The organism is Mesorhizobium hawassense, from assembly GCF_003289945.1.
Classification (GTDB): Bacteria; Pseudomonadota; Alphaproteobacteria; order Rhizobiales; family Rhizobiaceae; genus Mesorhizobium; species Mesorhizobium hawassense.
This window is the reverse complement of sequence record NZ_QMBP01000006.1, coordinates 1-110,884: the sequence shown is the minus strand read 5'-3', so window position 1 is coordinate 110,884 and position 110,884 is coordinate 1. Positions and strand designations below refer to the sequence as shown.

Sequence of the window (110,884 nt, the reverse complement as noted above, 5' to 3'; positions counted from 1 at the left end):
GCGCAATGTGCGAATTCCGGATTCTGAGCCACACTGTCAACTTTGAGTTCTAGTGTGGTTTTGGATTTGAAGTTCCTGGACGCTGATGCCATTGAGGGTACAGGAACTTCAAATCCACCACACTAGTGCGCCCTATCATCGCGGAACCATGCTGACGCTTTTCCACCATCCGATGTTCGCCACCTGCCGGTTCGTCCGCCTCGCCTTCGGCGAATATGGCGAGGAACTGGCGCTGATCGAGGAAAAGCCGTGGACGCGGCGCAAGGAGTTTCTGGCGCTGAACCCGGCCGGCACGCTGCCGATCCTGCTTGCCGAGGGCGATGTGCCGATCGTCGGCGCCATGGTGATCGCCGAATATCTCGACGAGACGCGCGGCGTGTTGAAGCGCGACAAGCGGCTGTTCGCCGAAGACCCGATGCAGCGCGCCGAAATCCGCCGGCTGACCGACTGGTATCTGAGTAAAGCTGAGAGCGAAGTGACCCGTCATCTGGTGCGTGAGCGCGTGCTGAAGCCGGTAATGCCGGAAACCGCCGGCGGCGGCTCGCCGGATTCGGCCGCGATCAGGGCGGCGCGCGCCAACATCCGCCAGCACATGAAATACACCAACTGGCTGGCCGGCACGCGCCATTGGCTGGCCGGCAGCAAGGTGACCTATGCCGACCTCGCGGCGGCGGCGACGCTTTCGGTGCTCGACTACCTCGGCGAGATCGACTGGCGCGAACACACCGCCGCGCGCGAATGGTACACGCGGGTGAAATCGCGGCCGTCGTTCCGGCCGCTGCTCTCCGACCGGGTGCGCGGCCTGTCGCCGGTATCGCATTATGCGGACCTCGACTTCTGAAAACCTGCGCGCGCTGATCGACGCCGAGGCGCACCGCGCCGGCTTCGAGGCCGTCGCCGTGACAAGGCCGGACGCGATCCCGTTGGCGCCGGCAAGGCTCGCCGAATTCGTCTCGGACGGTTTTCATGGCTCGATGGAGTGGATCGCCGAGACGGTTCAGCGCCGCGCCGAACCCTCGACGCTATGGCCCGAGGTGCGCTCGATCATCGTTTTGGCGATGAATTACGGTCCGGACCACGATCCGCGTGGATTGCAAGCAAGACGCGATCGCGGCGCGATCTCGGTCTATGCGCAGAACCGCGACTACCACGACGTGATGAAGGGTCGGCTGAAGGAGATCGCCGGGAAGATCGTGGCGCGCGTCGGCGGCGACGTCAAAGTGTTCGTCGATACGGCGCCGGTGATGGAAAAGCCGCTGGCGGAGGCGGCGGGGCTCGGTTGGCAAGGCAAGCACACCAATCTGGTGAGCCGCGCGCATGGCTCGTGGCTGTTCCTCGGCACGATCTTCACCACGGCCGAGCTGGAGCCGGACACCGCCGAGATCGACCATTGCGGCTCCTGCCGCGCCTGTCTCGACGCCTGCCCGACCGATGCGTTCCCAGCGCCCTACCGGCTCGATGCGCGGCGCTGCATCTCCTATCTGACCATCGAGAACAAGGGGCCCATCCCGCGCGAATTCCGCGAAAAGATGGGAAATCGCATCTATGGCTGCGACGATTGCCTCGCCGCCTGTCCGTGGAACAAATTCGCCAGCGCGGCCGCTGAAGCCAAGCTTGCGGCGCGCGCGGATTTGCGCGAGCCGCAGCTTTCGGAACTGCTCGCCCTCGACGATGCGTCATTTCGCGCTTTCTTCTCGGGCTCGCCGGTCAAGCGCATCGGCCGCGACCGTTTTGTGCGCAACGTGGTGATCGCGGCCGGCAATTCGAGCGATGCCTCGCTGACACCTATAGCGCGCCGCCTGCTCGACGACGCTTCGCCGCTGGTACGGGGTGCGGCAATCTGGGCTCTGTCGCGATTGCTCCCGGATCGCGAATTTGGCGACCTCGCCGCCACGGCTTCGAAGACCGAAACCGATGTGGTGGTCCGACAGGAATGGCTGGCGGCGCTGACACCGCCCGTAGGGGCCGATTGATGGGGGTTCATTGATGGGCGAAAGACGCTTCTTCATCTTCGGCGCCGGCTATTCCGGCAGGGCTTTCGCGCGCGCCAACGGCCAGCGCGCGCCGGTCTTCGGCACGACCCGGGCGCCGGAAAAGTTCGAAGCTTTGCGGCAGGTGGGCATCGAGCCCTTGCAATTCGATGCTTCGCTGACGCCCGACCTCGGCGAGGCGCTTACAAGGACGACACATCTCATCGTCTCGGTCGCCCCCGACGAAGCCGGCGATCCGGTGCTCAACGTCGCTGGCGATGCGCTGCGGGAAGAGATGCCGGCGCTGGAGTGGATCGGCTATCTCTCCACCGTCGGCGTCTATGGCGATCATGGCGGCGCCTGGGTGGACGAGACCGGCGATTGCCGCCCGGTGTCGAAGCGCTCGGTGATGCGCGTGGTGGCCGAACAGGAATGGCTGAAGCTCGGCCGCGAGATCGGCAAACCGGTGGCGATCCTGCGGCTTTCCGGCATTTACGGCCCAGGCCGCAACGCGCTGGTCAATCTCGAGGACGGCACGGCGCGGCGGCTGGTCAAGAAGGATCAGGTGTTCAACCGCATCCATTGCGACGACATTGCCGGCGCGCTCTGGCATCTGGCCGACGACAATCTCGGCGGCATCTTCAACGTCACCGACGACGAGCCGGCGCCGCCGCAGGATGTCGTGGCTTACGCCGCCGGACTGATGGGCGTCGAGCCGCCGCCGGAAATTCCGTTCGAGACCGCCCAACTTTCGCCCATGGCGCGGTCTTTCTATGGCGAGAACAAGCGCGTCGCCAACAAGGCGATCAAGGCGGCTGGCTACAGCTTCCGGTTCCCGAACTATCGGGTGGCGCTGGAGCGAATGTGGGCCGACGGTGACTGGCGGGACGGCGAGCCGCGCAGTGCGATAAGGCGCTGACGGTCGATGCGGGACGCGCGGCGTGGTATGATTCGTTGCTGATCAGGTTTGCCTGACTTCGCGGCAAACGGATAGACTCGAAGGGGACCCAGCCTGATGAATTTGCGATCGCTGCCTGACCGCAAACCGTTCCTGACCGCCGCGCTAGCGCTGGTGGCGCTGGCCGCGCTGGCGGCTGCCGCGATTTCGGCCGAGCCCCGCGCGAAGGACCTGTTCGGCGCGAGAGAACTGCCGGCGGTCGCGCCCGCGCAATCCTTCGGCTTCTATTCAAAAGGCTGCTTCACCGGCGGCGTGGCGCTGCCGATGGACGGCCCGACCTGGGAAGTGATGCGCCCGTCCCGCAACCGGCGCTGGGGCCACCCGGCGATGGTTGCGCTGATCGAAAAACTGTCGCGCGACGCGGTAGCCGATGGCTGGCCGGGGCTTCTGGTCGGCGACGTCTCGCAGCCGCGCGGCGGGCCGATGATGACTGGGCATGCCTCGCACCAGATCGGGCTCGACGCCGACATCTGGCTGACGCCGATGCCGAAGCGGCCGCTGACCACGGCGCAGCGCGAGAGCATGAGCGCGACGTTGATGGTCGACGAAAAAACGCATCTGGTGAAGGACGCGCTGTGGACGCCGCAGCACACAAGGCTGCTGAAGCGCGCGGCGAGCTACCCGGAGGTCGAGCGCATCCTGGTCAATCCCGGTATCAAGAAGAAGCTCTGCGACACCGTCACCGGCGACCGCACCTGGCTACGCAAGATCCGGCCGTTCTGGGGGCATGACTATCATTTCCACATGCGAATCGGCTGCCAGCCGGGCTCCCCCTTCTGCAAGGCGCAGGAGACGACGCCGGACGATGACGGCTGCGGCAAGCCGCTCGCCTGGTGGTTTACCGCGGAGCCATGGCGGCCGAACAAGAACCCGGACGCGCCGAAGGCGCGCGACCTGATGACGATGGCCAACCTGCCGAAGCAATGCCAGGACGTCGTGAACGCGCCGGACGCGCCCTCGCTGGAGGCGGTGACCTATCATGACGGCGGAGCCGCGGCGGTCGCCGTGGCCGAACCGCAGCCGACGGAGCCGGCGGAGGCGATCTCCAGCGACAACGCGGCCCTGCCGGCGGCGGCCAGTGCTTTCGCGCCAACACCGAAGATCGGCATTCCGCTGCCAAGGCCTAGACCGGGAAACTAGTGCGTTTCACCGTTTCACGGAAACGGCGAAACGCCCTATCTCTTTGCTTTGACGCAATTCCGGACGGAAAACCGCACACACTTTTCCTGGAATTGCTCTAAGGCGCAAGCGGGCTTCCCCTTTAGGGGGTCATGCGCTAGTCAATCGATTGAAACGGCGCCCGGGGCTCCGCAAAGAGGACGATCAAGAGTATGGCAGGCGAAGAGACAGCGCTGCGGTTTCCGGTCCTGATCGGCGACATTGGCGGCACCAATGCGCGCTTCTCGATCGTGCTCGACGCCAATTCGGAGGCGACCGAGCCGCAAATCGTCCAGACGGCCAATTTCAAGACCATCGACGAGGCGATCCAGGCGGCGGTGCTCGACCGTTCGTCCGTCCAGCCGAATTCGGCGGTGCTGGCGATCGCCGGGCCGGTCGACGGCGACGAGATCCCCCTTACCAATTGCCCCTGGGTGGTGAAGCCGAAGCAGATGTTTCGCACGCTCGGCCTGAGCGAAGTCGTGGTGCTCAACGATTTCGAGGCGCAGGCGCTGGCCGTGGTGGCGCTGGGCGAGGAGCATATGGAAAAGATCGGCGGCGGCACGCCTGAGCCCAATGCGGGCCGTGTCGTGCTCGGCCCCGGAACCGGCCTCGGCGTCGCCGGGCTGATCTACGCGCTCAACCGCTGGATCCCGGTGCCTGGCGAGGGCGGGCACATGGATATCGGCCCGCGCACGCCGCGCGACTTCGAGGTGTTTCCGCATATCGACAGGCTGGAAGGCCGCATCTCCGGCGAACAGATCCTGTGCGGACGCGGGCTGGTCAATGTCTATCGCGCCGTGGCCAAGGCCGACGCCAGGCCGGCGCCCTTCGCCACGCCGGCCGAGGTTACCGCGGCGGCGCTTTCGAAATCCGACCGGACGGCCGAGGAGGCGCTGGCGCTGTTCGTCACCTGCCTCGGCCGCACAGCGGGCGACCTGGCGCTGGTCTTCAAGAGCCGCGGCGGCGTCTTCCTCACCGGCGGCATCGCGCAGAAAATCGTGCCGGCGCTGAAGGCAGGCAATTTCCGCGCCGCCTTCGAGGACAAGGCGCCGCACAGCGCGCTGATGCGCGAAATGCCGGTCTATGTCATTACGCATCCGCTGGCGGCGCTGCTCGGGCTTGCCGCCTATGCAAGGACGCCGTCGCTGTTCGGCGTCCAGACGGCGGGGCGGCACTGGCGGGCCTGATCGCGCCCGGTTTCGGGACGGCGGTCGGCCGCCGCGACGAAGTTTCGCCATAGGCAAGCCGTAGCGGGGGCGCTAAGAGGGTGCCGAAATGCGCCCATCTGACACGCGGACAACCACGAAGCGCCCCTGATTTGACCGTTCAAACCCCACTCAAACTGAAAGTCCAGCCGGCCGAGGTCAGGGCGGTGCTGCGCCGCATCTTGGCCGAGAACGGCAAAGAATATCGCTGGACCTATGTCGTCGCCGTCGTCTGCCTGCTGATCGTTTCAGGCACCACCGCCTTCACGGCGTGGATCATGGCCCCGATGATCAACGAGATCTTCGTCGAACGGCGCGGCGACATGATCGTCTGGATCTGCGCCGGTTTCATGGGAGCCTCGGTGCTGCGCGGCTTTGCCGGTTACGGCCAGGCAGTGGCATTGGCAAAAATCGGCAACAATCTGGTCGCACGCTACCAGAAGCGCAGCTTCGACCATCTGATGAAGCTCGGCGTCAACTTCTTCAACGACACGCGTTCCGGCCGGCTGTCGGCGCAGGTCAACGAGAATGTCGGCGGCGTTCGCGATCTGTTGTCGCTGACGCTGACCTCCATCAGCCGCGACGCCGTCTCGCTGGTCGCCCTCGTCGGCGTCATGATCTATCAGGATCCGGTGCTGTCGCTGAGTTCGCTGCTGATCGGCCCGCCGCTGATCTGGGCCGTCATCTACATCACCCGCCGGCTGCGCAAGATCAATCGGGAATCCGTGCTGATCAATTCGCGGCTGAACGGCTCCGTGCAGGAGGCCACGCAAGGCATCGCCATCGTCAAGGCTTTCACCCTGGAGGACGAGCTGGCGCGCCGCATCGGCGCCATGGCCGACACGGCCGAGCAGCGTAACAACAAGATCGCCCGGGTAGCGGAGCGGCTGTCGCCGATTTCCGAGATTCTCGGCGGTCTCGCCATTACCGCCGTGCTGGCCTATTCCGGCTACCGCGCACTGTTTCTCGGGCAGCCGCCGGGCGCGGTGTTTTCCTTCATCACCGCACTGATCCTGGCCTACGACCCGGCAAGACGCCTGGCGCGCACGCAGGTCGGCATGGAACGCGCGCTGGTCAACGCGCGCATGATCTACGAGCTGCTCGACCTCGAGCCGAAACAGGGCGACGCGCCGAATGCCGTCGAGGCCAGGATCACCACGGGTGAAGTGCGCTTCGACAATGTGACGTTCGGCTACAGCCCCGACATGCCGGTGTTGCGGGACCTGAGCTTCACCGCCGCCGCCGGCAAGGTGACGGCGATCGTCGGCGCTTCGGGCGCCGGCAAGTCGACGATGGTGGCGCTGCTGCAGCGCTTCTACGACGTCGACAAGGGCTCGATCGAGGTCGATGGCCAGGATATCGCCAAGGTGACCAAGCATTCGCTGCGCAGCTCGATCGCCTATGTCTCGCAGGCGCCCTATCTGTTCGAGGGCACGATCCGCGACAACATCCGCTACGGCCGGCTGTCGGCCACCGACGCCGAGATCGAGCAGGCTGCGAAACTGGCCGCCGCCGACGAGTTCATCCGCCAGCAGCCGCAAGGTTACGACACGCCGGTCGGCGAAGGCGGCTCGACGCTGTCGGGCGGCCAGCGCCAGCGCGTCTCGATCGCGCGCGCCATCGTGCGCCAGGCGCCGATCCTGCTGCTCGACGAGGCGACCTCGGCGCTCGACAACGAGGCGGAAGCGCGCGTCCAGGAAGCGCTGACCCATGTCATGGAGGGCCGCACCACCATCGTCATCGCGCACCGGCTGTCGACGGTGGTCAATGCCGACCACATCATCGTGCTGGAAGAGGGACGGCTGGTCGAGGAAGGCACGCATGCTACGATGATGGCCGATCCGGACAGCATCTATGCCCGCTTCCACCGGATTCAGGGCAAGAAGGGGCTGGGGCTTGTCGACGACGTCAAGGCAAGCCAGACTTCGGGCCAAACTCCGGCGCCGCGCAGCCGCGCCAAGAAGACCGTCAGGAGAAGCGCATGAGTGAATCCGGCGATATGGGCCTGGTGGTGGTGGGCGCGGCCGGCCGCATGGGCCAGACGCTGATCCGCGCCATCCACACCATGCCCGGGGCGCGCGTCGCCGCGGCGGTGGAACGGCCGGACTCGGCCCATCTCGGCAAGGATGCCGGCGAGCTCGCCGGCATCGGCATCATCAACGTGCCGATCGTCGACGATCCGCTGCCGGCCTTCGCCAAGGCCGACGGCGTGCTCGATTTCACCGCGCCTGCGGCAAGCGTCGAATTCGCCGGCTATGCCGCGCAGGCGCGCATCGTCCATGTCATCGGCACCACCGGCTGCTCGGCCGACGACAATGCCAAGATCGCCGCCGCCGCTCGCCATGCCACGATCGTCAAATCCGGCAATATGAGCCTCGGCGTCAATCTTCTGGCGGTGCTGGTGGAACAGGCGGCGAAGGCGCTCGACCCGGAGGATTTCGACATCGAGGTCCTGGAAATGCACCACCGGCACAAGGTCGACGCGCCGTCGGGCACGGCGCTGCTGCTCGGCGAGGCGGCGGCAAACGGGCGCGGCATCGACCTTTCCGGCAACAGCGTGCGGGTGCGCGACGGCCATACCGGCGTGCGCAAGACGGGCTCGATCGGTTTCGCCACGCTGCGCGGCGGCTCCGTCGTCGGCGACCACAGCGTGATCCTTGCCGGCACCGGCGAGCGCATCACGCTGTCCCACAATGCCGAGGACCGGGCGATTTTCGCCCGCGGTGCCGTCAAGGCAGCGCTCTGGGCACGCGGCAAGAAGCCGGGCCTCTATTCCATGCGGGACGTGCTCGGCCTGAGCTGAGGACGGCTTTTCCATAAATCTCTAAGGAGCAAACATGTCGGGAACTCTCGTGCTCGTGCGCCACGGCCAGAGCGAATGGAATCTGAAGAACCTGTTCACCGGCTGGCGCGACGTCGACCTGACCGAGCAGGGTAACGCGGAGGCGCTCGCCGCCGGAGAAAAGCTCAAGGCGCGCGGCCTGAAATTCGACATCGCCTACACTTCGGCGCTGAAGCGGGCGCAGAAGACCTGCCAGCATATTCTCGACGTGGTCGGGCAGGGCGACCTGAAAACCATCCGCGACCAGGCGCTCAACGAGCGCGACTATGGCGACCTCTCCGGCCTCAACAAGGACGATGCGCGCAAGAAGTGGGGCGAGGAGCAGGTGCATATCTGGCGCCGTTCCTACGACATCGCGCCGCCCGGCGGCGAAAGCCTGAAGGACACCGGCGCGCGCGTGTGGCCCTATTACCTGCACGACGTCCAGCCGCATGTGCTGCGCGGCGAGACCGTGCTGGTCGCCGCCCACGGCAATTCGCTGCGCGCGCTGATCATGGCGCTGGACGGCAAGTCGGGCGAAGAGATCGTCAAGCTGGAACTCGGCACCGGCGTGCCGGTGATCTATAAGCTCAACGCCGATTCGACCGTGGCGTCGAAGGACGTGCTGGAAGGCTGAGGCGCAGCTTCCTTCTCCCCGTCACTATAAGGGGAGAAGTGCCCGGCAGGGCGATGAGGGGCAGCGCCGGCTTCGGCGACTATCTCGTCCAGGCTCCAAGCGAGAGCCGGAACCCCCATCTGACCAGCGTCGGCGCCGCCCCTCACCGGCCTGCCGGCATCCTCTCCCCGTATAGTGACGGGGAGAGGGAAGCTCCCCGCCGCCGGTTTCGCCAATCGCCAGCGTTGCAAGAAGGGCAATGAGGGGCAGCGCCGACGCCGGCGAAAAAAGCGCGTTGACACGTATCGTTTGCCCGCTTACATGAGCGCCCACCAGCCCAGATGGCGGAATTGGTAGACGCGCACGGTTCAGGTCCGTGTTCCGCAAGGAGTGGAGGTTCGAGTCCTCTTCTGGGCACCATCCTTTGCTCTTCGAGCTTCGGATGGCAGGCCACCCGGAGCTCCAAGAGCGAAGGGTCGGCGCCATTCATCCCGACTGCCAACGGGATCGTGATCCTCCGCTACATTGTCGTTGATCGCCGGCTTCCGTGACGGCCGCCTCTTTCCCGCGTCGCAGCCCGGGCCGCGACGTCCGAAAGGTTTTGTGACAAGCACAGGCATACCTTCTCACACGCGCGTCGTGATGGACGTCAGCCAGTTTGGCAAAGCCTGTTCAAGACGGATTTGTACGGCGCGATCAAATCCCGTCAGGGTCATCAGGCCGGCCACGATCAGAAGGGCACCGAGGGCTGTCTTGATGCCGCTGGACACCCCCAGCATACGGCCCCGCCAGCGAAGCAGCGCTTCGCGCGACATCAAACCCAAAGCCAGCAGGGGCAACGATGTGCCGACGCCGAATGCCAGCATTGTCAGTGTGACCATTGCAAGATTGTCGCCGCGCGCGGCCATGACGAAGGCAGCGCCAAGGGTAGGCCCAACGCACGGCGTCCACACCGCCCCAAGGAGCAGCCCCACCCCGAACTGACCGGAGATGCCCGCTGTCGAGAAGCCGCCAAAGCGGTTCTGCGTCCAATTGCTTACCGGACCGGCAGCTGTCGCGAAATGCGTCTGAAGTCGCGGGAGGAACAGCACGGTGCCGAACGGGATCAACAGAAGCGCAGCCGCCGAGCGGAACACCGTGGTGTCGAGGCCGATTGAGAACCCAACGGTGGCGACGAAGATGCCTATCGCGGTGAACGAGGCGGCAACGCCGGCCGCCAGGGCGAAAGGTGCCCAGCGATGCTCGGCCACCGCCCCCGCCAGGACGACGGGAATGAGAGGCAGGACGCAGGGCGAAAGTATCGATAGGGCACCGGCGAGCAGTGCGAGCAGCATGTCACAGCGCCTCGCGCAGCAACGCCTCGATGGCGGCCGGATCCGTCTGCCCGGTTTGCCGGTCTACCTCCTTGCCTCCCTTGTAGACGATCATCGTGCTTTGCATCTGCACACGGAACCTGGCCAGAATCTCCTTCTGCGTGTCGAAATCGACATCGAACTTCTTCATGTTCTTGAAGTCCGGCGAAGCCAGCAAGGACGCCACGATTGGCTTCTGCGCCTGACATACCTCGCACCACGGCGCGGTGACGTGGATCATGACAGGTCCCCCCGCCTTGAGGGCGTCGTCGAAGCCGGGAATGATCTCATCGCCGTTATGGGCGGACGCCGGCCGGACGGTGGCGACGACGCCGGACGCGATGGACAGGGTCAGGAAGTCACGACGGTTCATGTCAAGCGGTCTCCTCGAGATTGGATGCGGCAAGGTCGGGGGCGAAATGACCGAACAGCATGTCGGCAGCCTCGGCCGCCGCTGGCGGCGCGGTTATGGTAAGAACCACGTCTTGAGGACGGCGCTTGAGATCGAAGGACAGGAACGCGCAGCAGATTTGCTCTTTGCGCACCAATTCCGTGACCTCTTCCAATGCCTCTCGTCCGTAGGTGAGCTTCAATGAGAGCGGCGTTCGTTCCGCGTGACGCAGGGACCGGCCGGCCAGTGCCCGGATGTCGGCAACGCGCTCCTTGAAGTCGGATGCGCCAAGGCTGCAGGCGATTGGCGGGGCCTCGTCATCGGCGGCAGAGCGAGACGGACCGCAGCCGCATTCGGCGGATGCCATCAGCGCGTTGAAAATGGTTTCTGGCGGGGCTTTGCGACTGGAGAGAAGATAGAGCCATCCGACGGGCACAACGAGGGCGAGCAGCGCAATGCCCCAAGTGCAGGCAGCCGCGGCAATGGCTGCCAAGCTGGTGCCGACAAGGGCTGCCGGCACGATGGCGACCGCACAGCAAGCCGCGCAGGCAGCAGTGGCCGCTCCGGCGAGTTTCAAGGTGTTCTTCATCGACGCAGCCTTGCAAGTTTCAACCTTGGCGAGGGCGTACTCCTTCAAGTAACTTGAGGTTCAAGGAGTTTTTTGTCATGAACCTTCACATCCGCGTGTTCACGATTGGAACGCTCGCCAAGGCTGCCGGGGTCTCGACGCCTACGATCCGCTACTACGAAGAGATCGGGCTGTTGCCGCCGGCCCACCGAACGGCGGGAGGGCAGCGCAGCTACGACGATGACGATTTGGGGCGGCTGACGTTCATCAAGCAATGCCGGGACTTCGGCTTCGGCATCGATCAAGTGCGGGTATTGCTGGATCTATCAGTCAGCAGCAGCCGCGATTGCACGGAGACGCGCGACATTGCCCAGCGACACCTCGACGAGGTGCGCGAGAAACTCGCCGAGCTGCGCCTTCTCGAAAGGCGGCTGGAAGGATTTGTGACGCGCTGCAATGTCGCCTGCGCCGGCGGACCCGGCCAGGACTGCGTGATTTTCAAGGATATGGTGGCACCGGCCAAGGGCGGCTGCTGCGGGTAGGCGCCAAGCTCAGCCGACCTCCCCTTCCGGCCAGTTCCCGAACAATCCGCTTCAAACCCGGCGTCCCGGGCGCTACGGTCGCGCCATGACCCCTTCCGTCAGCCCGACCATCGCCGCCCGGCGCGACCAGATGTTTCCCGTGCTCACCGATGCGGACATCGAGCGCATGCGCCGCTTCGGGGACGCGCGCGCCTATGCCGCCGGCGAGCACATCGTGACGGCCGGCACGGTTTCGCCGGGGCTGATCCTCATCCTGTCGGGCAAGGTCGACATCACCCAGGCCGGCGGCCTCGGTCCGCGCGAGGCGATCGTCAGCCATGGCGCCGGCAACTTCATCGGCGAACTGGCGCAGCTTTCGAACCGGCCGTCGCTGGTCAATGCCGAGGCGATCGAGCCGGTCGAGGCCATCGTCATCGCCTCGCAGCGGCTGCGCGACCTGATGGTGCAGGAAGCCAATCTCGGCGAGCGCGTCATGCGGGCGCTGATCCTGCGCCGTGTCGGCCTGCTCGAAAGCGGCGCCAGCGGGCCGGTCGTCATCGGCCCGCCCGGCAATGGCGACGTGCTGCGGCTGCAGGGTTTTCTTCGGCGCAGCGGCCTGCCGCACCGGGCGCTCGATTCGGACACCGATCCCTGCGCCAAGACGCTGATCGAGCGTTTCCGTGTCGATCCGCATCACTTGCCGATCGTGCTCTGTCCGAACGGCAAGCTTATGCACAATCCGGGCGAGAACGAGCTCGCCCGCTGCGTCGGCCTGCTGCGCCCCATCGATGCCGACAAGGTCTACGACGTGGCAATCGTCGGCGCCGGACCGGCAGGGCTGGCGGCGGCGGTCTATGCGGCTTCCGAAGGCCTGTCGACCATCGTGCTCGACTGTCGGGCCTTCGGCGGACAGGCGGGCGCATCGGCGCGAATCGAAAACTATCTCGGCTTCCCGACCGGCATCACCGGCATGGCGCTGATGGCGCGCGCCTATAACCAGGCGCAGAAGTTCGGCGTCGAGATGGTCATCCCCGACGAGGCGAAGCTGCTCGGCGCGGCGGGCGATAATTCCGGCGCCCGCTACCAGCTTGCCATCGGCGACGGCGAGACGGTGCGCACACGCACGGTGGTGATCGCCAGCGGGGCGCGCTATCGCCGTCTCGATATCGCCAATCTGGCGCAGTTCGAGGGCACGTCGGTGCATTACTGGGCCTCGCCGATCGAGGCGCGGCTTTGCCAGGAGCAGGAGGTGGCGCTGGTCGGCGCCGGCAATTCGGCCGGACAGGCGGCCGTCTATCTGGCGAGCCAGGTGCGCAAGGTGACGCTCCTGGCGCGGCGCGGCCTCGACGCCACCATGTCGCGCTATCTGGTCGAGCGCATCGCCGCGCAGCCCAACATCGAGGTGCTGACCGGGACCGAGGTCACGGCGCTGGAAGGCCATGAGGGCAATCTCGAGCGGCTGCGCTGGCGCAACCGGGCGACCGGCGAGGAGACGACGCGCGCCATCCACCATCTCTTCCTGTTCATCGGCGCCGATCCGAACACCGACTGGCTGGCGAATTGCAATGTGGCGCTGGACGCGAAGGGTTTCGTGCGCACCGGGCCGGACGCGGCACCGGGAAGAGGGCTGATGGAGACCAGCCGCGGCGGCGTGTTCGCCATCGGCGACGTGCGCTGCGGCTCGACCAAACGCGTCGCGGCCGCCGTCGGCGAAGGCGCGCAGGTGGTCGCGGCATTGCATGCCTATCTGGCGCGAAACGGCGCCGCCGCGAACGAATAGATCAGCCCGAACCCGGCGAGGAACCCGCGATGGACGAATGCAGGCACACCAAGGACATCAAAAAGGTCACGCCGAGCGCGCTCGGCTGCGAGGAATGCCTGAAGAGCGGCTCCTGGTGGGTGCATCTGCGGCTCTGCCGAACCTGCGGCCATGTCGGCTGCTGCGACGACTCGCCCAACCGCCACGCGACAAAACATTTCCATGCCACGCAGCACCCGGTGATCGAGGGCTACGACCCGCCTGAGGGATGGGGCTGGTGCTTCGTCGACGAGGTGTTCATCGACCTCGAGGGCGATACGACGCCGCAGAGCGGCCCGATCCCGAAATTTGTTTGAGGCTGCGCGGCCAGCCGGCGCCAAAGGCTCCGGCTTACCGCACCGAGCTCGTCACCGTCGGGTCGACGACATCAGGCACGGATTTTCGCTCATTGCCGGCGAAAATGCCGATGAGGAGAAGGCTGAGCACGACCGGCACAAACAGGATGGCGACGCGCGCCTGCACGTAGAAGATGGCACGCCATTCGTTTCGCTTTTCGGGGCTGTCGTTCATCATGCTCGCTCTGTTGTGCCGCCCAGGGCGCGACATAGAGGGGAAGCGTTAAACAACCCCTTCCGATTCGGTTAACGGGGGGCGATCTCATGTAATCGCATAGGCAGAGCCGGCCCCCTCTCGTCCGCTTCGCGGCCACCTCTCCCCACTTTGTCTAGCGCATGCACACATCTTCTATGACTGGCGTGACTGATCGGCCGAGGCTTGATTGCCACGTGGTTCCCCCAATCCGTCGCTGCTTCGCAGCGCCACCTTTCCCCTCTCCGGAGGGAAAGGAAGGGAGCCCTGCTGGACGAGCGTTGCCGGCAAAAGGCTTGGCGCCTTTCCTCTACCCCGTCGATCGGGGGAGAGGTGGCTCGGCGAAGCCGAGACGGAGTGGGGGTCGACCAGCGCTACATTGGACAATGCATGACGGTCGCCTGAAAGTTTGCCGCCGATCAACTGACCGGCAAGGCAAACAGCCTGCCGCCGGCCGGCACGACGTCATCGATGCCGGCGAGCCGGAGGCAGTGCCAGGCCATGGCATGGTTCGACGAGGTGACGGGAATGCCGATGCGCCGTTCCAGTTCCGCCACCGCCTCGGCGACGCGCAGGCTGGTGCAGGAGATGAAGATCGCCTCCACCCCCGGCACCTGCGCCATGCGTTCGGCCGCCGCCTCGATCGAGGCGAGCGAGATGCGGGCAGCTTCGCGGTCGTCGCGCCGATCAAAGGTGGCGACGGCCGCGATGTCGAGGCCGCGTCCGGTGAAATAGCGGACCAGGCCCTGGTTGATCTCCGGCGCATAGGGCGTCAGCAGCCCGATGCCCTTGACGCCGAGCGCCTTGAAGGCGGCCAGGGCGCCGGTGACCGGCGTGGTGCAGGCGACGCCCGGCCTCGCCTTCCTGATCTCGGCGAAGACGGCCTCCTCGCCGAGCGTCATGGTCGCCGAGGTGCAGCCGAAGCCGACGACATCGAGCGGGATGCTGGGCAGGATCAGATCGACCGTCGGCGCGATGCGCGGGCCCATGGCGCGCAAAGTGTCGGGCGTGATGTCGTTGTCGTTGAAGAGCCGCGCCTCGTAGAAGGCGACGCCCGGAATGCGCACCAGCGCGCGGAACTCGTGCTCCAGCGTCTGGTCGGTAGCGAGGATCGCCAGGCCGATCGCCGCGCGCGAGGCGAGGCCGCCGTCGATCTCGGAAGGCAATACGCCCAGATCGACAGGCCTGGGGTCGACCGGTCCCGAAGACTGAGGGCGGGTAACGGCCGCGCTGACAGACATGGCATTCCCTTTCCTGGTCGATCCCTGCGGGATCATGCTCTCAGTTCAAAAGTCCATCCATCGAAATCGCCGGCTTGCGGCCGGCGATCAGGTCGGCGGTGATGCGGGCCGAGCCGTGCGACATAGTCCAGCCGATATGGCCGTGCCCGGTGTTGAGATAGAGGTTGCGCAGGCGGCGCTGGCCGAATTCGGGCAGGTTGTTCGGCGTCATTGGCCGCAGACCTGCCCACATCTCGGCGCGGTCGTAGTCGGCGCCTTCGGGATAAAGCTCCTCGGTCACGCCCTTCATGAAGGCGAAATCGGCCGGCTTGTGGCTGGTGTCGTAGCCGGCGAACTCCGCCGTGGCAGTGACGCGCAGCCGGTCGCCGAAGCGCGAGACGGCGACCAGATTGTGCTCGTCGATCGCGGCGATGGTCGGCGGCTGCGGCCGGTTGCCGATCGGAATGGTCAGCGAATAGCCCTTGATCGGATAGATCGGCAGGCTGATGCCGACCGTCCTGGCAATGAGCGGGCTGTAGGAGCCGAGCGCCAGTACATAGGCGTCGCCCTTGACGCTGCCCTTGTCGGTCATAACCTGCGCGACGCCGTCGCCGGACGTTTCGATGCCGGTGATGGTCGTGCCGGTGCGGATCTCGCCACCGCGCTCGACCACCTTTACCGCCAGCGCCCGGGTGAATTTCGCCGGGTCGCCGGTCTCGTCGGTCGGGCAATGGATGCCGCCGGCGATTCTTTCCTTCGCCGAGGCCAGCGACGGGTCGAGCGCGACGATGGCCTCGCGGTCGAGCACCTCGATCAGCTGGCCGTCGGATTCCAAGAGCCGCATATGCTCGACGCCTTTGTCGAGCGCCTGCTGGCTGCGATAGAAATAGAGGATGCCGCGGTCGTTGCGGTCGTATTCTATTTGCTCGTCGGCGACGACCTCGCGCAGGACCGATTGCGAATAGACGGCGAGCCGGTGCTTGAGCAACGTGTTGCGCCTGGCCTTCTCGGCCGTGCATTCCATCAGGAACAGCCACGACCAGCTGTAGAGCCTGGGATCGGCCGACAGCCTGAAGCGCAGCGCCTGGTCCTTCAGCACCAGCGATTTCAACAGGATCATCGGCGCCCGGGGCGACGACCAGACGAAGGAATGCCCCGGTGCGATCATGCCGGCATTGCCCCAGCTGGTCTCGGCGGCGACCTCAGCCTGGCGCTCGAGGATGACCACCTCGTGCCCGTCCTTCTGCAGCTGATAGGCCGTGGTGACGCCGACAACGCCGCCACCCAACACGATCACGCGCATGGCGCCTCCCGAGATCGCAAAGTGGTGGCAGTTTAGAGTGTGGTTTGCGGTCTGCAATGGCACACAAAGCGAGATCTCGGCGGGACAGCGCCCCTCTCTGGCCTGCCGGCTTTCGTCGTTCGGAAAGCCAAGCAGTTGGCTTTCCGTCCACTTCGTGGACCACTCCTCAACCCCCACGAGGGGGGAGATCAGCTGTCACGCCGGCTTTCGCCAATCACTGACGTTGCAGGAGTGGTGCGGCGCAGCAACCGCTAATCTCCCCCCTTGTGGGGGAGATGTCCGGCAGGACAGAGGGGCGCGTGAAGGATCACGACTAAGCCGTTTATCCGCCCAACGCCTGCTCCAGATCCGCGATCAGATCATCGCCGTCCTCGATCCCACAGGACAGCCGCACCAGCGAATCGGTGATGCCGATCGCGCCGCGCTTCTCGGCCGGGATCGAGCCATGCGTCATCAGCGCCGGGTGTTCGATCAGGCTTTCGACGCCGCCGAGGCTTTCGGCCAGGGTGAAGAGCTGCGTGCGTTCGAGAAAGCGTTTCGTCCCCGCAAGGTCGCGGTCGAGATCGACCGAGATCATGCCGCCGAAGGCTTGCATCTGGCGTCTGGCGATCTCGTGCTGCGGATGGCTGGGCAGGCCGGGATAGATGACGCGGCGCACGTCCTTGCGCGCCTCCAGCCATCTGGCGATCTTCAGGCCGTTGGCGGAATGACGCTCCATCCGCAGCGCCAAAGTCTTGATGCCGCGCAACGCCAGAAAACTGTCGAACGGGCCGGAGATGCCGCCGATGGCGTTCTGCAGGAATTTCAGCTGGGTGGCGAGGTCCTTGTCGTCGCCGACGACGGCGACGCCGCCGACCATGTCGGAATGGCCGTTGAGATATTTCGTCACGGAATGGACGACGATGTCGATGCCGAGCTCCAGCGGCCGCTGGATGTAGGGGCTGCAGAAGGTGTTGTCGGCGACGGTGATCAGCCCCCTGCGCTTGGCCAAAGCCGCGACGCCTTCGAGGTCGACGACGCGCAGCAGCGGGTTGGTCGGCGTCTCGACCCAGAGCAGCTTCGTGTCCGGACGGATCGCGGCTTCGACCGCGGCCAGATCGGTGAAATCGGCAAAGCTGACCTGCAGGCCGGCGGAGCGCTTGCGCACGCGCTCCATCAGCCGGAACGAGCCGCCATAGATATCGTCGGTGGCGACGACATGGGCGCCGGCATCGAAGAGCTCCAGCACCGTGCCGATCGCCGCCAGGCCGGAGGCGAAGGCGAAGGCGGCCGAGCCGCTTTCGAGGTCGGCCACGGCGCGCTCGAAGGCGAAGCGCGTCGGGTTCTGGCTGCGGGCATACTCAAAGCCCTTGTGCACGCCGGGCGACTGCTGGCCATAGGTCGAGGTGGCGTAGATCGGCACCATCACCGCGCCGGTCAGCGGGTCGTGGCTCTGGCCGCCATGGATGGTGCGGGTGGAAAAGGCCAGGCGGTTCTTGGCAACTGGCGGTCTTGGCGAAGTCATTTTGCGCGGCGCCTCAGATGGTTGATCAGGTCGATACGGGTTATCAGGCCGATGAACTCCTCGCCATCGAAGACGATGGCGACCTCGTTGCGGTCGAAGACCGGCAGTAGCGCGTCGAGCGTCTGGCTGGCCTGCAGCGTGTGCAGGCTGGACGTCATGGCCGAACGCACCGGGCCGTTGAAGCGGTCCCAGCGGCCGTCATAGGGGCCGTCGACCTTGGCCAGGATGTCGCTCTCGTCGACGATGCCGATCAGCTTGCCCTCGTCGAGCACCGGCAGCTGCGAGACATCGGAACGGCGCATGCGGCCATAGGCGTTGAGCAGGCTCTCGTCCGGGCCGACGGTCACGATGTCGCCGGTGCGCGGCGAGCGCATGACCAGGTCGCGCAGGTCGCCATGCTGTTCGTGGTCAGCTAGGCCCTGCTCGGCCAGCCAGATGTCGTCGAAGACCTTCGACAGATATTTGTTGCCGCTGTCGCAGACGAAGGTGACGACGCGCTTCGGCGAAGTCTGTTCGCGGCAATAGCGAAGCGCAGCCGACAGAAGCGTGCCCGACGACGAGCCGGCCAGAATACCTTCCTTCGACAAGAGATCGCGCACCGCCAGCATGCTCTGCTTGTCGGGGATCGAATAGGCTTTTTTGACCAGCGAGAGATCGGCATTGGGCGGCACGAAATCCTCGCCGATGCCTTCGACCGTCCAGCTGCCGGCCTCCTCCATCTTGCCGGTCTTGATCAGCGGCGCCAGCACCGAGCCGACCGGATCGGCCAGCACCATCTCGGTCTTGGGCGAATGTTTCGCGAAGTAGCGGCCGAGGCCGGTGAGCGTGCCGCCGGAGCCGACGCCGATCACCACGGCATCGATATCGCCCTCGAGTTGCGAAAAGATCTCCGGGCCGGTCGTCGTCTCGTGCGCCAGCGGGTTGGCCGGGTTGGCGAACTGGTTGGCATAGAAGGCGCCGGGCAGTTCGGCGGCGATCTTCTCGGCCATGTCCTGGTAATATTCGGGATGGCCCTTGCCGACATCGGAGCGGGTCATGCGCACCTCGGCGCCGAGCGCGCGCAGATGCTGGATCTTCTCGCGCGACATCTTGTCGGGCACGACCAGGATGATGCGATAGCCCTTCGGGATGCCGACCTGGGCGAGGCCGAGACCGGTGTTCCCGGCAGTGGCTTCGACAATCGTGCCGCCGCGCTTCAGCGCGCCTGATTTCTCCGCCGCCGCGATCATCGACAAAGCGATGCGGTCCTTGATCGAGCCTCCCGGATTCTGGCTTTCCAGCTTGATGAACAGCCGGCATTTGCCGGTGTCGAATTTGGTCAGTTCGACGATCGGCGTCTGGCCGATCAGGTCGAGCACCGAGCCGTAAGGCGGGCGTAGCCTCGCCAGATTGGTGTCCGCGCCCCCGGGCGCCGCTTTGGTCTGCTCGCTCATCTGGTCGCTCCGTGGATCGACGCGGGTGTCTGCAATCTCGCGCATCGAGCCGCCGAAATCCATTCCGGTTTCGCGGATCGCGCGAGGTGTCTTTTCCGGCCCTTTGCGCTTGGAATGAAGATAGATCGTGCCAATCCGGCGGGGGGAGGGGGAATGGAATTCTATGGGTTGTCGTGTCCTCCCTCGTAAAGCAGTACGTATTCTTCGTCATTCTAGGGCGGAGCAAGGAGCGAAGCGACGCGCGCAGACCCTAGAATCCATGCCGTGACGCGGGCCGTAGAATGCAACGGCCCAGAATGGCCGTTGGCGGTAGTGCTGGCTAAGATCGCAGTATGACAGGCTACGTCTACATGACCGCAAGCCAGAAAGGCGGCACGATCTATATCGGCGTCACCAACGACCTTGCTCGTCGGATGCCGGAGCACAAGACCGGCCGAGGCTCCAGCTTCACCAGCCGTTACGGCGTGCAGCGTCTGGTCTGGTACGAGGAGTATTTCGACATCGCTGACGCCATTCAACGTGAGACGTCATTGAAGCGCTGGCCGCGGCAATGGAAGATTGAATTGATCGAGAAGACCAATCCGGAGTGGTTCGAACTCTTTCGCGGCATTGGCTGGTGAGTGTTCTGCACCGTGGCGACGCTCAACCGTCACGGCATGGATTCTAGGGTCTGCGCGCGTCGCTTCGCTCCTTGCTCCGCCCTAGAATGACGAAGGATAGGTTGGCCAGGCAACGCCCCTCTGCCCTGCGGGAAAGCGGCGCTCACCCCAGCAATTGCTTGCTCAGCTTTGCGCATTGCACGCGGATATCCGGAATGGCGTCGATCTCGAAGAAGGTGCCGCGCGTCAGCGGGCCGACGGCGAGCAGCTTCGACGACACCGTGCCGTCGGAGGCGATCAGTTCGCATTTGGCGGTGACGTCGAGCCCGAGCCGCAGCGGGTCCGGACGCGCCAGGCTGCGCTCGATCAACGAGCGCACGACGCCGTTCGACGTCCTCGAAATGTCGCGTGCGATGCCCATGCAATCATAGAGGCGGGCGACGTCGAGGGTCTCGACCTCCTGCGTGCCGCGCGGCTGGATTTTGACCACGAAGCGGTCGTTCGGCTGGACGTTCACGATCCTGCCGGCGACGAGCCGCAGGCGGCCCGATCCGACCGCCTCGGTGACCCGCGCATAGACTTCCGGCGCCATGCGGTGGCGGTGGATGTCCCACCAGGCCTTGGTGTGCTCTACGAAGCGGCGCTTGGCCGAGGACGGCCAGTTCTGCCAGATCGTCTGGTTGAAAGGCCTCAGCCCGTCGACGACGTCGCGCCAGTCGCCGCCAGCCTTCTGGGTCTCGCGGATCAGGTTGCGGAACCAGCCGACGAAATAGGAAAGCTCGGTGCCGAGTGGAATGTCGGCGATATCGAGCTTGATCGGATTGCCCTTGCGGTGCGGCGACGGCAGCAGGCCGCGCCGCGACACAGCTATGATCGCGCCGCGATGGCCGCGCTGCTCCAGCGACAGGAACGCATCGACCATGCTGAGGCCCGTGCCGAGCAGCAGGATCGGAGCTTCAGGATCGAGCGTGGTGTCGGCCTCGGTCCCCATCCGGACGGCATGCCCCTGGAAGGCGCCGGGCTGCTCGTCATGGCCGGTGGCCAGAACGGCAAGATGCGCGACGACGCTGGTGCCGTTGGCCAGGGCGACCTCGACGCCCGCCGGCGTCGGCGAGATCGACAGGCTCTCCTCGCGGATCAGCCGGAGGCGCCCGGTCTCGCGCTCGCGTTCCTCGAGGCCGTCGAGCAGTTCCTGCAGATAGCGGGCATAGAGGCTGCGCGGCGCATAGAACGGCCCCTGGTCGGGCCTGGCGAGATCGCGCTCCAGCACCCAGCGGGCGAAATGGGTGGGGTCGTCGGCATAGGCGCTCATGCCGGAGGCGTTGACGTTGAGCACATGCGCCGAAAGCAGCGTCGAATAGGCCATGCCCTGGCCGAAATGCGGCCGTTTCTCGATCAGCGTGACGCGCAGGTCCGGATTGGGCGATTTCAGAAGATGCGCGGCCAGCACGACGCCGCTGGCGCCGCCGCCGACAATGATGATGGAGTTGCCGCGTCCAACCATGGTTGCGAGCCGGGGTTTTATCGTGCGATCAGCGCGCGGCCGTCGCCGCCGGCGGCCTCGGCTGCGGGCCACGAACGATCGCCGGAACAGTCTTCAGAAGATTGCGCATTGTCCTCTCACTCCCAATGTTGATAAGATTACTATACTAAGCGGGCCGGGCACGAAACCGGCTTTCCAATTCGCCCGCGATTTGAAGCACGGATTTACCGAGATCGGATGACGGGCGGATTTTTTGTTCGCCCGGTATCCGGTGCCTTGCGTTCCTTCGCCATTCTAGGGCGGAGCGACGCGAAGCGGCGCGTAGACCCTAGAGTGACGACTGGAGGGACGGCCCAGCCGATCTCCGAGGGTGTCGTCCCACAACGCCCTCCACGACCGTCCCTTTGCGCTTGCGCCGCCGGTATCCGGCTCCACTTTTCCAACAAAGCCCGTTTGCCTGGAAGGATTTAACTCTACAAACCCGATAGAATTAGCCGACGATAGAAAGGCAATCGGGCGCGCGCTGGTGCCCTGGGCGGGGTGGGAGTGAACGAAGCGAAGGAGAAGGACGATGACCCATTCCACCGCGGTGCTGTTCGCCCATGTCGGAACATGGCTGTTGCGTCTGCCGCCGGGCGACAAGCGCCTGGAAGACGGGCGACCCGAGGGCGAAGCGAAATCGCCGGTGCCGGTGCGCTTTGCCGGCGAACGCGACCGCCTGCCGCCGCGTGATGAAAGTTTTTACTGGGCCTGGCAGTACTGGTCGCAGTGACCGATCCCAAAAGCCCAGCGTTTTCCCCGAACATCAACCAGGAGAGACCCCATGAGCAACCCAGTCCTTGTCGACCAGATCATTCCGGCGAGCGATGTCGTTCCCCTGACCGCCCGCGTCGGAGCGGAAATCAGGGGCATCCGCCTCGGCGGCAGCCTGTCGGACGCCACCATCGCATCGATCAATCAGCTGCTCTTGAAGCACAAGGTGGTCTTCTTCCGCGGCCAGGAGCATCTCGACGATTCGGAACACGAACTGTTCGCGCGGCGCCTCGGCGATCTCGTGCCGCATCCGACGCAGGGACCGGTGGCGGGTACCGCTTCGATCCTCAATCTCGATTCCAGCCGCGGCGGCGGCCGCGCCGACCAGTGGCACACGGACGTGACCTTCGTGGACGCCTATCCGAAATTCTCGGTGCTGCGCGGCGTCGTCATTCCCGCCGCCGGAGGCGACACGATCTGGTCCAACACGCATGCCGCCTATGAAAGCCTGCCTGCGCCGCTCAAGCCCCTGGCGGAGAACCTCTGGGCGATCCACAGCAATGCCTATGACTACGCCGCCGTCCGTCCGCGCGCCTCGGCCGAGGAAAGGAAGCATTTCGAGGAGGTCTTCACCTCGACCGTCTACGAGACCGAGCATCCCGTCGTGCGCGTGCATCCGGAGACCGGCGAGCGCTCGCTGCTGCTCGGCAATTTCGTCCAGCACTTCGTCGGCCTGTCGAAGAGCGACTCGGCGAAACTCTACGAGCTGTTCCAGAGCTACGTGACCACGCCCGAGAACACTGTCCGCTGGCGGTGGCAGGCCGGCGACGTGGCGATCTGGGACAACCGGGCCACTCAGCATTATGCGGTCAACGACTATGGCGCCGAGCACCGCATCGTGCGCCGCGCCACGGTCGACGGCGACGTGCCGGTCAGCGTCGACGGACGCCGCAGCGTCACCCACGTCAAATCAGCCAAACCGTCGGCAAAGGCGGCGTGAACTGCGAGGCCGTTCCCTCAACGCTGGCGGGGCAGCTGTCCCGCCAGCGCCCCGAGTTTTGATCAGACGCGCGAGCGGCTCGCCCAGCTCAGTCCGACGATGCCGACCGGCATGGTGACGAGGCCGATATAAAGCCACTGCGTCTGTCCGGTCATGAAGCTGCCCTTGACGAGGCCGAGGCCCTGCAGCGACCACAGCGCGCCCAGCCCAAGCACGATCAGCGCCAGCACAAACCTGATCAATCGCATCGGCAAGACCCTCTCCGGAAGTCGATCCTGAATGGCAACAGGGACGCGACAAAACACGCAGAGGAAGCGAGGCAGTTGCGTTCCTCTGTACTTGAATCTCAAGGACCGATCTTGCCTGGAAATTCGCGAAGGCCGGTCCGCTATTCATTGAGAATACGCCTGTCCGGTGCCGGAAATATCATGACAAACTGTTTCGCGGCGACTCCAAACGTGTGCCGTTGCCATGGAACCGCCAGATCAATGCCGCATTTCCCGCCTCATTCGGCACCTAACGGCGGGGTCTATCTCTAACGGAGCCCTCCCCTAAAGATGAAGAAAACCAACCAAACCGCGCTTGTCGCGGTAACGATCGCGGCTGGCCTGATGGCCGGCGCCTCGTCCGCCTCCTCCGCCGCCGCGCAGTGCGGCCGCGCTTCCTGGTATGCGCTGCATTCCAGAACCGCCTCGGGCGAGCGCATGAATCCCTCGGCACTGACTGCCGCCCATCGCTCCTTGCCTTTCGGCACCAAGCTCAGGGTCACCAACAAGAACAACGGCCGCAGCGTCGTCGTGCGCATCAACGATCGCGGGCCGTTCGTGAAGGGCCGCGTGCTCGATCTCTCGCGCGGCGCCGCAGGCCAGCTGGGCTTCATCGGTTCGGGCCAGACCGCCGTCTGCATGGCGCGCGTCTGAATTTTGTTTTGATGCATGTCGTTGCCCCAAAACCGCTGCACACTTTAGGGCGACATGCATGGTTTATCGGACCATGATCCAATGCATGTCCGGGATCATGGCCGGTGTCCGGCGGCCGGACACATATGTTTCACATTTCGGCACCGCACATTGAGCCGGCTCGACCGCTCGAGCCCGATTTTCAACAGGTTGAACCAAAGAAGCATTCGTCAGACAAAATGACGTATTGCATCGCAACAATATCTTGTTAACCTCGCTGAGAGACATTCAAGGCCGGCGCTGTTCGTCGTCCCTTTTGGTCGTCGGACGGCAGCGGGGTTCTCGATGTTCTACCAGCTCTACGAACTGAACCATGCGGCGCTGCAGCCCGCGCGCCTCTACGCCGACGCCGTCCGGCTGTTCTACTCGAACCCGCTCAATCCGATCTCGCACACGCCCTTCGGCCGCTCGGTCGCGGCGGGCGCCGAACTCTTCGAGCGCACCACCCGCCGTTACGGCAAGCCGCAATTCGGCCTGGACAAGACCGTCGTCGACTGGAAGAGCGTCGGCGTCACCGAAAAGACCGTCTGGTCGAAGCCGTTCTGCAATCTCATCCGTTTCGAGCGCGCGCTACCGGCCGGCCGCAAGCCCGACCCGAAGCTGTTGATCGTGGCGCCGATGTCGGGCCATTACGCGACGCTGCTGCGCGGCACGGTCGAGGCGATGCTGCCTCACGCCGACGTGCACATCACCGACTGGGTCGATGCCCGCATGGTGCCGGTGGCGCAAGGCAGCTTCGATCTCGACGACTATATCGACTACGTCATCGACATGTTCCATGCGCTGGGACCCGACACCCACGTCATGGCTGTCTGCCAGCCTTCGGTGCCGGTGCTGGCGGCGGTGGCGCTGATGGAAAAGCGCGGCGACCCCTTCGTGCCCTCGACCATGACACTGATGGGCGGCCCGATCGACACCCGTCGCAACCCGACCGCGGTCAATCTGCTGGCCGCGGAGAAGGGCATCAACTGGTTCCGCGACAACGTGATCATGCAGGCGCCCTGGCCGGTGCCGGGTTTCGGCCGCGACGTCTATCCCGGCTTCCTGCAGCTCTCGGGCTTCATGAGCATGAATCTCGACCGCCACATCATCGCCCACAAGGACTTCTTCATGCACCTTGTGAAGCATGACGGCGACAATGCCGAAAAACACCGCGACTTCTATGACGAATATCTGGCGGTGATGGACCTGACGGCCGAATTCTACCTGCAGACGGTCGACACCGTGTTCGTGCGCCACGCTCTGCCGAAGGGCGAGATGAAGCATCGCGGCGAGTTGGTCGACCCGAAGGCGATCCGCAATGTCGCGCTGCTGACCATCGAGGGCGAGAACGACGACATTTCCGGCCTTGGCCAGACCGAGGCCGCGCATGACCTTTGCGTCAACATTCCGGTCGACAAAAAAGCGCATTACATGCAGCCGGCGGTCGGCCATTACGGCGTCTTCAACGGCTCGCGCTTCCGCTCGGAGATCGTGCCGCGCATCGCCGACTTCATTTCCAGCTATGGCCGCCAGCACCGCGTGGCGGTGAAGCCGAAGCTGGTCCGTACCGCCAAAAGCTGAGCGTCAGAGCTGCCTCTGTTTCCGCCGCTGCTCTGGCGGCCGCTGGTGTTGCGCGGCGGCCTCTGTGGCGAAACTGCCGCTACCGATCGCGCTAGTAACCATGCCGTCAAACTGGCCGCTGTCTCTAATTGACACGGACTGTAAATCGCCTTTAACGTTTCGTTAATAAAGAACAAGGCGGCGGGGGCAATGACTTCCTCAGCGATGACGCGGATTCTGCGTTTGTGTGCGGTCGCAGGGATGGCGATCTCTGCGCATTGGGCAGTGCCGGCCTGGGCGGCGGGCGCGATGGACACGGGCGGCCTGACCTCGCAGCCGATCGGCCATTATGATTTCTGCAAGGCGCATCCGAGCGAATGCAACATCCGCCCCGTCAATCTCGAGCCGGCCAAGATGACGGACGGCCTGTGGCGCCGGCTGGTCAGCGTGAGCGCCAAGGTCAACGCCGCCGTCAAGCCGTTGAGCGATCTCGACCATTACGGCAAGGACGAAGTCTGGGCCTATCCGGACGACGGCTATGGCGACTGCGAGGACTATGTGCTGGAAAAGCGCCGCCAGCTCTACCGCATGGGCATGTCGCTCGCCGATCTGCTGATCACCGTTGTGCGCAAGCCCGACGGCGAAGGCCATTCGGTTTTGACGGTGCGCACCGACAAGGGCGATTACGTCCTCGACAATCTGACCGACAAGGTCAAAGCCTGGGATGCGACCGGCTACCGCTTCCTGAAGCGGCAGGCGATCGACAATACCGGACGCTGGGTCTCGATCCGCGACGGCCAGGCGGTGCTGGTCGGCTCGGTCCAGTAGGCGGAAGCCGCGGCTCCGAAAATTTTTTGCACGACTCCATGAACCGTTTCCGTCGGGCCGGCGACACACAGCCGTGGACGACAAACCCAACCATGGAGACTTCAAATGACCTCTTTTCTGCGAAACACCCTGCTTGCCGCCGCCGCGCTATCGGCCCTGACCGGATCGGCCCTGGCGGACGAGACCTACAAAAGCTGCGCCAAGACCAATCTCAATGACCTGTGGAGCGGCCGCTGCTGCACCGTCGGCTCCGCCAACTGCCTGGACGGCGGCCATGGCCACGACCATCACGGCAATGGCGGCCGGGGCAGCACCAACGGCGCCGGCAAATACTGATCTCACGGCTTTCGATGGAGACGAACCAGGCACCAGCGGAGGGTCGCGATCCGCTGGTGCCAAGACGGCTGGAACTATATTCGCCGCCCAAGCGCCGCGCGAATCGACGCGCTGAGGCGCCGCAATTCCGCCTCGTCGAGCTTTTCGATGCTTTCGGCCAGAAGATTGGCCAGCTCGGTCGCCGCCGGCGACAGGCCCGACGTGTCGATCCTGACCCTCGGATGCGAGTTCTCGGCGAGACGGGCGAGGTCCTCGGCATCGTCCCAGATGATGTTGAAATAGCCGATGATCTTCTGGATCAGCGTCCAGGTCGGCGCGCCGCGGCGGCCGTGCTCGAGCGCCGATAGATAGGCGGCGCTGACGCCGATGGCCTCGGCCATCGCCTTCTGGCTGACGCCGCGCTCGGCGCGCAGCGCCCGGAGCTTCTCGCCGAACGGGGTCATGACACTCTGCTCATGAACGCGTGCGCCGCAGTCGCACATAAAGCGCGCCGGAGCCACCATGGTTGCGCGCGGCATGATCGTGGCTGGAGACCAGATGGCGGAAGGCCGGCGTCGACAGCCATGCCGGCACGGCGCGCCGCAGGATGCCGTCGCCGCCGGAGGACGAGCCCTTGCCGGTGATGATCAGCACATAGCGGACGCCGCCGGCATGCGCCCGATTGAAGAAGGTGAGCAGCAGCGAATAGGCCTCGTCCTGCGTCATGCCGTGCAAATCGACCCGGCCCTCGATCGGCAGCCGACCTTTTTTCAGCTTGTGCAGCGTCTGGTCATCCAGCGAGTGCGCCACTTGCTGCGGCTTGGGTTTGGCGGCTGTGGCCGCGACGCCGTTGACCGGAGCGGCGGCCGGCGCGGGCTTCGGCTCGATGATGTCGGGGATCTCGACGGCGGTCTTGCCTTTCAGTGGCCGGGCCGACCGCGCCACCAGGTTCCACAGGATGCGATCGTCGTCGCTGAGATGATCGTCGCGACGGCTCACCGGCGCTCTCCATGCAACAGCGCGCGGGGCACAAGCGCGTAGAAGTCAGCCGCGTTACGGACCACGCCGGCGATCTCGCCGGCGGCATCGCCGGAGCCGGCGAAGAGATCGCCCCGCGCCGGTCCGGTGATGGCCGAGCCGGTGTCCTGCGCGATCATCAGCCGCCGGAATGGTTTTTGATCGAAGGCGGTGAGCGTCGGAGCGTCGATATAGAAAGGCGTGCCGAACGTATGCAGCAGCCGGTCGACCGCGACCGAGCGCCCCGGCGTCAGCGGCACCTTGGCGGCTGCGATTGGCCCAAGCGCGGCGTCTTCGACCGCGGCTTCGCGGAAGAAGATATAGGAGCGGTTCTGCCACAGGGTCTCGTCGACCCGGTCCGGATGCGCCTTGAACCAGGCGCGGATCGACTGCATCGTAACCTTTTCCAGCGGGATCTCGCCGAGCTCGCTCAAGATCTTGCCAGGGCCGGTGAAGCGCTGGCCCGACTTCGCGGCATAGGTGACGCGGGCGAGCCTGCCATCGGTCATCTTCAGCCGTGCCGCGCCCTGAACATGGATGAAGAACGCGTCGACCTTTTCGGCCAGCCAGGCGATTTCGAGATTTTTGCCGGCGAGCGCGCCGCGCTCGATCGCGCCACGGTCGAAATATTCGACGGGGCCGTCATCCGTCCGGCGGGCGAAGGCCAGATAGGCGTCCATGCCGGTGGGCCGGTTGTCGTCGTCGATGTCGATCAGGTCGGCGGGGCGCGACAGCAGCGGCACGACGAACCGCTCCGTCCTGACCGGCGAGGCCTCGACCTCCGGCTCATAGAAGCCAGTGACGAGACCCGAGCCATTTTCGGCCTTCACCAGCATCGGAACGAAATGCCGCTCGAAGAAGGATCGCGCCTCGGACCGATTCGGCGCCGAAACGGCACGCGCCTCGGCATAGGCCTCGGCAAAGGCGCCGAAATCGACGCCGAGCGAACCGGTGCGATAAGGCTTTACCGGCGCATGGAAGGCGGAGCGGCGGAACGCGGCGAAGGCCTCAACGTGCCCATCCTCGTCCCACCCCGGGAGATCGGTGAAGGATTTTTCGCTGAACGTGGGAGAGAGCGGCACGACTGGGGCCCCGCCGCTTTATCTCAATCTTCTTCTTCGGTGGCGACGAGCTTCCAGTTCGGGTCGCGCGAGCGGGTGTCGCGGGCGAAGGTCCAGACATCCTTGACCTCGGCCACGGTTTCCGGGTCGCCGTCGATGACGGCGCCGGCCTTGTCGCGGGTCGCCGAGATCAGCTCGGAAACGATGCGCAGCGTGAGATGCGCTTCCGAGCCCTTCATTTCGGCGGCGACGATGTCGGCCTTGTCGATGCCGACGAAGGACGACTGGATTTTCTCCGACTTGGCCTCGCGCTCGCCGATCGCGGCGACGAAGCCGTCATAGACCTCGCGCGACAAAAGGTTCTTCAGGGTCTTTCTGTCGCCATCGGCATAGGCCATGACGATCATCTCATAGGCCATCTTGGCGCCGTCGACGAAGGTCTTGGGCTCGAACGACGCATCATTGTCCTTGATGGTGCGCAGCCCCCTGTTGAGATCGGTGTCGGGTTTGGCGAAGGCGTCGATGTCGGCATAGGTCTCGGCCGCGGTTTCGCCCGGCATGCGCTTGCGCGGCAGCGACACGACATTTTCGGATTTCTGCGCCGCATCGGCCTCGCGCGTGCGGCTCGCCGAATACGGATCGAAGGGCGGACGCTCGTTTCCGGTGCGACGTCCAAGCACGTTGCGCAGCTGGAAAAAGATCACAACCGCCGCAATCAGGAAGAAAATCGTGCCGAAGTCGAAGAAACCCATATTTTCCGCCAACTCGAACCCTGTTCTTGCCGGACCGGCATAACCCCCTCGGGGACCGCGGTCGCATAGCGTTCAACACTCAAAGCATATAGAACGGCAGGCGCAATCATTCAAATCAAAGGCAGCCATACCTATCTAAGGGCGCCAAGGCCAGTGGCGATTATCCGCCGGGCCGCAAAAGAAGAAAGCGATCGGTCAAGACTTGCGCGTTTCGTTCATCCCGCTGTTCCTGCTCCTGCTGCCGCTGCTGGAGATCGCCGGATTCGTGGTCGTGGGCCGCGAAATCGGCGCTTTGGCGACGGTCGGGCTTGTCATCCTGTCCAGCGTCGCCGGCAGCCTGCTGCTGCGGCATCAGGGTTTCGGCGTCATGACACGGGTGCGGGCCGAGATGGATGCCGGGCATGATCCCAGCCGCCAGCTCGCGCATGGCGCGATGATCGTGCTGGCGGCGATCCTGCTGATCATCCCCGGCTTCATCACCGACATTTTCGCCATTCTTCTGCTGTTGCCGCCGGTGCGCGACTTCGCCTGGCGCCTGCTCAAGAACCGCATCGTCATGGCGACCAGCTTCAGCAGCGGCTTTTCGGCGCGCCGGCGCGACACTGTCATCGACCTCGACGACAGCGACTATTCCCGCGACGATTATCCGAACCGGCCGGATCACAATTCGCCGTGGCGGCGGCTGAAAAACGATTAAAGCGCGTCGAACCAGATTCGCGCCAACGCGCTTTGAGTTTTGTTTTGATGCATGTCGTTTTCCCAAAACGGCTGCGTATTTTTTGGGCGACATGCATCGGCCCTGGACCTTTTGCCCGATAAGGCCGCAAAACTTGTTTTGTCCGGCCGAGCATGGTAGCGAACCCGCGATTTCAATCCGGTCAGCAGTGCTGCCCAGGCAAAAGGACCAAAGGCTCATGGCCAGCAACGATGACGCCGCGACCGGCGCAGCCAACGGCAACGGCACCCAGAACCAGCCCTCGCTCAATGTGCTTGCCCAGTATGTGAAGGACCTGTCCTTCGAAAGCCCCGGCGCTCCGAACTCGCTGCGCGGCCGCGACAAGGCTCCCGGCATCGCCATCAATGTCAACGTCAATGCCAACCCGCTTTCGGACAAGCAGTTCGACGTCAACCTGACGCTGAACGCCAAGGCTTCCTTCGACCAGGAAGTGCTGTTCAATGTCGAGCTGGTCTATGGCGGCGTCTTCGCCATCTCGGGCTTCCCGCAGGAGCACATGCTGCCGATCCTGTTCATCGAATGCCCGCGGCTTTTGTTCCCGTTCGCGCGCCAGATCATCGCCGACGCCACCCGCAATGGCGGCTTCCCGCCGCTGATGCTCGACCCGATCGATTTCGCGCAGATGTTCCAGCAGCGCATCGCCGAGGACCAGGCGGCAGGCAAGACGCAGGTAAGCTGAGAGGGCGCACCGCTACACATCGAGAGCCCGGCTTCGCGCCGGGCTTTTTTTGTCGGAGGCGTCTGAGATTGGCGATGACCTCTGTGCGGTTGTCATTCTAGGGCGGAGCAAGGAGCGGAGCGACGCGCGCAGACCCTAGAATCCATGCCGGGACGCTAAGGCGCTGCTGCGGTTACAGAATTCTGCACCGTTGCACTCTGCGGTAGAGGTCACGGCATGGATACTCGGGTCAAGCCCGAGTATGACGACGGGATGAGCGGTTCGGCTAATCTCCAACGTTCGCGCCAAAGGCGCTCAACCCACCGCCACCTTCAGCCACAACGCCTTTTCACCCAGCGTCGAAACCAGCCCGGCATGCGCGGCGCGGTCGGCTTCGCTCAGACGCGGCGGCAGGGCGATCGGCCTGGCGCCGATCGAGATGTCGATATCGGCCACCTCGCCGGCGCCGTTCATCTGCACCGCCACGGCCTCCAGGACCAGCGCCGCCTGCTTGCCGCCGATGAGCTCGATATAGACTTCAGCCAGCAGCTCGGAGTCGAGCAGCGCGCCGTGCTTGGTGCGGCGGGTGTTGTCGATGCCGTAGCGGCGGCAGAGCGCGTCGAGCGAGTTCGGCCCCATCGGATGTTTGCGGCGCGCCAGCGCCAGCGTGTCTATGATGCGGCCGGGGTCGATGGCCGGCTGGTCGAGCCGGCTATATTCGAGGTTGAGGAAGCCGAGGTCGAAGGTAGCGTTGTGGGCGATCAGCTTGGCGCCGTCGGTGAAGGCCAGCCACTCCTCGACGATTTCGGCGAATATTGGCTTACCATCAAGATCGGCGGCGCTTATGCCGTGCACGGCCTGGGCCTCGGCATGGATGGCGCGGCCTTGCGGATTGATGAATTTGTGGAAGGTGCGGCCGGTCGGGAAGCGGTTGACCAGCTCGACGCCGCCGAGCTCGATGATGCGGTCGTCGCGTAAATCGAGGCCGGTGGTTTCGGTATCGAAGATGATCTCGCGCATTCGAATTCGAATCAGTTGTCCCTGGCACGAGACCAGCATCGTGCTTCGGCAAGAAATGGCAATGCCCGCTGCTGACGGCAAGCGTCAGGAGCGAGACGCGCCCTGCTTATCCCCCAGTTCCGCGATGATCGCGCCGACCGCCTGTCGCGCGGCGTCGAAGCCGAGCCCGGTGTCGATGATGAAATCGGCCTGGCGGCGCTTGTCGGCGTCGGGCACCTGCTTGGCGAGGATCGACAAGAACTTCGCCTCGCTCATGCCCGGCCTGGCGAGCACACGCGCGCGCTGGATGTCGGGCGAGGCGGTGACGACCACGACCTTGTCGACACGGTTGCGGCCGCCGGTTTCGAACAACAGAGGGATGTCGAGCACGGCGATCGGCGCGCCGGCGGCGCGGTGCCTGGCCAGGAACGCGTCGGCGTCGGCGCGCACCAGCGGGTGCACGATCGCTTCTAGCTTCTTCAGCGCGGTCGGATCGGCGAGCACATGCTGGCCAAGCTTTACGCGATCGACCACGCCCGCTTCTGTCGTTCCTGGAAAAGCCGCTTCGACCAATGGCACGGCCTTGCCGGCATAAAGGCGATGCACGGTCTCGTCGGAATCATGCACCGGCACGCCCGCCTCGGCGAACATCTTGGCCGTGGCCGACTTGCCCATGCCGATCGATCCGGTGAGGCCGAGCACGATCATGCCGTCAATGGCCTTCGATGTCGGCGACGATCATGCGCCGCAATTCGGGCGTGACTTCCGGCTTCCGGCCGAACCAGCGTTCGAAACCGGGGGCGGCCTGATGCAGCAGCATGCCCAGACCGTCGACCGTCTTCAGACCACGCGCCCTGGCAGCGGCAAGCAGAGGCGTCTCCAGCGGCACATAGACGATGTCGGTGACGATGGCGTGGTCCGGCAGCCCGGCCGGATCGGCGGAGAGCGTCGCATCGCCATGCATGCCGAGCGAGGTGGTGTTGACGAGCAGGCCGGCGTCGGCCAGCAGCTCGCCCACGGCCTCCGCGCTATGCGCGGAAACACCAGCGCCGAAACGGTCGGCGAGCTCGCGCGCCCTCGGCAGCGTGCGGTTGACGATGCGGATATCCGTCACGCCGCGCTCTTTCAGCGCATGGATGACGGCGCGCGAGGCACCGCCGGCGCCCAGCACCACGGTCGGACCGTTTGCCGCCCAGCCCGGCGCATATTGGTCGAGATTGCCGGCGAAGCCGAGGCCGTCCGTGTTGCCGCCCCAGAGTACGCCGTCTTCCAGCCAGAGCGTGTTGACCGCGCCGATCACTTCCGCCGCTTCGTCGCGGCGCTCGACCAGGGCGAAGGCGGCTTCCTTGTGCGGAATGGTGACATTGCCGCCGCTGAGACCGCTTTGCTCGAGCGATCCCAGGAAGGCGGCAAGATCTTCCGGCCGCACGTCGAGCGCCTGGTAACTGCCGTCGATGCCGTATTTCGCCAGCCAATGGCCATGGATCTTGGGCGAGCGCGAATGCGCGATCGGGTGCCCGGTGACAAAGGCCTTTTTGTCAGCCATCGATTGCTCCCAGGTCGCGCAGCTCTTTCAGCACCGGCAGCAGCGGCAGGCCGACGATGGTGAAATAGTCGCCCTCGATCTTCTCGAACAGCTGGATGCCTTCGCCTTCGATCTGGTAGGCGCCGACGCTGGACAGCGCCTTGGCGCCGACACGCGCCAGATGCCGGCCGATGAAGGCGGGATCGAGCTTGCGCATGGTGAGACTGGCGATGCCGACATGGCGCCACAGCACTTCGCCGTCGCGGCAAAGCACGGCGGCGCTGTTCAATTGATGCGTCGTGCCGGAGAGCGCGAGCAGATGACGGCGCGCGCCTTCCATGTCGGCGGGCTTGTGAAAGACCTCGTCGCCGAGCGACAGGGTCTGGTCGCAGCCGAGCACCAGGGCGCCGGACTTGCGCTCGCTGACCTCGGTCGCCTTGGCCTCGGCTAGGATCGAGGCGACATCCTCCGGCGCGACATCCTTCAGCGGAGCCTCGAGGGCGCGTTCGTCGACATCGGCCGGCACCGCTTCGATATCGAGGCCGGCATCGACGAGCATCGCCTTGCGGTACGGACTGCCCGAAGCGAGGATGATTTTCTCGGCCATGATGTTTCGCCCATCGCGTCCCGGTTGATCGGGGCAATGGGTTATCTGTTCTTGCTCCGCAGGGCAACGATGGCGGCGGCCGTTTCCTCGATGGAGCGGCGGCTGACGTCGATCATCGGCCAGCCGTGCCGTGTGCAGAGCTGGCGCGCATAGGCGAGCTCCTCGTTGATCGCGGCGCGGTCGATATAGTCGTTGGGTACGAAGCTGCTGGTATTGCCGAGGATGCGGTTTTGCCGGACATGCGAGATGCGCTCGGCCGTGGCTATGAGGCCGACGACCAGCGGTTTGCTTGCGGCGATCAGGCTTTCGGGCAGCGGCACGCCGAGGACGATCGGGATGTTGGCGGTCTTGTGGCCGCGATTGGCGAGATAGATGCTGGTCGGCGTCTTCGAGGTGCGCGATATGCCGATCAGCACGATATCGGCATCGTCCATATTGGCCGGCAGCTGGCCGTCATCATGCTCCATGGTGAAGTTCAGCGCATCGATGCGACGGAAATATTCGGCATCGAGCACATGTTGCGCGCCGACGCGGCGGCCGGCCGGCGTGCCGAGATAGGATTGGAAGACGGCAAGCACCGGCTCCAGCACGGAGACGCAAGGCAGGCCCATGGCGGCGCAGCGCTCGTCGATCGAGCGCGCGAGCTTCTGGTCGACCACCGTATAGAGGATGATGCCAGGCTCTTCCTCGATGTCCTCGAAGACCTTGGCGACCTGCTTTTCGGTGCGGATCAGCGGATAGATATGCTCGATGGCGCGCGCGTCCTTGTATTGCGCGGACGCCGCACGGCCGGCCGCCAGCAGCGTTTCGCCGGTGGCGTCGGAGATCAGGTGCAGGTGGAAGAAGCTCTGAGGTTTGTTCACAGGGGATGGGTCCAGGCTGTGGGCAATTGTGGACAAGGCGGGATGGGAAGGCCTCGGGTCAAAAAGCGAGTGTATCAGATGGCTGGTTGTCCACAATTCGCCGCGCTGTAGGCTTTGTCGCGGCGCTGGGGACAAAACTGGGGATCAACTTTTCTTGGCCGGTTTCATCCACAGCACGGAGTTCGAGGCCGGAAAGCCAAGCGTTTGACTCCAAAGCCGGAATCCGCGCCGTCCCCAGATCCCTCCAAATTGCGAAAGCGAGTACGCGACAATATGCTGACTGGCCTTTTCGGCCCGCAGGCTGGACAGGTCGCAACCATCACAACCAACAGACTCTTAGAATCAGAAGACTCTTTTAAAATAGATATTTGATTTAAGAGGATTGGAGAGGGCAGCGCTGAATGGCTGGGAAACGGATGATGCTGGACGTCCTCAAGGGCGAGACGGTTTCACCGCCGCCGCTCTGGATGATGCGGCAGGCCGGCCGCTATCTTCCGGAGTATCGCGAGACAAGGAAGCGGGCCGGGTCCTTCCTCGATCTCTGCTACGATCCGGACCTTGCCGTCGAAGTGACGCTGCAGCCGATCGAACGGTTCGGCTTCGACGCCTCGATCCTGTTTTCCGACATTCTCGTCGTGCCTAATGCCTTGGGGCGCGAAGTCCGCTTCGAAGAGGGCCGCGGGCCGATCCTGAAGCCGATCACGGCGGCCGAGATCGCGGCGTTGAACGGCGATATGTTTCACGTGAATCTCGAACCGGTCTACGAGACCGTGCGCAGGCTGCGCGCGAAACTGCCTGACGAAACGACGCTGATCGGCTTCTGCGGCGCGCCTTGGACGGTGGCGACCTATATGATTGCCGGCCACGGCACGCCGGACCAGGGGCCGGCGCGGCTTTTCGCCTATCGCGAGCCCGAGGCCTTCGGGCGGCTTTTGAAGGCACTGGCCGATCACTCGGCCGCCTATCTCATCCGTCAGATCGAAGCCGGCGCCGACGTGGTGCAGATTTTCGATTCCTGGTCGGGCGTGTTGGACGAACCATCCTTCGAGGCATTCTGCGTCGAGCCGGTCGCCGAGATCGTCCGGCAGGTGAAGGCGGTGCATCCCGATGTGCCGGTGATCGGCTTTCCGAAAGGCGCCGGCGAGCGTTATCGCGATTATCGGGCAAAGACCGGCATCACCGGTCTCGGGCTGGACTGGACCGTGCCTTTGTCGATGGCAAGGGAGCTGCAGCGCGACGGCGCGGTGCAAGGCAATCTCGATCCGCTGCGCCTGGTCGCCGGCGGCAAGGCGCTGGCCGACGGCGTCGATTCTATCCTGAGGACCCTGGGTAGCGGGCCGCTGATCTTCAATCTCGGCCACGGCATCACGCCGGAAACGCCGGTGGCGCATGTCGAGGCGATGGTGAAAATGGTGAGGAGCCAGCGATGAGCAATGCAGCCAATGAGAACAGCGCGAGCAGTGGGAACAGCACTGGCCAGGCGATGAAGCGCATGGCGATCGGCATCGTCGTTCTCGTGGTGGCGACCGCGCTGCTCTATTTCGTGGCGGGCGACGGTTTCTATCTCTGGGCCAAGGCGATCCATGTGATCGCCGTCATCGCCTGGATGGCGGGCATGCTCTATCTGCCGCGGCTCTTCGTCTATCACGTCGACGCAGAAAGGGGCTCGGTGCAGTCCGAGACCTTCAAGGTGATGGAACGCCGGCTGCTGCGGGGGATAATCAATCCGGCGATGATCGTGACCTGGGTGTTTGGCCTTTGGCTGGCCTGGAAAGGCTTTGCATTCCACGGCGGCTGGCTGCACGGCAAGATCGCCCTGGTGCTCGTCCTGTCGGGACTGCATGGCTATCTGGCCGGCGCGGTCAGGAAATTCGCCGAGGACAAGAATGAAAAACCGGCGAGACACTGGCGGATCGTCAACGAGATCCCCACATTGCTGATGATCGCCATCGTCATCCTGGTCATCGTGAAGCCGTTCTAAGTTTCCTCCCGATCCAGCAAGAAGGCCCAGCAAAAGGCGGCTTGCTCTTTCAGACGACCGACGATACAAGACGGGTCTTCCTTCCCGTCATGCGCCGCCCCTTTTCTCGCTTTCGGCCGCGCCCGGCATTTGTCGTATTCAGCCGATTTTCTCCCCAAAGCCTACCCAGAGTCTATCCTAATGCAAGAAATGAAACTCACAGAGTTCAAGAACAAGAAGCCGCCAGAGCTGATCGCTTATGCCGAATCGCTCGAGGTGGAGAACGCCAGCGTCATGCGCAAGCAGGAGCTGATGTTCGCAATCCTGAAGAAGCTCGCCGCCCAGGACATCGAAATCATCGGCGACGGTGTGGTCGAAGTGCTGCAGGACGGTTTCGGCTTCCTGCGCTCGGCCAACGCCAACTACCTGCCGGGTCCCGACGACATCTATATCTCGCCCTCGCAGATCAGGCGCTTCTCGCTCAAGACCGGCGATACGGTCGAAGGGCCGATCCGCAGCCCGAAAGAGGGCGAGCGCTATTTCGCGCTGCTCAAGGTCAACACCATCAATTTCGACGATCCCGAAAAGATCCGTCACAAAATCCACTTCGACAATCTGACGCCGCTCTATCCGACCAAGCGGCTGAAGATGGAAGTCGACAATCCGACCTCGAAGGACATCTCGCCGCGCGTGATCGACCTGGTCGCGCCGATCGGCAAGGGCCAGCGCGCGCTGATCAACGCGCAGCCGCGCACCGGCAAGACGGTTCTGATGCAGAACATTGCCCACTCGATCACCGCCAACCATCCGGAATGCTATCTGATCGTGCTTTTGATCGACGAGCGTCCGGAGGAAGTGACCGACATGCAGCGCTCGGTTAAGGGCGAGGTGATCTCCTCGACCTTCGACGAGCCGGCGGCGCGTCACGTGCAGGTCGCTGAAATGGTCATCGAGAAGGCCAAGCGCCTGGTCGAGCATGGCCGCGACGTGGTCATTCTGCTGGATTCGATCACCCGCCTCGGCCGCGCCTACAACACCGTAGTGCCGTCATCCGGCAAGGTGCTGACCGGCGGTGTCGACGCCAACGCGCTGCAGCGCCCGAAGCGCTTCTTCGGCGCAGCCCGCAACATTGAGGAAGGCGGCTCGCTGACCATCATCGCCACCGCGCTGATCGACACCGGCAGCCGCATGGACGAAGTGATCTTCGAAGAGTTCAAGGGCACCGGTAACTGCGAAATCCAGCTCGACCGCAAGGTGGCGGACAAGCGCATCTACCCGGCGATGGACATCCTCAAGTCTGGCACCCGCAAGGAAGACCTGCTGGTGCCGCGTGCGGACCTGCAGAAGATCTTCGTGCTGCGCCGCATCCTGGCGCCGATGGGCACGACCGACGCGATCGAGTTCCTCATCGACAAGCTCAAGCAGACCAAGACCAACGCCGACTTCTTCGATTCGATGAATACGTGATTGGCTAGGAAGGGCGGAAACTTTCCGCCCTTCTTGCTTTCAGCGTTACCGCGCGATCGCCGGACGACAATGACAAAGGTCAGCGCCGCTCCTCATGGCCCTGTCGGGCATTTTTCCCCGTAAACGGAGAGAAAGAGGCTGGCCGCAACGCCGGCTCCCTCCGTGCAGCGCTGGGGGTTTGGCGAAATCGCGGCGACAAGTCCCTTCTCCCCGTTCACGGGGAGAAGATGGCGGCAGCTAGATGAGGGGCAGCGCCAGCGCTCATTGTTGGGCGATGGCGCCTCGGTCACCTCGCCGAAGCAGCTTCTCCAACTCGCCCGCATCCCTCACCGCCGGCAGACACACCTGCCCGGTGCAGAACCATGCGCCTGGCTTGTCGGTGGCCGGCAGCACGCCGCCGGGCAACAACGGTCGATTCGCATCCGTGCCGATCGGCACGACGATATCGACCCGGCGTGGGTCGGGATTTCGATTCGCGACCGGGACGAGGCTTGAGGACTTCGGCTTGTCTATGATGACCAGCTTCAGCGGTTCGAGCGCCAGCGCGCAGGCGTTGACGATGCCGGCCTGGCCATAGGCCTGCTGTGACGCGCGGCCCATGGCATGCTCGGCGGTCGTCCAGGCTTTTTCCCAGAGATCGAGGTCGCCAGTAAGCGAGGAAAGCCGCACCAGCGCCTCGACGATCTGGCTGGTGGCAGAGGGGATCGCCTCGTCGACATCGCCGCGGATGCGGATGGGGACGTCGCCGCTGTCCGCGGCCGTCAGCCAATAGCCGGTCTTTTCGCTATCCAGGTGCCAGCGGTCGAGCTCGCCGATGAACTGCCTGGCGTGATCGGAATAGGCCGGATCGCCCGTCGCCTCGAACAGCGCGATCGCGGCGTTGGTCATGGCGGCGTAGTCGCTCGACAGCGCGGGGAAAAGCTTCTTCGCGCCGAGCATGGAATGCGGCAGGCGGCCATCCTGGCTGGCCCCGACAATATGGGCGAAGGCCTTTGCGGCGGCGTCAACCCAGTCGCGCCTGGCGAGTGCACGGCCGGCCTCGACGAGCGCCGCGATCATCAGGCCGTTCCAGTCGGTCAGCGCCTTGCCGTCGCGGCCAGGCCTGACCCGCTTTTCCCGGATTGCCAACAATTTCGCTTTCAGCGGTGCAAGCTGGACATGATCGACAATGCCTTCGCGTTGCTGCGCCTCGCTCTGGCGGATGATCGGCTTGCCTTCCCAGCCATGCGGCGCGGCGAGCTCGAAATGCCGGAAGAAGGCCTTGGCGTTGTCGCCGAGCGCGCTTTCGATTTCGTCGTGGCCCCACGTATAAAAAAGCCCCTCCTCGCCGTCGCTGTCGGCATCGAGGCTGGCGGCGAAGGCGCCGCCATCGACCAGCATTTCGCGCAGCAGCCAGGTGACGGTTTCTTCGATTCGCATCCGGAACAAGTTATCGCCCGTGGCCGCGTAGGCCCAGTTGCCCAGGCGGATCAGCTGGGCGTTGTCGTAGAGCATCTTTTCGAAATGCGGCACCAGCCATTCGGCGTCGGTGGAATAGCGGCTGAGGCCGCCGCCGATATGGTCGTAGATGCCGCCGGCGAGCATTTTTTCGAGGCTGGTGAGCACAGCGTCGCGATGCGCGGTCTGGCCGTCGCGCAGCCAGGACAGCCACAGGGCGTGCATGAAGGGCGCATTGGGAAATTTCGGCGCGCCCCGCAAGCCGCCGAGATCGCGATCGATCATGCCGTCGATACGCGCGGCCAGATCGGCCAGCGCATCGCGGTCGAGCACCGCTCTGCCCTTTGCGCCGGCAAGCCGCTGCTCGACATGGCTGGTCAGGCCGTCGGCGCTTTCGGCAAGGCTTTGCTGCTTGTCGCGCCAGGCTTTGTCGACCGCTTCCAGCACCTGGATGAAACCCGGCCTGCCATAACGCGCCTCGCGCGGAAAATAGGTGCCGCCCCAGAAAGGCTTGCCGTCGGGTGTCAGGAACATGGTCAGCGGCCAGCCCCCCTGCTCGCCCATGGCGTGAAGTGCTGCCATATAGATCTGATCGATGTCCGGCCGCTCCTCGCGATCGACCTTGATATTCACGTAGAGCCGGTTCATGACGGCCGCGACGGCGTCGTTCTCGAAGCTTTCATGCGCCATGACATGGCACCAGTGGCAGGCGGCGTAGCCGATGGAGAGCAGGATCGGCCGGCCCAGTTCCTTCGCTTCTGCAAGGGCGGCAGGCGACCATCCCCGCCAATGCACGGGATTGTCGCTGTGCTGCTGCAGATAGGGGCTGGCCTCTTCGGCAAGCAGGTTTCGCGCGGGCAAGGTCACGATGAGCGGCTCGGCATTGTGGTTTGATGTGAGCAAACGCTAGGGCGGTTCGGCAGGTCGGGCAATGGTTTCCCCAATGGTTTCGAAGGATTCGATCGTAGCGCTGTCGAGCGGCCGCCTGCCCGCCGGAATTGCCGTCATCCGAATTTCCGGCCCGAAGACTCGATTCGTGATCGAAACAATTGCCGGCGCCGTTAAGGATCGATTCACCACGTTGCGTAGGCTCAAGGCGGCGGATGGCTCGGTGATCGATCATGGCCTTGTTCTGTTCTTTCCAGGCCCCGGCAGCTTCACCGGCGAGGATGTCGCCGAGTTCCAGGTGCATGGCAGCCGCGCCGTCGCGGCCAAATTGCTGGAGACCATCACCGGCTTTGAAGGTGTGAGGCATGCGGAGCCTGGCGAATTCACAAGACGCGCTTTTCTCAATGGCAGGCTGGATCTGGTGGAGACAGAAGCACTTGCCGATCTGGTGAATGCCGAGACCGAGGCGCAGCGCCGCTTCGCTCTGAGCAATGCGGAAGGTGCGCAGAGCGAGCTCTATTCGGGCTGGCGCCGCCGGCTGATCCATGCGCGGGCGATGATCGAGGCGGAGATCGACTTCGCCGATGAGGACGACGTGCCCGGCTCCGTTTCGGAGGCGGTCTGGTCTGACGTGGCGGCGATGATCGGCGAGATCGAGCGGCATATCGAAGGGTTCAAGGCGGCGGAAATCATCCGCGATGGGTTCGAGGTCGTCATTCTCGGTGCGCCGAATGCCGGCAAGTCCAGCCTGTTCAACGCATTGGCCAGGCGCGAAGCGGCCATCGTCACCGACGAACCAGGCACGACGCGCGACCTGCTCGAGGTGGCGATGGATCTCAACGGGCTGAAGGTTCGCATCGTCGACACCGCCGGCCTGCGCGACGCCACGGGCAAGGTCGAATCCATCGGCATCGAGCGGGCGCGGGCCAAAGCGGGCGCGACGGACCTGGTGCTGCTCCTGGAGGACATGGCCGAGCCGGTGGCCGTGAGCGATGTTCCAAACGGCATTCCGCTCCTGAGGATCGGGACGAAGTACGATATCGCTCGTGCCGGCGCCGGTAGCGACTACGACCTGGTGATCTCTACCAAGGAAGGCATCGGGCTGGAGCGCCTCCTCAACGAGATCGGAGCCCGCGCGGCTGCGGCGGCTGGCGGCGCAGGCGATGTTCTGCCGTCGAGACTGCGCCATGTAGAGCTGCTTAACGAGACGCGTGATTTCCTGAAGGCAGCACTGTCAGGGCAAAGTCAGGAATTGCGAGCCGAAGACTTGCGCCTCGCGGCCGATCGTCTTGGCCGCATCATTGGCGCGGTGGACGTCGAGGATCTGCTCGACGTCATCTTCTCGCAGTTCTGCATCGGTAAGTGATTCACGTGAAACATAGACTGCCAGCCCGAGTGACTCACGTGAAACACCCGACGGAAGGAGCAACGTATGTTTCACGTGAAACGAGCCGGCTGTTCGTCCTTGACAGGAAGGTACCGTGGGGACATGTGTCAGGCAATCTCTGAAACCGGATACTTGGATAATGACCAATCACTATGATGTGGTGGTGGTGGGCGGCGGCCATGCCGGATGCGAGGCTGCAAGCGCGGCCGCGCGCGCCGGTGCCAGGACGGCGCTGGTGACGCTGCGCTTCGACACGATCGGCGTCATGTCCTGCAATCCGGCCATCGGCGGTCTCGGCAAGGGTCATCTGGTGCGCGAGATCGACGCCATGGACGGGTTGATGGGACGCATCGCCGATGCCGGCGGCATCCAGTTCCGCCTGCTCAATCGCCGCAAGGGCCCGGCCGTGCGCGGGCCGCGCACCCAGGCCGACCGCAAGCTGTATCGGCTTGCCATGCAGGAAGCGATTCGGCAGCAGAACAATCTCGATGTCGTCGAGGGTGAGGTTCTCGATCTCGAAATTGATGACGGGCGCGTGGTGGCGGTGCTGGTTTCAGGCGACCGTCGCCTTGCCTGCGGCGCCGTCGTGCTGACCACCGGCACCTTCCTGCGCGGCCTGATCCATATCGGCGAGAAGAAGATCGTCGCCGGCCGCATGAACGAGCAGGCGAGCATGGGCCTCTCTGCGACGATGGCGCGCGCGGGTTTCAAGCTCGGACGCCTGAAGACGGGAACGCCCCCTCGCCTCGATGGTCGCAGCATCGACTGGGCTTCGCTGGAAAGCCAGGCTGCGGACGAGGATCCGGTGCCGTTCTCGCTGATGACCGACCGGATCATCAATCCGCAGATCCATTGCGGCATCACCCGGACCATGCCGGCAACGCATGATCTGATCCGCGCCAATCTCGGTCGCTCGGCCATGTATTCCGGCTCGATCGAAGGTGTCGGCCCGCGTTACTGCCCGTCGATCGAGGACAAGATCGTCAAGTTCGGCGACCGTGAAGGCCACCAGATCTTCCTCGAGCCGGAAGGCCTCGACGACGACACCGTCTATCCGAACGGCATCTCGACCTCACTGCCGGAGGATGTCCAGGCCAACATCCTGAAGACCATCCCCGGGCTGGAAAAGGCGATGATGCTGCAGCCGGGGTATGCCATCGAGTACGACCATGTCGATCCGCGCGAATTGAAGACGACGCTGGAGACCAAGCGCGTCGAAGGCTTGTTCCTGGCCGGGCAAATCAACGGCACGACCGGCTATGAAGAGGCCGGCGCGCAAGGCTTGCTTGCCGGCATCAATGCCGCGCGCAAGGCGGCGGGCGATGACGAATTCGTGCTCAGCCGCACCGAAGGCTATATCGGCGTGATGGTCGACGACCTGACCAGCCGCGGCATCGCCGAGCCCTATCGCATGTTCACCTCGCGCGCCGAGTTCCGTCTGTCGTTGCGCGCCGACAACGCCGACGAGCGGCTGACCCCGCTGGCCAGTAAGCTCGGCCTCGCTTCATCGGCGCGGTCGCTGCGATTCGGCGAGATGGCGCGGAAGCTCGACGAAGCCCGTGCGCTGGCAAAGTCTGTCACCTGGACGCCAAACGAAGCGGCGCGGCATGGGCTGGAAATCAACAAGGACGGGGTGCGCCGCTCGGCCTATGACTTGCTGGCGCATCCTGGCGTCGATATGGCTTGGCTGACCCGCGTCGAGCCGAGGTTTGCCGAACTCGATGCTAAGACGGCTGAGCGGCTTGAAACGGAAGCGAAATATTCCGTCTACCTCGATCGCCAGCAGGCCGACGTGGCGCAGATCAGGCATGAAGAATCGCGGCTTATCCCTGAGGCGATCGACTTCTCGGATGTGCCCGGGCTTTCCAACGAGCTGAAGCAGAAGATGAAGCTGCGCCAGCCGCGTTCGATTGCCGACGCGCAGCGCATGGAGGGCATGACGCCGGCCGCGCTGGCGATCATCGTCGCGCATGTCCGGAATGCCGAGCACGCAGCTCGAAGGGACGTGGCGTGAGCGCCTGGGATGACCTGCAAAAGGCGGCGGGTCCAGTTTCACGTGAAACATTCGAGCGCCTGCAGGCCTTCGAACAATTGTTCCTGAAATGGAACCGCAGTATCAATCTGGCGGCGCCGTCGACGCTGGATGACGTCTGGCGCCGCCACGTCCTCGACAGCGCCCAACTCGCCCGAATCGCCCCCGCGGCAATGCGCTGGGTCGACCTCGGCTCAGGCGGCGGCTTTCCCGGCTTGGTGCTTGGCTTCCTGCTTGTCGAGCGTCCCGGAGCGTCGATCGATCTGGTCGAAAGCAACCGCAAGAAAGCGTCGTTCCTGCAATCCGTCATCGGTCAGTTCGATTTGCCGGCGCGCGTCGTGGCCAAGCGCATCGACGACAGCTATGCGCTTGTTTCCAAACCGGAAATCGTCACGGCACGGGCGCTGGCCGCGCTGCCGGATTTGCTCGATCTGGCGGCGCCGTGGCTTACCAAAGGGGCGCGCGCGCTCTTCCATAAAGGCCGGGATTACCGGGCCGAAGTGGAAGAAAGCACTCACCGCTGGAGCTTCGATCTGGTAGAACATTCGAGTGTGACCGACGCCCAAGGCGTCATCCTCGAAATCACCGAATTGCGCCCGGCGACAAGCAAATGAATTACTGGCACAGGCCCATGAGCACAGCACCGCGTATCATTACAGTTGCCAACCAGAAAGGCGGCGTCGGCAAGACGACGACTGCCATCAATCTGGCCACGGCATTGGCAGCCATCGGCGAGCGCGTGCTGATCGTCGACCTCGATCCGCAGGGCAATGCCAGCACCGGCCTCGGCATCGACCGCAAGGACCGCACCACGTCGTCCTACGACGTGCTGACCGGCGAACTCGAGCTGGAAGCCGCCGCGGTGCCGACCGCGGTGCCTGGACTGTCGATCATTCCCTCAACGCTCGATCTGCTCGGCATCGAGATGGAGATCGCCTCGGCGCCGGACCGGGTGCTCAAGCTGCGCAACGCGCTGCGCGCCGCTGCCGAGCGTTCGGCGCCTTTCGGCTATGTGCTTATCGACTGCCCGCCCTCGCTCAATCTTTTGACTTTGAATTCAATGGCGGCGGCCGATTCCGTTCTAGTTCCGCTGCAATGCGAGTTCTTCGCCCTCGAAGGCCTCAGCCAGTTGCTGGAGACGGTCGAGCAGGTGCGCAATACGATCAATCCGGATCTCACCATCCAGGGCATCGTGCTCACCATGTATGACGGGCGCAACAACCTCGCCAACCAGGTGGTGCAGGATGTGCGCACCCATATGGGCGACAAGGTCTATGAGACGATCATTCCGCGCAATGTGCGCGTTTCCGAGGCGCCGTCCTACGGCAAGCCGGCGATCCTTTACGACCTGAAGTGCTCGGGCAGCCAGGCCTATCTGCAACTCGCCTCCGAGGTGATTCGCCGCGAGCGCAAGCTGCGCGCCGCCTGAGCTAGAGGCACTCGGCAGCCTTGGTTAATTAGCCGATTCGACTCCGAAACGATCTGGACAAACTAATGAGCGAAGACCAATCAAGAAAAAGACTGGGCCGTGGCCTCGCGGCGCTGATCGGCGAAATCGACCGTCCGGCGGCGCCGGAAAAGCCGAGCGCGGCGGTGGCGGCCGACGGCAAGGTGCCGATCGAATTCGTCAGCCCGAACCCGAAGAACCCGCGCCGGCATTTCGGCGACGCCGAGCTCACCGATCTTGCCCAGTCGATCCGCGAGCATGGCGTGGTGCAGCCGGTGGTGGCGCGCCCCTCACCTTCGCAGGCCGGCCGCTACGAGATCATCGCCGGCGAGCGGCGCTGGCGGGCAGCGCAGCGCGCGGGCCTGACCGAGATCCCTATCATCGTGCGCGACGTCAACGACCGCACCGCGCTGGAACTGGCGATCATCGAGAACGTGCAGCGCGCCGACCTCAATCCGGTCGAAGAGGCGCAAGGCTATCAGCAGCTGATCGACGAGCACGGCTACACGCAGGCCGATCTCGGCCAGGTCATCGGCAAGAGCCGCAGCCATGTCGCCAATACGCTGAGACTCTTGAAGCTGCCCAACGTCATCCACGACATGCTGGTGGACGGCGCTTTGTCGGCCGGCCATGCCCGCACGCTGGTGACGGCCGAGGATCCGGCAGGGCTCGCCAAACGCATCGTCGAAGGAGGACTTTCGGTGCGCCAGGCCGAAGCGCTGGCGCAGATGCCCGCCGGCCCGACGCCGGCCAAGGCGAAATCCGCCGCGAGCGCGCCGGAGAAGGACCCCGACACGCTGGCCCTGGAGAAGCTGATGACCGACACGACCGGCATGATCGTCAGCATCGAGCACAAGGGCAAGGGCGGCACGCTGCGGGTTGACTACCGCTCGCTGGAGCAGCTCGACGAGTTGTGCCGGCGGCTGAAGGACGAGCGGTAGTCGGCTGGGGGCCTAATGGTATTTGGCGGCATTTGAGGTTTTGGCTTAAGGCTGGATACGCCTGATATATCGGTGATAGACAATGAAAGGGCTGGCGCTATGCCGGCCCTTTTTCGTTGGCGGTGGTGATTGGCGGAGGCCGGCTTGATGGCTGATCTCCCCTTGTGGGGAAAAGCCCGGCAGGGCAGAGGGGGCGCGACGGAGCGCCATCATCTCTTTGAGCAAAACAGCGGACGAGCGCCAAGGGTGGACATTAAGCCGTTGTAGCGGCTATATAATTTCGCTCGATGCACCCTCCGCCAAAGGTCACGGCCGGAGAGTTCGAGGCCAAAGAACTGATAAGCCGACGGGACAGCGCCCCCTCTGTCCTGCCGGACATCTCCCCCACAAGGGGGGAGATTGGCCAACCGCTATCGCTGCTCCAACCTTGCGCTCTCCATTGCGGCCAAGTAGCGCCGGTCAGCGCAGCCGCCGGCGCTAGGCCCTCGGCTTGACAGTGCCGGGCATCGGCGTAACCTCATTAGAGACAACTAAACTATATGCCCTGGCGTGCCGAGCAGTCGCGATGTCGGGCTTTATGCCGCTTCTTTACGGTATAGGCGGCGCCACCTCGCCAAAGCGAGCCGAGCCGACCCGCCTGACAGAGCCGGGAGGTGAAGATGGCAACCAGTTGGCAATTGTCTGGAAGTTATTTCGAAAATTGTAGCTGCGATGTCGTTTGTCCCTGCCTGCTGTCCACCAACGCGCAGCTGACATCGAAGCCGACGCGAGGCGTCTGCGACGTCGGCCTGGTCTTTCATATCGACAAGGGCAATTTCGGCGACGTTCGATTGGATGACCTCAGCGTCGCGATGGTTGCCCATACACCGGGTCCGATGGCCGACGGCAACTGGACGGCCGCCGCCTATATCGACGAACGGGCCGACGACAGGCAAACAGAGGCGCTGGGCGCGATCTTCACCGGCGCCGCGGGTGGTCCGATGGCGGTGTTGGCACCCATGATCGGCACGAATCTCGGAGCCAAGAAGGTTCCGATCGACTATCGAATAGACGGCAAGAAGCGGTCGGCGGAGATTGCGGGCGTCATGAAGATGGCGGTCGAACCGCTGCCGACAATGCGCGAGGACGGGCAGATGTGGGCGGCCACCGGCCATCCCGTGAATCCCGACTGGCTCGGTCTGGCGATGGGGGCGGAAGGCAGCACGTTCAGCGACCATGGCATGAATTGGGACAATTCCCGGCGCAACGGACATTACGCTCCGATCAATTGGTCGGGCCAGGCGTAGCCTTTGGCCTCGCCGCCGGAACGTGCTTCGCCCATGACGTTGACATCGCAGCGAAATATCATCCTCGCGTTGCTGATTGCCGGCGCCGCGGTGTCGTGGGCCGTGCTCATCCGGCAGCAGATCGGCATGGACGCGGACATGGGCATGGAAATGTACTCTCCAACCATGGGCATGACGGGGCCGCTGTTTCTTGCCGTCTGGATCGTCATGATGGTTGCCATGATGTTTCCGACGGCCGCCCCCATGATCCTGACGTTTCACCAGGTTCAAGCCGCCAAGCGGGGGCGCGGCGAGACCTTCGTCTCCACCTGGGTGTTCGTGGCCGGCTACATGGTGGTCTGGAGCGTGATCGGCGTTCTCGCCTTTGCCGGCGCGGCAGGAGCGGAGAAGCTTGGCGCGCAGATGGGAATGTCTGGCGCGGCGGCCGCGCGCATAGGCGGCGCGCTGCTGATCGTAGCGGGCGCGTATCAGCTCTCGCCGCTGAAGGATCTGTGCCTGGCCAAATGCCGTACGCCTATCGGCTTCATCCTGACCTCATGGCGCGACGGCCGCTGGGGCGCGGCGCACATGGGCCTCCAGCATGGGGCCTTTTGCCTGGGCTGCTGCTGGCTCTTGTTTCTCGCCCTCTTTCCTCTCGGGATCATGAACGTCGCCGCGATGGCCGTGGTCACCCTGCTGATCTTTGCGGAAAAGACCTTTCCGTCAGGAGATCGGATAGCGAAGGTGTCTGGTGTCGCCCTGCTGCTTTACGGCGCGACGGTACTGGTCTTTCCACAGGCGCTGCCCACCTTCCAGCCGATGGACGCCATGATGATGAACTGACCGGGAAGGCGGCTCTCCGGTGAAGGGATCGCACTCCTATCCTTCGTCATTCTAGGGCGGAGCAAGGAGCGAAGCGACGCGCGCAGACCCTAGAATCCATGCCGCGACGGTTGAGAGCCGCCACGGTGCAGAACGATCACCAGCCAATTCCGCGAAAGAGCTCGAACCATTCCGGGTTGGTGTTCTCGATCAATTCAATCTTCCATTGGCGAGGCCAGCGCTTCAACGACGTCTCACGCTGGATGGCGTCTTTGATGTCGAAATACTCCTCGTACCAGACCAGACGCTGCACACCGTAACGGCTGGTGAAGCTGGAGCCTTGGCCAGTCTTGTGCTCGGGCATCCGGCGAGCAAGGTCGTTGGTGACGCCGATATAGATCGTGCCGCCTCTCTGGCTCGCGGTCATGTAGACGTAGCCTGTCATGTGACGATCTTACCTAGCACTATCGCCAACGGCTATTCTGGGCCGTTGCATTCTACGGCCAATGTCACGGCATGGATTCTAGGGTCTGCGCGCGTCGCTTCGCTCCTTGCTCCGCCCTAGAATGACGAATGGTGTGTTGCGCCCTACCCACGAGGGGAGATCAGCCAACGCGTCGGCTTTCGTCAATCGCCGCCCTTTACCTCTGCCCCAGCCTCGCGCTTTCGATCGCGATCCCCAGCAGCGCCTGCCTGGCCAGTGCTTCCGACAGATCCGGCCGCTTGCGCGTCTGCAGGACCGCCGTCTGCAGGCGGCCGAGCGCGCGGCCGAGCGCCTCGACATTCCAGCGATCGAGCGTTCTTTCCACCAGCTTGCGGCGCGAGAAGAACACCGGCGGGCGAGCGCCGGCGACGACCGACGCAGCGTTGCGGCCGCCGGATTCCATCTGGCCGCGCATCACCTGGATCGCCTGCAACTGGCGCATCGCCGAGGACAGCACCAGGAAGGGGTGGCCGCCAGACTGGCAATGGCGGTTGAAGGCAACGTCGAAGTCGCCGACTTTGCCGTCCAGCATGGCGTCGACCGCGGCGTCGAAAGACGCGCCGGAGACATCGCCCGACAGCGCGTTGACGTCCTCGACGTCGATCTCTTTCCGGCCGTGCGCGTAGAGCACCAGCTTCTCGATCTCGCCGCGCGAGGCGAGCCGGTCGCCGCCGAGATTGCGGCGCAGCGCCTGGCGCGCGTCGAGCGTCATCGACATGCCGGCCTTGCGCAATTCGTCGTCGATCACCGTATCGAGGTCGCGCGCTTCGTCGGCATAGCAAGGCAAGGCGATGGCGTTGCCGGCGGCCTCGACGATGGCCCTGAGGCCGGTGCCTTTCTTCAGGTCGCCGGCCTCGATGAGAATGATGGCGTCGCGCGCGGGCTCGCTGGTCAGCGCCTTGATGTCGTCGGCCAGCGCCTTCTGGCCGCTGGCATTGCGCACCCAAAGCAGCCGCCGGTCGGAAAACATCGGCACGGTGCGGGCCTCGTCGAGCAACCGTCCCTGGTCGCGGTCGACCTCGGCACCATCCAGCTTGACCACCGAGAAGGGATCGTCGAGCGGCAGGCCGGTCTTCGCGGCGAAGGCTTTCGCCCGCTCGGCGACGAGGCCGCGATCGGGACCGTAAAGCAGGATGATCGCCATAGAGGGATCGGGCTTCGCCAGCCACGAATCGACCTCATATCCTTTCTTCTGCGCCATGTGGGCTGAGTTAGCATGGCGCGGGGTGCGGGAACCAGCGTTTCGGTGGAACAGGTGTGGGACACGTGTCCCAAGCTTTCGGTTCACGCCGCGCGATCGCTCCAGCTTGGCGACCAATGCCGAAAGCTGGCGCTGCCCCTCATCGCCCTGCCGGGCACTTCTCCCCGTATAGTGACGGGGAGAAGGGGCTGGCCGCAGCCTCGGCGCTCAATTTGCAACGCCGGCGATTGGCGAAATCGGCGATGACAGCTTCCCTCTCCCCGTCACTATACGGGGAGAGGATGCCGGCAGGCAGGTGAGGGGCGGCGCTGACATAGAGAGGTTGCCCTCCCGTCATGCGACCCGGGTTTGTCGGCTCTTGCGCCTAAAGCCCTGCCGGCATTCGCCAAATTGCGCGCGGCGCGAAAACATCGACAAGAAATTTCGCCGTCATATCTGCATCTTGGCGTCTGCGTGTCGCATCGGTTCCGTGGGGCCGACGACCGGGAGGACGGCTGCCATCTCGCCCGATGAAATGGCGGCGCGGATGTGCAAAGATCGCACGGGCAACATTGGAGGACGTGAGCTCATGGCCGATGCTGGAATGTTGCGCTTCCATGTGCCCGAGCCCGAGGTGCGGCCCGGCGGCACGCCCGACTTCTCGAATGTGACCATTCCCAAGGCGGGCTCGGTGCCGCGCCCCGAGATCGACGTCGATCCGCGCACCATCCGCGACATGGCCTTTTCCATCATCCGGGTGCTGAACCGCGCCGGCGAAGCCGTCGGGCCATGGGCCGGGCTGCTCAGCGACGAGGAGCTGCTCGAAGGACTGCGCAACATGATGACGTTGCGCACCTTCGACGCGCGCATGCAGATGGCGCAGCGCCAGGGCAAGACCTCGTTCTACATGCAGCATCTGGGCGAAGAGGCAGTGAGCTGCGCCTTCCGCAAGGCGCTCGCCCCGGGCGACATGAATTTCCCGACCTACCGGCAAGCCGGGCTGTTGATCGCCGACGGCTATCCGATGGTCACGATGATGAACCAGATCTATTCCAACGAGGCCGACCCGCTGAAGGGCCGGCAGCTACCGATCATGTATTCCTCCAAGGAGCACGGCTTCTTCTCGATCTCCGGCAATCTGGCGACGCAATACATCCAGGCGGTCGGCTGGGCGATGGCTTCGGCGATTTCCAACGATTCGCGCATCGCAGCCGCCTGGATCGGCGACGGCTCGACCGCGGAGTCCGATTTCCATTCGGCGCTGGTGTTTGCCTCGACCTACAAGGCGCCGGTCATCCTCAACGTCGTCAACAACCAGTGGGCGATCTCGACCTTCCAGGGCATTGCGCGCGGCGGCTCCGGCACCTTTGCCGCGCGCGGCCTCGGCTTCGGCATTCCGGCGCTGCGCGTCGACGGCAACGACTATCTCGCGGTGCACGCGGTCGCCAAGTGGGCGGCCGAACGGGCGCGCGCCAATCTCGGGCCGACGCTGGTCGAGTATGTCACCTACCGGGCCGGCGCGCATTCGAGCTCGGACGATCCTTCCGCCTACCGGCCGAAGGCGGAATCCGACGCCTGGCCGCTCGGCGATCCGGTGATCCGGCTGAAGAACCATCTCATCCACAAAGGCGCATGGTCCGAGGAGCGCCACACCCAGGCGGAGGCCGAGATCCTGGAGACGGTGATCGCGGCGCAGAAGGAAGCCGAGAGCCATGGGACGCTGCATGCCGGCGGCAAACCCTCGACGCGAGACATGTTCGAGGGCGTCTACGCCGAGATGCCGCCGCATCTCAGGCGCCAACGCCAGCAGGCGGGGGTCTGATCATGCCGAGACGGACGATGATCGAGGCGATCCGCGACGCCATGGACGTATCGATGGGGTGCGACAGCCAAGTCGTCGTATTCGGCGAGGATGTCGGCTTCTTCGGCGGCGTCTTCCGCTGCACGCAGGGCCTGCAGGCCAAATATGGCAAGAGCCGCTGCTTCGATGCGCCGATCAGCGAATCCGGCATCGTCGGCGCGGCCATCGGCATGGCCGCCTACGGGCTGAAACCCTGTGTCGAGGTGCAGTTCGCCGATTATGTTTATCCGGCTTACGACCAGATCGTCTCTGAAGCGGCGCGGTTGCGCTATCGCTCCAACGGCGATTTCACCTGCCCGATCGTGGTGCGCATGCCGACCGGCGGCGGCATCTTCGGCGGACAGACGCATAGCCAGAGCCCGGAAGCCTTGTTCACCCACGTCTCCGGCCTGAAGACGGTGGTGCCGTCCAATCCGCATGACGCCAAGGGGCTGCTGATCGCGGCGATCGAGGATCCGGACCCGGTGATCTTCCTCGAGCCGAAGCGGCTCTACAACGGCCCGTTCGACGGCCATCACGACCGGCCGGTGACGCCCTGGTCGAAGCATGAGCTCGGCGAGGTCGCCGACGGCCACTACACCATCCCGCTCGGCAAGGCGGCGATCCGCCGTCAGGGCTCGGCCGTCACCGTGCTTGCCTACGGCACGATGGTCTATGTCGCGCAGGCCGCCGCCGAGGAGACGGGCATCGATGCCGAGATCATCGATCTGAGAACGCTTTTGCCGCTCGACCTCGACACGATTGTCGCGTCGGTGAAGAAGACCGGGCGCTGCGTGGTCGTGCATGAGGCGACGCTCACCTCCGGCTTCGGCGCCGAACTGGTCGCGCTGGTGCAGGAGAACTGTTTTTACCATCTGGAAGCGCCGGTCGCGCGGGTCGCCGGCTGGGACACGCCCTATCCGCATGCGCAGGAATGGGACTACTTCCCCGGCCCGGCGCGGGTCGGCCGCGCCTTGATCGAAACATTGGAAGCTTAAAGTGGGGGAGGCCTGAGATGGGCGAACACGTCATCAAGCTGCCCGATGTCGGCGAAGGCGTCGCCGAAGCCGAGCTCGTCGAATGGCATGTCAAGGTCGGCGACCTCGTGCGCGAGGACACGGTGCTGGCCGCCGTCATGACCGACAAGGCGACCGTCGAAATCCCCTCACCGGTCGATGGCGAGATCCTTTGGCTCGGCGCCGAGATCGGCGACACGGTGGCGATCGGCTCGCCGATCGTGCGGCTGAAGGTAGCCGGCGAAGGCAATGTGAAAGCTGTCGCCGAGGCGGCGCCTGAGGTGAAAGCGCCGGCCGAGCCGGTCGAAGCCAAACCGGCGCCGGCGCCGGACACTCCGAAAGCGGCGCCAAAGCCGGCCGAGGGGCCGAAAATTGCCGCCGCGCCGAAGGCGACGCGCCCTGTTTCCGTCTCTGGCGCGCCGCGTGCGGAAGGCGAGAAACCACTGGCGTCACCCGCCGTGCGGCTGCGGGCGAAGGAGGCCGGCATCGATCTGCGCCAGGTCACGGGCAGCGGCCCGGCCGGGCGCATCAGCCATGAGGATATCGACGCGTTCGTCGCGCGCGGCCCGCAAGTCGCCCGCGCCACCGGCCTTGCCCGGAAGGACGGCGTCGAGGACATCAAGGTCGTTGGCCTGCGGCGCAAGATCGCGGAAAAGATGTCGCTGGCGAAGTCGCGCATTCCGCATATCACCTATGTCGAGGAGATCGACGTCACCGCGCTGGAGGAATTGCGCGCGACGCTGAACAAGGAGAAGCGCGGGGATCGCCCGAAGCTGACCCTGCTGCCCTTCCTGATGCGGGCGATGGCGAAGGCGATCGCCGACCAGCCCAACCTCAACGCGCTGTTCGACGACGATGCCGGCATCATCCACCAGCATGAAGGCATCCATATCGGCATCGCCGCGCAGACGCCCGCCGGGCTGGTGGTACCGGTGGTCAAGCATGCCGAGGCGCGCGACCTGTGGGATTGCGCCACGGAGGTCAACCGACTGGCCGACGCGGCGAAGGCCGGCACGGCAAGCCGCGAGGAGCTCTCCGGCTCGACCATCACCATCACCTCGCTCGGCGCGATGGGCGGCGTGGCGACGACGCCGGTCATCAACTATCCGGAAGTGGCGATCGTCGGCGTCAACAAGATCATGGTGCGGCCAGTCTGGGACGGCACGCAGTTCATTCCGCGCAAGATGATGAACCTGTCCTCCAGCTTCGACCATCGCGTCATCGACGGCTGGGTTGCGGCGGTGTTCGTGCAGCGCATCAAGGCGCTGCTCGAGACGCCGGCGCTGATTTTCGTGGATTGAAGGGGATGGGTGGAATGCTTGTCCCTTTGATCCAATCCGAAAAGGATCGTCGCAGATTTCCGGTGACCGGCCCGAAGCCGCAAAGTACCAACCTCCGTGGTTGGCCGCAGGCCTTCGCGCGTTCATCATCCTCGGGCTTGACCCGAGGATCCATGCCGCGATCTCTGCCGAAGGGTGCAGCGGTGCAGAATTCTGGACCGTTGCAACGCCGTCAGGTCACGGCATGGATTCCAGGGTCTGCGCGCGTCGCTTCGCTCCTTACTTCGCCCTGGAATGACGAAGCCATAAGCACCTCGGCAAATCTCCAACCTAGGCGATACGGTGCCGAGGCAAAGCGACCGATCGAGGTAACCGCATGAAAGAAATCTCCTGCAAGCTGCTCGTCATCGGCGCCGGACCGGGCGGCTATGTCTGCGCCATCCGCGCCGGGCAGCTCGGCGTCGACACGGTCATCGTCGAGGCAGGCAAGCCCGGTGGCACCTGCCTCAATGTCGGCTGCATTCCCTCCAAGGCGCTGATCCATGCGGCGGAGGAATTCGAGAAGATAGCGCATATGGCCGGCGGCAAGGATCCGCTCGGCATCAAAGTCGCCGCGCCGACGCTCGAACTTGCAAAAACCGTCGCCTGGAAGGATAGCATCGTTAGTCGGCTCAACAGCGGCGTTGCCGGGCTGTTGAAAAAGGCCAAGGTCAAGACCGTGCAGGGCTGGGCGACGTTCCGGGACGGCAAGACGGTCGAAGTCGAGACCGAGACCGGCACGCAGGTCATCCGCGCCGAGACCGTGGTGATCGCAACCGGCTCGGCGCCAGTCGAGCTGCCGTTCCTGCCGTTCGGCGGTCCGGTGATCTCGTCGACCGAGGCGCTGGCGCTGAGCGAAGTGCCGAAGAAGCTCGCGGTCGTCGGCGGCGGCTATATCGGGCTCGAGCTCGGCATGGCCTTCGCCAAGATGGGCGCCAAGGTCACCGTGGTCGAAGCGCTACCACGGGTGCTGGCGCAATATGACGCCGAGCTGACGAGGCCGGTGCTGAAACGGCTCGGCGAGCTCGGCGTCGAGGTGATGCTGGGCGCCAAAGCCAAAGGCCTGTCGACCAAGGGCGATGCGCTGCTGGTCGAGACCGCCGACGGCAAGAACGCCAAGGTCGCCGCCGACAGGATCCTGGTCACGGTCGGCCGCAAACCGCTGACCGAAGGCTGGGGGCTGGAGCAGATCGACCTCGACAGGGCCGGCAAATTCATCCGCATCGACGACCAGTGCCGCACCTCGATGCGCGGCATCCATGCCATCGGCGACGTCACCGGCGAGCCGATGCTGGCGCATCGCGCGATGGCGCAGGGCGAGATGGTGGCCGAGATCGTCGCCGGCCACAAAAGAAGCTGGGACAAACGCACCATTCCCGCGATCTGCTTCACCGATCCGGAGCTGGTCACCGCCGGCCTGTCACCGGAAGAGGCGAAGGCGCTCCCAGGCGAGATCAAGATCGGCCAGTTCCCGTTCGCCGCCAACGGCCGCGCCATGACCAGGCAGGGCGAAGACGGTTTCGTGCGGGTCGTGGCGCGCGCCGACAATCATCTGGTGCTGGGCATCCAGGCGGTCGGGCAGGGCGTATCGGAACTGTCGGCGGCCTTCGGCCTGGCGCTGGAAATGGGCGTGCGGCTGGAGGACATCGCCGGCACCATCCACGCGCATCCGACACAGGGCGAAGGGTTCCAGGAAGCGGCGTTGAAGGCGCTGGGGCACGCGCTGCATATTTGAGCGGAGCGCCTCTTTCCTCTCCCTCCGGAGGGGGGAGAGGTGGCGCCGCGAAGCGGCGACGGAGTGGGGGAAGCCGCTGCTCAAATGTGGAAGCGCCGACAACCATTCACCACCACCGGGCCTCAATCAAGGCGAGGCATCCGGGTTGAAATAACAACCGTCGGCGCAGGTCGACCCCCACTCCGTCGAGCTCCGCTCGACACCTCTCCCCGATCGACGGGGGAGAGGAAAGGCGCGAGCTTATTCAGCTCGCCAGCCGGCTCACCATCTCGTACTGGGCGTAGGCGCGGCCGAAGCGGTTGGCGAGGAAGGCGTCGAGGGCGATATCCTCCTGGCGCACGAAACCCATCGCCGGCAGCGAGCCGTCGGCCAGCATGTCGAGCACGGCGCAGATGCCGGAGGCGGTGGTGATCTGGATGGCGCTGCGCACGATGGAGCCGACGCGCTGCGAATAGACCTTGTTGGCGTAGGTCTCCTGCAGCAGGCGACCGTTGCGGCGGCCCGAGACGGTGACGAAGACGATGACCACGTCCTGCAGCGTCGCCGGCAGCGCGCTCTCGAAAATGTCCTTCAGCACGTCGCGGCGGTGGCGCAGCCCCAGGTCGTTGAGCAGCGCCTTCATGATCGCGGCGTGACCGGGATAGCGGATGGTGCGGTAGTTCAGCGTGCGCACCTTGCCCTTGAGCGTCTCGGCCAAAGTGCCCAGGCCGCCGGAGGTGTTGAAGGCCTCATAGGTGACGCCGTCGAGCGAGAACTCCTCGCGCTCTTCCAGCGGCGGCACCTCGATCAGCTCGCCCTCGACGATCGCCTCGCAGGGCTCGCAATATTCGTTGATGACGCCGTCGGTGCTCCAGGTCAGGTTGTAGTTGAGCGCGTTGGATGGATATTGCGGCAGCGCGCCGACGCGCATGCGCACGCTTTCCAGCGTGTCGAAGCGGCTGGCGAGATCGTTGGCGACGATCGAGATGAAACCCGGCGCCAGGCCGCATTGCGGGATGAAGGCGCTTTTGGCGTCGCGCGCCAGTTCCTTCACGCGGCGGGTCGAGACGACGTCCTCGGTGAGGTCGAGGTAATGCACGCCGGTGGCCGCGGCCGCCTCGGCGATGCGGGTGGTGAGATGGAAGGGCGCGGCGCTCAACACGGCGAACTTGCCGGCGAGCACCTTTTCGAGCTCACCCGTGGCGCCGATGTCCAGCTCCTGGGTCTCGACGCCGGCCGGCAATTCGGCGGCGGCAAGCTGGGCGCCCGAGCGGTCGACGAGCGTGACGTGATAGTCGCCGGTCGAGCTCAGCATTTCCGCGATGGTCGAGCCGATCTTGCCGGCGCCGACTACAACGATGTTCTTCATGATCAATACCCCTGCCAATTTTGAAATTCGAGTTGGCGGAATCATCGCAGCTTGCCTGTCGAAAGGAAGGGTGGAATCTGGCAATATGAAGCCGACCTTTAAGCGATTCGCCGAGGAAGATCGTCGAAATGATCACTGAAGCCGAACAAGCCCTGCTCACTTTGCTGAGGGCCGACGCCCGCGCCTCGACCGCGGAGCTTGCGCGAAAACTCGGCGTGTCGCGCACCACGGTGCAGAGCCGCATCGAGCGGCTGGAGCAGCGCGGCGTCATCGCCGGCTATGGGGTCAGGCTGTCGCCCGACTACGAGCAGGGGCTGGTCAAGGCGCATGTACTGCTCACCGTCACCCCGAAACTCGCCGACAAGGTCGTGCGCGCCCTCGAGGCGATGCCGCCGGTCAGGACAGTGCATTCGGTGAGCGGCAATTTCGACATGATCGTCATCGTCGACGCGCCGTCGATCCGCGATCTCGATGCGCTGCTCGACCGGATCGGGGCGATGGACGGGGTGGAGCGGACGTCGTCGTCGATCATTCTGTCGACGCGGGTGGATCGGTGAGGGCGATCTCACCCCTTGAGGGCAGGGCAATCGCATATGGCGACGCCAGCAGCCTGAAGATGCCGCCAAAGGGGACAGAGAGGGTTCTCCTGCGTAAAGCTGCCACGTATCCTTCGTCATTCTAGGGCGGAGCAAGGAGCGAAGCGACGCGCGCAGACCCTAGAATCCATGCCGTGACATTGGCCGTAGAATGCTGCAGTCCAGAATAGCCGCTAGCGACAGCGCCAGCTAAGATCGCAATATGACAGGCTACGTCTATATGGCCGCGAGCCAGAAAGGCGGCACGATCTATATCGGTGTCACCAACGACCTTGCTCGTCGCATGCCGGAGCACAAGACCGGCAAAGGCTCCAGCTTCACCAGCCGTTATGGTGTGCAGCGTCTGGTCTGGTACGAGGAGTATTTCGACATCACCGACGCCATCCAGCGTGAGACGTCATTGAAGCGCTGGGCCGCGCCAATGGAAGATGGAATTGATCGAGAAGACCAATCCGGAATGGTTCGAGCTGTTTCGCGGGATTGGCTGGTGAACGTTCTGGACCGTGGCGGCTCTCAGGCGTCACGGCATGGATTCTAGGGTCTGCGCGCGTCGCTTCGCTCCTTGCTCCGCCCTAGAATGACGAAGCACAGGTTAGCGCCTCTCTGCCCTCTCGGCATCTCCCACAGAGCCACACAAGGGGGAGAGATTAGGCGCGCCTATGCCCTCCTCCGCTCCGGCCCCTCGTCCAGCCAGGCCACATCCTCCGGCGTCAGCTTGATATCGAGTGCCTTCAGGCTGTCCTCGAGCTCGTCCAGCGTGCGCGGGCCGATCAGCGGCACGGACGGGAAGGGCTGCGCCAGCACGTAAGCCAGCGCGACATGGATCGGGCTCTTGCCGAGCTTGCGCGCCAGTTCGATGGCGCGGTCGCGGCGGCCGAAATTCTTTTCCGAATACCAGACCCGCACCAGCTCCTCATTGTCCTGCTTGTCGCGGCCGGCGCGATCGGTGAAGAAGCCGCGGCCCTGGCTCGACCAGGCGAAGTTCGGCATCTGCCTTGCCGTCAGCCAGGCCTTCCAGGTATCGGTGGACGAGGTGACGCAGCCGGCCCAGATCGGCTCCAGCATCTCGGCCAAGGAGAAATTGTTGGAGAGCGCGCCGGGCTTCTGCCTGCCGTGCTTCTCGGCATAGGCAATCGCCGCGTCCATCCGCTCCATGGTCCAGTTGGAGCCGCCGAACAGGCCGCGGATGCGGCCGGCCTTGGCCTCCCGGTCCATGGCGTCGACGAATTCGCCGACCGGCACGTCGGGATTGTCGCGATGCATGAAATAGATGTCGACATGGTCGGTCTGCAGCCGGTCGAGCGACTGGGCCAGCTGCTTGGCGATGACGTCGGGATAGCAGAGCGGCGAATGCGCGCCCTTGGCGATGATGACCGATTGCTCGCGCACGCCGCGATTGGCGAGCCACTGGCCAAGCAGCGTCTCGGTGTAGCCGGCGCCATAGACGAAGCCGGTGTCGAACAGGTTGCCGCCGGCCTCGAAATAGGCGTCGAGCAGGATCGAGCCGGAGGAGAAGGTGCGAAAATCCTCAAAGCCGAGCGCCAGAAGGGAGACGGGTTTCGGCAGGCCGGGAATGTCGCGCTTGCCGATGGCGGCGCCGTTGGTCCGGAGCGGCCGGCCGGAGAGCGTGTTGACGCGCTTGGCCGGCTTTTCGATCTCGTATTCCAGCCCCACGGCGTGGCGCCATCTGTCGAGCACGCGCAGCGTGCCGAGGCTGTCGGCCCAGGACATGCCCGGCCAGGCGAATTCCTGGCGGCCGGCGAGGATCGCCTCGCCGGCGCCGTCGACCTCGAAGGAATAGAGGTGGCGGGTCTCGTCGAGACTGATCACCTCGCGAGCCGCACCGGACCGGATCACCTCGATCCGGCCCGGTCCGACATCGCGGTTGCCACCGGCGAACCAGAAATCGGGCACCTCGATCTGACCCTTGGTGCCGAAGATGCGCAGCACATTGTCCTGGTTGAGCGAGATGCTGCAGGAAACCTCGGCGACGATACCGCCGGGGAAGTGCAGCAGGGCCGCGGCCCATTCGTCGACGCCGGACTGGCCGAGATGGGCGGCGCCGACGACCTTGTCCGGCTCGAGGAAAGGCTGCCCTGAAGCGGCACCCGCGATCAGCCGCGCCATCGACACCGGATATCCGCCCACATCGAGGACGCCGCCGCCGGCGAGTTCGTTGGCATAGAGCCTGTGCGCCGGCATGAAGCCCGGCATGGCGAAGCCGAAGCTCGACTTGATCATGCGGACCTCGCCTATGGCGCCGGATTTGATCAGCTCGACCAATTGCCGGGTCTGCGGGTGCAGCCGGTACATGAAGGCTTCGCCGAGGAAGGTGCCGGCCTTGCGCGCCGCATGCATCATGGCGTCGGCCTCGAAGGCGGTCAGCGCCAGCGGCTTTTCGCACAAGACATGCTTGCCGGCCTCGGCGGCCTTGATCGCCCATTCGGCGTGGCCGGGATGCGGGATCGAAATGTAGACGGCGTCGACGTTCTCGTCGGCGAGCAGCGCGTCATAGCCGTCGAGGATACGCGCGCCCGGAAAGGTCTCGGCAAGGCCCGGCTTGGCGGGATTGCGGGCGCCGAGGGCGACCAGCTCGCCGGTGCGCGATCCCGCCACGCCGCCGGCAAAGGATTTGGCGATGCTGCCGGGACCGAGGATGCCCCAGCGGATCTTTTTGGATGTCATATCGAATTCTCCATGCGATCGCCGCCACGCTGGCATGCCGGCAAGAAAATGTGCGGTCAGCGGATCCTTGCGCCGGCCTTGTCGAAGAGCAGCGAGCGCTCCGCCTTGATCGAGACCGTGAAATGGTCGCCGCTGGCGCGCTGGCGCGAGGCCTCGCGCTCGACGATCAATTCCTCGGGTCCGGCATTGGCGTAGACATAGCTGACCGAGCCGAGATGCTCGGCGACGTCGGCCTTGACCGGAATGTCGCAGTCGCCTTCGCCGGCCTCGAAGAAATGCTCCGGCCTGACGCCGAGCACGACCTCGGCGCCGACGGCCGGAAAGGCATTCGAGAGCGGCTTGCGCAAGCGCGCGCCGCCGTGATTGACGAGCTCGATGATCGCGGCGCTGTTCGATGTCTCGACGACGTTGGCCTTGAGGAAATTCATCTTCGGCGAGCCGATGAAGCCGGCTACGAAACGGTTGGCCGGGTCGTCATAGAGGTCGAGCGGCGCGCCGATCTGCTCGACATTGCCGGCCTTCAGCACGACGATCCGGTCGGCCAGCGTCATCGCCTCGGTCTGGTCGTGCGTCACATAGATCATGGTGACGCCGAGCTCCTTGTGCAGGCGCGAGATCTCGACCCGCATCTGCACCCTGAGTTCGGCATCGAGGTTGCTCAGCGGCTCGTCGAAGAGAAAAACCTGCGGCTCGCGCACGATGGCGCGGCCGATGGCGACGCGCTGGCGCTGGCCGCCGGACAATTGCTTCGGCCGGCGCTGCATCAATTCGTCGATGCGCAGGATTTCGGCGGCGCGCTTCACCCGGCGCTCGGTGTCGGCCTTCGGGTTGCCGTTCATCCTGAGCCCGAAGGAGAGGTTCTGCTCGACCGTCATGTGCGGGTAGAGCGCGTAGGACTGGAAGACCATGGCGATGCCGCGGTCGGCCGCCTCGACATCGTTCATCACCTTGCCGCCGATGGCGATGTCGCCGCCGCTGATGTCCTCCAGCCCGGCGATCATCCTCAGCAGCGTGGACTTGCCGCAGCCCGAAGGGCCGACGAAGACGACGAACTCGCCGTCGGCGATGTCGATATTGGCGCCGTGGACGACCTCGAAGACGCCGAAGCGTTTGACGACATTGGTGAGTGTGACGGCGGCCATATCGCTCCTTCCTACTTGACCGCGCCGGCGGCGATGCCGGCGATGAAATGGCGCTGCAAGAGCACGAAGACGATGAGCATCGGCACCGTCAGCATGACGGCGCCGGCCATGATGCCGCCCCACGACACCTTGGTCAGGCCGATCAGCGTGCCGAGCGCCACCGGCGCGGTCATCGCGCCGGGCTGGCTGTTGATCAGCAGCGGCCAGAGATAATTGTTCCACGAGGCGAGGAAGAGGATGATCGCCAGCGCCGCCAGCATCGGGCGGGCCAAAGGCAGCGCCACGAACAGGAAGATGCGCCATTCTTTCACGCCTTCCACCCGCGCGGCGTCGAACAATTCGGCCGGCATCATCGAGAAGGCCTGGCGCATGAAGAGCACGCCCAGCGAATTGAACAGCGGCGGCACGATCAGCGCGATCCAGGTGTTGGCCAGGGCGAAGTCGCGCGCCACCATGATGAATTGCGGGATCAGCACCACCGCGTAGGGAAGCGTGATGGTGCCGAAGATGATCGCCACCACCGCGCCCTTGCCGTGGAACTCGTAGCGCGCCAGCGCCCAGCCGGCCATGGAGGTGAGCAGCACCGAAAGGATCGTGTAGGTCACCGCCACCGAGACCGAGATGAGAATAGCGCCGACGAAATTGGTGTCGCGCTGCAAATTGTTGAAATTGTCGATGAAGCCATCATGCGGCAGGAGCTCGATGCCGGGGCTGAAGATGCCGTTGTCCGGCATGGTGGAGAACACCACCATCATCCAGAGCGGGAACAGCCAGATCAGCGCCAGCGGCGTCAGGAAAAGATGCAGCGCAATGCTGCGGCCGAGCCGTCTTTGCAAACGCGAGGTCATTTCGGTTCACCCGTCATTTCGGCTCTCTCGTCAGCCAGAGCTGCACCAGGGTGATGGCGATCGCGAGCCCTGCCATGGTGTAGGCGACGGCCGAGGCATAGCCGAAATTGAGCGAGCGAAAACCTTGGCGGTAGAGCAGTAGGCCAAGCGTCTCGGTGCCGCCGCCCGGGCCGCCGCGCTCGGTGATCAGGAACGGCTCGGTGAAGAGCTGCATGGTGCCGATGATCGACAGCACGGCGCAAAAGACGATGACGGGTTTGAGCAGCGGCAAGGTGATGTAGAAGAACTGCTTCACGCGGCTGACGCGGTCGAGCGTCGCCGCTTCGTAGACGTCCTCGGGGATCGACTGCAGGCCGGCCAGGATGATGATGGCGTTGTAGCCGGCCCAGCGCCAGGTCACTGCGATCATGATCAGCGCCATGGCCGGCGTGACGTTGGAGAACCAGTCGATCTTGGTCAGGCCGACGCTGTTGAGCAGCTTGTTGATGATGCCGAAATCGAGGCTGAACATCAGGCGGAAGACCGCCGAATAGGCGACCTCGCCGACCACGACCGGGGCGAAGAAGGCGAAGCGGTAGAGGCCGCGCGCCTTCAACAGCGGCGAATTCAGGAGCACCGCCATGACGATCGCCAGCGAGATCATCACCGGCACCTGGATGACGAGGATCAGCAGCGTATTCTTCAGCGCGTTGTAGAAGGCGGGGTCGCCGATCAGGCGGCCCCAGTTGAAAGTCGGCGCGAAGCGCCACGGCACGGTGCGCGTCGCCTGGAAGGAGATCAGGAACGACGAGATGATCGGCCAGATCCAGAAGATGGCGAAGATCAAAAGGTAAGGCGTGAGGAAGCGGTACGCGGTGGCGTTCTGGGTGCGCATCGTCTTCCTCCTTTCTTTGTCCCGGTGGCGCCTTCTTGATGGGCGCAGTGTTGATCAGGCCTTGAGTTTGCTGGAGCAGCGCCAATTGTCGATGTTGGCGCCGCCCCTCATCCGCCCTTCGGGCACCTTCTCCCCGTGAACGGGGAGAAGGAAGAGGCGCTACTTCACCGGCAGGCCGGTGGCGGCGGCGATCTGCTTGGCGGCGTCGTCGAGCGCGGCCTTGGCGTCGGGATAGCCGTTGGCCAGATATTTGGTCTGCACGGCGCGGACGATGATCTCGGCGTCGCTCTGGAATTGGGTGCCGCGGCTCGGCACCACCTTGGGCAGCGTCGCGAGAATATCCTTCCACACCGCCTGGTCGCCCCAATAGGGCTGCCCCTGCGCGACATAAGGATCGTCGAGCGCCGAGATCAGCGACGGCACCAGGCCGAAATCCTTCAGCATGGTGATCTGGCCGTCATTCGTCTCCAGCGTGTATTTCAAATAGGCGTAGGCGGCTTCCTTGTTCTTCGAGGCAGAGGTGATGGCCAGGGACGAGCCGCCGAGATTGGCGGCGCGCGGGCCGTCGCCGGTCAGGCTCGGCATCAGATAGACGCCCCATTTGCCGCTTTCCTTCGGCGATTCGGTGCGGACCGTGCCTTCATACCAGCCGCCATAGACCTGGGTGGCGACGGTGCCGGCGGTGTTGTTGGTGATCTTGGTCGACCAGTCGGCCGACGACACGATGCCGGCGTCCTTCATCTCCTTGACCTTGGTCATGGCGTCGACGCATTTCGGCTCGGCCACGGTGATCGACTGGCCGTCCTCGGCGAAATAGGCGCAGCCCTGCTCGTTGGAGATCATGCGGAAGAATTCGGTGTCGCCGTTGAAATCGGCATTGGTCATCGAGACACCGGGATTGGCGGCCTGGATCTTCTTGCCGGCGGCGATGAAATCGTCCCAGGTCTTGATCGTGGCCGGATCGACGCCGGCCTTTTCGTAGAAGTCGCGGCGGTAGAAGACGGCGACCGGACCGGAATCCCAGGGCATGGCATAGGCCTTGTCGCCGACCTCGAGCTCGGTGCGCTTGAAGTCGGGGAATTTCTTCTGGTCCTCGGCGGTATAACCCAGCGTGTGCAGGTCGACGAAGCAGTCGGGGAACTGGCTCCAGTAGTTCTCGGCCTCGCCGTTCTCGATCGAGACGATGTCGGGCAGGCCGACGCCGCCGGCAGCGCAGCCGGCGATCGATTTGTCATAGGTCGGCTGATTGCCGAGGTCCTGAACCGTGACCTTGATGTCGGGATATTTCTTGTTGAAGCCCTCGACCGTCGACTTCAGCGACGAAGCGGCGATGTTCCAGCTCCAGATGGTGATTTCGCCGGACTGCGCCAGCGCCGGGCCTGAACCCAGGGCAAGCAAAAGCGCGGCGCAAGTCAATGTAGTGCGCATTGAAATCCTCCCATTTCATTTGCTCTCTCACGGTGAGCGTGGCTAAGATTATGCGGCGCGGAAGGCTTGTCCCGGACAAAGGGAATAAGAAATTGGCGGAAAGTAAGATGCCGGAAAGGCCGTTCTACCAGCCTGGCGCGAGCAGCGTCGAAGGCCTGCCGCTCAAGCTGCAGATGTTCCACACGCAGCCGCTGGTCATGCTCAAGCCGCACTGGCACGCCCAGGTCGAAGTGAATTTCATCGTTCGCGGCAGCGTCCACTACCTGATGAACGATCACGAGCTCGCGCTTTCGGCAGGCGAGATGTGCCTGTTCTGGGGCGGCCTGCCGCATCAGATGGACGACCTCACCGACGACGCGATCTATGCCGGCGCGCATCTGCCGCTGGTGCATTTCTTTCGCCTGCATCTGCCGGCCGACATACGCCACCGGCTGATGACCGGCGCGACGCTGGTGACCAACGCGACCGACCAGTCGGACAACGACAATTTCAAGCGCTGGAACGAGTATGCGCGCTCGGGCGATCCGGCGAAAGCCGAGCATGCCGTCAACGAGCTGCTGCTTCGGCTCGAGCGGGTGCGCTTCGAGCCTTACCGCCTGGTGCCCGGAAGCGTGGCCGGGCAAGGGGCCGGCAATCCCTTCGACCAGCAATCCTCACGCAATGTCGGGCGCATGTGCGACTATATCGCCGAGAATTTCCTCTACGACATCGATTGCGTAACCATCGCCTCGGCCGCCGACATCCATCCCAAATACGCTATGAGCCTGTTCAAGAAATCGACCGGCATGACGCTCAACGAGTATGTCAATTTGCTGCGGCTGAGCTACGCGCAGGCGCTGTTGATGCATGAGGACGCCAATGTGCTGCGCGTCGCCATGGATTCAGGCTTCGGCTCGCTCAGCGCCTTCAACAAATCGTTCCGCAAGCTCGCCGGCATGTCGCCCTCGGATTTCCGCCGAGCGGGCGCCAGGTAGTCGAATCCGGGCCGTGTGTTTGCGACGGGTACGGTATGTCCCGGCGATACGGGACGCTGGATTTACCGATTTGTAAGGACCCGGCAAACCGCCTGTATAGTTGAAAAGGCAAGGTCGCCCTCAAACAGCTACGGCTAATGTTCGGTTCGAGCCGAAGGCCGGTCGCGCATAAGAGGGAGGCTTTCACAAATGCTGCGTTCCGACGACCGTTTTCGCCCGATCGGGCATGTCCGCACCCGAGCACTCGCAAGCCGCATCGTCACTTTGGTGCACATCGTACACATACAGGCGGTACGGTAGCGGGCGATGCAAGCCGTTCAGTCATGGGCGAGCAGCGTTGCCGCGAACCCGTCCGCTCGGGAGTCGACAGGCTACTTCCGAACATCCCCTACCCTTTGGGCGGTATCGCTGATCGCCATATTCCTGGCGCTGCGGATCGGACTTGCCGCAGTCGTTCCGCTGTCGATAGACGAGGCCTATGCGGTGGTGGTGTCGCGCAGCCATTCGCTGTCCTACTTCGATCATCCGCCCTTGGGTTTCGCGCTCGCGCGCCTGATGGCGGACGTCACCGGCTGCGAATGCCGTTTCGCCGTCAGGCTTCCCTACGTGCTGCTGGGCTCGCTGTCGGCGCTGCTCCTGTTCGACCTGACCAGGCTGGCATATGGCGCCGCCGCCGCCTTCTGGGCTGTCGCCTGCTACAGCGTGGCGCCGTTCTTCCTGATCTCGGCCGGGCACTTCGTCGTTCCGGACGGACCGCTCGACTTCTTCCTGCTCGCCAGCGCCTGGCTGGCGGCGCCGATGCTTCTCGGCGGCGAAACGCGGCATGGCTTGCCACGCTGGATCGCGGCCGGCCTGGCGCTTGGCCTGGCTCTGATGTCGAAATATCAGGCCGGCCTGTTCGCGATATCCGCCTTGATGATCCTGGTCGTGACGAAGCCGGGCCGCGCCGAGCTGCGCACGCCGGGACCTTGGCTGGCGGCCATCGTCGCGGCGCTCGGCCTCGCGCCGGTCATGTTGTGGAACATGCGCCACGGCTGGATTTCACTGGCGTTCCAGTCCGGCCGGGGCATGGCGGCCGAAGGCCACCTCCTGCATCCGGCGAATCTCGGGCTCACCCTGCTCGGCCAAGCCGCTTATCTCTGGCCGACGATCTGGCTGGTCGCCATGGCCTGCTTGTGGCGCGCGGCCCGGCCAGGCGCGGCGCCCGCCGATCGTTTCTTCCTGCCGATCGCGGCCCTGCCGGTGGCGTTTTTCGACGTGATTGCGCTGCTCAGCGCCCATTCGCTTCCGCACTGGTCGATGAGCGGGTTCCTCTTCGCGTTTCCGCTCGTCGGCCAGTGGTGCCGCGATTTCTCTCAGCGTCATTCCGGCTGGCTCAACACATCCTTCGCGGTCGCCGCCATCACGGTTCCGTCGTTGGCGATCGGATTCGCCGTGCAGGCCACCACCGGCGCCTTCACCCGGCCTTTCTTCGACCGGGCGCCGAAGTTCGACATCAATTGGCAGATCGTCGACTGGTCGGTTCTGACCGGCAAGGCCGAAAGCAATCAGATCGGGGCTCCCGACACCTTCGTGGTGGCGTCGAACTGGATGCAGGCGGCGCGTATTGGCGCGGCGATTGGTCCTGACTTTCCGATCCAGGTGCTGCCTGGCGATCCTCGCCATTTCCAGTTCATGGACGATGACCGGCTGAACAGCCGCAGCGCGGGGTTCCTTATCGCGGCGCTCAATTTCGCCGACGAGGCCGCTAGCGAAAAGGGGTATCGCGACAACCTCGCGGGCCTGTTCGTCGCGAGCGGCCCGGCTCGGCACGTCACGCAGCGCGTCGCCGGATTTCCGGTCTTCGACATGCTGATACTGCCTGTCAAACGGGCAGACATGGTACATGCGCCTCAAGGCCGGACTTCGACCAACACGGGCAGCGCCCTGCCATGAACCAGGCCACGACTGGGACGCCGCTCGGCGCCAATCCGGCCCGCGGAGATGCCGTTGCGATGCGCGGATGCGCCGAGCTCAGCATCGTCGTCCCGACGCTGAACGAACGCGCCAACGTCGGGTTGCTGGTCGCCAGGTTGCGCGAGGCGCTTGCACGTATTGAATGGGAAGTCGTCTTCGTCGACGATGATTCGAAGGACGGAACGATAGCGGCGGTTCGCGATATAGCGGCGATCGACTATCGCGTCCGCGCCATCAGGCGCATTGCTCGCCGCGGCCTTGCCGGCGCCTGCCTGGAAGGCATCCTGTCGAGTTCGGCGCCGATAGTCGCGGTCATGGACGGCGATCTCCAGCATGATGAGACGCGCCTGTCCGCGATGTTCGAGATCGTGCGCGGGGGCGGGGCCGACATGGTGATCGCCAGCCGCTACCAGGAGGACGGGAGCGCCGACGGCGCGATGACGCAGTTGCGCACGAGCGGCAGCAGGCTGGCGACCCGCCTTGCGCAATCGCTCCTTAAGACGCCGATCCATGATCCGATGAGCGGTTTCTTCATGGCTCGTCGTGAAATCGTCGATGCGGTCGCACCGCGCCTGTCACGCCAGGGCTTCAAGATCCTGCTGGACATCGTTGCGTCCTCGCCGGCCATGCGGATCAAGGAAATTCCCTATGCGTTCGGTCCGCGCCTTCACGGACAGAGCAAACTCGATTCCATGGTCGTGGCCGAATATATCGGCCTGTTGATCGCCAAGGCGTCGGGAGACCTGATCTCGACGCGGTTCCTTGCCTTCGGCATGGTCGGCTCCGCAGGGGTAGCCGTTCATCTGACGGCCCTGCATGCCCTCCTGTCGCGGGGCCTGCCCTTTGCCGCTGCCCAGACGGCCGCGATGTTCACTGCCATGGCCTTCAACTATTCTCTCAACAACGCCTTCACCTACCGCGACCTGCGCCGGCGCGGCTGGCATTTCCTGACCGGCTTCGGCCTGTTCGCGGCCCTGTGCAGTTTCGGTGTGGTGGCGGGCGTCGGCGTGTCGAGCCTGCTCTACACGAACCCGTCGCGATGGTGGGTGGCAGGTCTCGCGGCCGCGGCTGTGGGCACCGCCTGGAACTACGTGACCAACTCCGCCATCACTTGGCGGCCGCGATAAGCCAGCCGTCAGGGCCGCGTCGTGGCGACGCTCGCACCGGCTCAAGGTTGTCGGCCTATTTGGTCGGTTGAACGACGGGAACCACGAGTTTGCCCGACGTCAGGGTCTACCTCCTTGTTTTGATCCTTTTCCTGGAATTGCCCCGGCTCAGGCGGCGGGAGCTCGCACGGCCGGAAAGCTGACCGTCACGCCCAGGCCGGGATTGCGGTCTTCCAGCACGATGGCGGCGCCGTGCAGGTCGGCAACCGCCTTGACCAGGCTCAAGCCCAGGCCGCTGCCGGGCGTCGTGCGGCTCGTGTCCAGCCTGTAGAGCCGCCGGAAGACCTTTTCGCGTTCCTCGACCGGAATGCCCGGACCATTGTCGCGCACGTGAATGAGGACATGGCCGCCGCCCCGGGTCACCGAAAGCTCGATGGCCGTGCCCGGCGGGCAATGCCGGAGCGCGTTCTCGACCAGATTGGCGAGCATTTGCATCAGCAGGTCCCGATCGCCATGAATGTAGCATTTCGTATCCGGAACGATGCTGGTGGACAGTGCCTTTCCGTCGTCCTCGGCGACGTCGGCATAGACCTCGCCCATGGTTTCCACCACAGGGCCGACATCGAGGTCGATGAAGCGCGCCTTGCGGGCGCCGGCCTCGATCTGCGCAATGCGCAGCAACGCATCGAAGGTGCTGTTGATCTGCTGGCTTTCCGCGCGGGCATCGGTCAGCTCGGTGGCGACATCCTCGCCCGAGGCCGTCTTGTCGGCGGCGGACTCCAGGATCATCTGCAGCCGGTTGAGCGGTGTCTTGAGATCATGGGCGATGTTGGCGCTCACTTCGCGCATGCCGTCGACCAGGGCCGACAGGCGCTCGAGCGCGGCATTCACCTGAGCGGACACGGCGTCGATGTCGTCGCCATTGCCGATCAGCGGAATGCGGGCATCGAGTCGCCCGTGCGAGACGTCGACCATGGTGCTGGCGATGCCGTCGAGGCGGCGCTGGATCCGCGAGGCAAGCACGGCGCCGCCGGCCACGGCAATGCCGGTGATGAAGAGCGTGGCCCAGCCAAAGCTCATCAACACGATGGTTTCGAGATCCTCGGTTTCCGAGAGCGAGAAGGCGACCGTCAAATTGGTGCCGCCGACCATGCCCGAATAGGCGCGATACTCGGTATCGGGCGGCACGCCCGGCAGGTTGGCGGCGAACATGGAAAAGCCGTCCGGCAGGCTGGATGCGGTGAAATCCCCGGCGAGGCGGTTGCCGTTCCGATCGGTTAGGGAGAAGATCTCGTCCTTATCCTGGCTGAACTGGGCATGGTCCCTGACGGTCGCGACGAAATCCTCCTCGTCACTCTTGGCGGTTGCGGCGATCAGGGAGTAGGTGTCCTTGATCGATTGATCGAGTTGCCTGGCGAGCGAGGCGCTCATCAATTGATAGACGATCGCGCCGGACAGGATGAAAGCCAGCAGGAACAGGAAGGCGAAGGTCAGCGCGAGCCGGAACGGCGTGCTGCGCAGCAGGTTGAAGCGCGTCTCGCTCATCCAAGATCCATGACCGACGACGCGCCGGTCCGTGGATGCGCGCTGCCCATATGTCCAAACCTGCCAAGTCCTTGGTTTTGCGCAACTCCAGACGGAAGGCGACAGCGAAGCCGCCGCGCCCAAACGCTGCGCGTTTTTCCTGGAATTGCGCCATTGTCTGCCGCAATTCCGGACGGAAAACCGCTTCGCACTTTTCCTGGAATTGCTCTAGGCCGGAACATGCAGGCTGTAGCCGGTGTTGCGCACGGTGTGGATCAGCGGCACGTCGAACGGCCTGTCGACCTTGGCCCTTAGCCGGCTGATATGCGTCTCGACGACGCTGGTCTTGGGGTCGAAATGAAAGTCCCAGACGCGCTCCAGCAGCATGGTGCGGGTGATGACGCGGCCCTCGCCGCGCATCAGCACTTCGAGCAGGCTGAACTCGCGCGGCTGCAGGTCGATCGGCTGGCCCTGCCTGGTCACGCGGCGCTGGATCAGGTCCATTTCGAGGTCGGCGACGCGCAGCGCCGTCTTCTGCTCCTGCGCGGCCGGCCGGCGGCCGAGCGCATGGATGCGGGCAAGCAGTTCGGAAAAGGCGAAGGGCTTGACCAGATAGTCGTCGCCGCCGGCTTCCAGGCCCTCGACGCGATCGTCGACGCCGCCGATCGAGGTCAGGAAAATGGCCGGCGTGTGGATGCCGGCGGCTCGCACGGCCTTGATCATCGACAGGCCGTCGAGGCCGGGAACCATGCGATCGGCGACGATCACGTCATAGGCGTCGCGGGTCGCGGCGAAGAGGCCGTCATGACCGTCGCGCAGCAGATCGCAGACATGACCGGCCTCGGCCAGTCCCCGGACGATGTAGTCCGCGGTTCTTGGATCGTCTTCAACAAGCAGAAGTCGCATTGCCCGGTGCCGTCCTTGCCGCCTCAGCCTCATGGTAGCACCGGCTGCGGCTTTTTCTTGGCTGGTGCCCTATCTCTTTGTTTTTACGCATTACGGGACGGAAAACACCTACACATTTTTGCGAGAGGCCCTCCAATGGAGCCTGATGTCGCCGGAAACCGCGTCGCGCTCTTCGGCGCCATGGCCTAGTCGAGCAGGGCGTGGTCGTCCTCGTCGATTATGGTCTTCAAGGTCATGTAAAGAACGATGACCACGATGGCGCCGAGGAAGGTGAGGCTGGTGAAGGTGGTACCGAAACCCATGCCGCCATATTCGACCGGTTGCGAGAGCAGGTCGCCGAAGGACGCGCCGAGCGGCCGGGTCAGGATATAGGCGAGCCAGAAGGCGAGGATGCCATTCAGGCCGAGGAAGAAATAGCCGAACGCGATCGCCGCGATGACGCCGCCGAAGATGAGGCCGGTGGTGAGATAGCCCAGGTCGATGCGTTCGGCGACCAGGTCGCCGGCGGCGGTGCCGAGCGAGAAGGTGAAGAGGATCGCCAGCCAATAGAAGACCTCGCGCCTGGTGGTGACGATGGTATGGATCGAGAGCGTCTTTTCGCTCGCGTGCCAGGCGACGAAAGTCAGCGCCAGCACGACCGCGAAGACGATCGTCGTCGTCTCCAGCCGCACACCGAAATTGTCGACGAGGTTGTCGGTGACCAGGGTGCCGACGATGCTGATCAGGACGACGGCGAGCCAGTAGGCCCAGGGCACATAACGCTTTTGCGCAAATTGCAGGACAAGCGCGACGATCAGCATGCCGGTCATGATGAGCGACGTCGTGGTAAGGCCGAGGCCGAGATTGACGGCGAGATAGTCGGCCGCCGTCTCGCCCATGGTCACCGCCATGATCTTGATCAGCCAGAAATCGAGGGTGACTTCCGGAACCCGGTTGAGAGTGAAGTGGTCGGCTTGAGAGAGCATGGCGATGTCCATTTTGCGGTCCGTGCGGCGCCTGTTCGAGCTGCCTCAAAAATTCGTGAGGCGAGCGTGAAGCTAGGCAGGCCAAATCACCGCAGCCTGTCCGCGAGCTTACAAATTGGTAAGGTCGGCCAAAAACACTGGACGGGCCTCGTCATCGGGCGGTGGAAGAGCTAGAGAAGCCTTGGCGTTCCCTGTCGGCGCCGGAGCGGTGACAAAAGAATGGCTTTCACATCCCTCAAAGCGGCGCCGAAGGCGTTCGACCAGCACAAGCGCCTGATCGTCGTGCAGGTGGCCGCCGTGCTTGCCGTCATCCTGCTCCTGTTCAGCAAGCCGGCGCTGGCCGAAGGATCGAACGGGCACGAGGCCTTGGAGACGATCGGCTTCGTGATGGTGCTGACCTGCTTTTTGGGCCGGCTGTGGAGCATCCTCTTCGTCGGCGGCCGGAAGAATGACGAGCTGGTCACGTCCGGTCCATTCTCGATGACCCAGAACCCGCTCTATTTCTTCTCGACCGTCGGCGCGGCCGGCATCGGGTTGATGTTCGGTTCGGTGCTAGCGGCCGCGATGCTCGGCCTGGCAAGCTTCCTCGTCTTCCGCTTCACTGCGCGCAGGGAGGCCGAGTATCTCGCCGGGAAGTTCGGCGCCGTCCATGCGGCCTATGCCGGACGCACGCCACGCTTCTGGCCGAACCCGCTGCTCTACCGCGACGAGGACCAGTGGCTGTTTTCGACGGGCGCGCTGCGGAGGACGTTCCGCGACGGGCTCTATTTCCTGGCGCTGTTTCCGCTCATCGAGGCGGTCGAGTATTTCCGCCTTGGCGGCCACCTGCCGACGCTTTTCACCGTCTACTAAAGCGCGGCGGCCAGCAAATGTGGCTCAGCCTGACCTGAATCTCAACACACCTTGGGCGGCTTGCTCCAATCAGCGCGCCTTGCCGCGCGCGGCGCGGCGCGCGCTGTCCAGAAGAATCGCCAGGCAGCCGACGAGAAGCAGCAAGCCGCCGATGAGCGGCGGAAGCGCAATCAGCTTGACCGCCGCGGTGATCAGCGCGATCAGGCCCAGCGCCAGCAGCGCGAGGCTGCCGTCGTCGACGAACATGCCGACAAGCTCCTTGAGGACGAGACGGATCACGGTCATCGGGCGATTCCTTCGGCGGCTGCCGGGTAGACGCCGCGCAGCCAGCGCACGATGGCGAAGGATGCCGCGGCCATGATGGCGAAGATGCCGAGCAGGGCCAGGTCCTCGCCCGGCCATTCGGCTCCGAGGCCCTCGCCGGTCCAGAACACGCCGAAGCTGGTCAGCATCAGCCCGACGACGAATTTGAGCGCGTTCTCGGGCACACGCGCCAAGGGCCGATGCACTGCAAGGCCGATCAGCATCACCAGCACGAAGGCGGCCAGTGCGCCGAGGCTGGCATAGAGCGTCTGCCCGTGTGCTGCGCCGACGGCAATGACGATGAACACCACCTCGACGCCCTCGAGCAGCACCGCCTTGAACGACGCGACGGCCGCCAGATAGTCGGCGCGGCGGTCGTTGGCCTGGCGCTGCAGCGCCGCCGTCTCCTTCGAAAAGGCCTGGTCCTCGTCATGCAGCGCAATGACGCCGACGCTGCGCAGGATCGCCTTCCTCAGCCAGCGCATGCCGAACAGGATCAGGAGCACGCCGACCACGAATTGCAGGACGGCGATGGGAACGAGCGCCAGCAACGGTCCGAAAGCGAGCACCAGCGCGGCCAGCAAAGCGAGCGCCAGGGCGGCGCCGGTCAGCGCCGGGCGCCAGCCGCGCGTCACACCGACGGCAAGCACGATGGTGAAGGCTTCGACGACTTCGACGAAGGACGCCAGGAAGGAAGCGGTTACGGTCGAAAGAATGGGTGACAGATCGTTCATTCGGCTTCCGTTGAATCGCGGCGCTGCTCTGGCTATCTGCTTTTACGCAATTTCGAAGCCGAGGCCGTTATACGCCTTACGGCATTACACTGGAGCAACAAAAGAGCTTGAGCGGTCCAGAAATCGCGACGAGCTGGAATGGAGCACATGAAGAAGATCGGGTTTCTTTCGTTCGGGCATTGGTCGCCCTCGCCGCAATCGGGCACGCGCTCGGGCGCCGACGCGCTTCTGCAGTCGATCGACCTTGCGGTCGCGGCCGAGGAGCTCGGCGCCGACGGCGCTTACTACCGCGTCCACCATTTTGCCCGGCAGCTCGCCTCGCCGTTTCCGTTGCTGGCGGCAGCCGGCGCGAAAACCAAGCGCATCGAGCTCGGGACCGCCGTCATCGACATGCGCTACGAGAACCCGCTCTACATGGCCGAGGATGCGGGCGCGGCCGATCTGATCGCCGGCGGACGTTTGCAGTTGGGGATCAGCCGCGGCTCGCCCGAGCAGGTGATCGATGGCTGGCGCTACTTCGGCTTCGTGCCGGAGGAGGGCAAGAGCGACGCCGACATGGCGCGCCGGCATTCGGAGATCTTCCTCGACCTGTTGCGCGGCGAGGGTTTCGCGCAGCCCAATCCGCGGCCGATGTTTCCCAATCCGCCCGGCCTGCTCAGGCTCGAACCCTTCTCGGCCGACTTGCGCGAGCGCATCTGGTGGGGCGCGGCCACCAACGCCACCGCCGTCTGGGCGGCCAAGCTCGGCATGAATCTGCAGAGCTCGACGCTGAAATTCGACGAAAGCGGAGAGCCGCTGCATATCCAGCAGGCCGAGCAGATAAGGGCCTACCGCGACGCCTGGAAGGAAGCTGGCCACGCAAGGGAGCCGCGCGTTTCGGTCAGCCGCAGCATCTTTGCTCTCGTCAACGACATGGACCGCGCCTATTTCGGGGGCAGCGAGGGCCAGGACCACTTTGGCTATATCGAGCCGGAGAAGCGCGCCGTGTTCGGCCGCACCTATGCCGCCGAGCCGGATTTGCTGATCGAGCAGTTGAAGGAGGACCAGGCGATCGCCGAGGCCGACACGCTGCTCCTCACGGTGCCCAACCAGCTCGGCGTCGACTATAACGCCCATGTCATCGAGTCGATTTTGAAGCATGTCGCGCCGGCACTCGGCTGGCGGTGACCGTGCGCCATCGGCCGCGCTGATCAGGCGTTCGCTCCGGTCTGCACCGCCAGCGCCGCCTTGCGGGGCCGCAGGATCAAGGCGCAGACGCAGAGCAGCGGCAGCGCCAGCATGACGGAGCCACCGGTAAGTGCGGCGCCGAAGCGGTAGGCGAGCAGCGCGCGACCATCGAGCGCGCCGGCGCCCGCCGCGGCCACCCCAACCAGCACGCCGAGCCCAAGCGAATTGCCGAGCTGATGGGCGACGTTGACGACGCCCGACGCTGCGCCCGCATCCCGGGGCGCAACGCCGGCGATGCCCGACGTGGTCAGTGGGCTGAGCACCAAGCCCTGCCCGGCGCCGATCAGCACCATCGGCAGCGCCACACCGGTCAGGTAGGCCGTGTCGAACGAGGCGCGGCTCAGCCAGGCCATGCCGAGCAGGCTCAAGGTTAGGCCGCCGGCCAGCAATCGGCCATTGCCGAAGCGGCGCGTCAGCCGCGGCACGGTCATCGCCACGGCGAAATTCACCAATGTCATCGGCAGGAAGGCCATGCCGGTCAGCGCCGCCTTGTAGCCGAGCACCCCTTGGAGATATTGCGTGGTGAAGAAAAAGAAGCCGATCATCGCTCCCAGGAACAGGATGCGGGCGGCATAGGCGCCGGCACGCTCGCGGCTGGCGAATAGCCGCAGCGGCATGATCGGCTGCTTCGCGTTCCATTCATTGACGACGAAGACGCCAAGCAGCAGCACGGCGCCCGCCAGCGACGCGATGGTGCCGGCATTGGTCCAGCCGGTGTCGGCCGAGCGGACGAAGCCGTAGACAAGCGCCGTCATGCCGATGGTCGAGGTCAGGGCGCCGACGATGTCCAGCTGGCCGGCGCGCCGCTCGGTCCCCGCGATATGGCGATGCGCGGCGACGATCATGGCGATGCCGATCGGCAGGTTGATGAAGAAGCCGACCCGCCAGGAAATCCAGTCGGCCAGCACGCCGCCCAGCACCAGGCCGACGCTGGCCGCCACGCCGGCCACGGCGCTGTAATAGGACACGGCGCGGGTGCGCTCGGCGCCCTCGGCGAAGGTGGTCTGCAGCAAGGCGAGCGTCGAGGGCGCCAGGATGGCGGCGCCAAGACCCTGGAGCGCCCGCGCGCCGATCATCCATGCCGCCGATTGCGCGGCGCCGATCGCCAGCGAAGCGAGCGTGAACAGACCAAGGCCGACGATGAGCATAAGCCTGCGGCCGAGAATGTCGCCCGCCCGCGCCCCGAGCAGCAGGAAGCCGCCGAAGGTATAGGCGCTCTGCACCCATGCCAGCCCGGCATCGCTGAAGCCGAGGCCCTGGTGGATCCTGGGCAGGCCGGTGAGCACGATCGAGGTGTCGAGCACGATCATGACGTAGCTGACGAGGATGATCGCCAGGATGGCCGTCTTGTTCGGCTTCGGTGCAGGGGATGTGGACATTCTGCTTGCTCCGCGATCAGGCTTGGTACTGCGCGTCGCTGACCTGCTCCATCCAGTCGACGGCCTTGCCGTCGAGCGCTTCCTGGACGGCGATGTGGGTCATGGCGGTGGTGGGCGCCGCGCCATGCCAGTGCTTCTCGCCCGGCTCGAAGCGGACCACGTCGCCGGGGCGGATTTCCTCGACCGGTCCACCCTCGCGCTGCACCCAGCCGCAGCCGGCGGTCACGATCAGCACCTGTCCAAGCGGATGGGTGTGCCAGGCCGTGCGCGCGCCGGGCTCGAAAGTGACGGCGTTGCCGGCGGCGCGGGCCGGCGCGTTTGCGGCAAACAGCGGGTCGATGCGCACCGTGCCGGTGAACCAGTCGCCCGGCCCCTTGGCGGAGGCCTGCGAGCCGCTTCGTTTGATATCCATTGCTTTTCCCTTTCGAGGCTGGGCAGCCTGCTTCAGGGCCGCCCATTGGGGACGGCCGATTGCGATGGCGCCTATTTAGGGCCTGCAATTCCTGGCGATTAGCTGCTATATCCGGCATGTACTTATGAGGCTTCCTCATCAATGCCGCGCGACAACCTCAACGAGCTGACCGCCTTCCTCGCCGTCTCGCGCGAAAGGAGTTTCACCAGGGCCGCCGCGAAGCTCGGCGTGTCGCAATCGGCGCTGAGCCACACCTTGCGGGCGCTGGAGGAGCGGCTCGGCGTGCGGCTGCTCACCCGCACCACGCGCAGCGTGTCGCCCACCGAAGCGGGCGAACGCCTGACGCGCTCGATCGGGCCGAGGCTCGACGAGATCGAAGCCGAACTCGCCGCCTTGAGCGAGTTGCGCGAGAAACCGGCCGGCACCATCCGCATCACCGCCGGCGAGCATTCGGCGGACGCCATCCTGTGGCCAGCTCTGGCGAAGTTCCTGCCGGACTATCCGGACATCAAGGTGGAGATCGTCGTCGACTACGGACTGACGGACATCGTCGCCGAGCGCTACGACGCGGGCGTGCGGCTTGGCGAACAGGTGGCGCGCGACATGATCGCGACGCGCATCGGCCCCGACATGCGCATGGCTGTGGTCGGCTCGCCCGGCTATTTCGCCACGCGGCCCAAGCCGCGGACGCCGCAGGACCTGACTGCCCATAATTGCATCAATCTGCGCCTGCCGACCTATGGCGGGCTCTATGCCTGGGAGTTCGAAAAGGCCGGGCGCGAACTGAAGGTGCGCGTCGAGGGACAGCTGGTGTTCAACACCGCCGGGCTGCGGCTGAACGCGGTGCTGGCCGGCCTCGGCCTCGCCTATCTGCCCGAGGACCAGGTGACGGCGCAACTTGCCAACGGCCGGCTGGTGCGGGTGCTTGCCGACTGGTGCCCGCCCTTCCCCGGATACCACCTGTATTACCCCAGCCGCCGCCAGGCGACGCCGGCCTTCAGCCTGCTGGTCGAGGCGCTGCGCTACAGGGCTTAAGAACAATTCCGGGAAAAGCCAGAAACGGTCAGGCCTGAGCGCGGCCGATTCTCCCTCGGACACTTCGTCCTGATATTGACACCTGTCGAACTCACGCTCTACCTTGGCGCGTAATCGGTTACGTAACCGATTACGGCTCAGTCAAAGTGGAGGAAAGCATGAGCAAGATTTCAAATACCCAAACGTTCGACCTGGGTTCGTTCTCGCGCCGCAAATTCCTGAAGACGACCGCGCTGGCCGCCGGCGCGCTCGCTTTGCCGCTCGGCCCGGTTTTCGCTGCCGACAAGCCGAAGGTCGGCCTGGTGATGAAGTCGCTGGCCAACGAGTTCTTCAAGCAGATGCAGGCTGGCGCGGAGGATTACGCGGCCAAGAACAAGGACAAGTTCGATTTCGCCGCCGTCGGCATGAAGGACGAGCGCGACTTCGCCGCCCAGGTCGACGCGATCGAGAACTTCATCACCCAGAACTACAACATCATCGTCGTGGCGCCGGCCGATTCGAAGGCCATGGTCACGCCGATCGCCAAGGCGCTGAAGGCCGGCATCAAGGTCATCAACATCGACGTCGCGCTCGACAAGGGGGCCAAGAAGAAGGCCGGCATCGACCTCGCTTTCTTCGGCCCGGACAACCGCGCCGGCGCCAAGCTCGCCGGCGACGCGCTGGGCAAGGCGCTGGGCAAGGGCGGCAAGGTGGTCATCCTCGAGGGCAATCCGGAAGCCGACAACGCCAAGGAGCGCAAGCTCGGCTTCGACGATTCGGTCAAGGAGTACAAGCTGAAGCTGCTCGACTCCAAGACGGCGCATTGGGAGACCGAGGAAGCCAACACGCTGATGACCAACTTCCTCACCCAGCATCCCGACATCCAGGGCGTGATGGCGGCCAATGATTCGATGGCGCTCGGCGTGGTCAAGGCGATCGACGCGGCCGGCAAGTCCGGCCAGATCAAGGTCGTCGGCTTCGACAACATCCCGGCCGTCGGCCCGCTGCTGAAGGACGGCAAGATGCTTGCCACCGTCGAGCAGTATGGCGCGCAGATGGCCGCTATGGGCATCGACTACGGTCTGCGCGAGCTCAAGGGCGAGAAGTTCTCGGGCTGGGTGAAGACCGACGTCAAGCTGATCACCGCCTGAGGCAAGCGCCAGCGCCGGCGCTCCCTTCCGGCGTTCGCTTGTCTTATCATCGCCGCCGGCAAACTGTCGGCGGCGATGAAGGCGCGCTCGCACCCGCCTTGACGGTCGACGGGCGCAATTCAGGATTCCGCTGCATGAACGATGCCATCCTTTCCCTTGAAGGGGTCGGAAAGATCTTTCCGGGCGCCGTCGCGCTGAGCGACGTGTCGCTGTCGATCGCGCGCGGCGAGACCCACATCATCCTGGGCGAGAACGGCGCCGGCAAGTCGACGCTGATCAAGCTGCTTGCCGGCATCTACCAGCCGGACTCGGGCAGGATCGCCTTCAACGGCCAGTCCTATCAGCCGAAGACGCCGCATGACGCGCAGCAGAGCGGCATCCGCATCGTGCATCAGGAACTGAACCTTTTGCCCTATCTCAGCATCGCCGAGAACCTGATGCTGGAAAGCCTGCCGCGCCGCGCCTTCGGCATCGTCGACCGCAAGGCGCTCAACAGCCGCGCCGTGGCGCTGCTCACGGAAGTCGGGCTCGATATCGATCCAAGGACGCGGGTCGAGGCACTGGGCGTGGCGCAGATGCAGCTGGTCGAGATCGCCAAGGCGCTGAGCTACGACTCGAAGCTGCTCGTGCTCGACGAGCCGACGGCGACGCTGACGCCACCCGAGATCGAGCGGCTGTTCTCCATCATCAAGCGGCTCAAGGCCAAGGGCGTCACCATCATCTACATCTCGCACCGGCTGCACGAGGTGTTCGAGATCGGCGACCGGGTGACCGTTCTGCGCAACGGCAGGCTGGTTGCGACCCGCGATCTCCGGGGCCTGACCGTGCCCGACCTGGTGCGCATGATGATCGGTCGCGACATTGCCGACGAATATGGTTTCGACGCCTCGATCGTGCCGGGCAAGGTCGCGCTCAGCGTTGCCAATCTGAAGCGCGACGCTGCAACGCCAGACATTTCCTTCGCCGTCCGCCATGGCGAGATCCTCGGCGTCGCCGGCCTGGTCGGCAGCGGCCGCACAGAGGCGATGCGGGTGCTGTTCGGCGCCGATCCGAAGCTCGACGGCGTGGTCGAGATCGACGGCAAGCCGGTGGCGATCGCTGCGCCCAAGGACGCGGTGCGGCATGGCTTGAGCCTGCTCACCGAGGACCGCAAGGGCCAGGGCCTGCTCCTCGACATGCCGGTCGACAAGAACATCACCATCACCGATCTGAGCAAAGTCTCGCACAACGGGCTGCTCAACCGCCGGGCCGAGGCCGCGGCGGCCAACGATCTCGTCGGCCAGCTGCGCATCAAGGCAAGCTCGATCGAGCAGGCGGTGCGCAATCTCTCCGGTGGCAACCAGCAGAAGGTGGTTCTGGCCAAGTGGCTGTTTCGAGGCACCTCGACGCTGATCCTCGACGAGCCGACGCGCGGCGTCGATATCGGCGCGCGGCGCGAGATCTACCAGCTGCTCTGGATGGTGGCGGCGCAGCAGAAGGGCATCATCATGGTGTCGTCCGACCTGCCCGAGCTGATGGGCATGTGCCACCGCATCATCGTCTTTTCCAAGAACAGGATCGTCGGCGAGGTGCCGCGATCCGACTTCGACCAGGAGCGCATCCTGTCGCTCGCCTATCAGGAGTATGTGCGACCATGAGCGAGACGACCGTTTCCGCGCCTGTTTCCCCCGGCCGCGCAAAATTCCTGCGCTTCCTGGTGCGCGATGCCGGCGTGCTCCTGGCGCTGGTGCTGATCACGTTGTTCTTCTCGGCGACAGCACCCTATTTCGCCAGCTCCGGCAATGCGCTGAAGATCTTCGTGCAGATCGCCATCAACACGGTGCTCGCGGCCGGCATGACCTTCGTCATCCTCACCGGCGGCATCGACCTTTCGGTCGGTTCGGTGCTGGCGCTGTGCACCGTGGTCGGCGCCACCGTGATGATCGACGAGAGCCTGTCGCCGGCCGTCGCCATCACGCTGGCGCTTCTGGCCTGCATGGCGACGGGCGCCGTCTGCGGCTTCCTCAACGGCTGGATCTCGACACGCTGGAAGATCCCGTCCTTCATCGTCACGCTCGGCATGCTCAACATGGCGTCGGGCGCGGCGCGCGTGGTCAGCGACAATTCGACCATCACCGGCCTGCCGCAGAGCTTTGTCGATTTCGGCAATCTGATCATCGGCGACTTCCTGCCGTCGATCTTCCTGGTCGCGGTGCTGGTGATCGCCGCCGGCTGGTTCGTGCTGCGCTTCACCGTCTTCGGCCGAATGATCTTCGCCGTCGGCACCAATGACGAAGCGGTGCGGCTGTCGGGCCACAATCCGGATTTCTACAAGGTCGCCGCCTTCACCATCAGCGGCCTCACCGCCGGCATCGCGGCCATGGTCTATCTGTTGCGCCTCAACATCGGCAGTCCGATCGCCGGCGTCGGCTACGAGCTCAATGCGATCGCCGCCGTCATCATCGGCGGCACCAGCCTCAGCGGCGGCAAGGGCTCGATCATCGGCACGCTGGTCGGCGCCTGCATTTTGCAGGTCTTGAGCACCGGATTGCAGCTGCTCGGCGTCGGCGACAATTTCAAACCCATCGTAATCGGCCTTGTCATCGTGCTCGCGGTCATTTTAGACGCGTATCGGGAGAGGCTGTTGCGCAAGATTCGCTGAGTTCCGGGAAGACGCCCGGAATTGCGCGGAAAAAACAGGAGCAGTCGGGGACAAGGGCCATGACGACGATTGCCGATGTCGCACGCCACGCGGGGGTGTCCGTCGCAACGGTCTCGCATGTGATGAACCACACGCGCCATGTCGAGCCGGAAACGGCCGAGCGCGTGCGCGCCGCGATCAGCGCGCTGCGCTACAGCCCGAACTCGGTGGCGCGGAGTCTCAGGCGTGGCGAAACCAAGACGATCGGCCTGCTGCTCCCCGACAACTCCAACCCGTTCTTCGCCAGCGTCGCGCGCCAGATCGAGGACGCCGGCTTCGTTTCCGGCTACACGGTGATCCTGTGCAATTCCGACGGCAATGCCGAGAAGGAGGAGCGCTACCTCTCGGTGCTGATGGCCAAGCAGATCGACGGGCTGATCTTCGCCGGCTCGTCCGACCATGCGCGGGTCTTTGCCCGCATGTTGCCGAGCGTGCCGGCGGTGCTGCTCGACCGCGAGATCCAGTCGGTCAATGTCGATTCGGTGCTGGTCGACCATGACCATGGCGGCTATCTCGCCGGCAAATATCTGGTCGGGCTCGGGCATCGGAAGATCGGCGTCATCGGCGGCCCGCGCGATTCGAGCTCCAGCCCGGCCCGCCTGCGCGGTTTCGTCCGCGCGCTCGCCGAAGCCGGCATTGACCTTCCGCCTTCGTCGATCGTCGATTCCGACTATCATTTCGCCGGCGGCCGGCTGGCGATGGAACAATTGATGGCGCAGGCGCCGGACATCACGGCCGTGTTCGCCTGCAACGACCTGATGGCCATGGGCGCCATTACCGCGCTGCGCTCGCGCGGATCGCGGGTGCCCGACGACATGTCGATGGTCGGCTTCGACGACATCCCCTATGCCGTCACCACCTGGCCGCCGCTGACGACGATCGCGCAGCCGGTCGAAAAGATCGGCACGCTGGCGGTGAGCCTGCTGCTCGAGCGGCTCGGCGAGCCGGAAGCGCCCTCGCGACGCGAGGTGCTGGCGCCGGTGCTGGTCGAGCGGGAAAGCTGCGCGGCTTTGCGTTAGGAGTGTTGGTAATCGCCGACGCTGGCGCTGCCCTCATCTGCCTGCTGGCCGCGGCCTCGGCGCCCATCCTGCAACGCTGGTGGTTGGCGAAATCATGCGTGGCAGCTCTTTCTCCCCGTCACTATACGGGGAGAAATGCCCGGCAGGGCAATGAGGGGCGGCGCCGAGACTGCGAGAATGACTTCAAAAGCCATCCGAGGAGGCAGCAACGCGCTCACCTTCGACCGCTGCGCCGCCCCTCATCCGCCCTTCGGCTTATGCCGCCGGCTGCATCGCGGCCCTGAGCAGCATGCCGAACAGATCGCGCGGCTCGTCGGGGTCGGCGAGCAGGTCGAGCTCTTCGTAGAGGCCCGTGGCCTGGAGCTGGTCGCGGACGTAGCGCAGGGCGGAGAAATCTTCCGTGGCGAAGCCGACGGAATCGAACAGCGTGATCTGCTTGGCCGTCTTGCGACCCTCGGCCTGGCCGGTCATCACCTGCCACAGCTCGGTCACCGGATGGTCGGCGTCGAGCTGCTGGATCTCGCCCTCGATACGCGTCTGCGGCGGGAATTCGACGAAGATGTCGGAGCGCAAGAGGATGTCGCGGTGCAGCTCGGTCTTGCCCGGGCAGTCGCCGCCGACGGCGTTGATGTGGACGCCGGAGCCGACCATGTTGTCGGTGAGGATGGTGGCGTACTGCTTGTCGGCCGTCACCGTGGTGATGATGTCGACGCCTTCCACCGCATCCTGCCCGGTGGCGCAGATTGTGATGTCGAAGCCCTTGCCGGCGAGGTTGCGGGCGCATTTTTCCGAGGCCGAACGGTCGATGTCGTAGAGCCGCAGCCGGTCGATGCCGAGCAGCGCCTTGAAGGCGATGGCCTGGAATTCGGACTGGGCGCCGTTGCCGATGATGGCCATGGCGCGCGCGCCCTTGGGCGCCAGGTATTTGGCCGCGACGGCGGAGGTGGCGGCGGTGCGCAGCGCCGTCAGGATGGTCATTTCGGTCAGCAGCATCGGATAGCCGGAGCCGACATCGGCGAGCACGCCGAAAGCGGTGACGGTCTGGCGGCCCTCGCGCATGTTCTTGGGATGGCCGTTGACGTATTTGAAGCCGTACATCTTGCCGTCGCTGGTCGGCATCAATTCGATGACGCCGTCATGGCTGTGCGAGGCGATGCGCGGCGTCTTGTCGAACAGCTCCCAGCGGCGGAAATCCTCCTCGATATAGGCGGCGAGCTCGGTCAGGAACCGCTCGACGCCGACGGTGAGCACCAGCTTCATCATGCGGTCGACGCTGACGAAGGGGACGATGGCAAGGCGCGAAGGCTGGGTCATGCTCAGAGGCTCCCGGAATGGCTGCGGGTCGGACGGTCCATGATGCGGCGGCCCATCAGGCTGGCGGTGAGGTCGACCATCAGGGTCGCGGTGCGGCCGCGCTCGTCGAGGAACGGGTTCAGCTCGACCAGGTCGAGGCTGGAGACCAGGCCGCTGTCGGACAGCATCTCCATTACCAGATGCGCCTCGCGGAAGGTGGCACCGCCGGGAACGGTGGTGCCGACGGCCGGCGCGATCGATGGGTCGAGGAAGTCGACGTCGAGGCTGACATGCAAGAGTCCGTTCTCCTTCTCGACGCGGGCCAGGAAGGCGCGCAGCAGGGGCGCAATGCCGTGCTCGTCGATGGCGCGCATGTCGTGCACGGTGACGCCCGCTTCAGTGAGCGCGCGACGCTCGGCCGGGTCGACGCTGCGCAGGCCCATGGCGCAGATGCGAGCCGGGTCGACGGCCTGCGGCAGGTCGGGGAAATAACCCTGAAAACCTGCCTGGCCGCTGGCATAGGCGAGCGGCACGCCGTGCAGATTGCCGCTGGTGGTGGTGTCGAGCGTGTGGAAATCGGGATGCGCGTCGAGCCACAGCACGAAAAGTGGCCGGTCGCGCTCGGCGGCGCGGCGCGCCACGCCGGACACGGTGCCGGCGGAAATCGAATGGTCGCCGCCGAGGAAGATCGGCATGGCGTCGCGCGAAGCAGCATAGGCGGTCTCGGCGATCGCGGCGGTCCAGGCGGAAATCTCCGGCAGCGCCTTCAGCGCGAGATTGCCGTGGACGACGGCACGGGCCTGGGTCTTCTCGACCGTGCCCCAGTCCTCGACCTGATGGCCGAGCTCGGCCAGCACCGAGACCAGCCCTGCCGTGCGCAGCGCGCTCGGCCCCATTTCGCATCCCATCCTGCCCGCGCCGTCCTGCACCGGCGCGCCGACGATCCTGCAGCGCATGATTCTTTAGCCCTCGCGATTGATGCCGGGATTGGATCATCACGGGCTGGCGGTTTGAACAGCGAAAATTGGCATTTCGAGAAGACTGATCTATCATATTGGATAGATGACTTGATCGAAATGGAAGAGATGGACGCTCTCGACGAAAAGCTGGTGACGCTGCTGAGGCACGATGCGCGGCGCAGCGTCTCCGACCTCGCCATCGATCTCGGCGTGTCGCGCGCCACGGTCAGGTCGCGCATGGAGCGGCTGGAGAAATCCGGCGAGATCATCGGCTACACGGTGGTGCTGCGCGCCGACGCGGTCGACCAGAAGATCCGCGGCGTGATGACGATCGAGATCGAAGGCCATGCCGCCGACCGCGTCGTCAAGGCGCTCGGCGGCCTCGCCGAGGTCTCGACCATCCACACCACCAATGGCCGCTGGGACCTGGTGGTCGAACTCGGCACCGCCACGCTCACCGATTTCGACGCCGTGCTGCGGCGGATAAGACTGATCCCAGGCATAACGGGCAGCGAGACCAGCCTGCTCTTGGCGACGCCGCGGACGACGAGGGCGCGGCTGGGGTAACGGGGCTATATGGATTTGATGAAGTCCTCGGGGCCATTCAGATTGCCGCCAGGCGGCTGCATGTCGCCTTCCAGCGCGGGTTTCCCACTCGCGAAAACCAGATCATATTGCTGCGGCAGCATCTCCGGCCGGGACTGGCTGTTGCCATAGGCCGCGCCGATCTTGTCGAGACCGAGCGCGGCGCAGCCGGATTCCAGCCGCGAAAGATCGCTTGCGGCCAGGCCACTGCTCTGAAAACGGCAGCGCTCTGCGCAACTGCCCGGGCGGTGCGCGCCGGGTGGTAAGGATCATCCTGCCAACCCGATGCTTGTGGGGCTGATGCGGCGTCCCTCTTGCAGAGCAGTGGTCGGGTGACGATGTTGCCTGTGGGCGGCCGGGCGTGGATGCTGGACTTCAAGCGCTTTGCCTACTATCGAGAGACAATCACAAACGCGTGACAACAGGGGCTTCGAGTCGCGTGAAAGTCAGATACGTCGCCGGCGTGAGCTGGCCGCGCAGCGGGCATCACCTGATGCATCGCCTTGCGCTCGCCTATTTCGGCGGCGACTTCAGGTACTGCCTGTTCTACACCAGCGATCCGGCCTGCTGCGGCAGCGCCCCGTGCACGCGCCTGGGCATGAACTTCACCAAGAACCACGACTTCGACCTGTCCGTCCCGATCCTGCCGGACGTGCCCTATCTGATCCAGTACCGTTCGCTCACGCCGGCGACGATCTCGGACTTCGAACTCTACCTGCTGGACGGCGGCGCAGACACCAAGGAAAGCTTTCAGGAATTCGCGCGCATCCGCGCCGAGGGCTGGGCAGCGTTCATGGCCAAGTGGGTCGACAGCCCGGTCCGTTTCGAACGTCTCCTGGTGCGCTACGAGGATCTGGTGGCCGATCCGCATCGGGCCTTCGACGCGGCCGTCCGGTTCTTCGCGCCGGGCACGAAGCCGGACCAGGAGCGGCTGGCGCGGGTCATAGAAGGCGAAACCCACGTTGCCGTCACCAAGCAGGAAGGCGAAAAGTGGACCGAGAAGGCCGGCGTGAGAGCGTTCCGCAAGGTGGAAGCCTTCCGCTTCCATGACGCCGGCTTCTTCAGCGAGCTCGAAGCCTTTGCGCAGGAAAAGCGGCGCAGCCTCGCCGTCGCACCGGTGGCAGAACCGGCAAGAGGCGTGGCCAGGCGCGCCCTCGACGGGCTTGCCCGCTCGGCCCGGCTGGTTGGGATCGGCCGCTAGAGCAATTCGAGGAAAATACGGAGCGAGGGCTGGCGGCGTCAGGCGACGCTGGCGACTAGAATGGGCGAATTGCCGGCGCGCCTGATGATTCCCGCATTGGCCAGGCCGGCAAGCTGCTCGGCCTCGCTTCGCGCCAGCCCGATCAGAAGCCGGTTTTCCAGCTCCGCCGGAAGGTCGGAAGCCAGATCGCAAACAAGCCAGTCGTCACACGGATCCTGCATCGCAGCGAACCGCGTCGGCGCTCCCTGCGCCAGCGCACCGAAATCTCCAATGAGCGCCGATCGCCTCGGCGCGCCCGGCTGTTGCGCCGAGAGGAATTCATCCGCCTGCCGGGCAAGCCGCTCGGCTTCCTCGCGAGTCAACCCAAGCAGCAATATGTCCGGCATCTGCGCTGGCAAATCCGACAGCAGATCATAGACCATCCATTGGCCGCACGGGTCCTGTAAGGCGGTAAACCTCATGGCCGATTTTTTGTTCTGGTATGCCCCAACGTAAAATTTGCGGGAAATGCTCCCCGCGAACCTGCCCGGCTGAATTGTCTCCAGCACTTTCACCGAACAATATAGTTGTCGGGGACCTAGCAAAAGGGGCTCTACAGTCCGTTGAAGATACGACTCAAGTCTGAGGAGCGGCTGACACTTTCCGGACGTCGGACGCTACCTACCGAGTCGAAGTGTCGCGCGCGACCAGGCGCCTGATCGTCGGCGTCTGGCGAGGCACTAGCGGCCGGTTCTCGGTGCGAGACGCGCATCAACCGTCTTCAATCGCACCATGACAATCTTTGGCTGATCGCCTACGCGCTCCACTTCAAGAATACCGGAGGCGGTCGCCAGATCGCTCAACCGCGGATAGCCGTAGTTTCTAGCGTCGAAGTCTGGTGATTGCTTTGCAAGGTGCGCTCCCACGCGCGCGAGATTCGCGCGGCCGTCTTCATCCGCCGATGCCTCGACTGCCTTTCGGAGCATGTCGAGCGCGGTGTCGTCCAGCTCGCCGCTTGCAGCTCCACCCTGTGCTGGCCTGCCTTTTTCTGCTTCGATATTGACGGATGCCGCAGCAACCTCGACGGACTTTCTACGGTCGCTCTCTTGTATATTTTGCGTTGCTTGCGGCGGCTCTACCGCCGCGCCGCCGAGCACGTCGATATATATGAACTTGTCGCAGGCTGTAATGAACGGCCGGGGCGTCTTACGTTCACCGAATCCGTAAACGGTTATGCCATGCTCGCGGATGCGAGAGGCGAGTCTTGCGAAATCGCTGTCGCTCGAGACGATGCAGAAGCCGGAAAACCGTCCTGTGTAGAGCAGGTCCATCGCGTCGATGATCATCGCGCCGTCCGTCGCGTTCTTGCCCGTCGCGTAGGCGAACTGCTGCACGGGCTGAAGAGAATGCTCAAGCAGGCATTCCTTCCAGCCATTGAGATTCGGCTTCGTCCAGTCTCCATAGATTCGTCTGACACTTGCCCGGCCGTAATTGGCGATCTCCGCAAGCAGCCCTGATATGATTTTCGGTGATGCGTTGTCGCCGTCGATCAAAAGCGCAAGTGTATCGCTCGCCATTTCGTAAGTTCCCCTCTGCACCTGCCACACGGTAACCCGGATTTCAGTTTGCGGTATTTTCGGGAAGAGTGGCAGATGGAAATCGACAGGGACGACTTCTTGGTTCGCCCCCAAATGCGAAAAAGCCGCGGCGAACCGCGGCTTTTCGTTGCTTGATCCCTAAGGGAAACTGGAGCGGGTGAAGCGATTCGAACGCTCGACCCCAACCTTGGCAAGGTTGTGCTCTACCCCTGAGCTACACCCGCTCGCGCGGCCTTGGCCGCAAGCCGGGCCTATATGGCCGAAGAGCGCGGCGATTGCAACAGGGAAATGACGGTCTTTTTCCCGAGGCCCGCAAGCGGCTGAATCCAGAGCCGCAAACGCTGGCCCGGCCGGCACGGCCTTGCCGGAATGGCATCGTTCGCCGTAAACGGCATGACGCTTCCCGATGATGCGAGGACCGAATGCCGAAGACCGAAGCCGAGCTCAACGCCTTTCTTGCCGATCTCGGCATTGCCGTGTCGACGGTGCGGCATCCGCCGCTGTTCACGGTGGCCGATTCGCAGGCCCTGCGCGGTGAAATCCATGGCGGCCACACCAAGAACCTGTTCCTCAAGGACAAGAAGGACAATTACTTCCTGGTCACGGTCGGCGAGGAGGCCGTGGTCGACCTGAAGCAGATCCACCACCTGATCGGCGCCGCCGGCCGGGTGTCGTTCGGCAGGCCGGAGATGCTGATGGAACTGCTCGGCGTCATCCCCGGGGCGGTCACCGTTTTCGGCCTGATCAACGACACGCAAGGCAAGGTCAAGGCGGTGCTCGACCAGGAGTTGATGAGCCACGACGTCATCAACGGCCATCCGCTGACCAACGAGGCGACGACCTCGATCGCCGCCGCCGATCTGATCAGATTCGTCGAGGCAACCGGCCACGATCCTGTTATCTTGAAGGTCTCATAATCTTGAAAGTCACGGCTTGATCGCCACATGGAGGGCGATTCCGAAATTTGACAATGACGCGCCGGGCGCCGACGCCCAGAGCGCGACCGAAAGGGCGACACGATGAGCGACGACAATCCGTATAGCGGCGCGTTTGGCGGCAATGGCGGCCAGTACGCCCAGACGGTGCAATATGGCGCCGGCGACCGCGCCAAGGTTTCGCTGGGCGACGCGCCGGCGGCCGCCGAGCTGATCAAGGACACGACGACCGCCACCTTCGCCGCCGACGTCATCCAGGAATCGCGCCGCCAGCCGGTGCTGGTCGACTTCTGGGCGCCGTGGTGCGGGCCGTGCAAGCAGCTGACGCCGCAGCTGGAAAAGGCGGTGCAGGCCGCCGGCGGCAAGGTCAAGCTGGTCAAGATGAACATCGACGATCATCCCTCGATCGCCGGCCAGCTCGGCATCCAGTCCATTCCCGCGGTCATCGCCTTCAAGGACGGCCAGCCGGTCGACGGCTTCATGGGCGCTATCCCCGAAAGCCAGATCGCCCAGTTCATCCAGAAGATCGGCGGCAAGGGCGGCGGCGCGCCGCAGATCGCGGACGCGCTTGCCGCGGCGACCGAGGCGCGCACGGCCGGCGACGCCCAGACCGCGGCCGACATCTATGACGCGATCCTGGAGCAGGCGCCGGAGACGATCGAGGCGGTCGCGGGGCTGGGCGAGATCCTGTTCGATGCCGGCGACGCGGAAGGCGCCGAAGCCGTCCTGGCCCGGGCGCCGGAGGACAAGAAGGACGCGCCGGTGCTGGCCGCGCTGCGCGCCAAGATGGCGCTTGCGGCGGAAGCCGCGGCGCTCGGCAATCCGGCCGAGTTCGAGCGTAGGCTTGCCGCCGATCCGGCCGACCATCAGGCGCGCTTCGACCTGGCGATGATTCAGAACGCGCGCGGCGAGCGGAATGCGGCCGCCGACAACCTGCTTTCGATCGTCAAGGCCGACCGGACGTGGAACGACGACGGCGCCAGGGCGCAGCTGTTGAAGCTATTCGAGGCTTGGGGAATGACCGACGAGGCGACGCTCGCGGCGCGGCGCAAGCTGTCGTCGCTGCTGTTTTCGTAAGAGTTTTTACCGGCTATCGTAGCCGGCAGGCTTGAGCTGTGGGGCATCAGCGCCAGATAAGGGCGGGGCTGGTGGTGCTGCTGCCATTCAAGACGGGTTTGGCGGTGCGAGAGGAGATTGCGGGTTGATGCGCTTGCCGGCATTGCTGTGGGAGGGTCGCGGTGCGCGTCGGTAACGCACTCTACCGGCTGGCCAAGGATCTGCCGCCGGCAATCCCGGTGTTTCCGCTTGCCGGAGCGCTGCTCCTGCCTGGCGGCCGCATGCCGCTCAACATTTTCGAGCCGCGATACCTGCAGATGATCGACCAGGCGATGGCCGGTTCGCGGCTGATCGGCATGATCCAGCCCAGCCTCGACGGCGCCTTGCGGGACGATGGCGAGCCGGAACTGTGCAATGTCGGCTGCGCCGGGCGCATCATCTCGCTCGCCGAGACCGGCGACGGCCGCTATTTGATCTCGCTGCAGGGCGTGTGCCGGTTCCGCATAGGGCAGGAGATCGCGGCAAAGGCGCCGTTCCGGCAGTGCAAGATCGCGCCGTTTCTGGCCGACCTCGAGGAAGATCCGGCCGCCGCCGAAGTCGACCGGCCGGCGCTGCTCAAGGCGTTTCGCGCCTATCTGCAGGCCAACGACCTCGAGGCCGACTGGGAGAGCGTCAGCCGCGCCGAAAACGGCATGCTGGTCAACGCGCTGTCGATGATGGCGCCATACGGACCGGCCGAGAAGCAGGCGCTGCTGGAAGCGCCGGACCTGAAGACGCGCGCCGAAACGCTGATTGCGATAACCGAAATGACGCTGGCGCGGGAGGATGACGATTTTGGTTCCAGCATCCAGTAAGTGTATCGAGATTCGGCCCGAGTTGAATCCCGACGCATCCCAGGTCGCGGGAGGATATGTTGGTGGCTGATGGACGTGACGGGCGGAAGGCCGACGTTGATCCGAAATTGCTTGAACTGCTCGCCTGCCCGCTGACCAAGGGGCCGCTGACCTGGGATCCCGAGCGCAGCGAGCTGGTTTCGCGCGTGGCGAAGCTCGCCTATCCGGTGCGCGACGGCATCCCGGTCATGCTGCCTTCGGAAGCGCGCACGATCTCGGCCGAGGACATGCTGACGCCTCAGCCGCGGCTCGGCGGGCCGTCGTAGATCTTCTTCCCCTGACGGAGCAGAATTCCGCACCGTCGCGGCTCTTCAAAGTCGCGGCATGATCCTCGGGTCTGCGCCGCGTCGCTTCGCCCGTGGATGACGAAGGTGCTTGCGGCTACTGGAAGTTACGACCTCTGGGCATGACCTGCCGGGCCTCACTGGACAGCGTCGCGGTATCTTGCTGTACGGCCATGCCACGGCCAGGGTCCGTGGGCCGATAGGGGGCCGTTTCGTCGTGTCGATGCTCGATGACGGGCGCCTCGTGCAGCAGCACGCTCAGCCAGGAGGTTAGGTCCTCGATCCTGTCGGCGACGATGTGGATGACGTCCGATTCATGCTGCAGCTTGCCGGTGACGCGGATGAAGCGCGCGCCCATGACGATGGAGCGGAAGCGGTCGAAGACGCGCGGCCAGATGATGACGTTGGCGATCGACTTTTCGTCCTCCAGGGTCAGGAAGATCGCATTGCCCTTGCCCGGACGCTGGCGCACCAGCACCAGCCCGGCGACGGAGACGCGGCGGCCGTCGCGCACCGACGGCAGGCAGGCATTGGGGGTGATGCCGGCGCGCTCCAGCCGTTCGCGCAGGAAGGCGACGGGATGCTCTTTCAACGACAGGCCGAGCGAGCGATAGTCGTGCACGACATGCTCGCCGAGCGGCATCTTCGGTAGTCTGGTTTCCGGCTCCAGCTCGCGCAGGCTGAGCGACGGCTGGTCGAACAGCGGCAGTTTTTCGGCGGCGCTCTTGCCGTCGAGGGCGCGGACTTCCCAGAGCGCTGAGCGACGGTCGAGCCCGATCGAGCGGAAAGCGTCGGCCTGCGCCAGCCTTTCGATCTCGCCGACATCGAGGCCCGAACGCAGCCAGACATCGCGAACCGACCGGTAGCCCTCGCCGCGGCGGCCAACGACTATATCCATACGCTCCTCGGAGAGACCCTTGATCTGACGGAAGCCAAGCCGCACGGCATGCGCGGTCTCGATGACGCCACGCATCGAGGCGTGGCGCTCGAGGATGCGCGACGGATCGAAGGCCGTCTCCTCCAGCGTGCAGTCCCAGACGGAATGGTTGATGTCGACCTCGCGCACCTCGACGCCATGGTCGCGCGCGTCGCGCACGAGCTGGGCCGGCTGGTAGAAACCCATCGGCTGCGCGTTGAGGATCGCGGCGCAGAAGACATCCGGATAGAAGGTCTTGAACCAGCAGGAGGCATAGACCAGCAGCGCGAAGGAGGCGGCGTGGCTTTCGGGAAAGCCGTATTCGCCAAAACCCTCGATCTGCTTGAAACAGCGCTCGGCAAACTCCTTCTCGTAGCCATTGCCGACCATGCCGTCGATCATGCGCTGGCGGTAATTGCCGATGGTGCCGGTGCGCTTGAAGGTCGCCATGGCACGGCGCAGCTCGTCGGCCTCGCCCGGCCGGAAGCCGCCGGCGACGATGGCGATCTTCATCGCCTGTTCCTGGAACAGCGGCACGCCCAGCGTCTTGCCGAGGATCTTCTTCAGCTCCAGGCTGGGGTAATGGACCGCCTCCTTGCCCTGCCGGCGGCGCAGATAGGGATGCACCATGTCGCCCTGGATCGGACCGGGACGCACGATCGCCACCTCGATGACGAGATCGTAGAAGGTGCGTGGTTTGAGGCGCGGCAGCATCGACATCTGGGCGCGCGACTCGATCTGGAAGACGCCGAGCGTGTCGGCCCTGCAGATCATGTCATAGACACGCTCATCGGCTTCACGGAGCGTCGCAAGGGTCAGCGGCCGCCCATAATCGTCCCGCGCCTGCGGATAATGATGCGTGAGCAAGGTGAAGGCGCGCTTCAGGCAGGTCAGCATGCCGAGGGCCAGCACGTCCACTTTCAGGATCTTCACCGCGTCGAGGTCGTCCTTGTCCCACTCGACCATCTTGCGCTCCTCCATCGCCGTCTTGACGATGGGAACCACCTCGTCGAGCCGGTCGCGGGTGATGACGAAGCCGCCGACATGCTGGGAGAGGTGGCGGGGGAAGCCCATGATCTCGTTGGCGCGCTCCAGCACCTGCCTGGACAGCGGATCGGTGCGGTCGAGACCGCCGGCATTGGCCTCCCTTTCGCCGAGCTCGGAGGTCGACCAGCCCCAGATGGTGCTGGACAGCGCGCTGCGGACATCCTCCGACAGGCCCATGGCCTTCGCCACCTCGCGCAGCGCCGAGCGGCCGCGATAGCTGATCACGGCAGCGGCCAAAGCGGTGCGCTTGGCGCTGTATTTCTCGTAGATATAGGCGATGACCTCGTCGCGCCGCTCATGCTCGAAATCGACGTCGATGTCGGGTGGTTCGTTGCGCTCCTCGGAGATGAAGCGCTCGAACAGGGTGTCGATGCGTTCCGGGCCGACTTCGGTGATGCCGATGCAGAAGCAGATGATCGAATTGGCGGCCGAGCCACGGCCCTGGCAAAGGATGTCCTTGCTGCGCGCGAATTTGACGATGTCGTGGACGGTGAGGAAATAGCGGGCATAGTTCAGGCGCTCGATCAGAGCGAGCTCGCTGTCGATGCGCTGCGTGACATGATCGGGAACGCCGGCCGGATAGCGCACGGTGGCGCCTTCGCGCGCCAGGCGTTCGAGCTCGGCCTGCGGTCCGAGCCCGGATTCGGTCGGCTCGTCCGGGTAATTGTATTCGAGGTCGCTGAGCGCGAAGGAAAGCTCGTCGGCGAAGCGCAGCGTCTCGGCCAGCGCCTGCGGGTGGCGGCGGAAAAGCCGCGCCATTTCCAGCGGCGGCTTCAGATGGCGCTCGGCATTGGCCGTCAGCTCCAGCCCGACCTCGCAAACCGGCGTGTTGAGGCGGATCGCGGTGAGCACGTCCTGCAGCGGCCGGCGATCGGCGGCGTGATAGAGCACGTCATTGGTCGCCATCAGCGGCACGCGCGCCTCTCCGGCCATCGCCGCCGCCTGCTCGATGCGGAAACGGTCATTGCCGGCATAGTCCGGCGCCACGGCCAGCCGGAGCGCCGCGCCAAAACGATTTTTGAGCCGGCTAATGAGCGACAGCCTGTCTTCGGCGCCGCCGGACAGATCGGGCAGGATCGCCAACGACATCCGATCGCCCCATTCGAGCAGGTCGCTCATTTCCAGCAGCGTCGCGCCCTTCTCGTTCTCGTCGCGCAGATTGGCTTGCGTGAGCATGCGGCAGAGATGCCCCCAGCCCTGGCGGTCGCGCGGGTAGGCGAGGATGTCCGGCGTGCCGTCGCCGAACACCAGGCGGCAGCCGGGGTGATAGGCGAGCTTTTCGACCCTGGCCTGCTGCCAGGCGCGCACGACGCCGGCGACGGTGTTGCGGTCAGCCAGGCCGATCGAGGCAAAGCCGTAGAATTTCGCCGTGACCACCAGCTCTTCGGGTTTCGAGGCGCCGCGCAGGAAGGAGAAATTCGACCGGATGCCGAACTCGGCATAGGGGATGACGGTCAGCGCGTTCATGCGAACACCCCATGCATGTACCAGCGCGGCGGTACGGCCTGCTCGACGCTGCCGTAGAGGCCCTGGCGGTAGAGCCAGTAGCGGCGGCCTTCGCTGTCCTCGATGCGGTAATAGTCGCGGGTCGGCGCCTCTTCCTCGCCGGGCAGTTGGCGCCACCACTCGGCGGCGATGCGCTCCGGCCCTTCGGCGCGGGCGACGCGGTAAAGCGCGCGCCGCCAGCGGAAATTCATCGGCGGACCCTCGGGGATTTCGGTCGCCGGCACGTCGATCGGCTCGGGCGAGCGGAACAGCCGCACCGGCCGCTCCGGCGGATAGATGGTCATCGGTGGCGCCGTCCGTCCGGCCGCCGGCGCGCGCCTCTGCGGCGCTTCGGCGAAAGGCACGGTTTTGACGGCGCGTTCCGGCAGATGGCTTTCGACGACGACCGGCTTCAGCACGGCGGCCTCGCCGAGGCGGGCGCGGACCCGGTCGGCGAAGAGCGCGATGTCGGCGTCATCGTCGTCGGCCTCGCCGGTCAGGTCGCCCTGTAACATGTCGAAGGCGGCTACCGACAGCACGGAGAGCCGCACCAGGTCGAAGCCGAAGCCGGCATCGATATTCTGCTCCAATGCGGTCAGCCGCTCGTGGAACAGTTTCTGGATCAGCCGCGGCTCGCGCATCGGGCGCGAGGTGCCGACGGCGATGCGGCTGACGGCGCCGTCGACGCGGAAGAGAAGCAGCGCCAGCGTCCTTGCGCCCTCGCCGCGCCGTTCGAGGTCGGTTTTCAAGGCGACGGCAAGCCGGCTTATGAGCCGCTCGATGTCGTCGGTGTGCATGACCGGCTCGGCAAGGTGGCGCTCGACCGAGAGCGGCGCGACGGGCAGGCGCGGCGACACTGCCTCGTCGAGGCGGCCGAGCGCCTGGTCGAGGCGCAGAAGCAGGGTGGCGCCGAAGCGGCGGGCGAGCGGCGCGCGCGGTGCCGCCATCACCGCGCCGGCGGTGCGCAGGCCGACACTCTCCAGGCCGGCGCGGGTCTCCGGCGCGATGCGCAGCGCCGACAAGGGCAACGGCGCCAGCAGCGCCTCCTCCTCGCCGCCGGCCACGATGCGGTCGCCATGGAAGCGCGCCGCCGCCCAGGCGGCGCCCGGCGTGGAGGCGAGGCCGGCGCGGACATCGAAACCCTGCTGGAAGAAGCGGGTGAGGATCTCGTCCTGCATGGCGCGCTCGCCGCCGAAGAGATGCGTGCAGCCGGTGACGTCGAGAAACAACCCGTCCTCGGCGTCGATCGCCACCAGCGGCGTGTAACGGTCGCACCAGTCGGCAAGACCTTCGAGCAGGCGCCGGTCGGCTTCCGCGTCGGCCTCGACCACGTCGATCGAGGGATGCATGGCGCGGGCATCGGCAATGCCCATGCCGCGCTTCAGTTTGAGCGCCTCAGCCCGCTCGTCGAGGGCTGCTATGCGTTGGGTGTTGTTGTCGCGATGGCTTATCACCAGTGGCAGATGTTGCGACGGCCGGGAACGCCAGGACCGCCCCAGACGCTGGCGCAGGATCCGCTCCGCGGCCAGATGCGGGAACCACAGCGACAGAATTCTCTGTTCTTTCGGCAAAAGCGTGCTCATCGGGGTTCCACTCCAGTGTGAATTGTCCGGGCAGGGCCGTGCGGCTCTTGCCGATATCGACTTTGAAGGCGGGGCGGCCGATCGAGCCGGCGAGCGGCCCGGCGACCGTTTCGCGGTTTGCCGCCGGCGCCGCCGAGACGATGAGGCGCACGGGCGCCGCGGTGGGGTCGGCCTCGCCGGCCTGGCGCAGCAACAGCACCGGGCGGTTGGCGCTTTGAGCCCGCGCGTGCAGCCGGCGCGTGGCGGTGAGGTCGAGCCGCTGCGGGCTGCCGCGGACCTCGAGGATGACGGCGGCGAAGGCCGTCATGCGGGCGGCCTCCTCGGCGATCCACAGCGCGTCGAGCAGTTTCGGCGCCTCGGAAAACAGCAATTGCTCCGGCTCGATGCCGAACAAAGCGTGAAGGCCCCTGGCATAGGGAAGGCCGGCCTCATGGAAAATTTCCGCCGTGCCGACCCAAAGGATCGGCAGGCCCTGCTTCTCTCTGAGGATCAGGCTTACGAGTGACAGCGCGAAGCCGGCGACGGCTCCGGCATCGCGGGTCTCCAGGCCATGGATCTCGCTGAGCGCTGCCTTGGGCAGGCCGCCGCCAAGGGCGCTGTCGAGGCGTTCAATGCCGGTGTGCAGGAAGGCGTTCGCCGAAGCCACGGCAAGGCCGTGCCGGATGATCGTCATGTCCGGCGTCATATCCGATCCAGTAGCATCGATAGGCGCGCCAGGCGCCGGCGCCTGCAGGCGCTCGGGCAGCGTTCCTTCGATCTTCGCGATCTGGCGGCGCAGGGCAAAAACAGTGTCCCGCGCCACGGCGCTCATCGCCATGACGTTCACTTCCGGCAGCAGTTGTTCCTGTTATGTTCCTATAGATTCCAGAGGCACCCGGAAGAGTCAAGCGGAGTCACAAGGAATTTATTCCTCATAATGACTGACGAGCGTCCCAACACCGCCCCAAGGCAAAATCACTTAGTCAGCAGCAATCCGGGCGGTTTAAACCCACCGGTCGGGAACCTGAAGCTCATGAGAGTGGAGCGTCTTTCGACTCGCTATCAATAAGCTTTTGGGCCGCCGTGATCCTCGGCCGCCTTCTTGATGTCTGCGATTAATGGATCAAGGTTGTCCATATCGAAGAACGAGACATGATGCCCGAGCATGAGGTCGTGAATAGCCCCAGCAAAGCTCTGTGGCTGCGCGGAAAGATCGCCAACGACTATCAGCTTCTTTTTTGACGACGAGGCGTCCTCCAGCCACTGCCCTTTCACAGCGCGGCTGGCAGCCTCCTTGAAAGCCTCGTTCGTTTCACCCTCCAGCCGCACCGGATCGATATAGTTGTAAGCTCCGTTCTGGTAGGCAAAAGGCGCTTTCACCTCGACGGACTGCGGGAGTTGGACCGCCTGCGGACGCTCGTCGATCAGATTCAGGACGCCTGCTTGATTTAAGCGCCTACGAAGCACCGACGCAGCTCTGGTACTACGCAAGTGCTTCGGGGACTGTTTGACCATCTCCTCGAACAGAGCCGCCAAGTCCTGCTCTGCGTTCTTGACCAAGAAGGGCAAAGGCCTCGACATTTGCACCATGCCCGAACGCAGATCGATAAATCTCTCGACCGAATGGCGATCCCAGCGCGACGGGAAATCAGCCTTTATCCGATTCTGGATAGAGTCCCGGAGCATACGGAGATGCTGTTTGTCCTGAGGACCGAACACCTTTTCGATGCGTTTTATATCCGGCTCGACCTTCACGCGCACTTCGCCTGTCGGCGCAAAGACGACGACGCCAATGTTGACGAACTCGAACCGGTCGGGAGCCGGCGAGTATTGGATAACGGAATAGAAGCCCTGTCGGTCGCTCATGGCATGTTCCGTAGCATTGGTTGTTCAACGAGTTTCATCGGTAACGATTGAGCAAGGAAATCGGCCCTCTGCTCAAAAAAACTTGCTAGGTCGAGTCGTTCTTGCGCTCCGAGTCCCCATTCTGGCGGGACCGAATTAACAATTTCGTCTAAGGCTGCGCGGTTGATGGACAGCATCGCCTGCACTGCTTCTGCGACTGCGCCCGCACTTATATAGGGCCGAAATTCCGGGAAAAAGCCATAGACATTTTCGTCGCGGATCAGGGCTTGGTCCCTCAACTCGGCTGTATCGAACTGGACATCCACGATGCAGTGGGAGTGATCTATGGGCGCTAACCGGTAGAGCCTATCGCCAAGCGTCTCGAAGAGCAGATTGTCCCGATTGAGGTTATAGACGCCTTCTGCCTCCGTAGGGAAACATCGGTCGCCATTCCTGATCCAGGTATCAAAGACGATCAGTCGGGCAAGGTCGTTTGGATCGTCTAGTCGCTTCACAAACTCATCGGTCCCGTCGCTCGGAACGCCTTCGATGTGCTTTGAGAAAAAGGCTGGCGGAAGAATGTGGCCATGATGATCGAGCATTGGGATATCGATCTCAATCGCCCACACCACAGCAAATGGCGGGATGTCGAGGCACATCTGCGTGCCAAGCTCTGCCGCGACAAGTTCCGAAATAAGGGCCGTAGCGCCAGCTGGGCTTTGTGCCCCTTTGAGGTAGCCGTTGCCCGCATCTGTGCCAACCAGCGCCGGCTTTGTCGATGAAGGGAAATAGCGCACCACGCGCCTAACTTCCTCCGGCTGACAAACCGTCCCACATGCAAGAGCCATGACGCCCCACCCATTCCAATTCCCGATTGCATACATCGCAATGGGAACGGAATCGATTCCTTAAGGATTCGCCCTGGTTTCAACGCTGGCCGACGAAGGCCAGCCGTGCCGCCAGTCCGGCGAAGACGGTTCCGAGCAGGATTTGCGGCGCGCGCCGAAACCGCGTGCGCCGCGACAGAGCGGCGCCGAAGCGGCTCGCGGTCAGGATTACCAGCCCATTGACCAGCAGCCCGATCAAATTGAGGACGGTCGCCAGCACCAGGATCTGGCCCGCCACGGATCCCGTTTCGGGATGCACGAATTGCGGGAACAGCGCCAGCACGAACAGCGCCATCTTCGGGTTGAGCAGATTGGTCAGCAGGCCCTGCCGGAAGATGCGTACGCGCGAATAGCGCGGCAGGCCAGTGGCCGGCGCGAGCGGCGCCCCGTCGGAACGGAATGCCTTCCAGGCGAGATAAGCGAGGTAGGCGGCGCCGGCATAGCGCACGACGTCGTAAGCGATCGGCGCCGCCAGGAACAACTGCGACAGGCCGAAGGCGGCGGCCAGCGCATGGCAATAGGTGCCGGCGGCAATGCCGGCATAGGTCGCGAGGCCCGAGGCGCGCCCCTGGCTGGCGCTGCGCGAGGCGATCAACAACATGTCCGGCCCCGGCGTGGCGGTCAGCGCGAGGCAGGCGATGGCGAAAAGTCCGAGGGTGGAAAGGTCCGGCATGAGAAACTCCTGAATCATGACCGGAACCGAGCCATAGCCGATTCACAAAGGATTCGAAACCAGGAATTGCCGGCTCATTTGCCTCTGTCGGCGCGAAAGCCTATATGCCGGGATCAAAGGACATTTCATGGCCCGTATCTACAAGACACGCACCTGGCACGACCAGCTCTCGCCGTCGATGGACGAGATGGAGCTTCTCGCGCTGGAGACCTATGCCCATCTGCCGGAAGAGTTCCGCAAGCTCACCGGCGAGATCATCATCCAGATCGCCGATTTCCCGACCGACGAGATCATGGACGACCTGTCGCTGGAGACGCCCTTCGACCTGCTCGGCCTGTTCGAGGGGCGCGGCATCGCCGAGCGCTGGAACCCGCAGACCGGCGAGGGTCCGAACCGCATCACGCTCTACCGCCGCGCCATCCTCGACTATTGGGCCGAGAACGAAGAGACGCTGGGCGACATCGTCACCCATGTGCTGATCCACGAGATCGGCCACCATTTCGGCCTGTCGGACGACGACATGGAGCGGATCGAGGAGGCGGCCGAGCAGCAGACGGCGGCGAGTTGAGCGCTTAAGCCATTACCAGTCGCTGAGCTTGGTGTCGGCTGTGTATTCCTGGCCTTCGACGTCCTTCACCACGGCCTGGCCGCAGCGCATCGCATTGCTTGCCTGGTCAAAGCCGTAAGTCGGCGAGCCGAACAGGTGCCAGCCCTTGTTCAGCGCCGCCGTTACCTTGTGGCAGAAGGTGGCGTCGTCAGGGCCGGTGAGGAAGCGGTAGAGTTTCATGGAGCCTATCCTGTCGTGGGGCGGGAAAGCCGCTCCCGGTTCTGAAAATCGTGTTTCGCGCCCGGCGCATCATGCGCCGATGATCGCGGCCTTCGCCAGAAGTTTCTCCGCTTCCGCCAGATGCAGCCGCTCGACCATGCGGCCATCCATCGCAATGACGCCCCTGCCGGCGTTTTCGGGCCGCGCGAACGCGTCCCTGATCGCGCCGGCCCTGGCCAGCGCCTCGGGCGACGGCGAAAAAGCGTGGTTCGCCGCCTCGATCTGGGCGGGATGGATCAGCGACTTGCCGTCGAAGCCCACGGCCGCCGCTTCGGCGCATTCGCGCGCCAGGGCGTCGAGGTCGCGAAAATCATTGGCGACGCCGTCGATGACGTCGAGGCCGCCGGCGCGCGCGGCGAGCACGAGCTGCAGCAGCCAGGGCATCAGATAGCGCCGGTCAGGCGTCGCCAGAACGCCGGTGCTCTTCACCAGGTCGTTCGTTCCGGCAACGAAACAAGCCAGCCGCGAAGCCGGGTCGCGGCCGAGCTCGGCGATCGCGCCGATGTTGAGCAGCGCCTTGGGCGTCTCGACCATCGCCCATAGTCTCACGCTGTCCGGCGCGAAATTGTCGTCGAGCAGGTCGCCGGCTTCGAGGATGTCGCGCGGCGTACCGATCTTGGGCAGAAGGATGCCGTCGGGCTCGGCCCTGGCCACGGCCACGAGATCGTCGGCGCCCCATTCGCTGGCGAGCGGATTGATGCGCACCACCATCTCGCAGCGCCTTTGGGGGCCGGCGAGGATGCCGGCAATCTTGTCGCGCGCCGCGGCCTTGTCGGCGGGCAGGACGCCGTCCTCGAGGTCGATGATGACCGCGTCGCAGGCAAGCGAGGCGAGCTTGGCGAGCGCCTTGTCGTTGGAGGCCGGGATGTAGAGCACCGAGCGGCGCGGGCGGTAGGTGTCGACGGTCATGGCCGATCTATGCCGGGTGATGGCGGGTGAGGCAAGGCGGAGCCCCTCGGGGGGCGGGACAATCGCATATGGCAGCGCCAGCCCCCTCTCCGTCTCGGCGCTGTGCGCCGAGCCACCTCTCCCCCACTTTGTGGGGGCGAGGAAACGCTAACCGCCGGACGGCGCGGCCTTTGCAAGCTTGGGATCCTCGCCCCCGCCAGAGGTGGGGGAGAGGTGGCTCGGCGAAGCCGAGACGGAGAGGGGGAGCGCCCTATGCGATTGTCCCGTCTCAAGGAGAGCTGGTCTGCACGAAAACTGCAAAGCCTTGCTGAAAAGCTCCGGGATTCCGCCGCGCGCTTACCGCGCCCGCCGGCGAAAAAGCGGCATGCGAACACGTCACACATCCCGCTGGCCCCTGCCGCGCCGGCTCCGCACCGAAGGCTGGTGGCTCGTCGAGCCGCAAGGACGGCGGGTCACGGCGACGGTGATTGCCTTCAGATCGCGGCCGGCACGCGGCGGCAAGACGACAGCAGCCAGGAAGGCACGGCGATGACGACGACGACCATGACGGCGCCGGCGATGAAGGCATCGCTCGTCCCGAGCCATTGCCGCCGCGTCGGCGCCGGTATCCTTTTGGTGGCGCTGGCCGATTTTCTTTTCTATGGCCAGCCGGCCGGCATCAGCGCCTTCATCTTCGCCATCGTGCTCGCGGCCGCCGTCGTCGCCATCCATCCGACCGGGCTGAACGATGCCAGGGTGTGGCTGAAGCCGGCGGCGCTGTTCGCCGCGTTGCTGCCGCTCGTCGAAAATGTCAGCCCGCTCTCGGTGCTGGTCGCAATTGCCGCGCTGGCGATCTTCGCGTTGTCGCTGGCCGGCCGGCTGCGGACGAGGCCCGCTCGTATCGCGCGCCAGCTTGGCCTGTTCCTGCTGGCTGCACCCTTCCGTTTCGCCCGCGACTTCTTTCGCTGGCGCAAGGTGGCGCGCCAACTGGGACGACCCCGGCTCCGGCTGGCGGCAATCGCCGTCTGGGTCATGCCGCTGACGCTCGGCCTCGCCTTCCTGGCGCTGTTCGGCGCCGCCAACCCGATCATCGAGCACTGGCTGTCACTGATCGATCTCTATGCGCTGCTCGACAAGATCGAGCTGCCCCGGCTGATCTTCTGGCTGGTCGTGCTGGCCGGCGTCTGGGCCTTCCTGCGACCACGCCTGCCGCGCTTCGCTCCCCGCTTGAGGCGCGTCGTGCCGGCCGCGCCCGTGGCGCGACCAGCGAGGATATCCGCCGAGGACGTCCTCTTCGGCAAGGCGGCGATTCTTCGCGCGCTGATCGTCTTCAACGCGCTGTTTTCGGTGCAGAGCGCGCTCGACGCCACCTATCTCTGGGGCGGCGTCGCGCTTCCCAACGGGCTGACCTACGCCGCCTACGCGCATCGCGGCGCCTATCCACTGGTCGCCACCGCGCTGCTTGCCGCCGGTTTCGTGCTGGTGGCGCTGCGCTCGGGCAGCGAAACGTCCCGCGATCCGCTGATCCGCCGGCTGGTCTATCTCTGGGTGGCGCAGAGCATCGTGCTGGTCATCTCCTCCATCTTGCGGCTCGACCTTTACGTGGGGATGTATGCGCTGACCTATCTGCGCGTCGCCGCCTTCATCTGGATGGGGCTGGTGGCGGCCGGGCTGGCGCTCATCGTCGCCCGCATCGCGCTGGCCAAATCCGGCGAATGGCTGCTCTCCGCCAATCTTCTGACGCTTTCGGCGACGCTTTATGTCTGCTGCTTCGTCAACTTCGCCGCCACGATCGCCAATTTCAATGTCGACCATTCCCTGGAAATGACGGGTCAAGGCGTTCCCCTCGATTTCGCCTATTTGCATTCGCTCGGTCCCGCAGCCATGCCGGCATTCGCTCGCCTTATCGAGCATCAGAGCAAAACGACAGCGGCCGACGAGCCTGGCTATCGCGCACTTGTTGCCGTGGAGAAATCGGACAAAGTCCGCTACCTCGCCGCACAGGAAAGCTGGCGGGCCTGGAGCTTTCGCGACTGGCGGCTTCTTCGCTATCTCGACAGGCAAGTGCCGTTCGTGGTTCCTGACAATTCGCAATCCCAATCGCCGGGCCGCTGATTCCATGCCGCACAACATCCTCGTCGCCGACGACGACCCGCATATCCGCGAGATCATCTGCTTCGCGCTGGAAAAGGCCGGCATGAAGACGGCCGCGGTGGCCGACGGCGCCGCGGCGCTGCAGGCGGTCGAGCGCCGCGCGCCCGACCTCATCGTGCTCGACATCGGCATGCCGGAGATGGACGGGCTCGAGGTCTGCCGGCGGCTCAGGCAAAAATCCGATGTGCCGGTGCTGTTTTTGTCGGCGCGCGACGAAGAGATCGATCGTATCCTCGGGCTGGAGATGGGCGGCGACGACTATGTGACCAAGCCGTTCAGCCCGCGCGAGCTGGTCGCCCGCGTCAACGTCATCCTGCGCCGCGCGCGTCCGGCGCCGGTGGAGGAAGAAGCGGACGACCCGGCGTTCGCGCATGGCAAGCTCATGCTCGTCCCGGCAAGCCATGCGGCGAGCTTCGACGGCAAGCCGCTCACCTTGACGGCGATCGAGTTCGCGATCCTCAAAGGCTTTCTCGCCCGCCCGCAGCATGTGCTCGGCCGCGACGCGGTGATGGCCAATGCCTATGCCTCCAACATCCATGTCTCGGAACGCACCGTCGACAGCCACATCCGCAACGTGCGGGCCAAGCTGGCGGCGGTTGGCTGCGCGGATGTGATCGCGACGGTGCATGGCGTCGGCTTCCGGCTCGGCCGATGCGGTGGTTGAGCAAGGAAAGGTGGCGGCCGCGGCTCGCCACCGTCGTCATCGCCATCCTGATCGTGGTCATGGCGCTGCCGCTGGTCGGGTTGTTCTTCTTCCGGCTCTATGAGAACCAGCTGATCCGCCAGACGGAGGGCGAGCTCATCGCGCAAGGCGCGGTCGTCGCCGCCATCTATGCCAGCGAGGTTCGCGCGGCCGGCATTGCCCCGGAAAAGCTCGGCGCGCCGGTCTCGGCCGATCCGACGCGGGACAACAACTATCCCTACGACCCGATCGAGCCGCGCCTCGATCTTGCCTATGACGATGTCATGCCGTCGCGGCCGGCGGCGCTTGCCGCCACCGCCGATCCCACCTTCGCGGCAATAGGCGCGCGGCTCGACGGCATTCTGGACGAAACGCAGAAAACGACGCTTGCCGGCTTCCGGCTGCTCGATCCGCGCGGCGTGGTGATTGCCGGCGGCGACGAGGTGGGCCAGTCGCTCGGAGCAATCGAGGAGGTGCGGACCGCGCTCTCCGGCGCCTATGCCAGCGAACTCAGGCTGCGCATCCCCGACCAGCCGCCGCCGCCGCTCTATTCGGTGAGCCGCGGCACCAAGGTGCGCGTCTTCGTCGCCATGCCGGTCGAGGTCGATGGCCGGGTCGCCGGCGTCGTCTATCTGTCGCGAACGCCCAACAACATCGTCAAGCATCTTTATGGCGAGCGCGGCAAGGTGACGTTGGCGGCGATCGCCATACTCGGCGGCACGCTGCTCATCGCACTGGTGTTCATCCGCACCGTCAGCCGGCCGATCTATGCGCTGATCGAGCGCACCAAACGCATCGCCGCCGGCGACCGCGACGCGATCCGGCCGCTCGACCACCACGGCACGCGCGAGATGGCGGCGCTGTCGACGGCCTTTCTCGACATGGCGACCAAGCTGCAGGCGCGCTCCGACAGCATCCAGACCTTCGCCACCCATGTCTCGCATGAGCTGAAATCGCCTCTGACGGCGATCCAGGGCGCGGCGGAACTGCTGCGCGATTCCGGCGGCGCGATGGACGAGGCCGAGCGCAAGCGCTTCTCCAACAACATCGTCACCGACGCCGGGCGGCTCAATCTCTTGGTGCGCCGGCTGCTCGACCTGGCGCGCGCCGAAAACCTGGCGCCGAGCGGCGAAAACACGACGCTCAGCAGTGCGCTAGCGCTGCTGCCGATCGACACGAGGCTGGAGACGCGCATCGAGGGCGGCGGCGATATCAGGCTCGGCATCTCGGCCGAGAATCTGGGGATCGTGCTCGCCAACCTGATCGACAATTCGGCAAGACATGGCGCCCGACAGGTGGCGATCCATGCCTCGGTCGCCGGCGAGCGCGTGTTCGTCCAGATCGGCGACGATGGCGACGGTATCTCGGCCGCCAACCGCGCCAGGATCTTCGAGCCGTTCTTCACCACGCGGCGCGAGACTGGCGGCACCGGCATGGGGCTCGGCATCGTGCTGGCCCTCCTGAAAGCGCATGATGGCACGATCAGGCTGGTTGACTCCGAGCGCGGCACGCGCTTCGAGATCGACTTGCCGGTTGCGTGAAGACGCAGGCGGCTTTCTACGCGATTCCGGACGGGCCGCTACGACGAAGTCGTCGAGCGTAACCGCTACACACTTTTCCTGGAATTGCTCTGGATCGGAGAAAAAATGCGCTACGACATCGTCATCATCGGCGGGGCCATAGTCGGGTCCTCGGTCGCCTACTATCTGCGCGAGGAAGGCTTTACTGGCTCGATCGCGCTGATCGAGCGCGATCCGCAATTCTCCCATGCGGCGACGACCTTGTCGCTGGCTTCGATCCGCCAGCAATTCTCGATCCCTGAAAACATCCGCCTGTCGCAGTTCACGCTGAAACTGTTCCGGCGGCTGAAGGAAACCTTCGGCGCCGACGCCGATATCGGCTTTCGCGAGGGCGGCTACCTGATCCTTGCCGGCGAGGTCGGGCTGCCGATCCTGAAGGCCAATCACGAGACGCAGGTCGCCGAGGGCGCCGATATCCTGCTCGAGGATGCCGACCAGCTGGCGCGCCGCTTCCCATGGCTGTCGGTCGAAGATGTTTCCGCCGGCGCCTTTGGCCGCAGCGGCGAGGGCTGGTTCGACGCGCATGCACTGCTGACGCTGTTCCGCAAGGCGCTGCGCGACAAGAAGATCGATTTCACCGCGGCTTCCGCCACCGGCATCGTGCGCGACGGCAATCGCGTCACCGGTGTGACGCTCGACAATGGCGAGACGCTCGAGGCCGGCATCGTCGTCAATGCCGCCGGCCCGAACGCCGGCAAGGTCGCGGCTTTTGCCGGGCTCGCGCTGCCGGTCGAGCCGCGCAAGCGCAACGTCTTCGTCTTCGAGGCGCGCGAGAAATATGCCGATATGCCGTTGCTTGTCGATCCGTCTGGCATCTATGTGCGGCCGGAAGGCTCTGTCTATCTCACCGGCGGCGCCGAGCCGGAAGAAGGCGATCATGCGCCCGACCCGAAGGATTTCGACGTCAACTGGCCGCTGTTCGAAGAGGTGATCTGGCCGACTCTAGCCACCCGCATCCCGGCCTTCGAGGCGATCAAGCCGACACGCGCCTGGGTCGGACATTACGATTACAACACGCTCGACCAGAACGCGGTGATCGGGCCGCATCCGGAAGTCGGGAATTTCCTCTTCGCCAACGGCTTTTCCGGCCACGGCCTGCAGCAGGCGCCGGCGGTCGGCAAGTCGATCGCAGAACTCGTCATGCATGGCGGCTATCGGACCATCGACTGCACGGCGTTTGGCTACAGCCGTGTGGCGGAGGGGCGGGCGTTCCGGGAGCTGAACGTGATTTGATCGGCAGGACCGGTCCCAGCCGAGGAAAGCCGTTGCTTCCTGCTTGCCGCATCATGCTAGTTAGAACCTATCGGACGCCCCGGGGGAAGCATTGCTCAAAAAGGCTGTCGAGACTTTTCGGCGCACGACGGCGGGCCGATCGCTTCTGGGCCTCCGTCACCAGATCCTGTACCGCCAGTTCCTGGCGAGCGCGGTGTCAAAAGGCCGTGCATTCGCCAGCGGCCTGAGCGGAAAGCCCGAGCGAAATTATTGTTTCGCCATCGCGTTCAACACGCCGTGGATCATCGACGTGCTCACCAAGGCCTGGCAGGTCTTCCCTACCGGGACGAGGCTTGTGGTGATCGACAATTCGTCGAAGCAGGACGCGCGAACCTCGATCGAGGCAATCTGCGCGCGGCGCGGGGTCGCGTATTTCGGACTGCCCCGGAATTTCGAGGCGAATCCTTCCAGATCGCATGGCGTCTCCCAGACCTGGGTCTTCCACAACATCGTCAAGCACCTCAAGCCCGACATGTTCGGGTTCATCGATCACGATTGCTTTCCGATCGGACCGATCGATATCGCTGGGCGCGTCGGCAGCAAGATCGGCTATGGGATGCCGCTGCGTGCCAGGTCCAGCTACCTCTATAAGGCAGCGGAAGACGAGCCAGGCTGGTATTACTGGGCCGGCCTCTGCTTCTACAATTTCGCCGCTGTCGAGCATGCGAAGCTCGATTTCAGGAATCGGCTCGACATTGGAATGGATACCGGTGGCGGCAACTGGCCGGTGCTGTATTCGAAGCATCCCGTCGCGGAATTCGAGATGGCCCGGAAAAATCGCGTCGCGGTGAGCGTCGAGGGGACGATCGCCGACTACGAACTGTATGACGAGGTCCTCTTCCATGTCGGCGGTGCGTCCTACCGCTCGGGCGCGAAAAGCCCGGACTACCGACGCCTGCTGTCGGATCACATCTGGAACACCTATCTCGGCGGAACCCAGGATCGCCTGGTTTCCAGGTGAGCTCGATCGAGCGACGCTCGTCTCGAGCGCCGCAGCGTTTCACGGAAGCGCCGAACCGCTTCACGTTTTTGCCAGGCTCGCTTCCAAATACCGCTGCAGCCACCCGAGCACCCTCGCCCAGCCCTCGGCGTGTTCGGCCGCCGCGTCCGGGAAACCGGCAAATCCGCCATGGCAGATGGTGAGCCGGGTGCCGCCGTCGATCGGCTCCAGCAGATAGGCGACCGTGGTTTCGCGGCGACCCAGCGTCGGGTGGTCCCAGTCGTAGCGCCTCGTCTGCACGATCCGGCGCGGCATCTCGATTTCGAGGAATTTCCCGCCGGCGGGCAGGCGCTCGCCCTCGGCGGTCCGCACCGTGACGCTCCAGCCTCCGCCAATGCGCAGGTCCGCAGACCAGCCGGTCATGCGGTAGGTCCCCATCGAGCCCCACCAACGCTCAACCTGCTTGGTGACGAGCGCCGCCATGACCTCGTCCGGCGAAGCAGGAAGGTCGGCCGAGGCCATGACCGTCTCGGCATTCGCCATGGCTTGCGGTAAGGAAAAGTGAAGCATCAAATTCACCTTTACCGGTAATTGTTTCGTGCCCGAAACGAAGAAGGTTAGCCCTTTGATGGCGGGCGCTCGAAGCCCTTGCCGGTCTCGAGCAGGCTCTTGAGGCTCGCCAGCACCAGCGGCCAGCCCTTGGCGACGTTCGGGATCAGGCTGTGCGGGCCGTCGGCCTCGTGGGTGACGGCGAGCTTCATCAATTCGCCGTCCGGCTCGATGGTGAAGGTGCAACGCGTGTAGCCGTCCTCCTTCACCTCGGGCAGCCATTCGTTGCGCCATTTGATCACCAGGCGCTTGGGCGGGTCGATCTCCAGGATTTCGCCGGAGTCGGCGACGCGGCCGTCAGGAAAAATCAGCTTCCAGGTCGAGCCGACCTTCCAGTCGCTCTCCTGATAGGAGCAAAGGAAGAACTGCCGGTTGAATTCCGGATCGGTCAGCGCCTGCCAAAGCTTCTCGGGCGTTGTGCGGATATAGGTGACATAGACGAAGCTGTTCTCGCTCACGGCTCTTCCCTTTCAAGGCGTTGCTTCAGGTCGCTCAATGCATTCAGCCGATGGCGCTCGAACTTGCCGATCCAGCGCTCGGCGATCTCGTTGATCGGAACCGGGTTGAGGTAATGCGCCTTCTCCCGGCCCCGGCGGATGGTGGTGACGAGGTTCGCCTCTTCGAGGATCGCCAGATGCTTGGTCACCGCCTGCCGCGTCATCTCCATATGCTCGCAGAGCGCGTTCAGCGTCTGCCCGTTGCGGGCATGGAGACTGTCCAGCAACAGCCGGCGGGTGGGGTCGGCCAAAGCGCGAAAGGCAGCGTCCATGCTCATGGCTTTAATATGCAACCATTTGGTTGCATGTCAAGCGGCGGCAAAAATATTCTGCCGCCTGATGACTGCTTGCCTGGGTTTTCTGTCGGATTGTGCATGTCTTGAGGCGGCTTCGCTTTTGAGCAGCGCCTTCCCCCACTCCGTCGCTGCTTCGCAGCGCCACCTCTCCCCCCTCCGGAGGGAGAGGAAGGGAGCCAGGGCTGGCGAGCTCACCGGTTCCTCTCCCCCGTCGATCGGGGGAGAGGTGTCGAGCTGTCCGAACCGGATAGATAGGTAACAGAATGGACCGATTAGATGGGTGACAGTTTTCTCGCCCGCCGGGAGGACCGGCGATGGTTTGGCGAGAGACAGGGCTCATGGATGAGCGGCTTCGTTTTGTTGTGGAATGCCTATCTGGCGAGGAGACGATGACGCAGTTGTGCGCGGCCTTCGAGATCTCGCGCAAGACCGGCTACAAATGGCTGGAACGCTATCGCGAGTTCGGCCCGCAGGGTCTGCACGACCGGCCGCGGGCGCCGCTTGACCACGGCCGGGCAACGGCAGCGGACCT

The 110,884-nt window shown here is 64.7% G+C and carries 108 protein-coding genes, 2 tRNA genes and 1 pseudogene; 60 read left to right on the top strand and 51 right to left on the bottom strand.

What is annotated here, in order from left to right:
• The first annotated feature begins 148 nt into the window (after positions 1-148).
• From DPM33_RS14670 to DPM33_RS14630, 9 genes are all read left to right on the top strand, one after another.
• Positions 149-841, top strand: a complete 693-nt coding sequence (locus tag DPM33_RS14670) for a glutathione S-transferase family protein (RefSeq protein ID WP_112098156.1) — start codon at positions 149-151, stop codon at positions 839-841.
• Entirely contained in the window at positions 822-1,973 is a 1,152-nt protein-coding gene (queG, locus tag DPM33_RS14665; RefSeq protein ID WP_112098155.1) for a tRNA epoxyqueuosine(34) reductase QueG, read from the top strand. Before DPM33_RS14670 ends, queG begins: the two co-directional genes overlap by 20 nt.
• A 13-nt stretch (positions 1,974-1,986) precedes the next feature.
• Complete coding sequence (locus DPM33_RS14660; protein ID WP_112098154.1) at positions 1,987-2,889, top strand: SDR family oxidoreductase; 903 nt, start codon at positions 1,987-1,989, stop codon at positions 2,887-2,889.
• A 96-nt stretch (positions 2,890-2,985) separates the two neighbouring features.
• Positions 2,986-4,068 (top strand): penicillin-insensitive murein endopeptidase, encoded by a 1,083-nt coding sequence (gene mepA, locus DPM33_RS14655; protein ID WP_112098153.1) that lies wholly within the window; start codon positions 2,986-2,988, stop codon positions 4,066-4,068.
• Positions 4,069-4,259: 191 nt separating this feature from the next.
• On the top strand, positions 4,260-5,276 hold the full coding sequence (locus DPM33_RS14650) for a glucokinase (protein WP_112098152.1): 1,017 nt from the start codon (positions 4,260-4,262) through the stop codon (positions 5,274-5,276).
• Between the two features lie 131 nt (positions 5,277-5,407).
• Entirely contained in the window at positions 5,408-7,279 is a 1,872-nt protein-coding gene (locus DPM33_RS14645) for an ABC transporter ATP-binding protein (RefSeq protein WP_112098151.1), read from the top strand.
• On the top strand, positions 7,276-8,097 hold the full coding sequence (gene dapB, locus DPM33_RS14640; protein ID WP_112098150.1) for a 4-hydroxy-tetrahydrodipicolinate reductase: 822 nt from the start codon (positions 7,276-7,278) through the stop codon (positions 8,095-8,097). Before DPM33_RS14645 ends, dapB begins: the two co-directional genes overlap by 4 nt.
• 34 nt (positions 8,098-8,131) lie before the next feature.
• Entirely contained in the window at positions 8,132-8,752 is a 621-nt protein-coding gene (locus tag DPM33_RS14635) for a 2,3-bisphosphoglycerate-dependent phosphoglycerate mutase (RefSeq protein ID WP_112098149.1), read from the top strand.
• 314 nt (positions 8,753-9,066) lie between these two features.
• Positions 9,067-9,151 (top strand) — tRNA-Leu (locus DPM33_RS14630).
• Between the two features lie 206 nt (positions 9,152-9,357).
• On the opposite strand, the gene DPM33_RS14625 is transcribed toward DPM33_RS14630, so the two are convergent.
• The 3 genes from DPM33_RS14625 to DPM33_RS14615 are packed head-to-tail and all read right to left on the bottom strand — an operon-like array spanning position 9,358 to position 11,111.
• Positions 9,358-10,065, bottom strand: coding sequence for a cytochrome c biogenesis CcdA family protein (locus DPM33_RS14625; protein ID WP_112098148.1), 708 nt, complete (start codon positions 10,063-10,065; stop codon positions 9,358-9,360).
• Between the two features lies 1 nt (position 10,066).
• The gene (locus tag DPM33_RS14620; RefSeq protein ID WP_112098147.1) at positions 10,067-10,456 is read right to left on the bottom strand and encodes a thioredoxin family protein; all 390 of its coding nucleotides are present in this window, start codon (positions 10,454-10,456) and stop codon (positions 10,067-10,069) included.
• A 1-nt stretch (position 10,457) separates the two neighbouring features.
• A complete protein-coding gene (locus tag DPM33_RS14615) occupies positions 10,458-11,111 on the bottom strand; it encodes a hypothetical protein (protein WP_167449071.1) in 654 nt (217 codons plus the stop codon).
• Between the two features lie 29 nt (positions 11,112-11,140).
• Here DPM33_RS14615 and DPM33_RS14610 point away from each other — a divergent pair, with 29 nt between their 5' ends.
• From DPM33_RS14610 to DPM33_RS14600, 3 genes are all read left to right on the top strand, one after another.
• Positions 11,141-11,584, top strand: a complete 444-nt coding sequence (locus tag DPM33_RS14610) for a MerR family transcriptional regulator (RefSeq protein WP_112098357.1) — start codon at positions 11,141-11,143, stop codon at positions 11,582-11,584.
• Positions 11,585-11,669: 85 nt separating this feature from the next.
• Positions 11,670-13,343 (top strand): FAD-dependent oxidoreductase, encoded by a 1,674-nt coding sequence (locus DPM33_RS14605; RefSeq protein WP_112098145.1) that lies wholly within the window; start codon positions 11,670-11,672, stop codon positions 13,341-13,343.
• A gap of 29 nt (positions 13,344-13,372) precedes the next feature.
• Positions 13,373-13,678, top strand: a complete 306-nt coding sequence (locus DPM33_RS14600; RefSeq protein ID WP_112098144.1) for a UBP-type zinc finger domain-containing protein — start codon at positions 13,373-13,375, stop codon at positions 13,676-13,678.
• A 34-nt stretch (positions 13,679-13,712) separates the two neighbouring features.
• On the opposite strand, the gene DPM33_RS14595 is transcribed toward DPM33_RS14600, so the two are convergent.
• The 5 genes from DPM33_RS14595 to DPM33_RS14575 form a co-directional block, all read right to left on the bottom strand.
• On the bottom strand, positions 13,713-13,892 hold the full coding sequence (locus DPM33_RS14595) for a hypothetical protein (protein WP_167449070.1): 180 nt from the start codon (positions 13,890-13,892) through the stop codon (positions 13,713-13,715).
• Between the two features lie 437 nt (positions 13,893-14,329).
• Positions 14,330-15,151, bottom strand: coding sequence for a maleate cis-trans isomerase family protein (locus DPM33_RS14590; protein WP_112098142.1), 822 nt, complete (start codon positions 15,149-15,151; stop codon positions 14,330-14,332).
• A 40-nt stretch (positions 15,152-15,191) separates the two neighbouring features.
• Positions 15,192-16,433 carry a D-amino acid dehydrogenase gene (locus tag DPM33_RS14585; protein WP_112098141.1) on the bottom strand — a complete coding sequence of 414 codons (1,242 nt, stop codon included), beginning with the start codon at positions 16,431-16,433 and terminating at the stop codon, positions 15,192-15,194.
• Between the two features lie 322 nt (positions 16,434-16,755).
• A complete protein-coding gene (locus DPM33_RS14580; RefSeq protein ID WP_112098140.1) occupies positions 16,756-17,937 on the bottom strand; it encodes a trans-sulfuration enzyme family protein in 1,182 nt (393 codons plus the stop codon).
• The gene (locus tag DPM33_RS14575; RefSeq protein WP_112098356.1) at positions 17,934-19,370 is read right to left on the bottom strand and encodes a pyridoxal-phosphate dependent enzyme; all 1,437 of its coding nucleotides are present in this window, start codon (positions 19,368-19,370) and stop codon (positions 17,934-17,936) included. Before DPM33_RS14575 ends, DPM33_RS14580 begins: the two co-directional genes overlap by 4 nt.
• Positions 19,371-19,702: 332 nt before the next feature.
• Here DPM33_RS14575 and DPM33_RS14570 point away from each other — a divergent pair, with 332 nt between their 5' ends.
• Positions 19,703-19,990 (top strand): GIY-YIG nuclease family protein, encoded by a 288-nt coding sequence (locus DPM33_RS14570; protein ID WP_112098139.1) that lies wholly within the window; start codon positions 19,703-19,705, stop codon positions 19,988-19,990.
• A 142-nt stretch (positions 19,991-20,132) separates the two neighbouring features.
• Here DPM33_RS14570 and DPM33_RS14565 read toward each other — a convergent pair whose 3' ends face one another.
• Complete coding sequence (locus DPM33_RS14565; RefSeq protein ID WP_112098138.1) at positions 20,133-21,473, bottom strand: FAD/NAD(P)-binding protein; 1,341 nt, start codon at positions 21,471-21,473, stop codon at positions 20,133-20,135.
• Between the two features lie 550 nt (positions 21,474-22,023).
• Here DPM33_RS14565 and DPM33_RS14560 point away from each other — a divergent pair.
• Positions 22,024-22,224: a hypothetical protein gene (locus DPM33_RS14560; protein WP_112098137.1), complete on the top strand. Its 201-nt coding sequence runs from the start codon at positions 22,024-22,026 to the stop codon at positions 22,222-22,224.
• Between the two features lie 51 nt (positions 22,225-22,275).
• Positions 22,276-23,205 (top strand): TauD/TfdA dioxygenase family protein, encoded by a 930-nt coding sequence (locus DPM33_RS14555; RefSeq protein WP_112098136.1) that lies wholly within the window; start codon positions 22,276-22,278, stop codon positions 23,203-23,205.
• Between the two features lie 62 nt (positions 23,206-23,267).
• Here DPM33_RS14555 and DPM33_RS14550 read toward each other — a convergent pair whose 3' ends face one another.
• The gene (locus DPM33_RS14550) at positions 23,268-23,453 is read right to left on the bottom strand and encodes a hypothetical protein (RefSeq protein WP_112098135.1); all 186 of its coding nucleotides are present in this window, start codon (positions 23,451-23,453) and stop codon (positions 23,268-23,270) included.
• Between the two features lie 309 nt (positions 23,454-23,762).
• Between DPM33_RS14550 and DPM33_RS14545 the strand changes: the two genes are divergently transcribed.
• The 4 genes from DPM33_RS14545 (at position 23,763) to DPM33_RS14530 (ending at position 26,870) form a co-directional block, all read left to right on the top strand.
• Positions 23,763-24,125, top strand: coding sequence for a septal ring lytic transglycosylase RlpA family protein (locus DPM33_RS14545; RefSeq protein ID WP_112098134.1), 363 nt, complete (start codon positions 23,763-23,765; stop codon positions 24,123-24,125).
• A gap of 324 nt (positions 24,126-24,449) precedes the next feature.
• Positions 24,450-25,727 (top strand): polyhydroxyalkanoate depolymerase, encoded by a 1,278-nt coding sequence (locus DPM33_RS14540; protein WP_112098133.1) that lies wholly within the window; start codon positions 24,450-24,452, stop codon positions 25,725-25,727.
• Between the two features lie 189 nt (positions 25,728-25,916).
• Complete coding sequence (locus tag DPM33_RS14535; protein ID WP_112098132.1) at positions 25,917-26,534, top strand: transglutaminase-like cysteine peptidase; 618 nt, start codon at positions 25,917-25,919, stop codon at positions 26,532-26,534.
• A 105-nt stretch (positions 26,535-26,639) separates the two neighbouring features.
• A complete protein-coding gene (locus DPM33_RS14530; RefSeq protein ID WP_112098131.1) occupies positions 26,640-26,870 on the top strand; it encodes a hypothetical protein in 231 nt (76 codons plus the stop codon).
• 74 nt (positions 26,871-26,944) lie between these two features.
• On the opposite strand, the gene DPM33_RS14525 is transcribed toward DPM33_RS14530, so the two are convergent.
• From DPM33_RS14525 to DPM33_RS14510, 4 genes are read right to left on the bottom strand one after another with little or no spacing between them, the layout of a single operon-like run.
• Positions 26,945-27,313 (bottom strand): helix-turn-helix domain-containing protein, encoded by a 369-nt coding sequence (locus tag DPM33_RS14525; protein WP_112098130.1) that lies wholly within the window; start codon positions 27,311-27,313, stop codon positions 26,945-26,947.
• A 10-nt stretch (positions 27,314-27,323) separates the two neighbouring features.
• Positions 27,324-27,848, bottom strand: coding sequence for a Smr/MutS family protein (locus tag DPM33_RS14520; protein ID WP_112098129.1), 525 nt, complete (start codon positions 27,846-27,848; stop codon positions 27,324-27,326).
• Positions 27,845-28,948 (bottom strand): murein transglycosylase A, encoded by a 1,104-nt coding sequence (gene mltA, locus DPM33_RS14515; protein WP_112098128.1) that lies wholly within the window; start codon positions 28,946-28,948, stop codon positions 27,845-27,847. Before mltA ends, DPM33_RS14520 begins: the two co-directional genes overlap by 4 nt.
• 23 nt (positions 28,949-28,971) lie before the next feature.
• Positions 28,972-29,679 carry a Tim44/TimA family putative adaptor protein gene (locus DPM33_RS14510; protein ID WP_112098127.1) on the bottom strand — a complete coding sequence of 236 codons (708 nt, stop codon included), beginning with the start codon at positions 29,677-29,679 and terminating at the stop codon, positions 28,972-28,974.
• Between the two features lie 202 nt (positions 29,680-29,881).
• Here DPM33_RS14510 and DPM33_RS14505 point away from each other — a divergent pair, with 202 nt between their 5' ends.
• Together DPM33_RS14505 and secB are read left to right on the top strand one after the other, a co-directional pair.
• Positions 29,882-30,376, top strand: coding sequence for an FxsA family protein (locus DPM33_RS14505; RefSeq protein WP_112098126.1), 495 nt, complete (start codon positions 29,882-29,884; stop codon positions 30,374-30,376).
• Positions 30,377-30,593: 217 nt separating this feature from the next.
• Positions 30,594-31,094: a protein-export chaperone SecB gene (gene secB / locus DPM33_RS14500; protein WP_112098125.1), complete on the top strand. Its 501-nt coding sequence runs from the start codon at positions 30,594-30,596 to the stop codon at positions 31,092-31,094.
• A 294-nt stretch (positions 31,095-31,388) separates the two neighbouring features.
• Here the strand turns inward: secB and dnaQ are convergent, their stop codons facing one another.
• The 5 genes from dnaQ to DPM33_RS14475 form a co-directional block, all read right to left on the bottom strand.
• The gene (dnaQ, locus tag DPM33_RS14495) at positions 31,389-32,093 is read right to left on the bottom strand and encodes a DNA polymerase III subunit epsilon (protein WP_112098124.1); all 705 of its coding nucleotides are present in this window, start codon (positions 32,091-32,093) and stop codon (positions 31,389-31,391) included.
• 84 nt (positions 32,094-32,177) lie between these two features.
• Entirely contained in the window at positions 32,178-32,780 is a 603-nt protein-coding gene (gene coaE / locus DPM33_RS14490; RefSeq protein WP_112098123.1) for a dephospho-CoA kinase, read from the bottom strand.
• 4 nt (positions 32,781-32,784) lie between these two features.
• Positions 32,785-33,618 carry a shikimate dehydrogenase gene (locus tag DPM33_RS14485; protein ID WP_112098122.1) on the bottom strand — a complete coding sequence of 278 codons (834 nt, stop codon included), beginning with the start codon at positions 33,616-33,618 and terminating at the stop codon, positions 32,785-32,787.
• Positions 33,611-34,204, bottom strand: a complete 594-nt coding sequence (locus DPM33_RS14480) for a Maf-like protein (RefSeq protein ID WP_112098121.1) — start codon at positions 34,202-34,204, stop codon at positions 33,611-33,613. Before DPM33_RS14480 ends, DPM33_RS14485 begins: the two co-directional genes overlap by 8 nt.
• A 41-nt stretch (positions 34,205-34,245) precedes the next feature.
• Positions 34,246-35,067 (bottom strand): pyruvate, water dikinase regulatory protein, encoded by an 822-nt coding sequence (locus tag DPM33_RS14475; protein WP_112098120.1) that lies wholly within the window; start codon positions 35,065-35,067, stop codon positions 34,246-34,248.
• A 401-nt stretch (positions 35,068-35,468) separates the two neighbouring features.
• On the opposite strand from DPM33_RS14475, the gene hemE reads away from it, so the two are divergent.
• From hemE to rho, 3 genes are all read left to right on the top strand, one after another.
• Positions 35,469-36,497 (top strand): uroporphyrinogen decarboxylase, encoded by a 1,029-nt coding sequence (hemE, locus tag DPM33_RS14470; RefSeq protein ID WP_112098119.1) that lies wholly within the window; start codon positions 35,469-35,471, stop codon positions 36,495-36,497.
• The gene (gene hemJ, locus DPM33_RS14465) at positions 36,494-37,048 is read left to right on the top strand and encodes a protoporphyrinogen oxidase HemJ (protein WP_112098118.1); all 555 of its coding nucleotides are present in this window, start codon (positions 36,494-36,496) and stop codon (positions 37,046-37,048) included. The genes hemE and hemJ overlap by 4 nt, the downstream gene beginning before the upstream one ends.
• A 180-nt stretch (positions 37,049-37,228) precedes the next feature.
• Complete coding sequence (rho, locus tag DPM33_RS14460) at positions 37,229-38,494, top strand: transcription termination factor Rho (RefSeq protein WP_112098117.1); 1,266 nt, start codon at positions 37,229-37,231, stop codon at positions 38,492-38,494.
• A gap of 261 nt (positions 38,495-38,755) precedes the next feature.
• Here the strand turns inward: rho and DPM33_RS14455 are convergent, their stop codons facing one another.
• Positions 38,756-40,798, bottom strand: a complete 2,043-nt coding sequence (locus tag DPM33_RS14455; protein WP_112098355.1) for a thioredoxin domain-containing protein — start codon at positions 40,796-40,798, stop codon at positions 38,756-38,758.
• Positions 40,799-40,874: 76 nt separating this feature from the next.
• On the opposite strand from DPM33_RS14455, the gene mnmE reads away from it, so the two are divergent.
• The 7 genes from mnmE to DPM33_RS14420 all read left to right on the top strand — a co-directional run bounded on the left by mnmE (position 40,875) and on the right by DPM33_RS14420 (position 48,734).
• Positions 40,875-42,185 carry a tRNA uridine-5-carboxymethylaminomethyl(34) synthesis GTPase MnmE gene (mnmE, locus tag DPM33_RS14450; protein ID WP_112098116.1) on the top strand — a complete coding sequence of 437 codons (1,311 nt, stop codon included), beginning with the start codon at positions 40,875-40,877 and terminating at the stop codon, positions 42,183-42,185.
• A gap of 160 nt (positions 42,186-42,345) precedes the next feature.
• On the top strand, positions 42,346-44,220 hold the full coding sequence (gene mnmG / locus DPM33_RS14445) for a tRNA uridine-5-carboxymethylaminomethyl(34) synthesis enzyme MnmG (protein ID WP_112098115.1): 1,875 nt from the start codon (positions 42,346-42,348) through the stop codon (positions 44,218-44,220).
• Complete coding sequence (gene rsmG, locus DPM33_RS14440; RefSeq protein WP_112098114.1) at positions 44,217-44,852, top strand: 16S rRNA (guanine(527)-N(7))-methyltransferase RsmG; 636 nt, start codon at positions 44,217-44,219, stop codon at positions 44,850-44,852. The genes mnmG and rsmG overlap by 4 nt, the downstream gene beginning before the upstream one ends.
• Before the next feature lie 17 nt (positions 44,853-44,869).
• Complete coding sequence (locus DPM33_RS14435; RefSeq protein ID WP_112098354.1) at positions 44,870-45,667, top strand: ParA family protein; 798 nt, start codon at positions 44,870-44,872, stop codon at positions 45,665-45,667.
• Between the two features lie 65 nt (positions 45,668-45,732).
• Positions 45,733-46,626 (top strand): ParB/RepB/Spo0J family partition protein, encoded by an 894-nt coding sequence (locus DPM33_RS14430; protein WP_112098113.1) that lies wholly within the window; start codon positions 45,733-45,735, stop codon positions 46,624-46,626.
• A 653-nt stretch (positions 46,627-47,279) separates the two neighbouring features.
• Positions 47,280-47,912 (top strand): DUF1326 domain-containing protein, encoded by a 633-nt coding sequence (locus DPM33_RS14425; RefSeq protein WP_167449068.1) that lies wholly within the window; start codon positions 47,280-47,282, stop codon positions 47,910-47,912.
• 33 nt (positions 47,913-47,945) lie between these two features.
• Positions 47,946-48,734, top strand: coding sequence for a DUF2182 domain-containing protein (locus tag DPM33_RS14420; RefSeq protein ID WP_112098111.1), 789 nt, complete (start codon positions 47,946-47,948; stop codon positions 48,732-48,734).
• Positions 48,735-48,870: 136 nt separating this feature from the next.
• Here DPM33_RS14420 and DPM33_RS14415 read toward each other — a convergent pair whose 3' ends face one another.
• Together DPM33_RS14415 and holA are read right to left on the bottom strand one after the other, a co-directional pair.
• The gene (locus DPM33_RS14415; protein WP_112098110.1) at positions 48,871-49,158 is read right to left on the bottom strand and encodes a GIY-YIG nuclease family protein; all 288 of its coding nucleotides are present in this window, start codon (positions 49,156-49,158) and stop codon (positions 48,871-48,873) included.
• 196 nt (positions 49,159-49,354) lie between these two features.
• A complete protein-coding gene (gene holA, locus DPM33_RS14410) occupies positions 49,355-50,398 on the bottom strand; it encodes a DNA polymerase III subunit delta (RefSeq protein ID WP_112098109.1) in 1,044 nt (347 codons plus the stop codon).
• Between the two features lie 568 nt (positions 50,399-50,966).
• Here holA and DPM33_RS14400 point away from each other — a divergent pair.
• From DPM33_RS14400 to lpdA, 4 genes are all read left to right on the top strand, one after another.
• On the top strand, positions 50,967-52,199 hold the full coding sequence (locus tag DPM33_RS14400; RefSeq protein ID WP_112098108.1) for a 3-methyl-2-oxobutanoate dehydrogenase (2-methylpropanoyl-transferring) subunit alpha: 1,233 nt from the start codon (positions 50,967-50,969) through the stop codon (positions 52,197-52,199).
• Between the two features lie 2 nt (positions 52,200-52,201).
• On the top strand, positions 52,202-53,215 hold the full coding sequence (locus DPM33_RS14395) for an alpha-ketoacid dehydrogenase subunit beta (protein WP_112098107.1): 1,014 nt from the start codon (positions 52,202-52,204) through the stop codon (positions 53,213-53,215).
• Positions 53,216-53,232: 17 nt separating this feature from the next.
• On the top strand, positions 53,233-54,534 hold the full coding sequence (locus tag DPM33_RS14390; RefSeq protein ID WP_112098106.1) for a dihydrolipoamide acetyltransferase family protein: 1,302 nt from the start codon (positions 53,233-53,235) through the stop codon (positions 54,532-54,534).
• Positions 54,535-54,889: 355 nt separating this feature from the next.
• Positions 54,890-56,287, top strand: a complete 1,398-nt coding sequence (gene lpdA, locus DPM33_RS14385; RefSeq protein ID WP_112098105.1) for a dihydrolipoyl dehydrogenase — start codon at positions 54,890-54,892, stop codon at positions 56,285-56,287.
• 244 nt (positions 56,288-56,531) lie between these two features.
• Here the strand turns inward: lpdA and DPM33_RS14380 are convergent, their stop codons facing one another.
• Complete coding sequence (locus DPM33_RS14380; RefSeq protein ID WP_112098353.1) at positions 56,532-57,635, bottom strand: saccharopine dehydrogenase family protein; 1,104 nt, start codon at positions 57,633-57,635, stop codon at positions 56,532-56,534.
• 128 nt (positions 57,636-57,763) lie between these two features.
• Between DPM33_RS14380 and DPM33_RS14375 the strand changes: the two genes are divergently transcribed.
• Positions 57,764-58,192, top strand: a complete 429-nt coding sequence (locus DPM33_RS14375; protein WP_112098104.1) for an Lrp/AsnC family transcriptional regulator — start codon at positions 57,764-57,766, stop codon at positions 58,190-58,192.
• 241 nt (positions 58,193-58,433) lie between these two features.
• Positions 58,434-58,722 (top strand): annotated as a pseudogene (locus DPM33_RS14370) (GIY-YIG nuclease family protein).
• Between the two features lie 166 nt (positions 58,723-58,888).
• Here DPM33_RS14370 and DPM33_RS14365 read toward each other — a convergent pair.
• The 5 genes from DPM33_RS14365 to DPM33_RS14345 all read right to left on the bottom strand — a co-directional run bounded on the left by DPM33_RS14365 (position 58,889) and on the right by DPM33_RS14345 (position 65,208).
• Positions 58,889-60,916, bottom strand: coding sequence for an aldo/keto reductase (locus DPM33_RS14365; RefSeq protein ID WP_112098103.1), 2,028 nt, complete (start codon positions 60,914-60,916; stop codon positions 58,889-58,891).
• Between the two features lie 56 nt (positions 60,917-60,972).
• Positions 60,973-62,058 carry an ABC transporter ATP-binding protein gene (locus DPM33_RS14360; protein WP_112098102.1) on the bottom strand — a complete coding sequence of 362 codons (1,086 nt, stop codon included), beginning with the start codon at positions 62,056-62,058 and terminating at the stop codon, positions 60,973-60,975.
• 11 nt (positions 62,059-62,069) lie between these two features.
• Positions 62,070-62,906 carry a carbohydrate ABC transporter permease gene (locus DPM33_RS14355; protein ID WP_112098101.1) on the bottom strand — a complete coding sequence of 279 codons (837 nt, stop codon included), beginning with the start codon at positions 62,904-62,906 and terminating at the stop codon, positions 62,070-62,072.
• Between the two features lie 13 nt (positions 62,907-62,919).
• Entirely contained in the window at positions 62,920-63,780 is an 861-nt protein-coding gene (locus DPM33_RS14350) for a carbohydrate ABC transporter permease (RefSeq protein WP_112098100.1), read from the bottom strand.
• A 159-nt stretch (positions 63,781-63,939) separates the two neighbouring features.
• Positions 63,940-65,208 carry an ABC transporter substrate-binding protein gene (locus tag DPM33_RS14345; RefSeq protein WP_112098099.1) on the bottom strand — a complete coding sequence of 423 codons (1,269 nt, stop codon included), beginning with the start codon at positions 65,206-65,208 and terminating at the stop codon, positions 63,940-63,942.
• Between the two features lie 107 nt (positions 65,209-65,315).
• On the opposite strand from DPM33_RS14345, the gene DPM33_RS14340 reads away from it, so the two are divergent.
• From DPM33_RS14340 to DPM33_RS14330, 3 genes are all read left to right on the top strand, one after another.
• Positions 65,316-66,182: a helix-turn-helix domain-containing protein gene (locus DPM33_RS14340; RefSeq protein ID WP_112098098.1), complete on the top strand. Its 867-nt coding sequence runs from the start codon at positions 65,316-65,318 to the stop codon at positions 66,180-66,182.
• A 306-nt stretch (positions 66,183-66,488) separates the two neighbouring features.
• On the top strand, positions 66,489-68,117 hold the full coding sequence (locus DPM33_RS14335; RefSeq protein ID WP_112098097.1) for a glycosyltransferase family 39 protein: 1,629 nt from the start codon (positions 66,489-66,491) through the stop codon (positions 68,115-68,117).
• Positions 68,114-69,265, top strand: coding sequence for a glycosyltransferase (locus DPM33_RS14330; RefSeq protein WP_112098096.1), 1,152 nt, complete (start codon positions 68,114-68,116; stop codon positions 69,263-69,265). Before DPM33_RS14335 ends, DPM33_RS14330 begins: the two co-directional genes overlap by 4 nt.
• A 147-nt stretch (positions 69,266-69,412) precedes the next feature.
• Here DPM33_RS14330 and DPM33_RS14325 read toward each other — a convergent pair whose 3' ends face one another.
• The 3 genes from DPM33_RS14325 to DPM33_RS14310 all read right to left on the bottom strand — a co-directional run bounded on the left by DPM33_RS14325 (position 69,413) and on the right by DPM33_RS14310 (position 72,651).
• Positions 69,413-70,789, bottom strand: a complete 1,377-nt coding sequence (locus tag DPM33_RS14325; protein WP_112098095.1) for a sensor histidine kinase — start codon at positions 70,787-70,789, stop codon at positions 69,413-69,415.
• A gap of 207 nt (positions 70,790-70,996) precedes the next feature.
• Positions 70,997-71,674 carry a winged helix-turn-helix domain-containing protein gene (locus DPM33_RS14315; protein ID WP_112098093.1) on the bottom strand — a complete coding sequence of 226 codons (678 nt, stop codon included), beginning with the start codon at positions 71,672-71,674 and terminating at the stop codon, positions 70,997-70,999.
• 185 nt (positions 71,675-71,859) lie between these two features.
• Positions 71,860-72,651 carry a COG4705 family protein gene (locus DPM33_RS14310; RefSeq protein WP_112098092.1) on the bottom strand — a complete coding sequence of 264 codons (792 nt, stop codon included), beginning with the start codon at positions 72,649-72,651 and terminating at the stop codon, positions 71,860-71,862.
• Between the two features lie 207 nt (positions 72,652-72,858).
• Here DPM33_RS14310 and DPM33_RS14305 point away from each other — a divergent pair, with 207 nt between their 5' ends.
• Positions 72,859-73,491, top strand: coding sequence for a methyltransferase family protein (locus tag DPM33_RS14305; protein WP_112098091.1), 633 nt, complete (start codon positions 72,859-72,861; stop codon positions 73,489-73,491).
• A 69-nt stretch (positions 73,492-73,560) separates the two neighbouring features.
• On the opposite strand, the gene DPM33_RS14300 is transcribed toward DPM33_RS14305, so the two are convergent.
• A complete protein-coding gene (locus tag DPM33_RS14300; protein ID WP_112098090.1) occupies positions 73,561-73,776 on the bottom strand; it encodes a hypothetical protein in 216 nt (71 codons plus the stop codon).
• Positions 73,773-74,528 (bottom strand): COG4280 domain-containing protein, encoded by a 756-nt coding sequence (locus tag DPM33_RS14295; RefSeq protein ID WP_112098089.1) that lies wholly within the window; start codon positions 74,526-74,528, stop codon positions 73,773-73,775. Before DPM33_RS14295 ends, DPM33_RS14300 begins: the two co-directional genes overlap by 4 nt.
• A gap of 147 nt (positions 74,529-74,675) precedes the next feature.
• Here DPM33_RS14295 and DPM33_RS14290 point away from each other — a divergent pair, with 147 nt between their 5' ends.
• The gene (locus DPM33_RS14290; RefSeq protein WP_112098352.1) at positions 74,676-75,695 is read left to right on the top strand and encodes an LLM class flavin-dependent oxidoreductase; all 1,020 of its coding nucleotides are present in this window, start codon (positions 74,676-74,678) and stop codon (positions 75,693-75,695) included.
• A gap of 23 nt (positions 75,696-75,718) precedes the next feature.
• Here DPM33_RS14290 and DPM33_RS14285 read toward each other — a convergent pair whose 3' ends face one another.
• The gene (locus DPM33_RS14285) at positions 75,719-77,134 is read right to left on the bottom strand and encodes an MFS transporter (protein ID WP_112098088.1); all 1,416 of its coding nucleotides are present in this window, start codon (positions 77,132-77,134) and stop codon (positions 75,719-75,721) included.
• Positions 77,135-77,150: 16 nt separating this feature from the next.
• Complete coding sequence (locus DPM33_RS14280; RefSeq protein ID WP_112098087.1) at positions 77,151-77,546, bottom strand: (R)-mandelonitrile lyase; 396 nt, start codon at positions 77,544-77,546, stop codon at positions 77,151-77,153.
• Positions 77,547-77,687: 141 nt separating this feature from the next.
• Between DPM33_RS14280 and DPM33_RS14275 the strand changes: the two genes are divergently transcribed.
• From DPM33_RS14275 to DPM33_RS14255, 5 genes are all read left to right on the top strand, one after another.
• Complete coding sequence (locus DPM33_RS14275) at positions 77,688-78,581, top strand: LysR family transcriptional regulator (protein WP_112098086.1); 894 nt, start codon at positions 77,688-77,690, stop codon at positions 78,579-78,581.
• Between the two features lie 158 nt (positions 78,582-78,739).
• Positions 78,740-79,711, top strand: coding sequence for a sugar ABC transporter substrate-binding protein (locus DPM33_RS14270; protein ID WP_112098085.1), 972 nt, complete (start codon positions 78,740-78,742; stop codon positions 79,709-79,711).
• Positions 79,712-79,845: 134 nt separating this feature from the next.
• Positions 79,846-81,348, top strand: a complete 1,503-nt coding sequence (locus tag DPM33_RS14265; RefSeq protein ID WP_112098351.1) for a sugar ABC transporter ATP-binding protein — start codon at positions 79,846-79,848, stop codon at positions 81,346-81,348.
• Entirely contained in the window at positions 81,345-82,352 is a 1,008-nt protein-coding gene (locus tag DPM33_RS14260) for an ABC transporter permease (protein ID WP_112098084.1), read from the top strand. The genes DPM33_RS14265 and DPM33_RS14260 overlap by 4 nt, the downstream gene beginning before the upstream one ends.
• 59 nt (positions 82,353-82,411) lie before the next feature.
• On the top strand, positions 82,412-83,410 hold the full coding sequence (locus tag DPM33_RS14255) for a LacI family DNA-binding transcriptional regulator (protein WP_112098083.1): 999 nt from the start codon (positions 82,412-82,414) through the stop codon (positions 83,408-83,410).
• 255 nt (positions 83,411-83,665) lie between these two features.
• Here DPM33_RS14255 and DPM33_RS14250 read toward each other — a convergent pair whose 3' ends face one another.
• A complete protein-coding gene (locus DPM33_RS14250) occupies positions 83,666-84,724 on the bottom strand; it encodes an ornithine cyclodeaminase (protein ID WP_112098082.1) in 1,059 nt (352 codons plus the stop codon).
• A 2-nt stretch (positions 84,725-84,726) separates the two neighbouring features.
• Positions 84,727-85,659, bottom strand: a complete 933-nt coding sequence (rocF, locus tag DPM33_RS14245; RefSeq protein ID WP_112098081.1) for an arginase — start codon at positions 85,657-85,659, stop codon at positions 84,727-84,729.
• Between the two features lie 129 nt (positions 85,660-85,788).
• Here rocF and DPM33_RS14240 point away from each other — a divergent pair, with 129 nt between their 5' ends.
• Positions 85,789-86,229 carry an Lrp/AsnC family transcriptional regulator gene (locus tag DPM33_RS14240; RefSeq protein WP_112098350.1) on the top strand — a complete coding sequence of 147 codons (441 nt, stop codon included), beginning with the start codon at positions 85,789-85,791 and terminating at the stop codon, positions 86,227-86,229.
• Between the two features lie 457 nt (positions 86,230-86,686).
• Positions 86,687-87,448, top strand: coding sequence for a hypothetical protein (locus DPM33_RS14235; protein ID WP_146770250.1), 762 nt, complete (start codon positions 86,687-86,689; stop codon positions 87,446-87,448).
• 38 nt (positions 87,449-87,486) lie between these two features.
• Here the strand turns inward: DPM33_RS14235 and DPM33_RS14230 are convergent, their stop codons facing one another.
• The 3 genes from DPM33_RS14230 to DPM33_RS14220 all read right to left on the bottom strand — a co-directional run bounded on the left by DPM33_RS14230 (position 87,487) and on the right by DPM33_RS14220 (position 89,249).
• On the bottom strand, positions 87,487-88,002 hold the full coding sequence (locus DPM33_RS14230) for a hypothetical protein (protein ID WP_146770249.1): 516 nt from the start codon (positions 88,000-88,002) through the stop codon (positions 87,487-87,489).
• Between the two features lie 165 nt (positions 88,003-88,167).
• Positions 88,168-89,004: an NYN domain-containing protein gene (locus DPM33_RS14225; RefSeq protein WP_112098349.1), complete on the bottom strand. Its 837-nt coding sequence runs from the start codon at positions 89,002-89,004 to the stop codon at positions 88,168-88,170.
• A gap of 170 nt (positions 89,005-89,174) precedes the next feature.
• Positions 89,175-89,249 (bottom strand) — tRNA-Gly (locus tag DPM33_RS14220).
• Between the two features lie 198 nt (positions 89,250-89,447).
• Here DPM33_RS14220 and DPM33_RS14215 point away from each other — a divergent pair.
• From DPM33_RS14215 to DPM33_RS14200, 4 genes are all read left to right on the top strand, one after another.
• A complete protein-coding gene (locus DPM33_RS14215) occupies positions 89,448-89,942 on the top strand; it encodes a prolyl-tRNA synthetase associated domain-containing protein (protein ID WP_112098078.1) in 495 nt (164 codons plus the stop codon).
• Between the two features lie 102 nt (positions 89,943-90,044).
• Entirely contained in the window at positions 90,045-91,037 is a 993-nt protein-coding gene (gene trxA, locus DPM33_RS14210; protein WP_112098077.1) for a thioredoxin, read from the top strand.
• A gap of 161 nt (positions 91,038-91,198) precedes the next feature.
• Positions 91,199-91,870, top strand: coding sequence for an LON peptidase substrate-binding domain-containing protein (locus DPM33_RS14205; protein ID WP_112098076.1), 672 nt, complete (start codon positions 91,199-91,201; stop codon positions 91,868-91,870).
• Between the two features lie 56 nt (positions 91,871-91,926).
• Positions 91,927-92,175: a Trm112 family protein gene (locus tag DPM33_RS14200; protein ID WP_167449067.1), complete on the top strand. Its 249-nt coding sequence runs from the start codon at positions 91,927-91,929 to the stop codon at positions 92,173-92,175.
• Positions 92,176-92,290: 115 nt separating this feature from the next.
• Here the strand turns inward: DPM33_RS14200 and DPM33_RS14195 are convergent, their stop codons facing one another.
• The 6 genes from DPM33_RS14195 to DPM33_RS14165 form a co-directional block, all read right to left on the bottom strand.
• Positions 92,291-95,623 carry an error-prone DNA polymerase gene (locus DPM33_RS14195; protein WP_112098075.1) on the bottom strand — a complete coding sequence of 1,111 codons (3,333 nt, stop codon included), beginning with the start codon at positions 95,621-95,623 and terminating at the stop codon, positions 92,291-92,293.
• Positions 95,620-97,095 carry a DUF6504 family protein gene (locus tag DPM33_RS14190; RefSeq protein ID WP_112098074.1) on the bottom strand — a complete coding sequence of 492 codons (1,476 nt, stop codon included), beginning with the start codon at positions 97,093-97,095 and terminating at the stop codon, positions 95,620-95,622. The genes DPM33_RS14195 and DPM33_RS14190 overlap by 4 nt, the downstream gene beginning before the upstream one ends.
• Positions 97,037-98,041: an ImuA family protein gene (locus DPM33_RS36965; protein ID WP_112098073.1), complete on the bottom strand. Its 1,005-nt coding sequence runs from the start codon at positions 98,039-98,041 to the stop codon at positions 97,037-97,039. The genes DPM33_RS14190 and DPM33_RS36965 overlap by 59 nt, the downstream gene beginning before the upstream one ends.
• A gap of 224 nt (positions 98,042-98,265) precedes the next feature.
• Entirely contained in the window at positions 98,266-99,069 is an 804-nt protein-coding gene (locus tag DPM33_RS14175; protein WP_112098072.1) for a DUF3037 domain-containing protein, read from the bottom strand.
• Entirely contained in the window at positions 99,066-99,848 is a 783-nt protein-coding gene (locus tag DPM33_RS14170; protein WP_146770248.1) for a HipA family kinase, read from the bottom strand. Before DPM33_RS14170 ends, DPM33_RS14175 begins: the two co-directional genes overlap by 4 nt.
• A 127-nt stretch (positions 99,849-99,975) precedes the next feature.
• A complete protein-coding gene (locus DPM33_RS14165; RefSeq protein WP_112098347.1) occupies positions 99,976-100,608 on the bottom strand; it encodes a LysE family translocator in 633 nt (210 codons plus the stop codon).
• Between the two features lie 127 nt (positions 100,609-100,735).
• Between DPM33_RS14165 and DPM33_RS14160 the strand changes: the two genes are divergently transcribed.
• A complete protein-coding gene (locus tag DPM33_RS14160) occupies positions 100,736-101,176 on the top strand; it encodes a metallopeptidase family protein (protein WP_112098070.1) in 441 nt (146 codons plus the stop codon).
• A gap of 12 nt (positions 101,177-101,188) precedes the next feature.
• Here DPM33_RS14160 and DPM33_RS14155 read toward each other — a convergent pair whose 3' ends face one another.
• Together DPM33_RS14155 and DPM33_RS14150 are read right to left on the bottom strand one after the other, a co-directional pair.
• A complete protein-coding gene (locus tag DPM33_RS14155) occupies positions 101,189-101,395 on the bottom strand; it encodes a DUF1737 domain-containing protein (protein ID WP_112098069.1) in 207 nt (68 codons plus the stop codon).
• Between the two features lie 69 nt (positions 101,396-101,464).
• Positions 101,465-102,343: an HpcH/HpaI aldolase/citrate lyase family protein gene (locus DPM33_RS14150; RefSeq protein ID WP_112098068.1), complete on the bottom strand. Its 879-nt coding sequence runs from the start codon at positions 102,341-102,343 to the stop codon at positions 101,465-101,467.
• A gap of 558 nt (positions 102,344-102,901) precedes the next feature.
• Here DPM33_RS14150 and DPM33_RS14145 point away from each other — a divergent pair.
• From DPM33_RS14145 to DPM33_RS14125, 5 genes are all read left to right on the top strand, one after another.
• Positions 102,902-104,437, top strand: a complete 1,536-nt coding sequence (locus DPM33_RS14145; RefSeq protein ID WP_112098346.1) for a DUF4153 domain-containing protein — start codon at positions 102,902-102,904, stop codon at positions 104,435-104,437.
• A 4-nt stretch (positions 104,438-104,441) separates the two neighbouring features.
• Entirely contained in the window at positions 104,442-105,140 is a 699-nt protein-coding gene (locus DPM33_RS14140; protein WP_112098067.1) for a response regulator transcription factor, read from the top strand.
• Between the two features lie 59 nt (positions 105,141-105,199).
• Entirely contained in the window at positions 105,200-106,699 is a 1,500-nt protein-coding gene (locus tag DPM33_RS14135; RefSeq protein ID WP_425373517.1) for a sensor histidine kinase, read from the top strand.
• A gap of 105 nt (positions 106,700-106,804) precedes the next feature.
• Positions 106,805-107,971 (top strand): NAD(P)/FAD-dependent oxidoreductase, encoded by a 1,167-nt coding sequence (locus DPM33_RS14130; RefSeq protein WP_112098065.1) that lies wholly within the window; start codon positions 106,805-106,807, stop codon positions 107,969-107,971.
• A gap of 91 nt (positions 107,972-108,062) precedes the next feature.
• Positions 108,063-108,971, top strand: coding sequence for a hypothetical protein (locus DPM33_RS14125; RefSeq protein WP_112098064.1), 909 nt, complete (start codon positions 108,063-108,065; stop codon positions 108,969-108,971).
• Between the two features lie 60 nt (positions 108,972-109,031).
• Here the strand turns inward: DPM33_RS14125 and DPM33_RS14120 are convergent, their stop codons facing one another.
• The 3 genes from DPM33_RS14120 to DPM33_RS14110 all read right to left on the bottom strand — a co-directional run bounded on the left by DPM33_RS14120 (position 109,032) and on the right by DPM33_RS14110 (position 110,328).
• Positions 109,032-109,493: an SRPBCC family protein gene (locus DPM33_RS14120; RefSeq protein ID WP_245442150.1), complete on the bottom strand. Its 462-nt coding sequence runs from the start codon at positions 109,491-109,493 to the stop codon at positions 109,032-109,034.
• 74 nt (positions 109,494-109,567) lie between these two features.
• Entirely contained in the window at positions 109,568-110,017 is a 450-nt protein-coding gene (locus DPM33_RS14115; protein WP_112098062.1) for an SRPBCC family protein, read from the bottom strand.
• Positions 110,014-110,328, bottom strand: coding sequence for an ArsR/SmtB family transcription factor (locus DPM33_RS14110; protein WP_208648411.1), 315 nt, complete (start codon positions 110,326-110,328; stop codon positions 110,014-110,016). The genes DPM33_RS14115 and DPM33_RS14110 overlap by 4 nt, the downstream gene beginning before the upstream one ends.
• Before the next feature lie 338 nt (positions 110,329-110,666).
• Between DPM33_RS14110 and DPM33_RS14105 the strand changes: the two genes are divergently transcribed.
• Positions 110,667-110,884, top strand: a 218-nt coding sequence (locus DPM33_RS14105; protein ID WP_146770247.1) for a helix-turn-helix domain-containing protein, incomplete at its 3' end; no start/stop codon positions are given.

What these genes read in the sequence shown, in the direction of transcription:
- DPM33_RS14200 (WP_167449067.1), top strand. Translation starts at nt 91,927, where the DNA reads ATGTTGGTGGCTGATGGACGTGACGGGCGGAAGGCCGACGTTGATCCG.
- DPM33_RS14360 (WP_112098102.1), bottom strand. Translation starts at nt 62,058, where the DNA reads ATGGCCGCCGTCACACTCACCAATGTCGTCAAACGCTTCGGCGTCTTC.
- mnmG (WP_112098115.1), top strand. Translation starts at nt 42,346, where the DNA reads ATGACCAATCACTATGATGTGGTGGTGGTGGGCGGCGGCCATGCCGGA.
- DPM33_RS14345 (WP_112098099.1), bottom strand. Translation starts at nt 65,208, where the DNA reads ATGCGCACTACATTGACTTGCGCCGCGCTTTTGCTTGCCCTGGGTTCA.
- DPM33_RS14595 (WP_167449070.1), bottom strand. Translation starts at nt 13,892, where the DNA reads ATGAACGACAGCCCCGAAAAGCGAAACGAATGGCGTGCCATCTTCTAC.
- DPM33_RS14270 (WP_112098085.1), top strand. Translation starts at nt 78,740, where the DNA reads ATGAGCAAGATTTCAAATACCCAAACGTTCGACCTGGGTTCGTTCTCG.
- DPM33_RS14300 (WP_112098090.1), bottom strand. Translation starts at nt 73,776, where the DNA reads ATGACCGTGATCCGTCTCGTCCTCAAGGAGCTTGTCGGCATGTTCGTC.
- dapB (WP_112098150.1), top strand. Translation starts at nt 7,276, where the DNA reads ATGAGTGAATCCGGCGATATGGGCCTGGTGGTGGTGGGCGCGGCCGGC.
- DPM33_RS14145 (WP_112098346.1), top strand. Translation starts at nt 102,902, where the DNA reads ATGAAGGCATCGCTCGTCCCGAGCCATTGCCGCCGCGTCGGCGCCGGT.
- DPM33_RS14540 (WP_112098133.1), top strand. Translation starts at nt 24,450, where the DNA reads ATGTTCTACCAGCTCTACGAACTGAACCATGCGGCGCTGCAGCCCGCG.
- DPM33_RS14260 (WP_112098084.1), top strand. Translation starts at nt 81,345, where the DNA reads ATGAGCGAGACGACCGTTTCCGCGCCTGTTTCCCCCGGCCGCGCAAAA.
- DPM33_RS14120 (WP_245442150.1), bottom strand. Translation starts at nt 109,493, where the DNA reads ATGGCGAATGCCGAGACGGTCATGGCCTCGGCCGACCTTCCTGCTTCG.
- DPM33_RS14140 (WP_112098067.1), top strand. Translation starts at nt 104,442, where the DNA reads ATGCCGCACAACATCCTCGTCGCCGACGACGACCCGCATATCCGCGAG.
- DPM33_RS14535 (WP_112098132.1), top strand. Translation starts at nt 25,917, where the DNA reads ATGACTTCCTCAGCGATGACGCGGATTCTGCGTTTGTGTGCGGTCGCA.
- DPM33_RS14380 (WP_112098353.1), bottom strand. Translation starts at nt 57,635, where the DNA reads ATGAAGAACATCGTTGTAGTCGGCGCCGGCAAGATCGGCTCGACCATC.
- DPM33_RS14635 (WP_112098149.1), top strand. Translation starts at nt 8,132, where the DNA reads ATGTCGGGAACTCTCGTGCTCGTGCGCCACGGCCAGAGCGAATGGAAT.
- DPM33_RS14550 (WP_112098135.1), bottom strand. Translation starts at nt 23,453, where the DNA reads ATGCGATTGATCAGGTTTGTGCTGGCGCTGATCGTGCTTGGGCTGGGC.
- DPM33_RS14580 (WP_112098140.1), bottom strand. Translation starts at nt 17,937, where the DNA reads ATGACTTCGCCAAGACCGCCAGTTGCCAAGAACCGCCTGGCCTTTTCC.
- DPM33_RS14340 (WP_112098098.1), top strand. Translation starts at nt 65,316, where the DNA reads ATGCCGGAAAGGCCGTTCTACCAGCCTGGCGCGAGCAGCGTCGAAGGC.
- DPM33_RS14295 (WP_112098089.1), bottom strand. Translation starts at nt 74,528, where the DNA reads ATGAACGATCTGTCACCCATTCTTTCGACCGTAACCGCTTCCTTCCTG.
- DPM33_RS14355 (WP_112098101.1), bottom strand. Translation starts at nt 62,906, where the DNA reads ATGACCTCGCGTTTGCAAAGACGGCTCGGCCGCAGCATTGCGCTGCAT.
- queG (WP_112098155.1), top strand. Translation starts at nt 822, where the DNA reads ATGCGGACCTCGACTTCTGAAAACCTGCGCGCGCTGATCGACGCCGAG.
- DPM33_RS14350 (WP_112098100.1), bottom strand. Translation starts at nt 63,780, where the DNA reads ATGCGCACCCAGAACGCCACCGCGTACCGCTTCCTCACGCCTTACCTT.
- DPM33_RS14150 (WP_112098068.1), bottom strand. Translation starts at nt 102,343, where the DNA reads ATGACCGTCGACACCTACCGCCCGCGCCGCTCGGTGCTCTACATCCCG.
- rocF (WP_112098081.1), bottom strand. Translation starts at nt 85,659, where the DNA reads ATGCGCTGCAGGATCGTCGGCGCGCCGGTGCAGGACGGCGCGGGCAGG.
- hemE (WP_112098119.1), top strand. Translation starts at nt 35,469, where the DNA reads ATGGCTGGGAAACGGATGATGCTGGACGTCCTCAAGGGCGAGACGGTT.
- DPM33_RS14335 (WP_112098097.1), top strand. Translation starts at nt 66,489, where the DNA reads ATGCAAGCCGTTCAGTCATGGGCGAGCAGCGTTGCCGCGAACCCGTCC.
- DPM33_RS14160 (WP_112098070.1), top strand. Translation starts at nt 100,736, where the DNA reads ATGGCCCGTATCTACAAGACACGCACCTGGCACGACCAGCTCTCGCCG.
- DPM33_RS14395 (WP_112098107.1), top strand. Translation starts at nt 52,202, where the DNA reads ATGCCGAGACGGACGATGATCGAGGCGATCCGCGACGCCATGGACGTA.
- secB (WP_112098125.1), top strand. Translation starts at nt 30,594, where the DNA reads ATGGCCAGCAACGATGACGCCGCGACCGGCGCAGCCAACGGCAACGGC.
- DPM33_RS36965 (WP_112098073.1), bottom strand. Translation starts at nt 98,041, where the DNA reads ATGGCGATGAGCGCCGTGGCGCGGGACACTGTTTTTGCCCTGCGCCGC.
- mnmE (WP_112098116.1), top strand. Translation starts at nt 40,875, where the DNA reads ATGGTTTCGAAGGATTCGATCGTAGCGCTGTCGAGCGGCCGCCTGCCC.
- DPM33_RS14155 (WP_112098069.1), bottom strand. Translation starts at nt 101,395, where the DNA reads ATGAAACTCTACCGCTTCCTCACCGGCCCTGACGACGCCACCTTCTGC.
- DPM33_RS14430 (WP_112098113.1), top strand. Translation starts at nt 45,733, where the DNA reads ATGAGCGAAGACCAATCAAGAAAAAGACTGGGCCGTGGCCTCGCGGCG.
- DPM33_RS14290 (WP_112098352.1), top strand. Translation starts at nt 74,676, where the DNA reads ATGAAGAAGATCGGGTTTCTTTCGTTCGGGCATTGGTCGCCCTCGCCG.
- DPM33_RS14585 (WP_112098141.1), bottom strand. Translation starts at nt 16,433, where the DNA reads ATGCGCGTGATCGTGTTGGGTGGCGGCGTTGTCGGCGTCACCACGGCC.
- DPM33_RS14510 (WP_112098127.1), bottom strand. Translation starts at nt 29,679, where the DNA reads ATGGGTTTCTTCGACTTCGGCACGATTTTCTTCCTGATTGCGGCGGTT.
- mepA (WP_112098153.1), top strand. Translation starts at nt 2,986, where the DNA reads ATGAATTTGCGATCGCTGCCTGACCGCAAACCGTTCCTGACCGCCGCG.
- DPM33_RS14325 (WP_112098095.1), bottom strand. Translation starts at nt 70,789, where the DNA reads ATGAGCGAGACGCGCTTCAACCTGCTGCGCAGCACGCCGTTCCGGCTC.
- DPM33_RS14525 (WP_112098130.1), bottom strand. Translation starts at nt 27,313, where the DNA reads ATGACCCCGTTCGGCGAGAAGCTCCGGGCGCTGCGCGCCGAGCGCGGC.
- DPM33_RS14315 (WP_112098093.1), bottom strand. Translation starts at nt 71,674, where the DNA reads ATGCGACTTCTGCTTGTTGAAGACGATCCAAGAACCGCGGACTACATC.
- DPM33_RS14420 (WP_112098111.1), top strand. Translation starts at nt 47,946, where the DNA reads ATGACGTTGACATCGCAGCGAAATATCATCCTCGCGTTGCTGATTGCC.
- DPM33_RS14175 (WP_112098072.1), bottom strand. Translation starts at nt 99,069, where the DNA reads ATGAGCGACCGACAGGGCTTCTATTCCGTTATCCAATACTCGCCGGCT.
- hemJ (WP_112098118.1), top strand. Translation starts at nt 36,494, where the DNA reads ATGAGCAATGCAGCCAATGAGAACAGCGCGAGCAGTGGGAACAGCACT.
- DPM33_RS14570 (WP_112098139.1), top strand. Translation starts at nt 19,703, where the DNA reads ATGACAGGCTACGTCTACATGACCGCAAGCCAGAAAGGCGGCACGATC.
- DPM33_RS14610 (WP_112098357.1), top strand. Translation starts at nt 11,141, where the DNA reads ATGAACCTTCACATCCGCGTGTTCACGATTGGAACGCTCGCCAAGGCT.
- DPM33_RS14485 (WP_112098122.1), bottom strand. Translation starts at nt 33,618, where the DNA reads ATGGCTGACAAAAAGGCCTTTGTCACCGGGCACCCGATCGCGCATTCG.
- DPM33_RS14375 (WP_112098104.1), top strand. Translation starts at nt 57,764, where the DNA reads ATGATCACTGAAGCCGAACAAGCCCTGCTCACTTTGCTGAGGGCCGAC.
- DPM33_RS14310 (WP_112098092.1), bottom strand. Translation starts at nt 72,651, where the DNA reads ATGGACATCGCCATGCTCTCTCAAGCCGACCACTTCACTCTCAACCGG.
- DPM33_RS14575 (WP_112098356.1), bottom strand. Translation starts at nt 19,370, where the DNA reads ATGAGCGAGCAGACCAAAGCGGCGCCCGGGGGCGCGGACACCAATCTG.
- coaE (WP_112098123.1), bottom strand. Translation starts at nt 32,780, where the DNA reads ATGATCGTGCTCGGCCTCACCGGATCGATCGGCATGGGCAAGTCGGCC.
- lpdA (WP_112098105.1), top strand. Translation starts at nt 54,890, where the DNA reads ATGAAAGAAATCTCCTGCAAGCTGCTCGTCATCGGCGCCGGACCGGGC.
- dnaQ (WP_112098124.1), bottom strand. Translation starts at nt 32,093, where the DNA reads ATGCGCGAGATCATCTTCGATACCGAAACCACCGGCCTCGATTTACGC.
- DPM33_RS14255 (WP_112098083.1), top strand. Translation starts at nt 82,412, where the DNA reads ATGACGACGATTGCCGATGTCGCACGCCACGCGGGGGTGTCCGTCGCA.
- DPM33_RS14130 (WP_112098065.1), top strand. Translation starts at nt 106,805, where the DNA reads ATGCGCTACGACATCGTCATCATCGGCGGGGCCATAGTCGGGTCCTCG.
- DPM33_RS14620 (WP_112098147.1), bottom strand. Translation starts at nt 10,456, where the DNA reads ATGAACCGTCGTGACTTCCTGACCCTGTCCATCGCGTCCGGCGTCGTC.
- DPM33_RS14215 (WP_112098078.1), top strand. Translation starts at nt 89,448, where the DNA reads ATGCCGAAGACCGAAGCCGAGCTCAACGCCTTTCTTGCCGATCTCGGC.
- DPM33_RS14480 (WP_112098121.1), bottom strand. Translation starts at nt 34,204, where the DNA reads ATGGCCGAGAAAATCATCCTCGCTTCGGGCAGTCCGTACCGCAAGGCG.
- DPM33_RS14605 (WP_112098145.1), top strand. Translation starts at nt 11,670, where the DNA reads ATGACCCCTTCCGTCAGCCCGACCATCGCCGCCCGGCGCGACCAGATG.
- DPM33_RS14195 (WP_112098075.1), bottom strand. Translation starts at nt 95,623, where the DNA reads ATGAACGCGCTGACCGTCATCCCCTATGCCGAGTTCGGCATCCGGTCG.
- DPM33_RS14275 (WP_112098086.1), top strand. Translation starts at nt 77,688, where the DNA reads ATGCCGCGCGACAACCTCAACGAGCTGACCGCCTTCCTCGCCGTCTCG.
- DPM33_RS14135 (WP_425373517.1), top strand. Translation starts at nt 105,200, where the DNA reads ATGGCGCTGCCGCTGGTCGGGTTGTTCTTCTTCCGGCTCTATGAGAAC.
- DPM33_RS14280 (WP_112098087.1), bottom strand. Translation starts at nt 77,546, where the DNA reads ATGGATATCAAACGAAGCGGCTCGCAGGCCTCCGCCAAGGGGCCGGGC.
- DPM33_RS14390 (WP_112098106.1), top strand. Translation starts at nt 53,233, where the DNA reads ATGGGCGAACACGTCATCAAGCTGCCCGATGTCGGCGAAGGCGTCGCC.
- DPM33_RS14400 (WP_112098108.1), top strand. Translation starts at nt 50,967, where the DNA reads ATGGCCGATGCTGGAATGTTGCGCTTCCATGTGCCCGAGCCCGAGGTG.
- DPM33_RS14555 (WP_112098136.1), top strand. Translation starts at nt 22,276, where the DNA reads ATGAGCAACCCAGTCCTTGTCGACCAGATCATTCCGGCGAGCGATGTC.
- DPM33_RS14560 (WP_112098137.1), top strand. Translation starts at nt 22,024, where the DNA reads ATGACCCATTCCACCGCGGTGCTGTTCGCCCATGTCGGAACATGGCTG.
- DPM33_RS14530 (WP_112098131.1), top strand. Translation starts at nt 26,640, where the DNA reads ATGACCTCTTTTCTGCGAAACACCCTGCTTGCCGCCGCCGCGCTATCG.
- DPM33_RS14225 (WP_112098349.1), bottom strand. Translation starts at nt 89,004, where the DNA reads ATGGCGAGCGATACACTTGCGCTTTTGATCGACGGCGACAACGCATCA.
- rho (WP_112098117.1), top strand. Translation starts at nt 37,229, where the DNA reads ATGCAAGAAATGAAACTCACAGAGTTCAAGAACAAGAAGCCGCCAGAG.
- DPM33_RS14590 (WP_112098142.1), bottom strand. Translation starts at nt 15,151, where the DNA reads ATGTCTGTCAGCGCGGCCGTTACCCGCCCTCAGTCTTCGGGACCGGTC.
- holA (WP_112098109.1), bottom strand. Translation starts at nt 50,398, where the DNA reads ATGGCGCAGAAGAAAGGATATGAGGTCGATTCGTGGCTGGCGAAGCCC.
- DPM33_RS14110 (WP_208648411.1), bottom strand. Translation starts at nt 110,328, where the DNA reads ATGGACGCTGCCTTTCGCGCTTTGGCCGACCCCACCCGCCGGCTGTTG.
- DPM33_RS14625 (WP_112098148.1), bottom strand. Translation starts at nt 10,065, where the DNA reads ATGCTGCTCGCACTGCTCGCCGGTGCCCTATCGATACTTTCGCCCTGC.
- DPM33_RS14365 (WP_112098103.1), bottom strand. Translation starts at nt 60,916, where the DNA reads ATGACATCCAAAAAGATCCGCTGGGGCATCCTCGGTCCCGGCAGCATC.
- DPM33_RS14250 (WP_112098082.1), bottom strand. Translation starts at nt 84,724, where the DNA reads ATGACCCAGCCTTCGCGCCTTGCCATCGTCCCCTTCGTCAGCGTCGAC.
- trxA (WP_112098077.1), top strand. Translation starts at nt 90,045, where the DNA reads ATGAGCGACGACAATCCGTATAGCGGCGCGTTTGGCGGCAATGGCGGC.
- DPM33_RS14165 (WP_112098347.1), bottom strand. Translation starts at nt 100,608, where the DNA reads ATGCCGGACCTTTCCACCCTCGGACTTTTCGCCATCGCCTGCCTCGCG.
- DPM33_RS14265 (WP_112098351.1), top strand. Translation starts at nt 79,846, where the DNA reads ATGAACGATGCCATCCTTTCCCTTGAAGGGGTCGGAAAGATCTTTCCG.
- DPM33_RS14285 (WP_112098088.1), bottom strand. Translation starts at nt 77,134, where the DNA reads ATGTCCACATCCCCTGCACCGAAGCCGAACAAGACGGCCATCCTGGCG.
- DPM33_RS14565 (WP_112098138.1), bottom strand. Translation starts at nt 21,473, where the DNA reads ATGGTTGGACGCGGCAACTCCATCATCATTGTCGGCGGCGGCGCCAGC.
- DPM33_RS14435 (WP_112098354.1), top strand. Translation starts at nt 44,870, where the DNA reads ATGAGCACAGCACCGCGTATCATTACAGTTGCCAACCAGAAAGGCGGC.
- DPM33_RS14240 (WP_112098350.1), top strand. Translation starts at nt 85,789, where the DNA reads ATGGACGCTCTCGACGAAAAGCTGGTGACGCTGCTGAGGCACGATGCG.
- DPM33_RS14545 (WP_112098134.1), top strand. Translation starts at nt 23,763, where the DNA reads ATGAAGAAAACCAACCAAACCGCGCTTGTCGCGGTAACGATCGCGGCT.
- DPM33_RS14650 (WP_112098152.1), top strand. Translation starts at nt 4,260, where the DNA reads ATGGCAGGCGAAGAGACAGCGCTGCGGTTTCCGGTCCTGATCGGCGAC.
- DPM33_RS14670 (WP_112098156.1), top strand. Translation starts at nt 149, where the DNA reads ATGCTGACGCTTTTCCACCATCCGATGTTCGCCACCTGCCGGTTCGTC.
- DPM33_RS14415 (WP_112098110.1), bottom strand. Translation starts at nt 49,158, where the DNA reads ATGACAGGCTACGTCTACATGACCGCGAGCCAGAGAGGCGGCACGATC.
- DPM33_RS14600 (WP_112098144.1), top strand. Translation starts at nt 13,373, where the DNA reads ATGGACGAATGCAGGCACACCAAGGACATCAAAAAGGTCACGCCGAGC.
- DPM33_RS14330 (WP_112098096.1), top strand. Translation starts at nt 68,114, where the DNA reads ATGAACCAGGCCACGACTGGGACGCCGCTCGGCGCCAATCCGGCCCGC.
- DPM33_RS14305 (WP_112098091.1), top strand. Translation starts at nt 72,859, where the DNA reads ATGGCTTTCACATCCCTCAAAGCGGCGCCGAAGGCGTTCGACCAGCAC.
- DPM33_RS14660 (WP_112098154.1), top strand. Translation starts at nt 1,987, where the DNA reads ATGGGCGAAAGACGCTTCTTCATCTTCGGCGCCGGCTATTCCGGCAGG.